This window comes from Flavobacterium sp. GNP011, assembly GCF_056428925.1.
Window position 1 is genome coordinate 115,343 of record NZ_JBWJVJ010000002.1, and the last position, 115,343, is coordinate 230,685.

The 115,343-nt window shown below is 33.7% G+C and carries 90 protein-coding genes, 1 tRNA gene and 1 riboswitch (1 of these 92 cut by a window edge); of the genes, 48 read left to right on the top strand and 43 right to left on the bottom strand.

Annotated elements, in window-relative coordinates; genetic code table 11:
* The 6 genes from AC061E_RS03125 to AC061E_RS03150 form a co-directional block, all read right to left on the bottom strand.
* A protein-coding gene (locus AC061E_RS03125; RefSeq protein ID WP_478284951.1) for a trans-sulfuration enzyme family protein crosses the window boundary here: on the bottom strand, nucleotides 1-1,156 show its 5' portion. 17 nt of this gene lie to the left of the window's left edge; the window shows 1,156 of its 1,173 coding nt (coding positions 1-1,156); the start codon lies at nucleotides 1,154-1,156; its stop codon lies off the left edge, out of view.
* 90 nt (nucleotides 1,157-1,246) lie between these two features.
* The gene (locus tag AC061E_RS03130) at nucleotides 1,247-1,678 is read right to left on the bottom strand and encodes an OsmC family protein (protein WP_086453334.1); all 432 of its coding nucleotides are present in this window, start codon (nucleotides 1,676-1,678) and stop codon (nucleotides 1,247-1,249) included.
* A 74-nt stretch (nucleotides 1,679-1,752) separates the two neighbouring features.
* Entirely contained in the window at nucleotides 1,753-2,187 is a 435-nt protein-coding gene (locus AC061E_RS03135; protein ID WP_478284952.1) for a hypothetical protein, read from the bottom strand.
* A 92-nt stretch (nucleotides 2,188-2,279) separates the two neighbouring features.
* On the bottom strand, nucleotides 2,280-4,694 hold the full coding sequence (thrA, locus tag AC061E_RS03140) for a bifunctional aspartate kinase/homoserine dehydrogenase I (protein ID WP_478284953.1): 2,415 nt from the start codon (nucleotides 4,692-4,694) through the stop codon (nucleotides 2,280-2,282).
* A 17-nt stretch (nucleotides 4,695-4,711) separates the two neighbouring features.
* The gene (locus AC061E_RS03145; RefSeq protein WP_478284954.1) at nucleotides 4,712-5,674 is read right to left on the bottom strand and encodes an alpha/beta fold hydrolase; all 963 of its coding nucleotides are present in this window, start codon (nucleotides 5,672-5,674) and stop codon (nucleotides 4,712-4,714) included.
* 77 nt (nucleotides 5,675-5,751) lie between these two features.
* A riboswitch (SAM riboswitch) is annotated at nucleotides 5,752-5,859 on the bottom strand.
* A gap of 226 nt (nucleotides 5,860-6,085) precedes the next feature.
* Nucleotides 6,086-6,298 (bottom strand): hypothetical protein, encoded by a 213-nt coding sequence (locus AC061E_RS03150; RefSeq protein ID WP_086453330.1) that lies wholly within the window; start codon nucleotides 6,296-6,298, stop codon nucleotides 6,086-6,088.
* A gap of 806 nt (nucleotides 6,299-7,104) precedes the next feature.
* Between AC061E_RS03150 and metK the strand changes: the two genes are divergently transcribed.
* Nucleotides 7,105-8,355 carry a methionine adenosyltransferase gene (gene metK, locus AC061E_RS03155; protein WP_478284955.1) on the top strand — a complete coding sequence of 417 codons (1,251 nt, stop codon included), beginning with the start codon at nucleotides 7,105-7,107 and terminating at the stop codon, nucleotides 8,353-8,355.
* Between the two features lie 292 nt (nucleotides 8,356-8,647).
* On the opposite strand, the gene AC061E_RS03160 is transcribed toward metK, so the two are convergent.
* The 3 genes from AC061E_RS03160 to AC061E_RS03170 form a co-directional block, all read right to left on the bottom strand.
* Nucleotides 8,648-9,556, bottom strand: a complete 909-nt coding sequence (locus tag AC061E_RS03160) for a carboxypeptidase-like regulatory domain-containing protein (RefSeq protein WP_478284956.1) — start codon at nucleotides 9,554-9,556, stop codon at nucleotides 8,648-8,650.
* Between the two features lie 368 nt (nucleotides 9,557-9,924).
* Entirely contained in the window at nucleotides 9,925-12,675 is a 2,751-nt protein-coding gene (locus AC061E_RS03165) for a carboxypeptidase regulatory-like domain-containing protein (protein ID WP_478284957.1), read from the bottom strand.
* Between the two features lie 31 nt (nucleotides 12,676-12,706).
* Entirely contained in the window at nucleotides 12,707-13,603 is an 897-nt protein-coding gene (locus tag AC061E_RS03170) for a GLPGLI family protein (protein ID WP_478284958.1), read from the bottom strand.
* Between the two features lie 113 nt (nucleotides 13,604-13,716).
* Between AC061E_RS03170 and AC061E_RS03175 the strand changes: the two genes are divergently transcribed.
* Together AC061E_RS03175 and AC061E_RS03180 are read left to right on the top strand one after the other, a co-directional pair.
* Nucleotides 13,717-14,508 carry a hypothetical protein gene (locus AC061E_RS03175; RefSeq protein WP_478284959.1) on the top strand — a complete coding sequence of 264 codons (792 nt, stop codon included), beginning with the start codon at nucleotides 13,717-13,719 and terminating at the stop codon, nucleotides 14,506-14,508.
* Nucleotides 14,508-15,122 carry a deoxynucleoside kinase gene (locus AC061E_RS03180; RefSeq protein WP_478284960.1) on the top strand — a complete coding sequence of 205 codons (615 nt, stop codon included), beginning with the start codon at nucleotides 14,508-14,510 and terminating at the stop codon, nucleotides 15,120-15,122. The genes AC061E_RS03175 and AC061E_RS03180 overlap by 1 nt, the downstream gene beginning before the upstream one ends.
* Before the next feature lie 86 nt (nucleotides 15,123-15,208).
* Here AC061E_RS03180 and AC061E_RS03185 read toward each other — a convergent pair whose 3' ends face one another.
* The 6 genes from AC061E_RS03185 to AC061E_RS03210 all read right to left on the bottom strand — a co-directional run bounded on the left by AC061E_RS03185 (nucleotide 15,209) and on the right by AC061E_RS03210 (nucleotide 24,306).
* On the bottom strand, nucleotides 15,209-17,764 hold the full coding sequence (locus AC061E_RS03185; protein ID WP_478284961.1) for a sodium-translocating pyrophosphatase: 2,556 nt from the start codon (nucleotides 17,762-17,764) through the stop codon (nucleotides 15,209-15,211).
* Between the two features lie 111 nt (nucleotides 17,765-17,875).
* Nucleotides 17,876-18,406: an inorganic diphosphatase gene (locus AC061E_RS03190; RefSeq protein ID WP_144891548.1), complete on the bottom strand. Its 531-nt coding sequence runs from the start codon at nucleotides 18,404-18,406 to the stop codon at nucleotides 17,876-17,878.
* A 107-nt stretch (nucleotides 18,407-18,513) separates the two neighbouring features.
* Nucleotides 18,514-19,116: a DNA-3-methyladenine glycosylase family protein gene (locus AC061E_RS03195; protein ID WP_478284962.1), complete on the bottom strand. Its 603-nt coding sequence runs from the start codon at nucleotides 19,114-19,116 to the stop codon at nucleotides 18,514-18,516.
* 91 nt (nucleotides 19,117-19,207) lie between these two features.
* Nucleotides 19,208-21,694 (bottom strand): DUF5686 and carboxypeptidase-like regulatory domain-containing protein, encoded by a 2,487-nt coding sequence (locus tag AC061E_RS03200; RefSeq protein ID WP_478284963.1) that lies wholly within the window; start codon nucleotides 21,692-21,694, stop codon nucleotides 19,208-19,210.
* A gap of 98 nt (nucleotides 21,695-21,792) precedes the next feature.
* Nucleotides 21,793-22,770, bottom strand: a complete 978-nt coding sequence (locus AC061E_RS03205; protein ID WP_478284964.1) for a pyruvate dehydrogenase complex E1 component subunit beta — start codon at nucleotides 22,768-22,770, stop codon at nucleotides 21,793-21,795.
* 237 nt (nucleotides 22,771-23,007) lie between these two features.
* Nucleotides 23,008-24,306: a YCF48-related protein gene (locus AC061E_RS03210; protein ID WP_478284965.1), complete on the bottom strand. Its 1,299-nt coding sequence runs from the start codon at nucleotides 24,304-24,306 to the stop codon at nucleotides 23,008-23,010.
* Between the two features lie 631 nt (nucleotides 24,307-24,937).
* Here AC061E_RS03210 and AC061E_RS03215 point away from each other — a divergent pair.
* The 6 genes from AC061E_RS03215 to AC061E_RS03240 all read left to right on the top strand — a co-directional run bounded on the left by AC061E_RS03215 (nucleotide 24,938) and on the right by AC061E_RS03240 (nucleotide 30,747).
* Complete coding sequence (locus tag AC061E_RS03215; RefSeq protein ID WP_478284966.1) at nucleotides 24,938-25,684, top strand: electron transfer flavoprotein subunit beta/FixA family protein; 747 nt, start codon at nucleotides 24,938-24,940, stop codon at nucleotides 25,682-25,684.
* Nucleotides 25,685-25,785: 101 nt separating this feature from the next.
* Nucleotides 25,786-26,751: an electron transfer flavoprotein subunit alpha/FixB family protein gene (locus tag AC061E_RS03220; RefSeq protein WP_478284967.1), complete on the top strand. Its 966-nt coding sequence runs from the start codon at nucleotides 25,786-25,788 to the stop codon at nucleotides 26,749-26,751.
* A 149-nt stretch (nucleotides 26,752-26,900) separates the two neighbouring features.
* Nucleotides 26,901-27,524 (top strand): bifunctional nuclease family protein, encoded by a 624-nt coding sequence (locus tag AC061E_RS03225; RefSeq protein WP_478284968.1) that lies wholly within the window; start codon nucleotides 26,901-26,903, stop codon nucleotides 27,522-27,524.
* 121 nt (nucleotides 27,525-27,645) lie between these two features.
* Nucleotides 27,646-28,929 (top strand): metal-dependent hydrolase family protein, encoded by a 1,284-nt coding sequence (locus AC061E_RS03230; RefSeq protein WP_478284969.1) that lies wholly within the window; start codon nucleotides 27,646-27,648, stop codon nucleotides 28,927-28,929.
* A gap of 18 nt (nucleotides 28,930-28,947) precedes the next feature.
* A complete protein-coding gene (locus tag AC061E_RS03235) occupies nucleotides 28,948-29,772 on the top strand; it encodes a thymidylate synthase (RefSeq protein ID WP_478284970.1) in 825 nt (274 codons plus the stop codon).
* Between the two features lie 39 nt (nucleotides 29,773-29,811).
* Nucleotides 29,812-30,747, top strand: coding sequence for a WD40 repeat domain-containing protein (locus tag AC061E_RS03240; RefSeq protein WP_478284971.1), 936 nt, complete (start codon nucleotides 29,812-29,814; stop codon nucleotides 30,745-30,747).
* 160 nt (nucleotides 30,748-30,907) lie between these two features.
* Here AC061E_RS03240 and AC061E_RS03245 read toward each other — a convergent pair whose 3' ends face one another.
* The gene (locus AC061E_RS03245) at nucleotides 30,908-31,204 is read right to left on the bottom strand and encodes an isoamylase early set domain-containing protein (protein ID WP_478284972.1); all 297 of its coding nucleotides are present in this window, start codon (nucleotides 31,202-31,204) and stop codon (nucleotides 30,908-30,910) included.
* A gap of 241 nt (nucleotides 31,205-31,445) precedes the next feature.
* Here AC061E_RS03245 and AC061E_RS03250 point away from each other — a divergent pair, with 241 nt between their 5' ends.
* From AC061E_RS03250 to porT, 4 genes are all read left to right on the top strand, one after another.
* On the top strand, nucleotides 31,446-31,775 hold the full coding sequence (locus AC061E_RS03250) for a 2TM domain-containing protein (RefSeq protein ID WP_478284973.1): 330 nt from the start codon (nucleotides 31,446-31,448) through the stop codon (nucleotides 31,773-31,775).
* A gap of 15 nt (nucleotides 31,776-31,790) precedes the next feature.
* On the top strand, nucleotides 31,791-32,273 hold the full coding sequence (locus tag AC061E_RS03255) for a dihydrofolate reductase (RefSeq protein WP_478284974.1): 483 nt from the start codon (nucleotides 31,791-31,793) through the stop codon (nucleotides 32,271-32,273).
* Nucleotides 32,274-32,849: 576 nt separating this feature from the next.
* Nucleotides 32,850-33,581, top strand: coding sequence for a bifunctional demethylmenaquinone methyltransferase/2-methoxy-6-polyprenyl-1,4-benzoquinol methylase UbiE (gene ubiE / locus AC061E_RS03260; protein WP_478284975.1), 732 nt, complete (start codon nucleotides 32,850-32,852; stop codon nucleotides 33,579-33,581).
* 1 nt (nucleotide 33,582) lies between these two features.
* A complete protein-coding gene (gene porT, locus AC061E_RS03265; RefSeq protein WP_478284976.1) occupies nucleotides 33,583-34,287 on the top strand; it encodes a type IX secretion/gliding motility protein PorT/SprT in 705 nt (234 codons plus the stop codon).
* Nucleotides 34,288-34,314: 27 nt separating this feature from the next.
* On the opposite strand, the gene AC061E_RS03270 is transcribed toward porT, so the two are convergent.
* Nucleotides 34,315-35,040 carry a TrmH family RNA methyltransferase gene (locus AC061E_RS03270; protein WP_478284977.1) on the bottom strand — a complete coding sequence of 242 codons (726 nt, stop codon included), beginning with the start codon at nucleotides 35,038-35,040 and terminating at the stop codon, nucleotides 34,315-34,317.
* Nucleotides 35,041-35,077: 37 nt separating this feature from the next.
* Here AC061E_RS03270 and tamL point away from each other — a divergent pair, with 37 nt between their 5' ends.
* The 3 genes from tamL (at nucleotide 35,078) to accD (ending at nucleotide 39,703) form a co-directional block, all read left to right on the top strand.
* Entirely contained in the window at nucleotides 35,078-37,645 is a 2,568-nt protein-coding gene (tamL, locus tag AC061E_RS03275) for a translocation and assembly module lipoprotein TamL (protein ID WP_478284978.1), read from the top strand.
* A gap of 61 nt (nucleotides 37,646-37,706) precedes the next feature.
* Nucleotides 37,707-38,774: a class II fructose-bisphosphate aldolase gene (fbaA, locus tag AC061E_RS03280; RefSeq protein WP_144891512.1), complete on the top strand. Its 1,068-nt coding sequence runs from the start codon at nucleotides 37,707-37,709 to the stop codon at nucleotides 38,772-38,774.
* A gap of 74 nt (nucleotides 38,775-38,848) precedes the next feature.
* Nucleotides 38,849-39,703, top strand: coding sequence for an acetyl-CoA carboxylase, carboxyltransferase subunit beta (gene accD / locus AC061E_RS03285; RefSeq protein ID WP_086454725.1), 855 nt, complete (start codon nucleotides 38,849-38,851; stop codon nucleotides 39,701-39,703).
* Nucleotides 39,704-39,833: 130 nt separating this feature from the next.
* Here the strand turns inward: accD and AC061E_RS03290 are convergent, their stop codons facing one another.
* Nucleotides 39,834-41,084: an ABC transporter permease gene (locus tag AC061E_RS03290; protein ID WP_478284979.1), complete on the bottom strand. Its 1,251-nt coding sequence runs from the start codon at nucleotides 41,082-41,084 to the stop codon at nucleotides 39,834-39,836.
* Between the two features lie 195 nt (nucleotides 41,085-41,279).
* Here AC061E_RS03290 and purH point away from each other — a divergent pair, with 195 nt between their 5' ends.
* The 6 genes from purH (at nucleotide 41,280) to rodA (ending at nucleotide 48,506) form a co-directional block, all read left to right on the top strand.
* On the top strand, nucleotides 41,280-42,806 hold the full coding sequence (gene purH, locus AC061E_RS03295) for a bifunctional phosphoribosylaminoimidazolecarboxamide formyltransferase/IMP cyclohydrolase (protein WP_478284980.1): 1,527 nt from the start codon (nucleotides 41,280-41,282) through the stop codon (nucleotides 42,804-42,806).
* Between the two features lie 53 nt (nucleotides 42,807-42,859).
* A complete protein-coding gene (locus tag AC061E_RS03300) occupies nucleotides 42,860-43,888 on the top strand; it encodes a rod shape-determining protein (protein ID WP_478284981.1) in 1,029 nt (342 codons plus the stop codon).
* Nucleotides 43,889-43,990: 102 nt separating this feature from the next.
* A complete protein-coding gene (gene mreC, locus AC061E_RS03305; protein WP_478284982.1) occupies nucleotides 43,991-44,815 on the top strand; it encodes a rod shape-determining protein MreC in 825 nt (274 codons plus the stop codon).
* A complete protein-coding gene (mreD, locus tag AC061E_RS03310) occupies nucleotides 44,808-45,314 on the top strand; it encodes a rod shape-determining protein MreD (protein ID WP_478284983.1) in 507 nt (168 codons plus the stop codon). Before mreC ends, mreD begins: the two co-directional genes overlap by 8 nt.
* Nucleotides 45,311-47,296, top strand: a complete 1,986-nt coding sequence (gene mrdA, locus AC061E_RS03315; RefSeq protein WP_478284984.1) for a penicillin-binding protein 2 — start codon at nucleotides 45,311-45,313, stop codon at nucleotides 47,294-47,296. Before mreD ends, mrdA begins: the two co-directional genes overlap by 4 nt.
* Nucleotides 47,271-48,506 (top strand): rod shape-determining protein RodA, encoded by a 1,236-nt coding sequence (rodA, locus tag AC061E_RS03320; protein ID WP_478284985.1) that lies wholly within the window; start codon nucleotides 47,271-47,273, stop codon nucleotides 48,504-48,506. The genes mrdA and rodA overlap by 26 nt, the downstream gene beginning before the upstream one ends.
* Before the next feature lie 58 nt (nucleotides 48,507-48,564).
* Here the strand turns inward: rodA and AC061E_RS03325 are convergent, their stop codons facing one another.
* Together AC061E_RS03325 and AC061E_RS03330 are read right to left on the bottom strand one after the other, a co-directional pair.
* A complete protein-coding gene (locus tag AC061E_RS03325; protein ID WP_478284986.1) occupies nucleotides 48,565-49,422 on the bottom strand; it encodes a DNA/RNA non-specific endonuclease in 858 nt (285 codons plus the stop codon).
* 115 nt (nucleotides 49,423-49,537) lie between these two features.
* Nucleotides 49,538-51,715: a carboxy terminal-processing peptidase gene (locus AC061E_RS03330; RefSeq protein ID WP_478284987.1), complete on the bottom strand. Its 2,178-nt coding sequence runs from the start codon at nucleotides 51,713-51,715 to the stop codon at nucleotides 49,538-49,540.
* Nucleotides 51,716-51,923: 208 nt separating this feature from the next.
* Between AC061E_RS03330 and surE the strand changes: the two genes are divergently transcribed.
* The 5 genes from surE (at nucleotide 51,924) to AC061E_RS03355 (ending at nucleotide 56,773) form a co-directional block, all read left to right on the top strand.
* Nucleotides 51,924-52,706 (top strand): 5'/3'-nucleotidase SurE, encoded by a 783-nt coding sequence (surE, locus tag AC061E_RS03335; protein WP_478284988.1) that lies wholly within the window; start codon nucleotides 51,924-51,926, stop codon nucleotides 52,704-52,706.
* Complete coding sequence (locus AC061E_RS03340) at nucleotides 52,696-52,968, top strand: hypothetical protein (protein WP_478284989.1); 273 nt, start codon at nucleotides 52,696-52,698, stop codon at nucleotides 52,966-52,968. Before surE ends, AC061E_RS03340 begins: the two co-directional genes overlap by 11 nt.
* Nucleotides 52,969-53,005: 37 nt before the next feature.
* Nucleotides 53,006-54,118 carry a lipid-A-disaccharide synthase gene (gene lpxB / locus AC061E_RS03345; protein WP_478284990.1) on the top strand — a complete coding sequence of 371 codons (1,113 nt, stop codon included), beginning with the start codon at nucleotides 53,006-53,008 and terminating at the stop codon, nucleotides 54,116-54,118.
* The gene (locus AC061E_RS03350; RefSeq protein WP_478284991.1) at nucleotides 54,105-54,536 is read left to right on the top strand and encodes a C40 family peptidase; all 432 of its coding nucleotides are present in this window, start codon (nucleotides 54,105-54,107) and stop codon (nucleotides 54,534-54,536) included. Before lpxB ends, AC061E_RS03350 begins: the two co-directional genes overlap by 14 nt.
* Nucleotides 54,537-54,721: 185 nt before the next feature.
* Nucleotides 54,722-56,773 (top strand): ComEC/Rec2 family competence protein, encoded by a 2,052-nt coding sequence (locus tag AC061E_RS03355; protein ID WP_478284992.1) that lies wholly within the window; start codon nucleotides 54,722-54,724, stop codon nucleotides 56,771-56,773.
* A 9-nt stretch (nucleotides 56,774-56,782) separates the two neighbouring features.
* Here the strand turns inward: AC061E_RS03355 and AC061E_RS03360 are convergent, their stop codons facing one another.
* The 6 genes from AC061E_RS03360 to AC061E_RS03385 all read right to left on the bottom strand — a co-directional run bounded on the left by AC061E_RS03360 (nucleotide 56,783) and on the right by AC061E_RS03385 (nucleotide 64,991).
* On the bottom strand, nucleotides 56,783-57,238 hold the full coding sequence (locus tag AC061E_RS03360; RefSeq protein WP_478284993.1) for a thioredoxin family protein: 456 nt from the start codon (nucleotides 57,236-57,238) through the stop codon (nucleotides 56,783-56,785).
* Nucleotides 57,239-57,349: 111 nt separating this feature from the next.
* Nucleotides 57,350-57,808 carry a thioredoxin family protein gene (locus tag AC061E_RS03365; RefSeq protein ID WP_478284994.1) on the bottom strand — a complete coding sequence of 153 codons (459 nt, stop codon included), beginning with the start codon at nucleotides 57,806-57,808 and terminating at the stop codon, nucleotides 57,350-57,352.
* 52 nt (nucleotides 57,809-57,860) lie between these two features.
* Nucleotides 57,861-59,372 carry a peptide MFS transporter gene (locus AC061E_RS03370; RefSeq protein ID WP_478284995.1) on the bottom strand — a complete coding sequence of 504 codons (1,512 nt, stop codon included), beginning with the start codon at nucleotides 59,370-59,372 and terminating at the stop codon, nucleotides 57,861-57,863.
* 3 nt (nucleotides 59,373-59,375) lie between these two features.
* Complete coding sequence (locus tag AC061E_RS03375; protein ID WP_478284996.1) at nucleotides 59,376-61,034, bottom strand: peptide MFS transporter; 1,659 nt, start codon at nucleotides 61,032-61,034, stop codon at nucleotides 59,376-59,378.
* A gap of 77 nt (nucleotides 61,035-61,111) precedes the next feature.
* Complete coding sequence (locus AC061E_RS03380; protein ID WP_182651220.1) at nucleotides 61,112-62,785, bottom strand: peptide MFS transporter; 1,674 nt, start codon at nucleotides 62,783-62,785, stop codon at nucleotides 61,112-61,114.
* A 34-nt stretch (nucleotides 62,786-62,819) separates the two neighbouring features.
* Nucleotides 62,820-64,991, bottom strand: a complete 2,172-nt coding sequence (locus AC061E_RS03385) for a S9 family peptidase (RefSeq protein WP_478284997.1) — start codon at nucleotides 64,989-64,991, stop codon at nucleotides 62,820-62,822.
* Nucleotides 64,992-65,171: 180 nt separating this feature from the next.
* Between AC061E_RS03385 and AC061E_RS03390 the strand changes: the two genes are divergently transcribed.
* The gene (locus AC061E_RS03390) at nucleotides 65,172-66,488 is read left to right on the top strand and encodes a hydroxymethylglutaryl-CoA reductase, degradative (protein WP_478284998.1); all 1,317 of its coding nucleotides are present in this window, start codon (nucleotides 65,172-65,174) and stop codon (nucleotides 66,486-66,488) included.
* Nucleotides 66,489-66,548: 60 nt separating this feature from the next.
* Nucleotides 66,549-67,463 (top strand): GYDIA family GHMP kinase, encoded by a 915-nt coding sequence (locus AC061E_RS03395; protein WP_478284999.1) that lies wholly within the window; start codon nucleotides 66,549-66,551, stop codon nucleotides 67,461-67,463.
* A gap of 73 nt (nucleotides 67,464-67,536) precedes the next feature.
* On the opposite strand, the gene AC061E_RS03400 is transcribed toward AC061E_RS03395, so the two are convergent.
* From AC061E_RS03400 to AC061E_RS03420, 5 genes are all read right to left on the bottom strand, one after another.
* Nucleotides 67,537-69,633, bottom strand: a complete 2,097-nt coding sequence (locus AC061E_RS03400) for a peptidylprolyl isomerase (protein WP_478285000.1) — start codon at nucleotides 69,631-69,633, stop codon at nucleotides 67,537-67,539.
* A 347-nt stretch (nucleotides 69,634-69,980) separates the two neighbouring features.
* Nucleotides 69,981-70,184 carry a hypothetical protein gene (locus tag AC061E_RS03405; protein ID WP_144891466.1) on the bottom strand — a complete coding sequence of 68 codons (204 nt, stop codon included), beginning with the start codon at nucleotides 70,182-70,184 and terminating at the stop codon, nucleotides 69,981-69,983.
* 11 nt (nucleotides 70,185-70,195) lie between these two features.
* Nucleotides 70,196-70,750 carry an LPS export ABC transporter periplasmic protein LptC gene (gene lptC / locus AC061E_RS03410; protein WP_478285001.1) on the bottom strand — a complete coding sequence of 185 codons (555 nt, stop codon included), beginning with the start codon at nucleotides 70,748-70,750 and terminating at the stop codon, nucleotides 70,196-70,198.
* 33 nt (nucleotides 70,751-70,783) lie between these two features.
* Entirely contained in the window at nucleotides 70,784-72,034 is a 1,251-nt protein-coding gene (gene bamG, locus AC061E_RS03415) for a BamG family beta-barrel-assembly machinery protein (RefSeq protein WP_478285002.1), read from the bottom strand.
* The gene (locus AC061E_RS03420) at nucleotides 72,031-72,762 is read right to left on the bottom strand and encodes a type III pantothenate kinase (protein ID WP_478285003.1); all 732 of its coding nucleotides are present in this window, start codon (nucleotides 72,760-72,762) and stop codon (nucleotides 72,031-72,033) included. The genes bamG and AC061E_RS03420 overlap by 4 nt, the downstream gene beginning before the upstream one ends.
* A gap of 98 nt (nucleotides 72,763-72,860) precedes the next feature.
* Here AC061E_RS03420 and AC061E_RS03425 point away from each other — a divergent pair.
* From AC061E_RS03425 to acs, 9 genes are all read left to right on the top strand, one after another.
* Nucleotides 72,861-72,933, top strand: a tRNA-Phe gene (locus AC061E_RS03425).
* A gap of 322 nt (nucleotides 72,934-73,255) precedes the next feature.
* A complete protein-coding gene (locus AC061E_RS03430) occupies nucleotides 73,256-73,675 on the top strand; it encodes an IS1/IS1595 family N-terminal zinc-binding domain-containing protein (protein ID WP_478285004.1) in 420 nt (139 codons plus the stop codon).
* A gap of 101 nt (nucleotides 73,676-73,776) precedes the next feature.
* On the top strand, nucleotides 73,777-75,156 hold the full coding sequence (locus tag AC061E_RS03435; RefSeq protein ID WP_478285005.1) for a porin: 1,380 nt from the start codon (nucleotides 73,777-73,779) through the stop codon (nucleotides 75,154-75,156).
* Nucleotides 75,157-75,177: 21 nt separating this feature from the next.
* Nucleotides 75,178-76,713, top strand: coding sequence for an MFS transporter (locus AC061E_RS03440; RefSeq protein ID WP_478285006.1), 1,536 nt, complete (start codon nucleotides 75,178-75,180; stop codon nucleotides 76,711-76,713).
* 11 nt (nucleotides 76,714-76,724) lie between these two features.
* Complete coding sequence (locus AC061E_RS03445; RefSeq protein ID WP_158728461.1) at nucleotides 76,725-76,952, top strand: DUF6814 family protein; 228 nt, start codon at nucleotides 76,725-76,727, stop codon at nucleotides 76,950-76,952.
* A 332-nt stretch (nucleotides 76,953-77,284) separates the two neighbouring features.
* Complete coding sequence (locus AC061E_RS03450) at nucleotides 77,285-79,990, top strand: ATP-binding protein (protein ID WP_478285007.1); 2,706 nt, start codon at nucleotides 77,285-77,287, stop codon at nucleotides 79,988-79,990.
* A 3-nt stretch (nucleotides 79,991-79,993) separates the two neighbouring features.
* Nucleotides 79,994-80,356 carry a response regulator transcription factor gene (locus tag AC061E_RS03455; protein ID WP_478285008.1) on the top strand — a complete coding sequence of 121 codons (363 nt, stop codon included), beginning with the start codon at nucleotides 79,994-79,996 and terminating at the stop codon, nucleotides 80,354-80,356.
* Between the two features lie 15 nt (nucleotides 80,357-80,371).
* A complete protein-coding gene (locus AC061E_RS03460; RefSeq protein ID WP_478285009.1) occupies nucleotides 80,372-82,270 on the top strand; it encodes an acetate--CoA ligase in 1,899 nt (632 codons plus the stop codon).
* Between the two features lie 15 nt (nucleotides 82,271-82,285).
* Entirely contained in the window at nucleotides 82,286-84,193 is a 1,908-nt protein-coding gene (gene acs / locus AC061E_RS03465; protein WP_478285010.1) for an acetate--CoA ligase, read from the top strand.
* A gap of 112 nt (nucleotides 84,194-84,305) precedes the next feature.
* Here acs and AC061E_RS03470 read toward each other — a convergent pair whose 3' ends face one another.
* The 4 genes from AC061E_RS03470 to AC061E_RS03485 form a co-directional block, all read right to left on the bottom strand.
* Nucleotides 84,306-87,194, bottom strand: a complete 2,889-nt coding sequence (locus AC061E_RS03470; protein WP_478285011.1) for an alpha-amylase family glycosyl hydrolase — start codon at nucleotides 87,192-87,194, stop codon at nucleotides 84,306-84,308.
* A 78-nt stretch (nucleotides 87,195-87,272) separates the two neighbouring features.
* A complete protein-coding gene (locus AC061E_RS03475; RefSeq protein WP_478285012.1) occupies nucleotides 87,273-88,094 on the bottom strand; it encodes a SusE domain-containing protein in 822 nt (273 codons plus the stop codon).
* Nucleotides 88,095-88,123: 29 nt separating this feature from the next.
* Nucleotides 88,124-89,734: a RagB/SusD family nutrient uptake outer membrane protein gene (locus AC061E_RS03480; RefSeq protein ID WP_478285013.1), complete on the bottom strand. Its 1,611-nt coding sequence runs from the start codon at nucleotides 89,732-89,734 to the stop codon at nucleotides 88,124-88,126.
* 10 nt (nucleotides 89,735-89,744) lie between these two features.
* Nucleotides 89,745-92,681 (bottom strand): SusC/RagA family TonB-linked outer membrane protein, encoded by a 2,937-nt coding sequence (locus AC061E_RS03485; RefSeq protein WP_478285014.1) that lies wholly within the window; start codon nucleotides 92,679-92,681, stop codon nucleotides 89,745-89,747.
* 236 nt (nucleotides 92,682-92,917) lie between these two features.
* Here AC061E_RS03485 and AC061E_RS03490 point away from each other — a divergent pair, with 236 nt between their 5' ends.
* The 8 genes from AC061E_RS03490 to AC061E_RS03525 all read left to right on the top strand — a co-directional run bounded on the left by AC061E_RS03490 (nucleotide 92,918) and on the right by AC061E_RS03525 (nucleotide 104,535).
* Nucleotides 92,918-93,937 carry a LacI family DNA-binding transcriptional regulator gene (locus tag AC061E_RS03490; protein WP_478285015.1) on the top strand — a complete coding sequence of 340 codons (1,020 nt, stop codon included), beginning with the start codon at nucleotides 92,918-92,920 and terminating at the stop codon, nucleotides 93,935-93,937.
* Nucleotides 93,938-94,183: 246 nt separating this feature from the next.
* The gene (locus AC061E_RS03495; RefSeq protein WP_478285016.1) at nucleotides 94,184-95,704 is read left to right on the top strand and encodes an MFS transporter; all 1,521 of its coding nucleotides are present in this window, start codon (nucleotides 94,184-94,186) and stop codon (nucleotides 95,702-95,704) included.
* Complete coding sequence (gene pgmB / locus AC061E_RS03500; RefSeq protein ID WP_478285017.1) at nucleotides 95,697-96,353, top strand: beta-phosphoglucomutase; 657 nt, start codon at nucleotides 95,697-95,699, stop codon at nucleotides 96,351-96,353. Before AC061E_RS03495 ends, pgmB begins: the two co-directional genes overlap by 8 nt.
* Nucleotides 96,354-96,456: 103 nt before the next feature.
* The gene (locus AC061E_RS03505) at nucleotides 96,457-98,760 is read left to right on the top strand and encodes a maltose phosphorylase MdxK (RefSeq protein ID WP_478285018.1); all 2,304 of its coding nucleotides are present in this window, start codon (nucleotides 96,457-96,459) and stop codon (nucleotides 98,758-98,760) included.
* 179 nt (nucleotides 98,761-98,939) lie between these two features.
* Complete coding sequence (locus tag AC061E_RS03510) at nucleotides 98,940-100,817, top strand: glycoside hydrolase family 13 protein (RefSeq protein WP_478285019.1); 1,878 nt, start codon at nucleotides 98,940-98,942, stop codon at nucleotides 100,815-100,817.
* 88 nt (nucleotides 100,818-100,905) lie between these two features.
* Entirely contained in the window at nucleotides 100,906-102,558 is a 1,653-nt protein-coding gene (locus tag AC061E_RS03515; protein ID WP_478285020.1) for an alpha-amylase family glycosyl hydrolase, read from the top strand.
* A gap of 82 nt (nucleotides 102,559-102,640) precedes the next feature.
* On the top strand, nucleotides 102,641-103,318 hold the full coding sequence (locus AC061E_RS03520; RefSeq protein ID WP_478285021.1) for a glycerophosphodiester phosphodiesterase: 678 nt from the start codon (nucleotides 102,641-102,643) through the stop codon (nucleotides 103,316-103,318).
* Nucleotides 103,315-104,535 carry a BaiN/RdsA family NAD(P)/FAD-dependent oxidoreductase gene (locus AC061E_RS03525; RefSeq protein ID WP_478285022.1) on the top strand — a complete coding sequence of 407 codons (1,221 nt, stop codon included), beginning with the start codon at nucleotides 103,315-103,317 and terminating at the stop codon, nucleotides 104,533-104,535. The genes AC061E_RS03520 and AC061E_RS03525 overlap by 4 nt, the downstream gene beginning before the upstream one ends.
* 6 nt (nucleotides 104,536-104,541) lie before the next feature.
* On the opposite strand, the gene AC061E_RS03530 is transcribed toward AC061E_RS03525, so the two are convergent.
* The 5 genes from AC061E_RS03530 to AC061E_RS03550 form a co-directional block, all read right to left on the bottom strand.
* Nucleotides 104,542-105,825, bottom strand: a complete 1,284-nt coding sequence (locus AC061E_RS03530) for an HlyD family secretion protein (RefSeq protein WP_478285023.1) — start codon at nucleotides 105,823-105,825, stop codon at nucleotides 104,542-104,544.
* Nucleotides 105,826-105,914: 89 nt separating this feature from the next.
* Nucleotides 105,915-108,107, bottom strand: a complete 2,193-nt coding sequence (locus AC061E_RS03535) for a peptidase domain-containing ABC transporter (RefSeq protein WP_478285024.1) — start codon at nucleotides 108,105-108,107, stop codon at nucleotides 105,915-105,917.
* A gap of 112 nt (nucleotides 108,108-108,219) precedes the next feature.
* Nucleotides 108,220-109,815, bottom strand: a complete 1,596-nt coding sequence (locus AC061E_RS03540; RefSeq protein ID WP_478285025.1) for a thioredoxin domain-containing protein — start codon at nucleotides 109,813-109,815, stop codon at nucleotides 108,220-108,222.
* A gap of 38 nt (nucleotides 109,816-109,853) precedes the next feature.
* Nucleotides 109,854-110,942, bottom strand: a complete 1,089-nt coding sequence (locus tag AC061E_RS03545; RefSeq protein WP_478285026.1) for a hypothetical protein — start codon at nucleotides 110,940-110,942, stop codon at nucleotides 109,854-109,856.
* Between the two features lie 61 nt (nucleotides 110,943-111,003).
* Entirely contained in the window at nucleotides 111,004-111,195 is a 192-nt protein-coding gene (locus AC061E_RS03550; protein ID WP_478285027.1) for a hypothetical protein, read from the bottom strand.
* A gap of 307 nt (nucleotides 111,196-111,502) precedes the next feature.
* Between AC061E_RS03550 and AC061E_RS03555 the strand changes: the two genes are divergently transcribed.
* The gene (locus AC061E_RS03555; RefSeq protein WP_478285028.1) at nucleotides 111,503-111,823 is read left to right on the top strand and encodes a helix-turn-helix domain-containing protein; all 321 of its coding nucleotides are present in this window, start codon (nucleotides 111,503-111,505) and stop codon (nucleotides 111,821-111,823) included.
* Between the two features lie 106 nt (nucleotides 111,824-111,929).
* Complete coding sequence (locus AC061E_RS03560; protein ID WP_478285029.1) at nucleotides 111,930-112,670, top strand: BamP family beta-assembly machinery protein; 741 nt, start codon at nucleotides 111,930-111,932, stop codon at nucleotides 112,668-112,670.
* A gap of 47 nt (nucleotides 112,671-112,717) precedes the next feature.
* Here AC061E_RS03560 and AC061E_RS03565 read toward each other — a convergent pair whose 3' ends face one another.
* From AC061E_RS03565 to AC061E_RS03575, 3 genes are all read right to left on the bottom strand, one after another.
* On the bottom strand, nucleotides 112,718-113,194 hold the full coding sequence (locus tag AC061E_RS03565; protein WP_478285030.1) for a TspO/MBR family protein: 477 nt from the start codon (nucleotides 113,192-113,194) through the stop codon (nucleotides 112,718-112,720).
* 203 nt (nucleotides 113,195-113,397) lie between these two features.
* Entirely contained in the window at nucleotides 113,398-114,111 is a 714-nt protein-coding gene (locus tag AC061E_RS03570) for a LytR/AlgR family response regulator transcription factor (protein ID WP_478285031.1), read from the bottom strand.
* A gap of 3 nt (nucleotides 114,112-114,114) precedes the next feature.
* The gene (locus AC061E_RS03575) at nucleotides 114,115-115,161 is read right to left on the bottom strand and encodes a sensor histidine kinase (protein WP_478285032.1); all 1,047 of its coding nucleotides are present in this window, start codon (nucleotides 115,159-115,161) and stop codon (nucleotides 114,115-114,117) included.
* Nucleotides 115,162-115,343 lie beyond the last annotated feature (182 nt).

Genomic DNA, 115,343 nt, shown 5'->3' on the forward strand with positions numbered 1-115,343 from the left:
CCAAATCGGCAATTACATCAGTTACGGTTTCTAAACCTACTGAAACACGCACTAATCCATCGGTAATACTCACCGCCAAACGTTCTTCGACAGACAATTTACTGTGCGTTGTTGAAGCTGGATGCGTAACAATAGTTCTGGTATCACCTAAATTTGGCGAAAGCGAACACAATTTAATTTTATCTAGGAAAGCTCTTCCAGCTTCTAATCCTCCTTTGATTTCAAAAGCAACAATATTTCCGCCTAACTTCATTTGCTTTTGTGCGATTTCATATTGAGGATGCGATTTTAAAAAAGGGTATTTCACTTTATTCACCTGAGGATGATTCTCTAAAAACTCCGCTACTTTTAAGGCATTTTCACAATGTCTATCTAATCGAATGGCTAATGTTTCTAAACTTTTAGACAAGACCCACGCATTAAAAGGAGATAAAGCTGGACCTGTAAGTCGGGAAAACAAATAGATTTTCTGAATCAAATCAGCATCCCCAACTGTTATTCCGCCCAAAACGCGACCTTGACCATCCATTAATTTGGTAGCAGAATGCACCACTAAATGCGCTCCCCATTTGATAGGTTGCTGCAAATAAGGCGTTGCGAAACAATTATCAATTATTAAAATTAAATTGTGCTTTTTGGCAATATTTCCTAGCAATTCCAAATCAATGATATCAACCGCAGGATTGGTTGGTGACTCTGCAAAAAGAATTTTTGTATCAGGAGTAATCAAACCTTCAATAGTCTCGGGTTGATTGATGTCAAAATACGAGGTTTGTATGTTCCATTTTGGAAAATAATTGATAAACAACGAGTGTGTTGCACCAAAAACACTGCTCGAAGAAACAATATGATCCCCTGAACTTAATAGAGCAGCCATAGTAGAATACACCGCAGCCATACCTGATGCAAAGGCAAAACCAGCTGCAGCTCCTTCCATAGCGCATACTTTGCTAATAAATTCGTTGTTATTTGGGTTGCTGTAACGACTGTAAATATTCCTGTCTTTTTCCTCTGCAAATGAGGCACGCATGTCTTCGGCATCTTCAAATACAAAACTAGACGTGAGGTATAAAGGTACCGAATGCTCTAAATATTGTGTTCTTTCTAACTGATTGCGTATGGCTTGGGTTTCGAAACCAAATTCTTGTTCGTTCATTTTAATAAGCTTTTAGCTATTGGCTTTTAGCTTCTAGCTAATACCCAATGCATATTATTAATATTTTGTTTTGTTGCTAAAAGCTAATGACTAATCGCTAAGAGCTTTTCCGTTCAAAACTACCTTATAATGTATGGTTGCCGTTGGTTCTAATGTTTTGGAAACCGAGCAGTACTTTTCAAAAGAAAGTTGTGCGGCTTTTGCGGCTTTGTCTTCCTTGATATCACCTTCTAAATAAAACACCACATGGATATTTTTAAAAGGTTTTGCTTCTCCAACTTGTACGCGTTCGCCTTCAACTTCAGCTTTGAAAGACGTGATTTCTTGACGTTGTTTTTTTAAAATCGAAATCATATCAATGGCGCTACATCCAGCAACTCCCATCAATACTAATTCCATCGGACTGGCACCCATATCATTTCCTCCATATTCAGGACGGCTGTCTACGTTTACCAAATGCCCTCTTTCGTTTTTTAATTCGAAATGGAAATTATCGTTTACTCTGTTTAATGTTATTTTCATATTATTCCCCTCCACGACCCTTTCGCCTTGGCGTAAAGGGAGCTAAGACTGGAGGTAAGTCTTGTTTTAAATTATTATTTTTTATCTTCTAATTTACCAAAATAGCATAAATCATCCTCTTCTAAATTAGTTTTACCAATCATATCTTTTCTAATTTCTAAATAAATACTTTTTCTACTATTTGCATCAAAAAAACCTCCTGTTTCCTCCTTAATTCTTTTCAAGATGCTATCTGGTATAGTAATATAAGCTTTCGCATAAACTAAATTCCATTCCCTAAAATATTCATCCTCTGACAAACCTCCTTTTCTTGAAAGAATTGACTCTATTGCTTCGATAAACTCTTCATATCGCTTTCTCTTAATTTCCCTTATTTCCTCATCTTTTTTAGACTTTGAACCAAGACTTACATCAATCTTCTTTGTTATAAAATAAGCTATAATTCCTCCCGAAAAAGACCAAAGCCAGTTTAATTTATTCAAAAATTCTAAAACTTCATTTAAATCCATATTTTAATACTTTTCCATAATTAACTTTAAAAATCAAAATTCCTTAGTCTGCAATCTCAGATCTTTTAATTCCCCCTTCGGGGGTTAGGGGGCTAACCTTTATCAGACAACCTTAGAATATCACCAAAAACACCTCTAGCCGTTACAGCTGATCCTGCGCCTGCGCCTTGAATTACAATTGGTCGGTCTCCATACGATTCAGTGTAAATTTCGAAGAAAGAATCTGAACCTTTCAATCCGCCCAAAGCCGTATCTGATGGCACCGAAACTAATTTTACTTCTAGATTTCCTTTGTCATTTTGCAAATCTCCCGATAATTCTCCAATGTAACGCAACACGTGATTCGGTTTTTGATCAGCTTTTATTTTTGCATAAATAGGATCAAACTCCGTCAATTTATTCAAAAACTCTCCTACATCTCCGCTACGCAAATGTTCTGGAATTAAATTTTGAATCGAAATTTCTTCAAACTCATTTTGCAAGTCTAATTCTCTAGCCAAAATCAATAATTTTCGACCTACATCATTTCCGCATAAATCCTCTCTTGGATCTGGCTCGGTATATCCGTTATCGATGGCTTCTTTTAAAATTTCGCTAAACGGCGCATCTTTGGCCGAAAAATTATTGAACAAATAACTCAATGTTCCGGAGAAAACTCCTTTAATCTTTGTGATATTTTCACCAGAAAGGTGCAACAATTTAATAGTATCAATCAACGGCAATCCTGCTCCAACATTGGTTTCATAAAGATACGTCTTTTGGTTTTCTGCCAGAACTTTTCTCAATTTTTTATAAAAACTATAACTCAACGTATTGGCTACTTTGTTTGATGAAATCAAATCGAAACTATTTTCTACTAACGAAATGTAATTCTTGACAAAATCAGCACTTGCAGTATTATCAATAGCAATTAAATTCTCTAAATGATGCTCATTTGCGTAGGCAATCACATCATCAATTGTATACGAGAATCCGTTGGTTTGAATTTCGTTTTTCCAGTTGGGTGTCACACCGTTTTTATTCAAAAGTACATTTTTAGAATTGGCAATCGCAAAGACATTCAATTTGATGTCTTTTCTTTTTTCAATGGCTGCTGCCGATTCTAAAATTTGATTTATCAAGGTGCCTCCCACCAAACCGTGACCAAAAACAGCAATATTTATTTTCTTGGCTACGCCAAAAATCTCTCCGTGAATCACATTCAAGGCTTTGTGAAGTTGTGATTTTTTTACGACCAAACTCACATTCTTGCCCGTCACCGTATTATTGAAGAGAATTGGAACTATTTTATTCTTGATTAAAGCCGTGTAAGGTTTGTGAAACGTGCTTAAATCCTGCCCAATAATAGAGATGACAGCTACATCATCAGCAACAGTTATTTTATTGACATCTTTCGAATAGAAATCATTTTCGAATTCCTTTTCCAATTCAATCATGGCCGTAGTAGCTTTGTCAGCAGCCACAACCAAGCCTATTCCACGCTCTGATGAACCTTGCGAAATGATACTCACACTAATATTATTGTCGCCCATTACTCTAAAAATTCGAGCATCGACACCTGTTTTCCCAAGTAAACCTCTTCCTTCTAGATTTACCAAAGCCACATTTTCAAGAACCGAAAGCGTTTTAATTCCTTCCTTGTTAGAGTTGGAAGTAATTAAAGTCCCTTTATTTTCATGATTGAAAGTATTTAAAATTCGAAGCGGAATATTTTTTTCTAATAGTGGAATGATGGTTTTGGCGTGCAGAATTGTGGCACCAAAATTTGCAATCTCATTCGCCTCATTAAACGATAAGTGATCAATTTTCTTAGCATCTACAACTAAATCAGGATTGGCAGTATAAATTCCGTCAACGTGTGTGTAATTTTGTAATTCATCGGCATTTAAATAATTCGCAATCAACGAAGCGGTATAATTACTCCCGTTTCTGCCTAGAGTTGTAGCATCATTATTAGTGGTAGAACCAATAAAACCTGTGATTACATTTACCGTATTTTCGGTGTTTTGCTTGAAAAAAGCAACCACATTTTTCTTCGAAAGCTGTTCTAAGGGTTGTGCATCACCAAATTTAGCGTCCGTTTTTATCAATTCACGCGTATCGGTAAAACGAGCATGGATTCCATTTTCTATAAGTATGGCCGTTAGTAATTTTGCCGAAAGCAATTCGCCTTTAGACAAAATTTGGTCTTTGATTTTTTTGCTGTAATCGCCAATCAGACTTACACCTTCAAACAATTTTTCTAAAATAGTAAACTCTTCAGACAAATCAACAGCGTCGTAAATATCTTGCTGGTAGGTTTTGAAATCTTCAAAAAGTGGCTTGTAATCTCCGTTTTGAGAAGCAATGGTTAAAATTTGTTCCAACTCATCCGTAGCATTACCGCGTGCCGAAACCACAATTGCAATTTTCTCGCCCTGATTTACTTTGTCTGTTATTATGGCAACCACCTTATTTAATCCGTCACCATTTGATAACGACTTACCTCCAAATTTTAATATTTTCATTGTGTTGTATTTTTAGCTTAGAATAAATCCTGAAGCAAATTGTGTAATTGTTTGTATTCTATCAAAAAAGCATCGTGTCCGTGAATGGAAACTATTTCTTGATAACTGACTTTTTTATTTAATTTTTGTAATGTTTGAAAAGTGGTTTTGTTTTCACTTGCGGTAAAAAACAAATCCGAATTGATGGCAATGATGTGAATTTCTGCCGTTACAGCTTCGATTGTATTTTCAAACGAAGACCTATTGCGAGTGACATCAATGGTTTTCAATAATTGATTCATGATTTTATAGGATGCCAATTGAAAACGCTGTTGCAATTTTTCGCCATGATGCAACAACCAACTTTCAACATTAAAAATGGCTATCTCCTCATTAATTGTTCGCTGAAATTTTGCCGCAAATGATTCTGGAGTTCTATAACATAACATCGCGTGCGCGCGGGCATCTTGAATAGGTTTAGATGAATTATTAAGAATTTGTTCTTGCAAAAAACAATTGGCAATAAGCCAGTCTGTAGCTTTCCAATCGGTAGCAATAGGAATTAATTTTTGGGTTATTGTTGGTTCTAATGCAACCATTTCCCAAGCAATTCCGCCACCCACAGAACCTCCAATAATGGCGTAGAGATTTTTAACCTCAAGCAAATGAAGGCCTTTTATAAAAATTCTAGCGATGTCTCTTGCTGTAAAATCAAGATAATTTTCAATTACAGCGCCATCAAATCCATTTCCGGGAACATTAAAAGCAAGTACGGTATATTTTGTAGTATCAATAGTTTTGTTGGCGCCAATTAAGTCATTCCACCAACCATTATCGCCCACCACCTGCGAATTTCCGGTTAGCGCATGATTGACCAAAACGATGGGAGCTGTATACAAAGGCAACCCAAAAACTTGATAACTTAAGTTTAGGATAGCATAAATTGCACCCGACTCCGTGGTGAAATTGTGTAATGTAATTGTTGTTGGTTTATTTTCCAATTTCAAATCTGTTATAATTAGGACTTGTGTTTGGAAATATTAGAAAGAAAGCTAGGTGTTATCTAGACAAATTCTTAGTGTTATCTTTCCACGATGGGCGTGGTAGAATGCAGCACCTTCTCCGATAAATCGAAGGGTTGCTAAGGCTTCATCGGGTCTAATCCCTCTGCCTTTCTTTATAACATTTCAATACAGTTGTGAACTTTGTGAGTGCAAATAAAGCACTAATTTTTATTCTGAGCAAATTTTTCTGCAAAGTTTAGACTGAATTAATTTTGCGGTATTCGCAAAAGTATGCAAAAAGCAAGCTGTTTTAACAAAGAAATATGTCGTTTTAGACCAAAACTCCGTTAAAACAGCAACCATAATTTAAAATGTATTTCCTCACAAGTTAAAATACATTTGCAATCACTAGATAAAAAGGACATCATTTTCCTTAGAATACATTAAAAAAAGTAATGAATTTGGCACTGCCTTAAGTGCAATATCATCATTTGTATCCATCTCAAATCTAGGATGAACTAGCTCATTTACCACTGGAGCAGTAGTGTTACTTTTTTTTGACCCCCATAATCCTTGCCTTATTAAAAGGATTGCTTTACTAAAATAATTGTTGTTTTTCATTGTTGTTCATTTTAAGTTATTAATTGTGTACTGATTATTTTTCCTTTTTAGTATCAACTTCAATACCAGTTTTTACTATGATTTAATTTTTATTGTATTTTTTTATTCTTTTTTGTTCCTAATCTTGAAAAAAACTTTCATCAAATGCTATTTTTTTTATTCTCTAAAAATTGCAGTAGTGCTAAAAGCAACAAACCCCTTTTAGATACGAATCCAAAAGGGGTTTAGTTTTATCAACCTGTCCTTTCGGGGTCACGATATATCAAATAGTACAACAGCACAAATAGGCGCTATTGCATACATTTTTTGTTGGCATTTTAGTGTATTCATAAATTTTTATTCTTAGTGGTATTTCAAAAAAAAAGCTTCCCAAATATTGGGAAGCTTTACTATATAATTTAGTTCAAATTATGCAATAAGCAACCCTCAGGAATTTCCCTGTGCGACCTTTAACATATTGCAAATAAATGATTTCATGATTACTTATTTTGATTATCAAATATCGCAAATGTTTTTTAAAGTACAAAATTTTTATGTCGCTAATTTTGTTTTTGATTTAAAAAATATTTCCGAAAGATAAAACAGTAAAAAAAAGTTAAGATTAATATGCAATTCAAAATGGTTTCATACCTTTGCACCCAAATACAAGAGGAAAAATTTGAACTGATTGCAACCTCTTCATAATGAAATTAATTCATTGTGAATACTGAATAATTTTCAGTAAAAAAATGCTAAAGCAGGAACTCTCCTTTAGACCTTTTCAGCAATTATTTTTTCTCGCTTAATTTTATAAAATAATAAAACTTATGGCCTATTTATTTACGTCAGAATCTGTGAGCGAAGGACATCCAGACAAAATTGCAGATCAAATTTCAGACGCATTAATTGATAACTTTCTAGCATTTGATGCTGAATCAAAAGTAGCTTGTGAAACTTTAGTAACTACTGGCCAAGTTATTTTGGCTGGTGAGGTTAAATCAAATACATACTTAGATGTGCAAAATATTGCACGTGAAGTGATTCGAAAAATTGGTTATACCAAAAGTGAATACATGTTTGAAGCCAATTCATGCGGTATTCTCTCTGCTATTCACGAACAATCTGCTGATATAAATCAAGGTGTTGACAGAGCAAGCAAAGAAGAGCAAGGCGCTGGTGACCAAGGAATGATGTTTGGTTATGCAACTAACGAGACTGAAAATTACATGCCATTGGCACTTGATTTGTCTCACAAATTATTGCAAGAATTAGCTGTTTTGCGTCGTGAAAATAACGAAATTACGTATTTGCGTCCTGATGCAAAATCGCAAGTAACTTTAGAATACAGCGACGATAACAAACCAACTCGTATTGATGCGATTGTTATCTCTACGCAACACGATGATTTTGACGAAGAAGCTACTATGCTTGCTAAAATCAAAAAAGACATTATCGAAATATTGATCCCAAGAATCATTGCTAAAAATCCGGAGCATGCTCATTTATTTAATGATGCTATTCAGTACCACATTAACCCAACAGGGAAATTCGTAATTGGAGGACCTCACGGAGATACTGGACTTACAGGAAGAAAAATCATTGTAGATACTTACGGTGGAAAAGGAGCTCACGGTGGTGGTGCTTTTTCTGGAAAAGATCCAAGTAAAGTAGACCGTTCTGCTGCTTATGCAACACGTCATATTGCTAAAAACTTAGTTGCAGCTGGTGTTGCCGATGAGATTTTGGTACAAGTATCATACGCAATTGGTGTGGCTAAGCCAATGGGAATTTTTATTGATACCTATGGAACTTCAAAAGTAAATTTGACCAACGGTGAAATTGCTAAAAAAGTAGAAGCTATCTTCGATATGCGCCCGTACTTCATCGAACAACGATTAAAATTAAGAAACCCAATTTATAGCGAAACTGCTGCTTACGGACACATGGGACGTACTCCAGAAACCGTAACTAAGACTTTCTCTGCTCCAGGTGGATTAACAAAAACAGTTGAAGTAGAATTGTTTACTTGGGAAAAATTAGATTTTGTAGATCAAGTAAAAACTGCTTTTGGATTGTAAAAAGTATCTTTATATATTAAAATTGCCATTTCGATAAATTTTCGAAATGGCATTTTTTATTTTAGATAAACGAACTATTCCTTTAAATTCTTAATTAATTTTCCACTTTCTAATTACTAAAAACAACTACTTCCTTTTATAGATTACCCCTTTCACTTGGTATATATTGAATATAAATCAATCTGTTTTAACCAAAAAAAATTGACTAATACGTTATTATATTGTTTCTAGTTTATAGATGAAAATTTCTAAAGATAAACAATAATCAAGTCCTCTTTAACTCAATCAGAATTCATCGTTGGGATTTTACTTTAATTTTGAAACTAACATCACAACCTATAATATTATTTGTCAAATATTTCAATTTGTCATTAGTCCACTCATCTGGATATTTATTCCCTTTTATCCACAATGGGATCTGAAAATTAGAAACATTCTCAGAAAAAGTGAATAAATCTGAGACAGACTTATATACGTTATTAAGATCATCGCTATCGGTTGTGTTGTCTACAGCATTTCTCTCGACAACAATTAAGCTAACACAAACACCATTTTTAGAAAATTGAATTTTATACTTTTCTAAGTCAAAATATCTTTTAAAAAAATTGCCTTTTGTCTCACCTACAACATTCACAACTTCAATAAGATCACCAGGTGTATTAGTTGAAACATTGTATTCATAGAAATTAAATATAAAATGAGTTAAAACGGTTTGCTTGTAGCTATTGTGTTTTGTCTCAAAATTAACCGAAATATCTTTTAGAAACCCATCCTTTTCTAAACTATTATTGATTAAAATACACTCCCTGTGTTTCAAAAGATTACGGTTGAATGTAGATGCCTCTTTTACTGGTAATGCAATAACTGAATATGATACTTTTTTATCATACACAGTTACTGAATCAAGTTCTATTGGCACTGGCAATAACGCAATATTTAGGTTATAATCTTTATTCTCCTTATATTTAGATAGGTCAACTGATATCGATTGATATCCTAAATAAGAAACAGTCATTAGCCCATCTACTTTATTTAACTTATAACGAAACAATCCCTGATCATTACTTAAAAACCCAGTTTTAGATTTAATTAAATTAAAATTAACGTAACCAATGGGTCTATCGTTAAGGGAATCTCGAACCACTCCCGAAATTGTTTGTGAAAAAACAATACCTCTACAACAAAGTATAACAACTGTCATGAATACAAGTTTTATAAATTTCATATTTTATTTAAAATATTTGAGTCGAATCTGATTAAAGTTTAGATTTAATTATTTACTTTTTTATTTGTATTTTAAATCATACTCTTTCATTTTTCACGAAAAAGCTAAGAACTCCAAAAAATCGTAAGAATAATTTTATGCTACAAACATAGAAAAAAAGAATTACAAACCACACAGCAAAAGATTTCAAAATTAATCACTGATGAAACACTAATAAAAACGAATCAAAAAATTTATTCTGTTGACTAAGTTAAACCTACTTTTGGATTGTAAAAAATCAAAACAAAGTATATAAAAAAGGGGATTTAGCTACAACTAAATCCCCTTTTGTTTCGAAATAAAACCTATAAATTATACTTTACAATAAAGGTTACAAAGCGAGGCAAAATTCTACTTTCATTCGCATTAAAACCATTTACACTAAAAGAGTTGTTCAATCTAGATCTGGTGTTCAATAAATTGTTTACTTGAATTCGATATTCAAATTTCGAGTCTTTTTTGATGTAATTCAAACTTGCCGTCATGATTTTGAAATCGTTTGTAATGCCGTTGGTTTCATTTTTAAAACGATTAAATGCATAATCCCAGTTGACATTTAAACCATTCAAGAAATAATAATTTAATTTTACTGTTGGAGTTTGAGTTGTAAATTTATTTGATGCTTGCTCTGAGAAATTCACACGATAACCCAAATCTACGTTTGGATATTTTTTGAACTGCGTTGCAAAAGCCAAATTGTATCCGTGATTCACATTTTCGATCCCTTGAATAAATTCCTGAGTTGCTCCGTTACTAACTCTTCTGTTCAAAACAAAATTCTTACTCCAACTTGCATTAACTCCTGCCGTTAATTTATAGTACTTTTGAAAACTTTTAGAGTAAAATACATTTCCGTTCAAGTTTTCATTTTCGGCGTCCAAATTCAAACGATCCGAAGTGGAATAAATACTTTGAAAAGAAACTCCATTGACTACTGGATCTTTGGTCGTTGTATAACTGATGTTTGCAAAAATCGTAGTAAAATTATACAAGTTGTACTTAGAATAATTCAATCGATGGCTGGTAATAAGTGAGTTTTCTAATTTTGCATTTCCTCGTGATAAACTGTTAAAATTGGTAAAGATAAAACCTTCAACCAAGGCATTTACATCGTTAAAACCGTTTCGAACATTGAAATTATAGGTCAAATTTTCAGATTTTTTTAAATCCCAACGCGCAAACATATCAGGCAATAATCTAGTAAAATTAAGTTTGAATGGCGATGCAAATTGCTCATTAGAAGTATTGTATTGATGCACAGAAAATCCAGGGTTAAAGGTAAACTTACCTCTAATAAACTTATAATGCAACCCTATAAAAGCATCATTAAAATGATAACGCACATCATTATTATAGGCCGCTTGCTCCACCGGATTTACTGAATTATCTTGAAGAATTTGCAAGATACTCGAATTATACGATTGAAAAGCATTCGTATTTCCCGCTGTTACATTCAATATACTTTTGTTCGAAATTTGATAAAAATAATCGATTTTAGCATCTAGTTTATTGGTTTTAACAAAACGAGATTGCTCGATATTCAGCGCATTTTCGTTTACAAAAACAGCGCTTGGATCGTTCGGATTTGTCGAATTTGCATTTTGATACGGATTTACCGAAAGTTGCGGATTGTAAAATGGATCTTCATCCTCGTAATGATGTTGCATTTCCAGTACACATGTAGACTTTGGATTTTGCGTGTAAAACAAGTTCAAACTCTGGTTGAAAGAGGCTGGTGCTTGTTTTTGAAAAGCAATAACTGTATTATTATTAGTTACCGTATTTCCGTTTGAAGTAGAAGTGAAATTAGTTTGACTGTTGTCTACATCTTGTTGGTCATTTTTTCTAAAGAACGCGTCATAATCCAGTTGAAAGCTATCATTAGCTTTGTACTTAGAACCAAATTTGGCAATGAAAGCATTGTTTTTGGAATCTGTTCTGTTTTTTCTATTTTCTAAAGTAGCAATGTTGGTCGTGTTCGGTTCAAAAATACCACGTTCTGAATTGGTAATAGACTGATTAAACGTAGAAGAATAGGCTGCAAAACTAGATAGAGTCCATTTTTTTGAAACGGAGTGATTCAAATTTAACGCCCCAAATTTGTCACTCGCCTTGGCTACATTATCACCACCAGAAAGTCCAAAGAAATTTCGGTTTAAGGTAAGAGAAGTTCCACTTCGACCAATCGTATTTCGAGCACCACCCGTTATCCTGAAAAAATCAGCAGAAGTCAATGATACCTCACCAATATTATTCAAATTCACAATGGCGTTGATACTTGTTTTTGGGGAGTAGTAAAATACTTTTGGGTTAAAGAGATATCCTTTATCATTAGCCAATCCTCCACTCACGTCACCAAACCAAAACTTATCTTTTCCTTTTTTAAGTTTGATGTTCAGTGCAATATCATCATTGTTGTTTTCAAGTCCTTTCATTTGCGATACTTCGTTGAAATTACGCAGTACTTGCACTTTATCAACCGCATCAGACGGAATGTTTTTAGAACCTAGTTTCGTATCTCCTTCCATAAAGGGCTTGCCATTTACAAACAACTTAGCCACTTTTTTCCCTTCAACTTGTACTTGTCCATCAGCCATTACTTCAAACCCAGGTAGCTTTTTGAATACGTCTTCCAACTTGCGCTCTTCACCTGTTTTAAACGAATCTGTATTATAAACAATGGTATCCCCTTTGATGGAAACAGGCATTTCGCGTACAATTTCAACACCGTCTAATTCAATACCACCAGTTTCCATGGTAATATTTTGAACCATATTTTCGGCAAGTGTAGTTACAGTGACTTCTTTATTTTGCATTCCCAAATAACTTAGTTTGATTACATAAGTTGTATTGGATTTAAGATTTAAGGTAAACTTTCCTTTATCCGTAGTTATGGCGTACGCATCCATGGCTTTGGTCGTTTGGTTCACCGCCATCACATTGGCCATTTCCAACGGCAGTTTTGTTTTGTCCTGAACCAATCCTTCCAAACGGATATTTTGTGCAAAAGAAATTGAGACCGTTATGAAGGCGATCAGTAATAAAATTTTTCTCATTTTAATTGGGTATATTTCTAAGGTGTTCGGATTAATTTCCAAAACGCATTTGCATGCCGCCATTTCCGCCACGTCCTTGATTCATCTCTCTCCACTCTTCCATTTTTTTCATCACGGCTTCGTCATATTCTTTTTGCGAAACTACTTTTCCTTTTGCAACCGCTTTAATCTCAACTTTATCTTTTGGGTTTAAAACTACTTTTGAACACAAAATAGTTGTGCGTCCATCATTTACTTCCAAAATTAATCCAGGCAAACCCCAATAGCCTTCAGGTCCTTGACTCACTGGGATTTCAGGCGTATACCAAGCAGTGATTACGATTTCTTTTGACACCTCAACAGCATCCAAAAAATTGGTTTTTTTCTCCTCAGCAGGTTTTGCTCCTTCTTTCTTTTCAGCATCATCTTTACGAGGACGCATATTTCTAAAATCTGTAGCGCTTGGTTTCTTTGTTGCAGTAGCTTTGTAACAAGTATACCCGCCTATTACTCTTGTTTCGGATTCCATTTTCCAAGCTAGACTTGTAAGCGAATCTTTAACCAAGAATTCTTTACCCATGAACTCTTTGTCGTTGCTGTATTGTTTGTCTTTTACGTTTTTATAATAAGTTCCCCCGCCTCCTGCAAAGCTTGACATCATTCGGAATCCGCCACCTGCTTGATTTGAAGCCTCTAATTTTTCTTCTTCTTTATAAATGGAAGCCGTTTTATTAAAGTTGAGAATAAATGTTTTTTCGAACATTTTTTTCATTCGTTCTTCAATCATTTTTTGCATGTCAGGCGTCATGTTTTTGTTGCCTTCCATTCTGGATTTAAAATCAGAAGTACTCGTTTTACTTTCATAAACGGCCATTCCTTGAAATTCCTGCGCTTGTAACCCTAAAAAGGAAACTACTGCGATTACCAATGTTAAAATTAATCTTTGCATCTTGATGGTTTTTAATAAATAAGAGTAGATAATAGTATTTTTGTTACAACGATACTGTTAAATAAATACTAAGACAATCAATTACGCTTTTGGTTTAATTGTACTTTTACTTTATGAAAAAATTAGTTTTTTTGACCCTATTTTACTGTTCAGCAATAGGTTTTTGTCAAAATCAGAAAACAATTGCAACAAAATTGAACACGATTGCTGTGGATGCTGATGATTTTTTAGGATACGACTCTTTTGGTTTTTATTACACCATTAAAAATGATGTTTTTTCAAAAATTAATGGGAGCGAAAGATTGGATTACAAAAACATTTCTTTGGGGAAAATCACAAAGGTCGATCTACAAAACCCTCTCAAATTAGTTTTATTTTACGAAAATTTCAATACGGTTATTACTTTAGACAATCAATTGAATGAGACTCAAAAAATAAATTTTTCAGAAAATTCAACACCAATAGTGGCAACAGCGGTAGGTATAGCTTCTCAAAACCAGATTTGGGTTTATAACAGCATGAATCAACAAATAGGCTTGTACGATTATTTGAATCAGAATTACAAAACACTTGCGACACCCTTAAGTGAAAACATTATATTTTACAGTACTGATTTCAATTTGTTCCAATGGATTGATGCCACAAACAACTGGTACGCGTGTGATATTTTTGGAAAAATAAAAAAAATACACAGCACACCTGATTTTGATTGTATTGCCCTTTTAAATGACACCCAATACATTTATTCTAAAAGCGGAGAATTATACTTTGTTGATGTAGCAAAAGAACAAAAAATACAGTTGGTAATTTACGAAAAAACGTTTGTCAAATTTCATTACAAAGACCAAATTTTATCTATTTTTACACCATCAGGAATTAGCAATTATAAAATCACAATACCGTAATGCACATAGCAATAGCAGGAAACATAGGTTCAGGAAAAACAACTTTAACCCGATTATTAGCGAAACAGTTTAAGTGGGAACCGCATTTTGAAGATGTAGTTGACAATCCTTATCTAGATGATTTTTATCATCAAATGGAACGTTGGTCCTTTAATTTACAAATTTATTTCTTGAACAGTCGTTTTCGTCAAGTGATGCAAATTCGCGAAAGCGGGAAAAAAATCATACAGGACAGAACCATTTATGAGGATGCGCACATTTTTGCTCCCAACTTATACGCCATGGGTTTAATGACCAATCGTGATTTTCAAAATTATTCTTCTTTGTTTGAATTGATGGAATCAACGGTTAAAGCACCTGATTTATTAATCTACCTGCGAAGCTCAATTCCTAATCTAGTAGGGCAAATACACAAACGCGGTCGCGAATATGAAAACTCTATTTCCATAGACTATTTGAGTAGATTAAACGAAAGATACGAAGGCTGGATTCAAACGTATGACAAAGGAAAATTATTAATTATTGATGTAGACAACATCAACTTTGTTGATAACCCGGAAGATTTAGGGACTATTTTCAACCGTATTGATGCCGAATTGAACGGGTTGTTTTAGAATAACACAAAAAGATACCCTGATATTATAAAACATAAATGCCTCGCAAATTGCAAGGCATTTTTTTTATTAATTGATATGCTGTTTTACTTCACAGCATCAATTTTGGCTTTTACTTCAGCTTCTGTACCTTCAAAAACCTCTGTTGTTGTTTTTCCGTTTTCTATTTTAGTTACTTTCCCAACAGTCTTTCCATCTGTAGAAGAGATACTAACATTAACGGTTTTTTTCTCGTATTTACTGGTATCAAAACAATCTGTTTTTTGATATTTATATTTACCATTTGCATCAAAATTTGCCAGACATTTTGCTGTTTGTTCAGGTGTACATCCGTTTTCTTTACACATCGCTTCACATTCTGCTTTGTTCATGTTAGCCATTTTTGAAGGGTCACATTTGCCCATAATGAAAACCATTTCTGTTTTTGAATGAGCAGCGCAACAGGACTTAACTGTAGCTACATCTGAGTGACCATTTCCTAAAATTGGCGCAATAACCAAACCTATCAAACAAGTCAATTTGATTAAAATATTCATAGATGGTCCCGAAGTGTCTTTGAAAGGATCACCAACTGTATCACCAGTAACCGCTGCTTTGTGCGCATCAGATCCTTTATAGGTCATTTCACCATTAATCATCACACCCGCTTCAAAAGATTTTTTAGCATTATCCCAAGCACCACCCGCATTATTTTGGAAAACGGCCCACAACACACCCGAAACGGTAACTCCAGCCATATAACCCCCTAACATTTCTGCTATTAATTGGTTGTTATCTGAATACACTAACTTGCCTAAAAGTACAATAGCAATAGGAAAACCAATAGTCAAAACACCTGGCAACATCATTTCGCGCAAAGCGGCTTTGGTCGAAATATCAACGCATTTCGCATATTCAGGTTTTCCAGTACCTTCCATAATCCCGGGAATTTCTCTGAACTGACGGCGTACTTCATACACCATATCCATAGCAGCTTTCCCCACTGAATTCATGGCTAGGGCAGAGAACACTACCGGAATCATTCCACCTACAAATAACATGGCCAAAACTGGCGCTTTGAAAATATTGATTCCGTCGATTCCCGTGAATGTTACATAAGCTGCAAATAAGGCTAGTGATGTCAATGCTGCCGAAGCAATAGCAAATCCTTTCCCAGTTGCTGCTGTTGTATTCCCTACAGAATCTAAAATATCGGTTCTGGTACGTACTTCTTTAGGTAATTCGCTCATTTCTGCGATTCCGCCCGCATTATCCGATATAGGTCCAAAAGCATCGATTGCTAATTGCATCGCTGTGGTTGCCATCATTGCTGATGCCGCCAAAGCCACTCCATAAAATCCTGCAAACGCATACGAAGACCAAATCGCTGCCGCAAATAATAAAACAGTCGGGAAAGTTGAAATCATTCCGGTTGCTAATCCTGCAATTACGTTGGTACCCGCTCCCGTACTTGATTTTTGTACAATAGCCATTACCGGTTTTGTACCTAAGCCCGTATAATATTCAGTAACCGATGAAATAACCGCACCTACAACCAAACCTACAATTGTGGCGTAAAAAACACGCATGGACGAAATCTCTTTAGTTCCTTCTCCAAAAAAATCCATTTTCATGGTTTCTGGTAACATGTATTGCACTAGAAAGTAACAAGCTACTAAAGTCAAACCTATCGAAACCCAATTACCAATATTCAAAGCCTTTTGTACTTGTGCTTCTTTGGCATTGTCATCTGTGATTTTCACTAACATGGTTCCGATAATTGAAAATAAAATTCCAAAACCGGCAATTGCCATTGGTAATAAAATGGGTCCAATACCTCCAAAAGCATCTTGAATAGCTCCACCCATATCTTTGATCACATAATTCCCAAGAACCATTGCTGCCAAAACGGTTGCTACATAAGAGCCAAATAAATCAGCACCCATACCAGCAACATCGCCTACATTGTCTCCCACGTTATCTGCAATTGTAGCTGGATTACGAGGGTCATCTTCGGGAATTCCTGCTTCTACTTTACCTACTAAATCGGCACCTACATCGGCGGCTTTTGTGTAAATACCGCCACCAACTCTCGCAAATAACGCTATTGATTCAGCTCCAAGTGAAAAACCTGCTAATGTTTCTAAAACAATGGTCATGTCATCTGTTGAAGTCCAAACACCGTTCATAAAAAAATGAAAGAAAAATATAAAGAAGGTAGTCAAACCTAATACCGCTAAACCTGCAACACCAAGTCCCATTACGGTCCCACCACCAAAAGATACTTTTAAAGCTTGCGGCAAACTCGTACGAGCAGCCTGTGTAGTCCTAACATTTGTTTTGGTGGCTATTTTCATTCCCATATTTCCTGCCAAAGCAGAGAAGAATGCACCAAAAATAAAAGCTACTACTATTAATATATGTGTTGTGGGAACAATAAACGAAATACCAGCCAATGCTATACTGGCTCCAACAACAAAGAAAGTCAATAAACGATATTCTGCTTTGAGGAAAGCCAAAGCGCCTTCGTAAATGTAATCTGAAATCTCCTTCATCTTACCGTCACCTGGATCTTGTTTTAAAACCCATGCTCGTTTTGTAAACATAAATGCCAGTCCAATGAATGCCATGGCGATTGGCAAATAAATCATAATTGTATTCATAATTTTGGTTTGGTTTATAGTTAATACTTATTGTGTAACCAAACGAATTTAAGCAAAAAAGCAATACTCCAAACGGAATATTGCTTTTTTTACAATTATTATGCTAAATTATTACTTAATGCTAAATAAACCTTCTGGTTTGTTTTCGATAGCATTAAAGCGTTCTGTACATTCTTTGATGATAGCGTACGCTTCATTTACATCTCCCCAACCTTCAACATCTACTTTCTTGTTTTCAAGATCTTTGTAAACTTGAAAGAAGTGCTCGATTTCTTTTAATAAGTGAGGATTGATATCAGAAAGGTTTTCTAATGAATTCCAAATTGGATCAGAAACAGGTACGCAGATTACTTTTTCATCTGGTCCTTTATCATCAGCCATGTGAAATACTCCAATAGGTTTTACTTCCATTACACAACCAGGAAAAGTTGGTTCGTTTACCAAAACTAATACATCTAATGGATCTCCATCTAATGCTAAAGTTTCAGGGATAAATCCGTAATCAGCTGGATACATCATTGAAGAGAATAACATTCTATCAAAACGCATTCTTTTTATTTCGAAATCATATTCGTATTTATTTCTACTTCCTCTTGGTATTTCGATTAAGACATCGAAAGTTGTTAATTTGTCTGCAGTCATTTTAGTTTTTCTTATCTATAATTATCCTGCAAAAGTAAGCAAACGATACGTTTTCGCAATGAAAATTAAAGGTTATCTCTTCAATAAATTTTAAAAAAAACGTTCTTTTAATAGGTTACGGTTCTATTTCGTTTGTTTAAGTAATGATGCCACAATAAATAAGTTGCATAGGACCGATATGGACTCCACTGCTGTGCATGTGCATACATGAGTTCTTTGTCATGAATGTCCAGTAATTCTTTTAACGTATTGACAACTGCTATATCACCAAGTGGCAATACATCTGGTGCTTGCAAGCAAAACATTAAATAAATATCTATGGTCCAGTTCCCGATGCCTTTGATTTTGATGAGTTCTTCCCGAACTTCCTGAGCGGTTTTAGTTGGCAAACTTTCTAAATCAAGTTCTTTATTTAATAGCGCTTTTGCCAAAGCTTTGATATAAGACGTTTTTTGTCGGCTTACGCCAAGATTCCTAAAATCGGCATCAGACACATCAAGAAGAATTTCGGGTGCCATCGTTTTTAGAGTAGTTTTTATTTTCAAAAAAGTGGCTTTCGCCGAATCAATAGAAACTTGTTGTTCCAAAATTAACAATACCAAAGTCTCAAAACCTTGTGGTCTTTTGGGAACAGTTGGCAATCCGTAATTTTCAATAATTGACTTGAAAATGGTATCTTTTTCTAAAAGGTAGTCGATGGCTTCTTGCATAATGTGATTTTTTAGCCCGGATAGAAGTGAAAATCCTTTTATCTCGTTTTTTAAAGAGATAAAAGATTGTAGCGAATAGCCGGAATAGCTCCTAGAAATTAAATCCAAAAGAGCCTTTTACCGTAAAATTATTGGCCCCTGGCGTGTTGAGATAATTACCTCTCCAAGCAAAATCAATACGGAATACTTTAAAAATATTTCCAATACCGGCGCTATATTCCCAGTAACCTCTTTCTGGCGCATTGTAAACCAAGCCGGATGCATTTATTGCTTTATTGCCATCAGTAACAGAACCGTATACCCCACGAACCGCTATAATTTCTCTCCAATTGAGTTTGCGCATAAACGGAATTCTAGAAAAAATGCGCCCATTAAAGTTGTGATTCCATTGTAAGGTTATGTACTCATCTGAAACGAACTCGTAGAAATTAAGATTGCTAAAAGTGTTTTCGATAGTAAAATACGTTTGATTTCCTGGAATTACGCTCAACAAACCAAGCGGAATTTCTCCAAAAGTCTTCCCTACTTCCATGATTAAATTTGTTCTTCCTAGAGGACCAATAATGATAGGCTGCTTGTAATACAATTGCAACTTATCATATTTAAAATCACTATCCAAAAGTCCCTTGAAACCATGGCTATAATTGACAAAGAAGCGGCTATATGGACTATCAACAATACTACGCTCTACGCCAAAACCAATTGTTTTACGTTTTGGAGAAAACTCAATTTGAAGGTTGGCTTCAGATTGCTTTACATCACTTTTGGTCACCTGATTTGCACTATCTGTAAAATAATCCAAACTAAAAGTAGAAGATGCCGACTCAAGAGTACGATACGAAACCCCAGCTTGGATAACCACGTTTTTAATAGGTTCTATTTCTAGTGCAATATTGGTCAAGTTAATGTTAGTCAGCTTCCCATTACTTCCTGATGAAAAAACAGCTGACGAAGCAAAACTACGCCCTAAAACATCATTGGTTGTGGTTAAGCTCGCGCCTATTTGCTCAATGTCACGCCTGTTTCCTCCTGAAATAATGATTCTATTTTTTTTATCGACCATCCATTTTCCCGAAACGCCGTATTTAAATTTATTATCATCAAAACCATACGCGGTATAAGCTTGAAGTCGCCAAGGATCATTAGGTCCAAAATACGTTCTACCACCTGCACGCAATCGTACTCCTTCAACTTCATTGAATCCAAAGGATGAAAAAACAGGACCAAAATCAAAGTTTTTAAACTCGACGTAGCCGCTACCAAGTATAGAAACTAGGTTGTACAAGCGTTTGAATTTATTAACTGTTTGTAGTGTATCTAACATTTTATAAACCCCTAACTCGTCTTTACTTAAATTCTCAAATCGGTTGTCGTCCCAATATTCTTCTGATTTGTTATAGACTTCATCATCCATATAATTGACTTCATCTTTGTAAAAAGATGCCGGCAAGGGTTTATTGAACTGATGATTTCTAAAATAAGTGGTTCGTTTACCATAGACTCCTTTTGAATCTTCTTTTTTATTCAAAGCGAAGTCAGACATTAAATAATCCTTTGTCAATAAAAAAACGGAGTCACTAACTACCTCAAATTCTTGTTCAATATAAATGTCTTTTACCCAGTTAATATTAGCACTTTTTGTAACTGCCATATTAATTTTCTTAATGGCATAAGTAGAATCGTTTACCCAAAAATCTCCTTTAAAAGTCAATTCGTTTTTTCTTCTTGGATAAAAAACAATATTATAACACCATTTTTTATCAATATAGGCACTGTCTCGCAGTACATAATTATACACATCAATTCCTGTTTTAGACAATGGGCTCGTAAAACTCTTATCAAAAAAAGTTAAATGATTGTTGTAAATGTTATAATCCGAATACAAATCTTTAACAAAAGCTAATATTTGCTGATTGCCATTAAACCCAGATGTTTTACTGGCTTTAATTTTATCTTTTACTTTCTTTAAAACATTATCTCCGTAAACATCATTAAGAGATTCATTAATAAAAATAGGCAAGTACGTCTTACCCGTAACTCTTGATGTATCCATTTGATTGAAGATAAACTCCATGCCCTTGAAAATTTTATTTTTCATGAAAGCACTGTCAATGGAGTTCATGTCAAATTCTATTTTTTCGTATTTTTCCATTTGGTATTGATCAAACTGGTACAAACCGTTTTTACGTTTTCGTTCCCAAATTTTTCTCAAAATATCCAGTGCAGGATTGTTTTTCTTTGAAGTTTTACCTGCAAAAACGACTACTTCATTTAAACTTTCGGCTTCATTAAGCGTGATTTTAAAATTATAGTTAACTGCTTTTTCTAAGGTAATTTCTCTTTCAGAAAAACCTACTGAAGAAACCAACACAACGGTATACGTCTTTTGGGATTCCAAATAAAAATTCCCATCTTCATTCGTAACTATTCCTTCACTTGATCCTTTAAAAACCACATTAGCAAACGGAATCGGCTGGTTTTGTTTGTCTACTACAATACCGCTTATTTTGGTTTGCGCCAATACGTTATGGAATACACCACAAAAAAACAAAGTCAAAATCAAAAGATACTTTTTCATAACAAATAAAAAAACTTCATCAATAGAAACCATTGATGAAGTTATTAAGGTTAAAAATCACAAATACAAACTCCATCAACAAGAGTTGCATTTGAATTTTATTTATACATTACTTTCTTTACCGCTTTCACAACGTCACCAGCATTAGGCAACCATTCTTTCAATAAAACCGGAGAGTAAGGCGCAGGAGTATCAGCCGTTGTGATACGTTGAATAGGTGCATCTAAGAAATCAAAAGCACGCTCTTGAACGATGTATGTAATTTCAGAAGCTACACTTGCAAAAGGCCAAGCCTCTTCAAGAACTACCAAACGGTTGGTTTTTTTAACCGAAGTCAAAATCGTTTCGTAATCCATCGGACGTACCGTTCTCAAATCAATGATTTCACAAGAAATTCCTTCTTTAGCCAGTTCATCAGCAGCAATATGAGCTTCTTTAATAATTTTTCCAAAAGATACAATTGTTACATCAGTACCTTCTCTTTTAATATCAGCAACTCCAAGCGGAATAACATATTCTCCATCTGGCACTTCACCTTTATCACCATACATTTGCTCAGATTCCATGAAAATCACAGGATCGTTGTCACGAATAGCGGCTTTTAATAATCCCTTAGCATCATAAACTGTAGATGGCACTACAACTTTAAGACCTGGCGTATTGGCAAACCAGTTTTCTAATGCTTGAGAGTGCGTTGCACCTAATTGCCCCGCAGAAGCTGTTGGCCCACGAAAAACAATTGGCACATTAAATTGGCCACCACTCATTTGACGCATTTTGGCAGCGTTGTTTATAATTTGATCAACCCCAACCAAGCAAAAGTTGAACGTCATATATTCTACAATTGGTCTACAACCGTTCATAGCTGATCCCACTGCAATACCTGAAAAACCAAGCTCTGCAATAGGAGTATCAATCACTCTTTTTTCACCAAACTCTGCAAGCATCCCTTTAGACGCCTTGTAAGCACCATTGTATTCCGCAACCTCTTCACCCATTAAATAAATAGACTCATCATGGCGCATTTCTTCGCTCATTGCTTCACAAATAGCTTCCCTAAATTGTATCGTTCTCATATATTATATGTATCTCTGTAAAATTAAAACGCAAAAATAAAAAATTAAAATGAGTTAGAAGGTGAGATTATTAGATTTTTAGAACGTTAGAGTATCAAACCGCTTAGACTGTTAGTTTTTTGGACATTTGCCTCCGCTCAGCAAGACTAAAAAATAGAACTCCCTTTTGAATATCTCATCATTCAACACTTTCCAAATCCAAAGAATAATTAATAAAAAAAAAACATAACACCACAATTATTTCACTCCTTTTTTGGTAATCACCTCGTTGCCCATAGTGGTTTTTAATATGTACACACCTTTTGACTCCTCAGCACATTCAATAGTATAGAAGAAATTCATTGCGTTTTTATTTACTTCTGTTTTTTTAATCAATTTTCCATTTATATCAAACAATGTTGTTTCAACCTTACCAAAGTAGGCATTATTAATACCAACTGTAAAGCCGTTTTCATCAGAACTAACAACTAAATCATCAGGAGAAAACACATTATCATCAACACCTAAATTGGCATTATTTAACTTATATATTAATTTATTAAAGGTATATGCATAGCCATAACCGTCTTTCATAACAAACTGATTTATTGCCTCTCGAGCGGTAAAATTTTCCACAAATGTAGGCGCCGGATTAACATTTCGGTAATTATATACATCATACACTTTGTTGTTCTGACGATTGTATAAAAACATAGTACTATTATCCAATACCCCTACAGCTGTATATTCCAAAACATTTTGATACAACCTTTGAGAAACACCACTACCAATTGGCGTTCTGTATATCGATCCTTCGGTCCCACTAGGAAATCCACTATTACCATAATCATAAATACCAACGAAAACCCCAGAATCTGCATCATTAAAATAACGGCTAACCGACCCATTTACAGGTAATGTTAAAACTGTATCCCATGTTAATCCATAATCGCTAGTCCTAACGGCACTTACAGTAGATCCGCTTTTAACAGCATAACCTAAACCTGTCGCTCTATTAATTTTCATATTAACTGGCTTATCACTTGAATTACTCAGACTCCAAGAGTCACCTCCGTTATTGGTGTACATGATACCGACATTTGTAATAACAACACCATTATTAGCATCTTTAAAAAACAAATCATACATGTTATCACCGCAACTACCACAAAAATTCAAAGTTTTCGTTGTCCAAGTTGCACCACCATCTGTTGTTTTTCCAAAGATTTTATAGGAAGTTTTAGACATGATGAAGAATCCAACATTTTGGTTGATAAAACTGACTTTAAAAGTCACACCAACTCCATTGGGATATGTTGTAGAAGTATTGTATTTTTCTGTCCATGTTTGACCTCCGTCATTACTAAAATGCAATCTGGCTCTAGGGTAACTTTGGTAGTAACTACTCGCAACATAAAGAGTGTTTGCATCAATAACTTCAACATCAGTTATATCATAATCTAAACCGGGAATGTTTGGTATACTAGTCCAAGTATATTGGGCATTCGTTTCCAGACAAAAAGCAACAAAAAGAAAAATAAAGTAAAATTTTCTCATAAATTAAGCTCAAAGAATCGCTAAATTAATTCTTTTTATAATAAAAAACGCATAAAATTTAATTTATTTAATCAGCCTGTAGTAAAGAGCGAGACATCAATTCAATTAATACAATTTCAGGAAGAACACAATTACTTATGAAATAGACATTTAGCTTACAGAAGCACCAAAAAACACTGTCGGAAAAACCCACATTATAAAATCCTTAATGAAATTCCAAAAATCCACTACCCTAGAAGAATTCCTAAACTTCAAACGTTAAACCCTTAAAAGACACAACCCTTATATGACGTATATATAGCGTATATATGACGTGTATATGGCGCATATGAGTATTATTTAACCTTAGTAAAAAAGTAAACAAACAGGAACCAACCTAAATAAAACTATTACTACACTCCTAACCTACTTAGCATAAATCTTTCTTCTCCACTGACTATTAATCACATAAAGCCAAAAAGCCCACTTACAAACAAAAACAAGACCTTTGATACAGTCAGAAAAAAGTAGAACATCAAAAAAAGAAACGAAATCGAAATAGTTTTAAAAAAATATTATGCACGCATAGTATATTATTCAAATTAATATTTTAAATTTGTAAAAGAAATTAAGATTAATAAAAAATATAGGTATGAAAATATTAGTTTGCATCAGTCACGTTCCTGATACTACATCAAAAATTAACTTTGTCAATGGAGATTCTGAATTTGACACAAACGGTGTTCAATATGTAATCAACCCAAATGACGAGTTTGGACTAACACGTGCTATTTGGTTTCAAGAGCAACAAGGCGCAACAGTAACCGTTGTAAATGTTGGAGGTCCTGACACTGAACCTACTTTAAGAAAAGCTTTAGCAATTGGTGCGAACGAAGCTATTCGTGTTAACGCAACGCCTACTGACGGATTTTTTGTTGCTAAACAATTAGCCGAAGTAATCAAAAACGGAGGATACGATATTGTCATCGCTGGAAAAGAATCATTAGACTATAACGGTGGAATGGTACCTGGAATGATCGCTGGAATTTTAGGTTATAATTTCCTAAACTCTTGCACTAACTTAACAGTTGACGGAACTACTGTAAAAGCGGTTCGTGAAATTGATGGTGGAAAAGAAACTGTAGCCACTACTTTACCATTAATCATTGGTGGACAAAAAGGACTTGTAGAAGAAAAAGACTTGCGTATACCAAACATGAGAGGAATTATGACTGCAAGAACAAAAGCTTTGACTATCCTAGAGCCTGTTGATGCTACTGTGAATACAAAAGCTGTTAAGTTTGAAAAACCTGCTCCTAAATCAGCTGTGAAACTGGTATCTGCAGATAATTTAGATGAGTTAATTAACTTATTACACAACGAAGCAAAAGTAATCTAACTGTCATAAAGTCGAATGTCGAAAGTCGAAAAGATAGAAGTTAACAATAATTTCCCTTTATGACTTTAGACTTTAAAACTTTAAGACTAAAACAAAAAATTATGTCAATATTAATATACGCGGAATACGCAGAAGGAAAATTCAAAAAAGTAGCATTCGAACTAGCTTCTTACGCTAAGAAAGTAGCAGAAACTCTTGGAACAACAGTTACAGCAGTGACTATTAACGCAAGTGATGTATCTGAATTAGCTACATACGGCGTAGACAAAGTTCTTAAAGTAAACAATGATAAATTATCTGGTTTTACTGCAAAAGCTTATGCTGATGTTATTAAGCAAGCTGCACAACAAGAAGGTTCAAAACTAGTATTATTATCTAGCACTACAGATAGTATTTACTTATCCTCTCTAGTTGCAGTTGCACTTGAGGCTGGATTTGCATCAAACGTGGTAGGTTTACCAGTTTCTACAAGCCCTTTTCAAGTAAAAAGAACGGCTTTTTCAAACAAAGCTTTCAATTTCACACAAATTGATACCGATGTTAAGATCTTAGGCTTAGCTAAGAATTCATATGGTATTTTTGAAAATGCTGTATCAGCAACCGAAGTAGACTTCAACCCAACAATCGGCGAAAATGATTTTGGAGTTAAAGTAGAATCTGTTGAAAAAGGTTCTGGAAAAGTTTCTATAGCTGATGCTGACATTGTAGTTTCGGCAGGACGAGGACTTAAAGGCCCAGAGAACTGGGGAATGATCGAAGAACTAGCAACAACATTAGGAGCAGCAACAGCTTGTTCTAAACCAGTTTCTGATCTAGGATGGAGACCTCACGGAGAGCACGTAGGACAAACAGGAAAACCGGTAGCAACAAACTTATATATTGCTATTGGAATTTCAGGTGCCATACAACACATTGCTGGAATAAACTCTTCTAAAGTTAAGGTAGTGATCAATAGCGATCCTGAAGCACCTTTCTTTAAAGTTGCTGATTACGGAATTGTAGGTGATGCCTTTGAAATTGTACCTCAATTAATTGAAAAATTCAAAGCATTCAAAGCGCAAAACTAATAAGGAAAAAGAAATCATTACAACATTTTAAATGCTACTTAAAACAAGATATTTGTATCTTTGCTTTTAAGTAGCATTTCTTTTTACGGGAAACGCTAGTTACTTTTAATTAAAAAAAAAGTACTTTGTACTTTTCCATCAACACAATTATGAGCTTAGTTAAACTATCTATAAAAGGAATTTCATACAGTCAAACTCAAAACGGAGCCTACGCTTTAATCTTGAACGAGGTTGACGGCGAAAGAAAACTACCCATTGTAATTGGTGCTTTTGAAGCCCAATCCATTGCCATTGCACTAGAAAAAGAAATAAAACCACCACGTCCTTTGACTCATGATTTATTTAAAAATTTTGCAGAACGCTTTGATATTGTTGTAAAACAAGTAATCATCCACAAACTAGTAGATGGTGTTTTCTACTCAAGTATTATTTGTGAAAGAGACAAAATCGAGGAGATAATTGACGCTCGCACTTCAGATGCTATAGCACTGGCGCTGCGTTTTAAAGCTCCTATTTTTACTTATAAAAATATACTAGATAAAGCTGGTATTTTCTTAAAAACAAATCCACTTGATCCCAACAAAGACAATCAAGACCTAGACGATGTATTATCAAATCCAGAAACTTTTGGTCATGAGGACGAATCTAATCAAGCCGGAGATACCTATTCTAAACATACTTTGCCAGAGCTTCATGATTTACTAGATCAAGCTGTAACAAATGAAGATTACGAAAAAGCGGCAAAAATACGTGATGAAATTTCAAAACGATAAAACAAGAAATTCATAAATGATCCTAATTATTTAGAATTGGCAATACTAAAACAGTGAAACATTTATTTGAAAACTGTTATATAAATCCTATATTTGATTGCAATTCCCTATAAATCAAACTATGAAAACAAAACTTGCCTTACTCCTACTTATATTAGGATGCAGTACTGATGCTTTTTGCCAAGACATCTATTTGCATTGCGGAAAAATATTAAATACCTTAACTGGTAAAGAACTGGTAAACCACACCGTAATTGTTTCCAAAAATAAAATCGTAAAAATCCAAGAAGGTTTTGTATCGAAATCCAAACCAAATGATATTGAAATAGACCTTAAGAAAAAGTACGTTTTACCAGGCTTAATTGACCTTCACGTTCATATAGAGGGCGAACACGATACTAAAAGCTATATGTCTAAGTATCTGGAAAACGAAGCAGACATTGCATTTCAAGCTGTTCGTTGTGCAGAGGTTACCTTACTTTCAGGTTTTACAACAGTAAGAGATTTAGGCGGTACAGGAGTAAATATTTCTATTAGAAACGCAATTAATAAAGGAATTGTAAAAGGTCCTCGTATTTTTACAGCAGGAAAATCTATAGCTACTACAGGCGGCCATGCCGACCCTACAAACGGTAGTAATCGTAAACTTGTAGGTGATCCAGGACCACATGAAGGAGTAATAAACTCCCCCGAAGAAGCTGTAAAAGCAGTGAGAGAGCGCTATAAAGAAGGAGCAGATGTGATTAAAATAACTGCAACTGGCGGTGTACTAAGCGTTGCAAAAAGTGGAAAAAACCCTCAATTTACTTTAGAAGAAATAAAAGCAATCACCTCAACAGCTAAGGATTACAACATGCTAACTGCTGCGCATGCTCATGGTGACGAAGGTATGCAAAGAGCAATCATTGGCGGAATTAAAACCATTGAACACGGTACTTTTATGAGTGAGGAAACGATGGAGTTAATGAAAAAATACGACGCTTATCTTGTTCCTACTTTAACCGCGGGAAAAGAAGTAGAGAAAAATACTGAAATAAATGGATACTATCCTGAAATTGTAGTCCCAAAAGCAAGAGAAGTAGGTCCTCAACTGAAAGCAACTTTTGCAAAAGCATATAAAAAAGGAGTGAAAATTGCATTTGGTACTGATGCAGGTGTTTTTACACACGGAAACAATGCAAAAGAATTTGGTTATATGGTAGAAGCCGGAATGCCCGCGCTAGAAACAATACAAGCCGCCACAATTACAAATGCATCATTATTAGGAATAGCTGATACTGTAGGTCAAATAAAAGAAAATTTTCTTGCAGATATAATTGCTGTTGATGAAAGCCCTATTACAACAATAAAAACACTTGAAAAAATAGTTTTTGTAATGAAAGACGGTAAAATTTACAAAAACTAACGTTTTGAAAAACTAAACATGAAACAATATTTAGACTTAGTACAACACGTTATGGAAAACGGTTGTCAAAAAGGAGATCGAACAGGAACGGGCACAAAAAGTGTTTTTGGTTATCAAATGCGTTTTGACTTAAACGAGGGTTTCCCTATGGTGACCACAAAAAAACTTCATTTGAAATCCATTATATTTGAGTTACTTTGGTTTCTAAAAGGAGATATCAATATCAAATATCTTCAGGAAAACGGTGTAAAAATTTGGGATGATTGGGCTGATGCCAACGGTGATCTTGGACCAATATATGGGAGGCAATGGCGCAACTGGAATAATGAAGAAATTGATCAAATAGCTGAGTTGATAAAGGAATTAAAAACGAATCCAAATAGCCGAAGAATGTTAGTTTCAGCATGGAATCCCTCCGTTTTGCCAGATACAACAAAATCATTTGACGAAAATGTTTCCAACAATAAAGCCGCATTACCCCCTTGTCATGCCTTTTTTCAATTTTATGTAGCAGATGGAAAGTTGTCATGCCAACTATACCAGCGCAGTGCTGATATTTTCTTAGGAGTTCCTTTCAATATAGCTTCTTATGCACTTCTAACAATGATGATTGCACAAGTTTGTAATTTACAAGCAGGCGAATTTATTCACACTTTCGGTGATGCACACATTTACAACAACCACTTTGAACAATTGGAACTGCAATTAACCCGAAGTCCAAGAGCTTTACCAAAAATGATCTTAAATCCAGAAATAAAAGACATTTTTGCATTTGAATTTAAAGATTTTACTTTAGAAGGCTATGATCCTCATGACAGTATAAAAGGAAGTGTGGCAGTATAATTAAGAACAGTGTAAGTAGCCATTTAAAATACATACGTTATGAAACAAACAATTCTTATTCTCACCCTGACATTTCTAATCAACAATTTAGCGAATGCTCAATCTAGTGTAATAGCTAAAAGTTTTACTGGACATAAAGAGGCGATTTTGGGAATTGCTCAATCCCCTAATGGAAAATATATTCTATCGGGTAGTGACGATAATCTTGCTTTTATGTGGGATGAATACGGTAAAATTATTGACACAATAAGCGTACACAAGAAAAGTGTAAACGATGTAGCTTTTTCACCAGACAATAAACGTTTTATTACAGGAGGCTCTGAAGGAACATTTGTAATTTGGAGCATAAACGGAACTGAAATAAAAACAGTTTCTGCAGACAAAGTATATGTAAAAACTGTTGTTTATTCAAACGACGGAAAATATATTTTAAGTGGTGGTGGTGACAATACTGCAAAATTATGGACAGCAGATGGCACACTTATCAGAACATTCAAAGGACATAAATGCACAATTTACCAAGCCTCTTTTTCTCCAAATAACAAATCAATAATACTTGCAAGTTGCGACAATACCGCATCGATTTGGAATATAAATGGAAAAAAATCTATGATTTTAAAATGGCATAAAAGTGGAGTAAGTGCAGCGAGTTTTTCACCAGACGGAAAAAATATACTTACAGCAAGCTTCGACAAAACAGCTGTTATTTGGAATTTAAACGGAAAGCCTAGTATCATTTTAAAAGGACATTCTGGTGAAATAAATCAGGTAGAGTTTTCTTCAGACGGCAAGTATATTTTAACAGGTAGTGAAGACGGAACTGCCAAACTATGGAATATTAAAGGCAAACTTATTAAGACATTTGAAGAAAAATTTGAAACACAATATACCGCCGCAACATTTTCTAGTGATGGACAATTTGCAATTGTTTCTTCAAAGGATAACAACATAGACTTTTGGCATCTGCCCAAATAAACGGAAATAACAGGTACATAGAATTTGAGCAATTACCTTGATGGGAAATTGGTTTGTATTTGGGATGATTTACTTCGTCAATTCGCTATCGTTCGAATGGAATAACCGAAAATATAACTTAATATAGTACAAACCCAATGTAGCACCAAAACGTTATGGTTTAAACAACTAGAACACTGTTTTCATTTCCAGCAAAGGCATTCCATCGGTAGGAGTCGGCTTCTGGCTCATTGATATAGGCGCCATCAACTAGATACTTGAATTCGTAATCTGCATTTTTATCTAAATCAAAAATACCCTTAAAAGTACCGTTCTTTAATTTACTTAATGCACCAAGAGAAGGATCCCAATTATTAAAATCACCCACTACAGCCACTTCTTGCGCTGTTTTTGCAGGTATAGAAAAAGTAACTTTACACACAGGTTTAGTTTTGATAAATTGTTTTTTAACCGACATAACTATTTCATTTATAAGTTCATACAACAAAGTAAATAAAAATTTAACAACATACAATAACCCATCAACAGAATTTCTAAAATGCTTAAAACAGTGTTAAATTTTAAACTATTTTATATTTTTAAAGGCTTAAAATTTTGGAATCAAAAATCATGAATCAATTGCGATCTTAAATTATAAGAATTTCAATTGATTCATTTTAATAAATAAACTTTATCTTTATACATTAAAAGATTAAAAAATGGAACGAGAAATACACGAGCAATACGAATATGCAAGACGTAGAATCAAACAAAAAAAACGACTTTATTTTCATTTTGTTGTCTTTGTGCTAAGTAGCTTATTACTATTTACGTTAAAACATTTATTTGAAAATTCTTTTGTTGCAAACTGGTACTTATACATAATCACAGTATGGTTATTTTTATTTACACTGCATTTTATAAAAATATTTATTACAGATCGTTTTATGAATAAAAATTGGGAAAGAGAGCAAATTGACAGATTGGTTGCCTTACAAAAAAAGAAAATAGACCATTTACAAACTCAAATTAATAATAACGAACAATAATAACCTGAATACATTATGATCATAATGATTGCTGCCGTTGCAGAAAACAATGCTTTAGGAAAAAACAACGATTTGATGTGGCATTTACCAGATGATTTTAAGAGATTTAAAACGCTTACATCAGGCCATCATATTATAATGGGTAGAAAAACATTTGAAAGTTTTCCTAAACCATTACCTAATAGAAAACACATTATTATTACTAGAGACAAAAAATATGAAGCGAAAGACTGTATTATTGTAGATAGTCTAGAAAAGGCACTAGATCATTGCCCTGAAAAAGAAGATAAATATATTATTGGAGGAGGTGAAATATATGCATTAGGACTCAAATACGCTGATCAACTGGATATCACAAGAGTGCATCACCGCTTTGAAGCAGATGTATACTTTCCCGAAATAGATTTGAAAATCTGGAAAATTAGTGCATCTGAATATCACGCACACGATGAAAAGCATCAATATGCATTTACTTATCAAAAATACAATAGAATATAAAACAAAAAACATCCTTTTCAGGATGTTTTTTGTTTTAGCATTTGGTTAAAAGTGGTGAACTACTCTAGAAAGAATATTTGATAACATAAAATAAAAATTACAAACACTAATAACACACCAGATATGGCGATAACAATGTTTGAAAACCTTTGAGAGTACATCTCAAAGTAGCCTTTAATACCAAATACCACGAAGGTACTAAAGACGAAAAAAATTAAAATTTCCAAAAACAAATTTAATCCTAAGAACGTATTTTGCGCTTTAACCTCTATACTGCTTTGTAAAACAGCACACTCAAAAAACCTAACTAGAACAAACGAGATAAGTAACGCAAGAACTATCCATTTACTTTTGTCCACCATTTGTCTTTTAACCATTTATTATGCTTATTTCTTGAGTACAAATGTGTGGATTAAAAACCACCCACACAATACCCACTTTTAGTGATATTTTGATTTTTTTATAAAAAAATAAAGAAATCATACTTTATTAAATTAAAAAATAAATCTTGAGCCAAATTATACAAACACATTACTAGTTCCTTTGGATTGTATTATATTTGTACAAACAAAAAAAATGTCACAAAAAATTACTCCATACAAAAATTCGTCACTAGGCAAAAAAGAACAAGTAGCTCAAATGTTTGACACTATATCAGGGAATTACGACAGTCTAAACCGTGTTATTTCGTTTGGCATAGACATAAAATGGCGTAAAAAAGTCCTGCAAATAGTTGCTCAATCAAACCCGAAAAAGATACTTGATATTGCCACTGGCACAGGCGATCTTGCTATATTGATGGCTCAAACTCAAGCCGAAAAAATCATTGGCCTAGACATTTCTGCTGGAATGCTAGAGGTGGGAGAGCGCAAAATTGCTGATAAAAACTTGACCAAAACCATAGATATGGTTTTAGGTGACTCCGAAAATATGCCTTTTGAGGATAATTATTTTGATGCAATAACGGTAGCTTTTGGTGTTCGTAACTTTGAAAATCTAGAAAAAGGTCTTTCTGAAATTTTGAGAGTGCTAAAACCAAATGGAGTTTTTGTAATCTTAGAAACATCAGTACCAGTAAAAACTCCTTTTAAACAAGGTTATAATTTTTATACCAAAAATATATTGCCCTTAATTGGAAAATTATTTTCAAAAGACAATGTAGCTTATGGTTATTTATCTGAATCAGCAGCTGCTTTCCCTTATGGCGAAGCATTGAACAATATTTTAAGAAAAACTGGGTTTATAGATATTATAGCTCTACCACAAACTTTTGGTGTTGCTACCATTTATTCAGCTTCTAAAAAATAATATGAAAAAAATAATTTTTACCTTTTTTTTAATTGGAATCATTTCAGGAACCGCTCAAAATTCAAAAGGTATTTTCAGCAAAGACCCGATTATTAATCTTGAAAATTTTCAGCAAAAAAAAGTGTATTTTGGGTTTTACTTAGGCTTTAATACTTTTGATTTTAAAATAGACTACAAAACAGAAACCCCAGATATTTTTGTAAAAAAAACCATGGGTTTTAATGTGGGAATTGTAGGGGATATAAAACTCCAAGAATATATAAATTTAAGATTCGAACCAGGATTGTATTATGCCAAAAGGGATTTAAATTATCCCAATTTTTCTAAACCAAGTGATGCTTTACGTGAGGTCAACAGTACTTACATACACTTTCCTCTATTATTAAAATTCTCATCATTAAGAACAGGCAACATTAGACCTTATGCAGTGGGTGGCTTGTCTGCAACTCTTAACTTATCCAGTAATGCCAAATTAATGGATGATAATTTCCAACAAAAATTTCGTGTAAAAAGCTGGTCTACAAATTACGAATTGGGATTTGGGATTGATCTGTTTTCAGAATATTTCATCTTCTCACCTTCCATTCGAGGTGTTTTTGGAATTAATGATGAATTAATTAGAGACAACGACCCTAATAGTCCATGGACTAGCAATATTGAATCTTTAAAGACTAGAGCAATTTTAATTAATTTTACATTTCATTAAAATAAAAAAAGGCCAAAAATATCTTTATTAGCCCCTGCAAAACTCACTCAAAACAATTGCTGTAGCGGTTGCCACATTAAGACTTTCTGTTTTTTGTATAGCCCCAAATCTAGGTATGGTGAGTCTTTTATTAATTTTAGATTCTATTTCTGGAGAAATCCCATTGGCCTCATTACCCATTACTATGATACCTTGTTTAGGCAAGGAACTTTGATAAATGTTTTCGCCTTTCATGAAAGTACCATAAACTGGTAATTGCGTTTGAGATAAAAACAAATTCAAGTCAACATAATTCACATTTACTCTTGAAATAGATCCCATTGTGGCTTGCACCAACTTTGGATTAAATAGATCAACAGTTTCTTTTGAACAAAGCACTTGTTGGATTCCAAACCAATCACACAATCTTAAAATTGTGCCTAAATTTCCTGGATCTCTAATTGCATCAAGTGCGAGAATCAAACCCGAGGTTTTAATTTCTTTTTCTACGGGCATTTTAAATACTGCCAAACAAGAATTAGGAGTAGCTAGCGCTGAGATTTTCTTCAAGTCTTGATCTTGAACCATAGTTCTAATGGAAGGAGAAACAGTTTCAAAATCGCTTAAGGTAGTGTACACATGAACCAACTCAAAATTTGAATCTATTAGCTCTTGAACTCCCTTTACCCCTTCGGCAAAAAATAATTGATGGGCAATTCTATATTTTTTTTGCTGTAAACTCGTTATAAGTTTTATTTGGTTTTTACTAACCATAAAAAAATGTACTTTTGAATTAAATATGTTAGACCTCTTGAAAAAAATTTCTACAAAAATAACTGCATTTATTCTATTTGCAATACTTATTTGTGCCTGTAACGCTGTAAAAAGAGTTCCAGATGGAAAATTACTGCTTACAAAGAATGAAATAGCAGTGAATGATAAAAATGTTTCTGATGAAACTATTTTCAATCAATTGTATCAAAAACCAAATAGCACCTTACTGGGATACCGTTTAAGACTTAATTTATACTCAATCGCTAATTTAAATCCTGATTCAACATACCAAGCTAAATTTACAAATAATCCCAACAAATACAGTCGTAAATCAAAGTGGCTCTCAGCAAAACAAGTAGAACGATTGGGGAAGTCTTTTTGGTACCATGGCATTCATGATTTTTTAAAAACAACAGGAGAGGCTCCAGTTATTTTAGACAAAGAAAAAGCAGATAAATCATTATTCAGGTTGAAATATTATTTTTTCAATAACGGTTTTTTTAATGTAAATGCATCTTATGTTATTGACACACTGGAGAGAAAAAAAGGAAAGATTAAATATAGTATCAAAACTGGTCCCGAATATACTTTGGATACTATAAAAACAACAATTTTAACTCCTGCACTAGACTCCCTTTACACATCAATAAAAAGTGCAAGCTACATTAAAAGCGGAAAGCCATACAAAACCGAGGATTTTGAGAATGAAAAAAACAGAATCACAACTCATTTTAGAAACAATGGCGCTTATTATTTTCAACCAAATTATATCACATTTGATGTAGATACTATAAAAAAAGTTCATCAAGCAAATATCAATTTATTAGTTGCAAATTATTCATATCAAAAGAATGACAGCACAAAAACTGAACCTTTTAAGCTATATAAAATTAGTGATGTAAAAATATTTTCGGATTACAGCCCTAATTTGAATTCGTTTCAAATCAAAGACAGTGTGACTTATAATGGCTTTACAATTTACAGCCAAAACAAACTAAAATACAAACCAAAAGCCATAACTAATGCACTTTTTATCACAAAAGAAGGTTTGTATGCCGACAACAAAACGGTATTGACAACACGTTATTTAAACAATCTTAAAATTTTTAATTATCCCTCAATACAATATGAGGTTGATAAAAGAGATACTACTGCGCATTCTCTAATTGCTAAAGTATTCTTGACACCTAGAAAAAAATATAGTTTTGGGACTAGCCTAGATGTGACCCACTCTAATATTCAAGCTTTTGGTATAGGAGTTAGCGTTTCAGAAACAGTAAGAAACGTATTTAATGGTGCCGAAACATTAGAACTAGCAGTACGAGGCAACATTGGATCTTCTCAATATTTAGCTAATCCGAATAATAATTTTTTCAATGTATCCGAATATGGTTTAGATCTAAAACTAAATATCCCAAGGATTTTTATGCCTTTTAAAACCGAAAAAATCATCCCTAAGAGTATGATTCCATCTACATTGATTACAGTAGGTTTTGCAAAACAACAAAATATTGGACTTGATAAAGAAAACTTTACCAGTACACTATCTTACAATTGGACACCACAAAAAAACAATACAGCTCGATTTGATTTAGTCAATACACAATTTGTGCAAAATTTAAGACCTCAAAATTATTTCAATATTTACAAATCTTCCTATAATGCTTTAAATAACATTAGCAAAGAATATAACACAAACAACACATATTATGACAACCCTACAAATAGAAATTTAAGTATAGAAAGAGGAACTAAAGGCTTCACAAATGATGTCTTAAACAATAGTGGTACATTTTTGAAGCCTATTACTCCAACTGATTTTCAATCTATAAAAAGCATTGAAGAAAGAAGGCAAAGATTGACCGAAAATGACTTTATTCTAGCTACAAATTTCACTTTTTCAAAAACTACTAAGAAAGATATTACTGATAATACGTTTTATTTATTTAAATCCAAAATTGAATCTGCAGGTACATTATTATCTGCCTTTGCTTCCTCAACAAATCAAAAAAGAAATTCTAATGGCAACTATGAAATCTTTAATCTAGAATATTCAGAATATATTAAAACTGAATTTGATTACATCAAACATTGGGAACTTACAAAAGATAAAGTAATTGCATTTCGATCTTTTTTTGGAATTGCAGTTCCCTTTGGCAACTCTGATAACATCCCCTTTTCACGAAGTTATTTTTCGGGAGGATCAAATGACAATAGAGCTTGGCAACCCTATGCACTGGGACCAGGAAGCAGTGGAGCGGTAAATGATTTTAATGAAGCCAATATGAAAATTGCCATAAGTGGTGAATTTCGATTTAAAGTTCTTGGCAATTTGAAAGGTGCTTTATTTGCCGATGCTGGAAACATCTGGAACGTGTTAGATAATGTTGAGGATGAGAAATCTACCTTTACCAGTTACCGTGATTTAAAAGACATTGCATTAGGCACTGGTTTTGGACTTAGATACGACCTAAGTTTTTTTGTTATCCGTTTTGATTTAGGTTTTAAAACCTACAACCCAGCCAATGAAACAAATAAAAGATGGTTTAGAGAGTACAACTTTACGAACTCCGTTTTAAATTTTGGTATAAATTATCCGTTCTAATACTATTTAATTCCTATTTTTGCAGAACTAAAAACTAAAAAAATTACTAAAAATTAACACTATGGCACACAACATAAAACCAGGAGTAGCAACAGGAGATCAGGTTCAAGAAATCTTTAATTATGCTAAAGAAAAAGGATTTGCATTGCCTGCAGTAAACGTAACTGGCTCAAATACAATAAATAGCGTTCTTGAAACAGCCGCTAAACTTAATGCGCCCGTAATCATTCAATTTTCTAATGGTGGAGCACAATTTAATGCTGGTAAAGGATTATCTAATGCAGGAGAAAAAGCAGCAATTGCTGGTGGAATTGCTGGTGCTTTGCACATTCATACACTAGCGGAAGCCTATGGTGCAACGGTAATTTTACATACTGACCATTGTGCAAAAAAATTATTGCCTTGGATTGATGGATTATTAGACGCATCCGAAGCACATTTTGCAAAAACAGGAAAACCTCTGTATTCATCACATATGATTGATTTATCTGAGGAGCCAATTGAAGAGAACATTGAAATTTGCAAAGGCTATTTAGAGCGAATGAGCAAAATGGGGATGACTCTTGAAATTGAACTAGGTATTACAGGTGGTGAAGAAGACGGTGTAGATAACTCTGATGTAGATAGCTCAAAATTATACACTCAACCTGAAGAAGTTGCTTATGCATACGAAGAACTTTCTAAAATAAGTCCTCGTTTTACAATTGCAGCCGCTTTTGGAAATGTACACGGAGTATACAAACCAGGAAATGTAAAATTAACTCCAAAAATCTTAAAGAATTCTCAAGATTTTGTTCAAAATAAATTCAACACAGGTCACAACCCCGTTGATTTTGTTTTCCACGGTGGATCAGGATCTACACTTGAAGAAATTAGAGAAGGAATTAGCTATGGTGTTATCAAAATGAATATCGATACTGATTTGCAATTTGCATTTACAGAAGGCATTCGTGATTATATGATTAAAAATATTGATTATCTAAAAACACAAATTGGTAATCCAGAAGGGGCTGACGCTCCAAATAAAAAACATTACGATCCAAGAAAATGGTTGCGTGAAAGCGAAATCACTTTCAATACAAGATTGGAGCAAGCATTTGCTGACTTGAACAACGTGAATACATTATAATAAAAAGTTTAAAGTTTCAGGTCTAAGGTTTCAAAACTTTAAACTTTAAACCTGAAACAACAAAAACAATAAATATGGCTTGGTTTAAAAGAAAAGAAAAAGGGATTACAACTGCTACTGAAGACAAAATGGATATTCCAAAAGGGCTTTGGTACAAATCTCCTACAGGAAAAATTATTGATGCAGATGAACTTGCTCGCAACTTATTTGTAAGTCCAGAAGATGGTTTTCACGTAAGAATAGGTAGCGCTGAGTATTTTCAAATTTTGTTTGACAACAATGAATTTGTTGAATTAGACAAAAACATGACTTCTAAAGACCCTCTTCATTTTGTGGATACAAAAAAGTATGCCGATCGATTGAAAGATGTCATGGATAAAACTAAACTTAAAGATGCCGTACGCACAGGTGTTGGAAAATCTAAAGGTAAAGATTTAGTAATTTGCTGTATGGATTTTGCTTTTATTGGCGGATCTATGGGAGCTGTTGTAGGAGAAAAAATTGCAAGAGGAATAGATCACGCTATCAAAAACAAAATGCCGTTTTTGATGATTTCAAAATCAGGTGGGGCTAGAATGATGGAAGCTGCTTACTCTTTAATGCAATTGGCAAAAACATCCGTAAAATTGGCCCAACTTGCTGAAGCAAAATTACCCTATATTTCTTTATGTACCGATCCTACTACGGGAGGAACTACGGCTTCATACGCTATGCTAGGTGACATTAACATCGCTGAACCAGGCGCATTGATAGGTTTTGCAGGTCCGAGAGTAGTAAGAGACACCACTGGAAAAGATTTGCCAGAAGGTTTTCAAACTGCTGAATTTCTTCTTGAGCATGGATTCTTAGATTTTATTACTCCAAGAAAAGAATTGAAAGACAAGATTAACTTGTATATAGATTTGATTCAAAACAATCCTGTACGATAATTTGAAATCCAAAGTATAGGCTGAATATTATTCAATCGTTTTTGATTCATTAAAATAAAAAAAGCAGCTTCTCATAATTGGGAAGCTGCTTTTTTTTTACTATAAATTATTAAAAATTAGAAATAATCTTTTACATACCAGTTCGAATAGCCTCAACAGGATCTAATTTTGAAGCCGAAATAGCTGGTAGAATTCCCGAAATTACACCAACAATAATGGATAATCCAGATCCTATTAGGATGTTCCAAAAACTTAAGACAAATTCAAAGTCCAATACATTTGTCAGTAATATAGACAGCAACCACACAATAATCAAACCGATAGTTCCCCCTATTACGCATAGAATAATAGCTTCAAATAAAAATTGAAAAAGTATAAATCTGTTTTTGGCGCCTAATGATTTTTGAATTCCAATTAAGTTTGTTCGCTCTTTTACAGAAACAAACATAATATTGGCCACACCAAAACCACCCACTAAAAACGAGAAAACACTAATCAATATTCCTCCACCTCGCATTGCACTAATGATTCCGTCTAGTAAATCTGTAAAACCAGAAAGCACATTGACAAAAAAGTTATCGATTTCATCTACTTTCATACCTCTAAAATTCCTAAGTTTCTGAGCAAGTTCAGCTTTAAAAGCATCCATATCAACTCCTTTTTCAGGTTTTACAAGGATTACTGGGGTCATGGCATTATTGTTATCACCATACATACGTCTTAAAAAATTAACTGGAATAAAAACAGATGTATCATTACTATCGCCAAACATTCCTTCGCCTTGCTTTTTTAAAGTACCAATAACACTAAAACGTTGGCCGTACAAGCGTAAGTTTTTACCAATAGGTTCGCTTTCGCCAAAAAGACTCTGTGCAATATCATATCCTAAAACGATCACTGCCGCTCCAGAATTAGATTCAGATTCGTTGTAAAACCTTCCTTTATCAAACTCAAGACCTTGTATATCAATAAACTCATGAGAAACGGGAACAATATTCACATCACTTACAGACTCTGATTCGTATTTTAAACTTTCTCGATTTACAAAAAATTGAAATGCCATTTCGTCTACATCATTCATAGAGCCTTTCAAATATTCATACTCATCGTATTTAACATCAGGAAATTGCTCTCGTTTCCATTGTGGGATTTCTGAAGGGCCAAAAGAAAATCGCATTAGATAAATCGTATTTTTATCTAAACTACTTAAATCTTTTTTAATTTTTTTATCTAAAGAATCTACCGCAGCTAGAATTGCAATGATTGAAAAAATTCCGATCGTAACTCCTAATAACGAAAGTAAGGTTCTCAATTTATTGTTGCGCAAGGCACTCATCGCAAATCCAAAACTTTCTCGTAACAATCTAAGGTAAACTAACATATAATGTGTATTGTGTTAAGTAAAAATCTATAAATAATATTCAAAAACCTAATAAAAATATGAAAGGCTACATGAATCCTTTCATTTTAATGTAAACTCTAAAAAGAGATTTACAAATTAAAATTATCTCATTTTCAAATGGCTTAATTTTAACATTAAAAAACTATTTTTGCACCTCATAACTATAACTACATAATGAGCGCAACAAAAACAATCCAATCAGCATTAATCTCTGTCTTTTCTAAAGAAGGATTAGAACCAATCGTTAGACAACTAAACAGTCAAAATGTTACAATTTATTCTACTGGAGGTACTGAAAATTTTATAAAAAATCTTGGAATACCAGTAATTCCTGTAGAAGACGTTACCTCATACCCTTCTATTTTGGGTGGTAGAGTAAAAACATTACACCCAAAAGTTTTTGGAGGAATACTAAATCGTCAAGACAATGAGAGTGACGTAGAACAAATGAAAGAATTTAATATTCCGCAAATAGACCTTGTTATTGTTGATTTATACCCATTTGAAAAAACGGTAGCTTCAGGAGCTAGTGAAGCTGATATTATTGAAAAAATAGATATTGGCGGAATATCATTAATTCGCGCAGCAGCTAAAAACTTTAAAGATACCGTTATCGTCTCGTCAATGGAGCAATACAGTTTATTTTTAGAGACCATCACTAAACAAAACGGAGCTACAACACTAGAAGATCGTAAATTATTTGCTACCAAAGCATTCCATGTATCTTCGCATTATGATGGTGCAATTTTTAATTATTTCAATACAGATGAAACCATTTACAAAGAAAGTATTGCTGATGGTCAAATCTTAAGATATGGGGAAAACCCACATCAAAAAGGATTTTTCTTCGGTGATTTTGATTCGATGTTTAAAAAAGTTCATGGAAAAGAACTTTCGTATAACAATTTATTGGATGTAGATGCTGCCGTTAATTTGATTCATGAATTCAAAAATGACGGACCAACTTTTGCCATTTTAAAACACAACAATGCTTGTGGACTAGCAACGAGAACAACGATTCACGACGCATATAGTGCAGCTTTAGCATGTGATCCAACATCAGCTTTTGGTGGTGTATTAATTTCGAATACTAAAATAGATGTATCAACCGCTCAAGAAATCAACTCTTTATTTTGTGAGGTTGTAATAGCTCCTGAATATGATAATGAAGCACTAAGCATTCTACAGGAAAAGAAAAACCGAATTATTTTAATCCAAAATGAAATGGCTTTGCCTCAAAAACAAGTACGTACGTGTTTAAACGGATTATTAATTCAAGAAAGAAACAACATCACAGATACTAAAGAGGATCTAAAAACCGTTACCAATACAGCGCCTACTGAGCAAGAAATTAAAGATTTAATTTTCGCTTCTAAAATTTGTAAAAACACAAAGTCTAACACAATTGTATTTGCAAAAAACGGTACACTTATTGCTTCAGGTACAGGACAAACCTCTCGTGTAGATGCTTTAATGCAAGCGGTAGATAAAGCGAAGAATTTCGGATTTGATTTACAAGGCGCTTCCATGGCCAGTGATGCTTTTTTCCCGTTTCCAGATTGCGTTGCACTCGCTAAAGAAGCAGGAATAACAGCCGTTATTCAGCCTGGAGGATCTATAAAAGATGAATTGAGCATCAATTATTGCAACGAAAATAATCTTGCAATGGTATTTACAGGAACACGCCATTTTAAACATTAATTTGTTTAACTTTGTCAGACATTTTTATATAACTTTTAACCCTTAAAAAACTTATGGGATTTTTTGATTTCATGACCGAGGATATAGCAATTGACCTTGGAACCGCAAACACATTGATCATTCACAACGACAAAGTTGTTATTGATAGTCCATCCATCGTTGCTCGAGATAGAGTAACTGGAAAAATCATTGCAGTAGGTAAGGAAGCAAACATGATGCAAGGTAAAACTCATGAAAACATAAAAACCATTAGGCCATTAAAAGATGGTGTTATTGCTGATTTTGCTGCTTCGGAAGCCATGATTAGTATGTTTATAAAAAGCATTCCGGCATTAAAGAAAAGAATGTTTACTCCAGCGCTTCGCATGGTAGTATGTATCCCTTCTGGAATTACTGAGGTGGAAATGCGTGCCGTAAAAGAATCTTGTGAGCGTGTAAATGGTAAAGAAGTATACTTGATTCACGAACCAATGGCAGCCGCAATAGGTATTGGCATTGATATTATGCAACCAAAAGGAAACATGATTGTTGATATAGGTGGTGGTACCACTGAAATTGCCGTAATTGCTCTTGGAGGAATAGTATGTGACAAATCCGTAAAAATTGCGGGTGATGTATTTACAAATGATATTGTTTATTACATGCGTACACAACACAATTTATTTGTAGGAGAAAGTACGGCAGAAAAAATAAAAATCCAAATTGGAGCAGCCATAGAAGATCTTGAGACACCCCCTGAAGATATGTCTGTTCAAGGAAGAGATTTATTAACTGGTAAACCAAAACAAGTAGAAGTATCTTACAGGGAAATTGCAAAAGCATTAGACAAATCTATTCAAAGAATTGAGGATGCCGTAATGGAAACCTTATCTCAAACACCTCCAGAATTAGCTGCTGATATCTACAATACAGGTATTTATCTTGCAGGGGGAGGCTCAATGCTACGAGGTCTTGACAAAAGAATTTCTCAAAAAACAGATTTACCGGTTTATATAGCAGAAGATCCTTTGAGAGCAGTAGTAAGAGGTACTGGTATGGCCTTGAAAAACATAGTTAAATTTAAAAGTATACTTATTAAATAATTAAAACACTTAAAACTAAATTCTAGATAGGTTTACCAATTGAATTTATAATTAGGATTTAGTTTTTGTTTCAATTTACTTTAAAATAATTCATTTAAGAAAATGCAGCAAATTTTTAATTTTATTTTTAAAAACAGCAACCGATTGCTGTTTTTGCTGCTTTTGGGTATATCACTTTCCTTGACTATTCAATCACACTCTTTTCATAGAAGTAAAATAATAAGTTCCGCTAATTTTTTGAGTGGTGGCGTTTATGAAAAAATAAACAATGTCAATGAATATTTGAATTTAAAAGCTCAAAATGACGCATTGGCACAAGAAAACGCAACCCTTAAAAGCTTACTCTTTAATAAAAAAGATACCGCTAGCGTAAAATTAACGGACAGTTTGAAAGGCGTAAAACCTAGTGAAATATTAGTTTCTAAAGTTATTCACAACTCCTATAATGTTTATGAAAACTACCTCACTATAAATTCTGGCGAGCTGGATGGAGTAAAACCTGACATGGGCGTGATCAACAGTTTAGGAATTGTAGGTATCATTGAAAACACTTCACCAAAATATGCTACTGTAATATCCATTCTCAATAAACGATCGCAAATTAATGCTAAGATAAAAAAATCAAACCACTTTGGGTCGTTAAATTGGAACGGAAAAAGTACTGGATTTGTTCAATTGACTGATCTACCTAGACTAGCAATGATAAAAATAGGCGATACGATAGTAACTGGTGGTCAATCTGTGATTTTTCCTGAGAATATAAATATTGGTACTATTTCAAAAATTTATAGAGACACCCAAACTAACTTTTATACACTTGACGTAAAGTTATTTAATGATATGACTAATCTGGGTCATGTATACATTATTAAAAGTAAGGACAAAGAAGAGATTACTAATTTAGAAAAAATAGAAAAAGATGAATAGCACCTTGTTTGTCAACACATTTCGATTTATTCTTTTATTAGCAATTCAGATAATTGTGTTCAACAATATGAATTTACTGGGCTATGTTAGTCCGTTTCCTTATGTATTATTTATCATTTTGTATCCTGTAAATGGAAATAAATCTGCCTTGCTGGCATCTAGTTTTTTACTGGGTATTATCATGGATCTTTTTAGTAATTCTGGAGGGACACATGCCACGGCATGTATTTTATTGGCTTACTTACGCCCTACTCTTTTTAAATTTGCATTTGGTTTAAGTTATGAATACCAAACCATAAAATTAAATGAGGTACTTACCCCACAACGTTTTACATTTATTTTACTATCGGTTGTCATTCATCATTTTACCTTGTTTTTATTAGAGGCCTTTCAGTTGAGTTTTATCTTAGACACATTACTTACTGTGTTATTGAGTACCATCTTTACAATAATTATTTGCATCATAATTATTTATCTAATCAAGCCTAATAAAAGATGAGAAAAGCACTTTTGCCCGGCCTAATAACCATTGCTACGCTATTATTGGTTGTAAGGATTTTTTATTTGCAAGTGGTTGATGAAACCTTAAAATTACAATCAGAGAATAACGCCATTAAAAAGAAATACGAATATCCTGAACGAGGTTATATCTATGATCGTAACGGAAAATTACTTGTAGCTAACCAAGCTTCTTATGACATAATGGTTATCCCAAGAGAAGTTAAGAATACTGACACACTTGAGTTTTGTCAATTATTAAATATCACAAAAGAGGTTTTTATAAAAAAGATAGAAAAAGCAACTGTTTACAGTCCTAGGTTGCCTTCTGTTTTTTTATCGCAATTAAATAAAAATGAGTTTGCTGCTTTTCAGGAAAAGATTAGAAAATACGAAGGTTTTTATTTTCAAAAACGTTCCCTAAGAGATTATGAGGTAAATTATGGAGCCAATATTTTTGGATTTATCACCCAAGTAAATGAAAAACTAATTGAAAAAAACCCATACTACAACAGCGGAGATTTAATTGGAAAACAAGGAGTAGAAGAAAGTTATGAGGATTTATTACGTGGTATTAAAGGGGTAAAATACCTTCAGAAAGACAAACATAATCGTGAAATAGGATCCTACAAAGCAGGTAAATATGACACCATAGCTGTTCAAGGCCAAGACATCAACCTTACCATTGATGCCGAAATCCAAAAATATGGAGAAGAGCTAATGATTAATAAAAGAGGTGGAATTGTTGCCATTGAACCTAAATCTGGTGAAATCTTAGCATTAGTAACTGCCCCATCCTACGATCCAGGAATTCTGGTAGGTAGACAACGCTCTAAAAATTATACACAATTGTACCGCGACTCAATTGCTAAACCTTTATACGACCGTGGTTTGCTGGCAGAATATCCTCCAGGATCTCCTTTCAAGATTTTAACAGGTCTTGTAGCTTTACAGGAAGGTGTAATTGATTACAATACTACCGTATTTTGCAATAGAGGTTTTAGCTATGCTAGAGGGAGATTTATGGGATGCCACTGCCATGGAGGAGCTCTGCAGTTACACAGAGGAATATATGAATCCTGCAACTCTTATTTTGCAACTGCATATATGAAAACCATCAATAAATATGCAAAACCTGCATATGCCGTTGATGTTTGGAGTAATCACCTTAAAAGTTTTGGCTTAGGCCAATTTATGGGTTATGATTTACCTACAGGCAAAAAAGGATTAGTTCCCACCTCAAAAACATACAAACGCATGTATCCTAATGGTGGCTGGAGAAGCACAGCTATTGTATCAAACGCTATTGGTCAAGGAGAAGTTCTTATGACCCCAATTCAATTAGCAAACATGATGGCAACAGTAGCTAATGAAGGATATTATTACACGCCTCACATCATAAAAAAAATAGAAGGTATCCCAATTGAAAGTAAGTTCACTACTAAACACACTACTACAATTGATAAGAAATTTTTCAAACCTATTATTAGTGGATTATTTGACGTTTACAATCTAGGTACTGCAAGAGGACTTCGAGTAGAGGGAATTGAAATTTGTGGAAAAACTGGTACAGCCGAAAACTCAACCAGAATTGGTGGAATAAAAGTTAAAATGGAAGATCATTCCATATTTGTAGCATTTGCCCCAATGAACAACCCAAAAATTGCCATAGCAGTAATGGTAGAAAATGGTGGATATGGTGCAACTATTGCTGGACCAATTGCGAGTTTAATGATTGAAAAATACCTAAGAAAAAAAATCACTCGTGTAGATCTTGAAAAAAGAATTTTGGCAACCAGTTTACAAAGTCGTTATGCCAAGTTGGGCGGTCTTTCTGAAGCCATTAAACTGCAATTAAAAATAGCAGATTCATTACAAAAATTAAAGACAGGGACACCTAAAAAAGTTCTGTTGACTACTGATACCATTAAAGAAAAAAAACTAGCTTCTCAATCTAATGAAAAACCAAAGTATAACAAATAATATTGACTGGATCAGCATCATTATTTATACGGTGCTAGTACTATTAGGTTGGTTGAATATTTATTCCTCCTCATTATCGTCTATGCAAGACACTTATGAGAAACAATTGGTCTTCATTCTATTTACCATCCCATTAATCTTTATTGTTGTATCTGTTGATGGTAAGTTTTATGAAAAATATGCTAGTATCATTTTTGTTGTAGCACTTATGTCGTTAGCTGGTCTATTCTTATTTGGAAAAACCATAGCTGGTCAAAGGTGTTGGTATGCAATAGGAAGTTTTACAATTCAACCCTCAGAGTTTGCAAAAGCAGCTACATCTCTAGCATTAGCAAAATTTTTAAGTGACACTCAAATTAATTTAAAAGATCCAAATAGACAAATTCAAGCGCTTGCCATAATACTTCTACCTGTAATTCTTATACTTCCGCAACCAGATCCAGGTAGTGCTTTAATATATAGTATTTTTATCATCGTGTTATACAGAGAAGGTTTGCCATCCTGGTATGTTTGGACGGGTTTCATAACCATTTTATTATTTGTACTCACATTGGTAATTGAGCCTATTTATGTTGTTTTAGCAGCTTTACTTGTACTTATATTAGTTCATTATAAATCAAGATTAGCAGATAGAAACGTAGTATTAAGCGGTATCTTGTTTGTATTGATATCTGGATTTGTATTCTCTGTTGATTATATTTTTAATAATGTTTTTAAACAGCATCATAGGGACCGTTTTAATATTTTATTGGGTAAAGCAGTAGATTTAAAAGGATCGGGCTACAACACCAATCAATCAGAAATAGCAATTGGTTCTGGTGGATGGCTGGGAAAAGGTTTTCTAGAAGGTACACAAACAAAAGGTGGCTTTGTACCAGAACAACATACCGATTATATTTTCACAACAGTTGGTGAAGAATGGGGGTTTGCAGGCTCATTAGTTATAATAGTGCTATTTGCAGGATTATTTCTTAGAATTATATATTTAGCCGAAAGGCAAAAAACGAAGTTTAGTAGGGTTTATGGGTATTGCGTAGCGGGTATTTTATTTACCCATTTCTTTGTAAACATTGCTATGGTATCTGGAATATTCCCAACAATTGGTGTACCATTGCCTTTTTTCTCCTACGGAGGATCAGGTCTATGGGGTTTTACAATACTACTGTTTATTTTCATCAAAATGGATGCTAATAAAGTAAATGAATGGTAATTGCTGTTTAAGGTTTCAAAACTATTAGCCTAATCTTATCGAATATGCAGTACTAGATTTAGTTAAAACTCCAATCTTTATAATCTTTGTTCGCTTCTAATTGGTTTTCTAAACGATCTTCTAATTGAGGAAAGAAGTTAATTCCCGTAAGCTTTTCTATTGCATCTACAGATACTACAAATTTATATAAAGGTTCATCATTTGGTTTATTAGGCATTAAAAAACCAATCATTTTCACTCTATTTCCTGAGCGATTCATCAATATTTTATAAAAATATTGAGGTACAGCTACCTTTTCTTTACCAATAGTCTTTAAGGAATTGTTCAAAACACCTCCTGTTACTACATATACACCATTATCTTTCACTGCCCAGTACCTAACTTTTTGCTCTAATCTATTCCATATTCCGTTATTAAATTGTTTATCTTGAGGAGAAATATTTGATGTAAAAAACGTATCATTGTACGCTGATATTGAGAATTCCATATCTCCTGCTGGACAAAGATGTCCTTTATCATAATTAGAATTTTTATAATTTCTCCAATCAGCAGATCCAGTTTCGACTTTGGTGTCTTCAATAAAAAAAGGGCGTTTAAAGTTATTGTTCTTTATGTAATCCTTCTTTAATTCATAAGCAACCCACTCTGCTTGTTCGTAATTTTCATTATAAGAAAGAGAATAATAATTGTGCATTACAATTGTATTTGTGGTCGATATTGGTAATAAATCATTTGTATTAAAACGCAGATCTGTTTGGTCTCCACCCTCAGTTTCAATCCCGTTTACGTATTCACTCTTTTCATCTGCTATTGGTACAAAACTTTTTTGAGTATTTGATATATCCTTTTTACATGAAAAAAGTGTTGCAATCACTGCAATACACCCTACTACTTTTTTAATACTATTAAAACTCATACAACTTAGATAACGTTAAAAAAACTAATTGAAATAAAGATAGGGAAATATTAAAAAATGAGCATAAAAAAAACGCTCAAAATAACTTTTGAACGTTTTAGTCCTTTTCATCAAATTATGACTTTACAAGCTTATCTTTTTTTACCTTAACCGGTAATACTTTGTTAGTAAAAGCTTTTGATTGCAAATCATCTAATACATTTAAAGCTTCTTCTACATAAATATCTTTTGACAACGTTTCATGCCATCTCTCTCTTTTCTCTTTTAATGAACTATCTTGATTCATAGCCTCAACTTCATTTGGTAAAGAACTGAATTTTAAATTATTTTTATAATCAACTATTGATTTATACTTTTTTGCTTTTTCTTCAATCTGAGCTTGAGCAATTTTAAATTTAGTAATATTCAAGCTATATAAATTTTCCTCACTACGTCCATCAATCCATTTTGCATTGTCTTCAATTAATTGAAATTGAGAACTTTGAGTGATTCTGTTTTTACTATTCATTATTACTTGGTCAAAATTAGAATTGTCATTCCATATTTGATAATTTGTTTGATCAATCTTATCCCAAGGCATGGCATTGTCAATATCCCTTTCACCCATTTTTAAATAAGAATAACGATCAGGCATCACAATATCACTATGAACACCTTCTAACTGCGTAGACCCTCCATTTATTCTATAAAATTTTTGAGTTGTAGTTTTAATCGCTCCTAAATCCCCTACAGCACTATTGCGAACAAGCGTATTTAAGTCATATACGTTTTGAACAGTACCTTTACCATACGTTTGTTTACTTCCTATTACAATACCGCGTTTGTAATCTTGAATTGCAGCTGCAAGTATCTCAGAGGCCGAAGCCGAAAAGCTATTGACCATAATCACTAGCGGTCCATCCCATTCAATTTTTGGATCCTTATCATACAATACCTCTTTTTTACGTCCAGCCGATTTAATTTGAACGATAGGTCCCTGCTCAATGAATAATCCTGCAATATCAACAACAGTAGATAGAGATCCACCCCCATCATCTCTAACATCTAATACGATTCCGCTAACACCTGCATTTTTCAAACGGTCTACTTCAATAGCTATATCCTTACCAGCATCTCTACCATCTGGATTTTCAAAATCGATATAAAATTTCGGCAAATAAATAACCCCATATTTTAATCCATTTTTCTCAACTACACTTGACTTAGCATAGGTTTCCTCTATTTCAACAATATCACGAATTATAGATACAATTTTAATAGTTCCGTCAACTTTTTTAATAGTGAGACGTACTTCAGAACCTTTTGGTCCTTTAATTTTTTTAACCACATCATCAAGGCGCATTCCTATTACATCAACAGCTTCGCCCTCACCTTGAGCAACTTTCATAATTAAATCACCTGATTCTAATTGTTTTCCTCTCCATGCAGGCCCACCAGAAATAAGTTCAGATATTTCAGTAAGATCATTTTTCTTTTGTAATCTTGCTCCAATACCTTCTAACTTACCACTTATACTTACATCAAAACGTTCTTTTTCTTCGGCAGCAAAATAATTGGTATGAGGATCAAAACGACCTGTGATTGCATTTATGTAAACTGAAAACCAGTCATTACGATCTAAATCTTTTATAAAACTGAAGTACTCATCAAGAGATTTTAAAGAACTTTCTCTTGTTTCTTTCTCTAATGTTTCAAAAGATTTTACCACATACTTAGCGTCATTTTTCTTTTTATCTTCTTCTAATCTTTGTTTGTCAACCAATGAAGAAAGTGTTGACAATTTAATCTGTTTTCTCCATTTATCATTTAATTCGGTAAGATTTTTAGAATAAGGTGCCTTCTCATAATCAACATTGAAACTCTCGTCAGTTTCATAATTAAACGGTTTACTAAGCACTGATTTGTAAATTTTAGTACTCTCGTTCATCCTTTTGATCAAACGATCGTAGGTAAGATTAAAAAAACTTAAATCTTTGTTCAATAATTGATCGTCTAACTGCAGTTCAAATTTTGAAAACTCATCAATATCAGATTGCAAGAAAAAACGTTTTGAAGGATCTAATGCTACAATGTAATCCTTGTAAATGCCCTTGGAAAAATTATCATCAATTGTAGCAGGGCTATAATGTCCTTTCTCAATAACAAAAGTCAATAATTCTAATAGTAACTTATCTTTTTCAGGATCATTACTTTTTGAGCTTTTGATATTAAATGCAAATAAAGCCATCGAAATACACGCGACAACAATTAATATTTTATAATTTCTTTTCATAAAGTGAAGTATAGTATTCATGAATTTTTTTATTCTAAGATACGGTAAAAACCATGCCATATAAAGACATGATGCCATAAATTTTTGTTAAAGATATAAAATGTTTTATTCTAATGAAATGAAAGTTCAATTGATATTAAATTTTTACATTTAGTTCAGTTTTTACCAGTTTCAGTCCTTACATTTGTTATTAATTTAAATAAATATTCTTTTTTTTAATTTTAAGTAAATGAAAAAAAACAAGCCGCTGATACTTATTACAAATGACGATGGCATATCGGCACCTGGATTGAGAGCTTTAATAACAGTAATGCAAGAAATTGGGGAAATTGTTGTTGTAGCACCAGATAAACCTCAAAGTGCTATGGGACATGCCATTACAATAAACAGCACGTTATACCTAAATAAAACATCCAAAGATACCGACGCCTTTTTAGAATACAGTTGCTCTGGAACTCCAGTAGATTGTGTTAAACTTGCCGTAAATGAAATTTTAGAAAGAAAACCAGATCTTTGCGTATCTGGCGTAAATCATGGTTCAAATTCATCCATAAATGTTATCTACTCAGGCACCATGAGTGCTGCCATGGAGGCGGGTATTGAAGGTATACCTGCCATTGGGTTTTCACTTTTGGATTATGATTGGAATGCAAATTTTGACGCCATAAAAACATTTATTCGTAAGATTGCTCTACAGGTTCTTAAAAATGGCCTACCCGAAGGTGTATTATTGAATGTTAATTTTCCAAAACTACAAGAAGAAAACATAAAAGGAATACGAGTATGCCGACAAGCAAAAGCCATTTGGGTAGAAAAATTTGACAAGCGCAAAACACCTCAAGGCCGAGATTATTACTGGTTAGCTGGAGAATTTATAAATCAAGATCATGGAGAAGACACTGATGAGTGGGCACTAAAAAACGGTTACATATCCGTAGTACCAGTACAATTTGACTTAACAGCACATCATGCCATTCAACAACTTAACACCTTTTCATGGAATGAAGAATAAAGATATACTCATAGGATTTATAATAGGACTTTTGACTACAGGTTTAGGCAGTTTTATTTTCATGTATTTTTTTACAGATTACCATTTTATTGCGGGCATTCAAATCTTACAATCTCAAGGAAATCTTGGAAAAATAATCACCTTAGGTTGTATTTTAACGCTGGGGGCATTTGGGGTAGCTCTAAAATTAAACAGAGAAAAAATCGCGCAGGGAATTGTGTTTTCAGTTATTGCTTTAGCCATTTTAACCTTAGTAATATAAAAACAGAATTCATTTTTTAAATTTAGATTTTACAACCATGAAATATTACATAATTGCAGGTGAAGCCTCTGGAGATTTACACGGCTCTAACTTAATGAAAGAGCTTCTCAAAAAAGATCCACATGCAGAAATTCGTTTTTGGGGAGGTGATTTAATGGAGAACGTAGGCGGTACCTTAGTAAAACACTATCGCGATCTTGCCTTTATGGGTTTTATTGAGGTTGTATTCAATTTAAAAACGATTTTAAACAACATAAACATTTGTAAAAAGGACATTCAGAAATTCCAACCTGATGTGTTGATTTTTATAGACTATCCTGGATTTAATCTCCGAATTGCAAAGTGGGCTAAAAAACTAGGAATCAAAACACATTACTATATTTCTCCTCAAATATGGGCATGGAAAGAAAGTAGAATTACTGATATCAAAAGAGACATTGATAAGATGTATGTTATATTACCTTTTGAGAAAAAATTCTACGAAGAAAAACACCAATACCCTGTTGATTTCGTGGGACATCCCTTAATCGATGCCATACACAACAAATCGAATGTTACAGAAATAGATTTTAGAAAAGAAAACAACCTAAGTGATAAACCTATCATAGCAATACTTCCAGGAAGTAGAAAACAAGAAATTACAAAAATGCTGCAAATAATGCTGAGTGTTTCTAATGATTTTCCTGAATATCAATTTGTAATTGCTGGGGCTCCAAGTCAGGAATTCTCTTTTTACACCCCATTTATTACACAAAGTAACATACAGTTTGTAGCAAATAAAACCTATGAATTATTACAAAATGCAACAGCCGCTTTAGTAACCTCAGGCACGGCTACACTTGAAACGGCTTTATTTAAAGTACCAGAAGTAGTATGCTATAAAGGCAACTGGATATCTTATCAAATTGCAAAAAGAATCATAACATTAAAATACATTTCATTAGTCAACCTCATTATGGACGAAGAGGTAGTTACAGAACTCATTCAAGATGAATGCAATTCCAAACGCATCAAAGAAGAGTTGTACAAAATCTTGAAAACCGAAAAACGCAATACTATTTTAGAAAAATACATACTTCTTGAAAACAAATTAGGTGGTCGTGGTGCCAGTGAAAAAACAGCAGCTTTAATTGTAAATGATTTATTTTAAATTGAATTTCAAAACTTCATACATACCAATAAAACAAGTACTTCGACGCAGTATAACAGTTGCTGTTATTGTGATTTTGGGTTACAGTTGTGCACCTAGAAATCATAGTTCAACGGCAAACAAAAGTGACTACAAAGAAATAAAACCTACATCAGATAAAAAAAAGATAGAAAAAACACTTCAATCAGTAATAGAAAATGCCTCAAAAGAGCTTGGAGCTCCCTACAAATATGGAGGAACTAGTTCAAAAGGATTTGAATGCTCTGGATTAATTATTACCATATTTAAACAGCAAGATATTATTTTACCACATAATTCTCTACAATTGTCCAAAACTGGACTAGTAATTAATGTAAAAAAAGACAAAGTCAAAAAAGGGGATTTAGTATTTTTTTCTAACAGCAAAATAATTCAATAGATCACGTGGGCATTGTAATTGACACCTATGATGAGTAAATAAAATTTATTCACTCCTCTACTTCAAAAGGTGTAATTGTATCCTCTACTAAGGAGCCATACTATAAAAAGAGTTTTGTTCAAGCCAATAGACTTTTTTAATTTTACAATTTTCTTACTAAAAAATAGTTCTTACTTATTTAAAATGTGTACTTTAGAGTTATGAAAGTGCTGCAATTCCCACTGATAAAAATTACAATTGGTTTTATAATAGGACTTCTTTTGTCTCATTATATTTTTTTACCCACAAAATATATTTTTTCAGCAATACTACTTTCACTTATTGGATTAGGAGCACAATACTTTTTTCTCAAAAAAAATAAAAAAGCAGCACCATTATTTGGGATAAGTATATTGTTTTTAGCAGGATTAATTGGAGTTTCAACGCAACGCATACATTCTGATAGTTTCAAAGAGAGTCACTATTTACAAGTTAAAAATGTATTCCAACAAGAAAAAAAGTATACATTAATCATTAGAGAAAAATTAAAAAAAACTTCATTTAGTGATCGGTATGTAGCAATAATCACTCACATTAACAATGAAACTAAAACAGGTAAAATAGTCCTGAATATTAATAATGATAGTATCCAAAAAACATTAAAAGTTGGGAATATAATTCAGTTAAAAACCTCAATATACCCCAACACTTCACCCAAAAATCCTTATCAATTTGATTATGGAAAGTATTTAGAAAACAAACATATTTATGGCCAAATGTACACGTCAAGTGACGAAATAAAAATTGCAAAACAATTAAAAAAAGATCTTTGGTATTACTCGGATGCATTAAGAACACGCATTTTAAAAAACTTACAACATCATAATTTTAACGATGAAGAACTTCAAGTTGCCATGGCACTTATACTTGGGCAGCAACAAGAAATCTCGCCTACTATTATTAAAGACTATCAATTTGCAGGTGCTGTACATATTTTATCCGTTTCAGGACTTCATATAGGTTTCATACTAATGTTTATGACATTGGTTTTAAAACCTATACCAAACAATAAAAAAGGTTCGTGGATAAAGCTATTTATTATACTAACATCACTTATTTTATTTGGTATACTTGCTGGACTAGCACCATCAGTGGTACGTTCTGTGACAATGTTCTCTTTTATTGCAATTGGAAATCATCTTAGGCGCAGCGTAAACATATATCATACATTAATCGTTTCTATTCTAATAATTCTACTTATTGAACCTTCATTTCTATTTGACGTAGGATTTCAACTAAGCTATTTAGCGCTCTTTTTTATAATTTGGCTACAGCCAATGTTAAGCCTACTATACCAACCCAAAAATAAATTAACAAAATATTTTTGGGATATTTTAACCGTATCATTTGCAGCACAAATTGGTACTCTTCCATTAAGCATTTATTATTTTCATCAATTTCCAGGTTTATTTTTTATTACAAATCTAATTGTGATTCCGTTTTTAGGACTAATTATGATCCTAGGAGTTTTGGTTATGCTATGTGCCGCAGTGGATACTATCCCACAATTATTAACTCAATTATTTGAATGGAGCATTAATATACTTAATCAAATAATACACTTTATTGCCTCATTTGAACAGTTTATAATTAAAGACATACCATTACATTTTTTCATGTTAATAAGTGCATATGCCAGTATTATTTGCATAGTAATTTGGATAAAAAAACCAAATTTTAATAAACTAGTTGCTGTACTAACCTCAATACTTGTAATTCAAGGAGTAAACTTTTACACTCGTTGGAAGGATGTTGAGAATGGTGAACTTATTGTTTTTCATTTGCCTAAGCAAACACTTATAACCATAAAACAAGGAGAAAGTTGTATAGTTTATAACAACAGTAAAGATGACGTAAAAAGCAAAGAAATTAATGCCTTAAAAACATACCTGAACGGTACTCATGTAGATATAGAAAAAAAACTATATTTAAAAAATTTCTTCTTTTATAAAGGAAAAAGAATTTTTGTATTAGATAGTTCCACGCAATATTTGCCAAACTTAAAACCTGATATTTTATTACTAATTCAATCAACAAAAATAAACTTAGATAGAATATTAATGGAACTACAACCCAAAATGGTTGTAGCAGATGGATCTAACTTTAAGTCCATACAACAAACTTGGAAAAAAAGCTGTGAAAAACAAAAAATCCCTTTCCACATGACACGTGAAAAGGGATTCTATATAGTTAGGTAAATAAATTAACTACTCAAAAGTTTCAGTCAATAAGAGTTTAGTATCAGATATCCATGCTTTAACACCACCTGGTTTGTATCCCGTTTTACCAATTAACTGGTAATTGATTTTACCTTTTCTAGAACTCGCTCTTGCAAAACATATAGACGGATTAGCATCAATACTAAAAGCTTTCTTGAGATTTAAATTACGATCAACGTACTCATTTCCATCTTCTTGAGTAAGATCTATTTTCACTAGAACTACATTATCTCTAGACCATAAAGCAAAATCAAGAGTGTTTAATACTTGTGTAAACAACAGGTCATTGGTAACACTTTTATCCGTGAACAAAAGCAATAATGGCTTATTTTCTTTGTTACTAATTTCAATTGCAGCATTTACATCAGTGGACCAATTTAAGGTTTGGGCGCTCATATTAAAACTATACGAAAATATAAACGCAAAAAGTAATTTCTTAATCATAAGGCAGGTCTTAAAAATTTTTTATAAAAATAACAAAAAAACAGAATATTCAACAATAAAAAAAGGAAATATATTCAAATAATCTTTATAAAGCGACAAAATCTTATCAATTTACTTTTTAAAAAATTTATTAGCTTCTGCTATCCAGGCAGCTGGTCCTCCAGCAACATATCCCGTACTACCTAAACCTTCAAAATTAACCTTACCATCAACAGTTTTAGCATTTGCAAAATGTACCGTTGGAAAACCTTGTATCCCAAATGCCATTTGCAATTCACTATTCTGCTTTTTAGTTTCTTCCGTTTGATTCGATTTTCTAGGGAAATCAAGTTCAACCAATACTACATTATCATTTGCCCATTTTGCAAATTCAGGTGTTTTAAGAACTTCTTTTTGCAACCTAATACACCAGCCACACCAGTCACTTCCTGTAAAAAACAACAACATCGGTTTTTTTGTTTTGGTCGAAACTTCCATTGCCTTGTTAATATTAGTTTCCCAAACCAACTCTTGTGCTTGTGCAACAACTGAAAAAGTTATCAGCAAAAGCGTAATTATATTTTTTTTCATAGTGTTTTATTTTTTACAAATATATTCAAAAATAGTACCAAAAAAGGAGTCCTTACTTTACTTCCTGCATTAATTTTCTAATGAATGGCGAACTTAAAATCAAAATTAACCCTGCAATCAAAGCATAAATCCCCAATTGGCAATACCCATCAGCATATACGTAAAGTTTGTCTAGGTTGGATGCATTTTCAGATGCTTCGGCAATATTTGCCCCTAATATTCCAGCAAAATATTGTCCATACGCACTAGCTAGAAACCACATCCCCATGATGACAGCTTGTGTTTTTTGAGGAGATAGTTTAGTCATTGCTGACATTCCTATTGGTGATAAACACAATTCTCCAAAAGTGATTATAAACCAACCTAAAGTAAAAACTCCTAATGAGGTTCTTCCGTTTAAATCAGCAAAGAATTTAGTGTAATAAAATATCCAAAAACCTCCAGCAAGAAATATAAATGCCAAACCAAATTTAATAACAGTATTAGGTTCAATTTTTCTTTTAGCCATCCATAACCAAACTAATCCTACCAATGCTGCAAAAACTATAACAAAAAACGAATTGGCTGCATTGTTTACTCCATTTGGACTTAATTCAACTCCTAAAATATCATTGTTCAAATTATTTGAAGCAAATAAGCTTAATGAACCTCCACTTTGCTCGAAAAAAGCCCAAAAGAAAATTGAGAAAATGATAAACACTAAAGCGGCTAAAAGTTTTTTATTTTCTACTAAAGAAAAATTCTTCATTTCATAGAACAAATACAATATAGAGGCAGGACCAATAAAAATCATAAAATAATCGGTATACTGGGTATTTGCAACCATGATTATTATTAACGGAATAATACAAAGCGAACCTATATAAGTTGCAATTTCAAGATTTTTTTTCTTTGATTTTTCAAGATTTAATAGAGGAGAAAGTCCTATTGGCCCTAAACTTTTTTGAGTTTGAGTAAAGGTTAGCAAACTTACAATCATAACAACTGCTGCAAACCCGAAGCCAACATTCCATCTTAAATTTTCCGGCACTAAAGATTGCCACATAGACCCTTCGGCTACAGCTATACAGATATAACCTCCAATTAATGCTCCAAGATTTACACCCATATAAAAGAATGAAAAACCAGCATCTCTTCGTGGATCGTCATTTTTATATAACTGTCCCACCATTGATGAGATGTTGGGTTTAAAAAAACCTGTTCCAACAATTGTAAAACCCAAACCAATAAAGAAAAAATTCTTAGGATCAACGGCTAGAATGACACTTCCTATAATCATTAAAATTCCACCCCAAAAAAGTGACTTTCTTAAACCTAAAATTTTGTCAGCAAATAATCCTCCAATAAATGTAAAGGCGTACACCCAAGCCTGAGTGGCACCATATTGCAGGTTAGCTACCGTTTCATTCATAGCTAAATGATTCACCATGAAAACCACGAGCATACCTCGCATACCATAGAAACAAAAACGTTCCCACATTTCGCTAAAAAACAAATACCACAATTGTTTTGGATACTTTCCTTTGAAATTTTGAATTTCTTCTAATGATTGATTGATTTCCATACCTTAATTAATTCCGTGGTCTTTCATTACTTTGTTTAAATTTTTAACCAGAGCAAACATTAAAAGTGTAGCAAACATCAGTAAGCCAAAATTCACCCAAAAGAAATTGGCCTTATCATCATATTGATCCCACATACTTGCCAAAACTCCAGATAATTTATTTCCAATGGATGTAGATAAAAACCATCCACCCATCATTAAAGCAGTGATGTTTTTAGGAGACAATTTAGAGACAATTGACAATCCCATCGGACTAAGAAATAATTCTCCAATGGTTATGATTCCGTAATTTGCAACAAGCCACCAAACGGATACTTTTTCCATTCCGTTACTACCAATGTGAACAGCAGCAATCATTACCAAAACAGACAATGCCGATATTAACAATCCAAAAGCAATTTTTGTTGGTGTTGAAGGTTCTTTTTTTCTGCTTCTTAAAAACGTAAAAAAAGCAACAACAAGTGGCGTCAAAATAATAACCCAACCTGGATTGATGGATTGACTCAAATTTGCCGACCATGTAAATATTTGACTTTCCTCTTTTGGTAATTTCTCTTTCGCTACATTTCTAAAATACAATGGATAATCTACAACCTTTGTAACTTCGCCATCTTTTTTCTGAATTCTAAATGCTGCATCGTACAATGCAACTGAATCTTTTTTAAAAGTTAGCGTATCAGTAAGGTTTAGTTTAGATCCTATTTGTTGTGAAGTCCCTGTTAATTCTCTGTCAGTATATTTATCACCCCAATTATTTAGTGCAGAACCATTCAATTTAAACACTGCCCAAAATAAAATCACTACTGCAAAAATTGAAAGCAACGCACCGATTGGTCTTTTGTCTTCAACTTTAGCTTTGAAATATAAACTTCCGTAAAAAAACACAATTGGAATACAGGCAAATATAAAAGCATCGGTGCTATCAGATCCAAAAACAGAACTATCAACATTCATTTCTGACTGAACACCTTTCAAAAACCAACCTATAACTCCAAAAACAACTGATGGCACTAAAATATACAATACAATTTTATAAAACGGCATGTCTCCTTCTTGTACTCCTTTTTTATCGGTTTTATCTCCGTAATGTTTGGTTCCCAATAAAAATACAATCACACCAATAAACATTCCGACCCCTGCAGCCATAAAAGCCTCTTGCCAACCGAAAAGAATTTTCAAAGCAGCACCAAAGAAGTTACAAATAAAGGCACCTACATTAATTCCCATATAGAAAATATTGTACCCCTCATCTTTCTTATCTTTATACTGTTCGTCATTGTAGAAATTACCTAACAGTGTTGAAATATTAGGTTTGAAAAATCCGTTTCCTACAATTACCAAAGTCATGGCAAAATACAACATCGGCAAACTGTGAATTCCCATCATGAGATAACCTGCACCCATCATCAATCCTCCAATTACGATTGATTTCTTGTATCCAAGATACCTATCTGCAATTAATCCTCCAATGAACGGGGTTAAAAACACCAAGGCAATGAAAGTTCCATACAAATCAGAAGCTTCTTTCTCCGTCATGGCAAATCCAGCCTCAACATCTTTGAGATATAAGGTGAAAATTCCAATCATTAAATAATAACCAAAACGTTCCCACATTTCAGATAAAAATAAGTAAGGCAATGCTTTAGGGTGACTTTTCCACATAGTATATTGGTTTAAAAAACAAACCTACAAGGATTTCTTGTAGGTTTGAAAGATATAAAAATATTTTTAAAATTTAGTTAACGCACACCGTGCATCATTTTTTTCAATTTTGGAGTTAATGCCATTAATATAACAGCTGCCAATCCGCAAAGAATAACGAATACCATGAAAAATTCAAATAAATTATGAATCTCAAATCCTGCAAAAACTGGATTGTTTGGACTGATTTGATTTTTCTCTAAGATTGCTAATTGTTCTACAGTCAAAGTGATTTTTTTATCTAATACCGCTTGTAAATCAATGCCAAGTTCTTTTGCTTTATTGAATTTATCTCCAGTAGCAGGCAAAATAGAACCTAATGTTCCAGCCAAGGCATAACCTGAAGCATTTGATAAAAAGAATACTCCATATAATAAAGAAGAAAAACGCTTCGGAGATAATTTACCAACTAATGACAGTCCTATTGGTGATAAACATAATTCCGCACAAGTTTGAATCAAATATAAAAGAATCAACCATTTGATAGCAAGCAAACCATTGTTTCCTAAATCTTTAACATTGTAAGCAATAATAAAATAACTCAATGCAATTAATGCTAATCCAACTGCTTGTTTTACTGGTGAAATTGGCTCTCTGTCTTTGCTTCTTAAATAATCCCACAACATACTGAATGGTACTGCAAATGCTACAACAAATAATCCGTTAAAAATTTGAACCATCGATGGTGGCATATTGTACCCGAAAAAGTTTCTATCTGTTTGATTATCGGCAATAAATGTTAAGGACGAACCAGCTTGTTCAAAAGCAGCCCAGAAAAATATAACAAAGAAAGCTACAATATAAATTACAAAAATTCTATCTCTCTCTACTTTTGTAAGTGATGAATCTGAAATTATTAATCCCGCAAGTGATAAACCACTAGCGTAAATTAAAGAGTATATAAAGTTTTGTCCAAATACAAAATGGAAAATTAATCCCAATCCGAAGAATGCTACTACTGCACCAATTAATGCTTTCTGCGAAAAAACAGCTTTTTGAGATTCTCCCTCTTCATAGTCAGAAGCATCATTTTTAGAAGGCAAACCTCCTAAAGGTTTTCCCTCTGGAGTAACTACATATTTGTTTTTAAGAAAGTAGAAAACTGCAGTTCCTATTAACATAGCAATAGAAGCTGCTAAAAACCCCCATTTAAAGGCATGGATGTCTCTTACTCCTTCTGTTTTAACATCACCTACAATTGGGCAAATCAACTGACCTAAAAAAGCTCCTAAATTGATACCCATGTAGAAAATTGTAAAGGCTGTATCTAGTTTGCTTTTTTCTTGCTTTGGATATAAACTCCCAACCATGGAAGAAATATTTGGCTTGAAGAAACCATTTCCAAAAATTATAATTCCTAAAGCTGACCACATTAGAGTGCTTGCTAAACTGATGTTAGTGCCAAATACACTAGCACTTATGAACAAAAAGAATTGTCCAATTGCCATCATCAATCCACCTAGCAAAATACAATTTCTGTTTCCAAAAAACCTATCGGCAATAAAACCACCTAACATAGGAGTTAAATAACAAAGTCCCAAGAATCCTCCATAAATTAAAGAGGCATCTTCTTCTTTCATCATCAGTGAGTTCACCAAGAACAAGGTCAAGATAGCCCGCATTCCGTAGAAATTGAATCGCTCCCACATTTCGGTTCCAAATAACACCCAAAGTCCTTTTGGATGTCCTGTTTTTACTGCTGTTTCACTCATTTTTATTAATTTGGTTTGTTTTTAATTATCGCTTTTATAAATTCTCTTTAATGAAATTTGTCATCTTTGTATACAATTGAACCCTAGTTTTACCACCATAAATTCCGTGGTTATTATCAGGATATATCTGAGAATCAAATTGCTTATTGGCTTGTATCAAAGCCTCCATCATTTGCATAGTATTTTGCACGTGTACGTTATCATCTCCAGATCCATGAATCAACAAGTACTTTCCTTTTAATTTATTCACGTGGTTTATAGGGGAATTATCATCATATCCACTAGCGTTTTCTTGTGGTGTTTGCATGTAACGCTCTGTATACACGCTATCATAAAAACGCCAGTTAGTTACTGGAGCTACCGCAATTGCCATCTTGAAAACATCATTGCCTTTTAAAATACAATTAGAGGCCATAAAACCACCATAAGACCAGCCAAATATACCAATTCTAGATGTATCTACAAATGAATAATTCCCTATTACTTTGGCAGCATCAATTTGATCCTCTACCTCATACTTACCTAGCTGCAATTGAGTCACTTTTTTAAAATCGGCGCCTTTAAAACCGGTCCCTCGTCCGTCAACACAAGCTACAATATAACCTTGTTGTGACAACATCATGAACCAGTAATCATCAGTACTGTTCCATTCATTATTTACTTGTTGAGATCCAGGACCCGAATATTGGTACATGAAAACTGGATATTTCTTGTTTAGATCAAAATCTTTTGGTTTTATAACCCATGCATTCAATTCTATTCCTTTTTCTGTTTTCAACACAAAAAACTCTTTGGCAGGTAGATCGTATTTCTTTAATTTGGTTGCAAGAGCCTCGTTATTTTCTATTACTTGAATTTGTTTTCCAGCCTTGGCTTCATTTAAAGTATAAGTAGTAGGCTGCGAAGCGCTAGAATATGTATTGATGTAGTATTGAAAATTTGGGCTGAAAGTAGCTGCATTAGTACCTGTGTTTTGAGACAGTCGTACTTTTCCTTTGCCATTAAGCAAAACTTTATATACATCTCTATTGATGGAACCATTTTCTACAGATTGATAAAAAACCGAATTAGTTTTCTCATCATAACCATAATAATTAGTTACTTCCCAATTTCCATTGGTAACCTGATTTTTTAAACTTCCATTTTTGTCATACAAGTAAATATGGTTGAAACCATTTTTTTCACTCGTCCAAATAAAACTGTTGTCTTTAAGAAAAGTCAAATTATCAGTAACGTCAACATAGGCTTTGTCCTTTTCATTCAAAACTACTTTTGTAGTTCCAGATGTGGCATCAACAAAAATTAAATCTAAATTATCTTGATGACGGTTTAACACCTGAGCCGAAACAGCATTACTGTCATTTGTCCATTTTAACCTGGCAATATAAAAGTCATTGTAATTGCCTAGATTTATGTTTTTCACCGCATTTGCGTCTACATCATAAACGTGCAAAGACACAACCGCGTTCTTTTCGCCAGCTTTTGGATATTTAAAAGTTTGATTTGTAGGATATAAATCTTTAGCAAACATAGACATAGAGAATTCAGGCACTTTACTTTCATCAAAACGAATGTAAGCTATTTTTTTACTATCAGTACTCCAGTCAAAAGCTTTCACAAAAGCAAATTCTTCTTCGTAAACCCAATCTGTAATTCCGTTTATGATACTATTTTTTTGTCCGTCTGTTGTTATAGCAGTAGATTTAGTAGTAGCTAGATCATAAACATAGAGATTGTTCTCTCTAGCATAAGCAATTTTTTTACCATCAGGTGAAAAGGTTGGCTCTTGAACTTGAAAATCAAAAAGTTTTTTCAATTTTTTTGTAGTTATATCGTACAAATAATAATCAGCTGTAAATGAATGACGAAAAATTTGATTGGAGTTACAAGCCAGCAATATCATTTTTTCTGAAGCATCAAAGGAATAACTGTCTATTCCACTAGCCAGCTCTTGATGTGATTTAGTATCAATTAATGTTACTGTTTTCTTTAAAGTCGCAAAATCATATACATTAATTTGCATACTACTAGATTGCATATCTACGTTTAAAACAGTGTACTGATTCATGTTTTTTAAGGATTGCAATTCATCCATTCCTTTGGCTCGAAAGGTACCGTTGTACATTTCATCAATGGTTATTTTTTGTTGTCCAATAACCGAAAAACAAATAAATAAAAATAAAGCGATATAATTTTTTGAATACATACTATTAAATTAAGGATAAAAAACCGTCAATTTTAGTGAAAAAATTACAATAATCAGTTATTTTTTATGTTAAATGTAAAAACAGCTTACCACAACTCACTCTTATTGAAATGATTTAGATTGCAAATAAAACCGCTAATAACGTATCTTTGCAGTATAGTACACCCTAATCAATTGAGAATGAACAAGACCATAAGTGGATTTTCAAAATTATCAAAAGAAGAAAAAATCAAATGGATTGCAACAGAATATTTCTCCAATCCATCTGAAGCAATTGCAGTAATTAAAAATTATTGGAACAACGATGAAAAAATTCAACAGCTTCATGATGAATTTATAGAAAACACGATTACGAATTTTTACATACCCCTTGGGATTGCTCCCAATTTTTTGATAAACGGCAAGTACCACACCATTCCAATGGCCATTGAGGAAAGCTCTGTGGTAGCAGCAGCATCCAAAGCAGCCAAATTCTGGGCTACACGAGGAGGTTTTAAAACCACGGTTATCAATACTGAAAAAATCGGCCAAGTTCACTTTATATTCAAAGGTGATGTATCTAAACTAAACCTGTTTTTTGCTCAAAACAAAAATAAATTTTTCTCTGAAACCGAGTCTATCACCGCTAATATGCAAAAACGCGGCGGTGGAATTACCGATATAATTCTAAAAGATAAAACTGATTTATTACCAAACTATTACCAGTTACATGCTACTTTTGATACTAAAGATAGCATGGGCGCTAATTTTATAAATTCGTGTTTGGAACAATTTTCCAAAACCTTAAAAGAAGAAGCACAACACTATGATTTATTCTCAACGTCAGAGAAAGATATTGAAGTAGTGATGAGCATTCTTTCGAATTACGTGCCAAATTGCATTGTAAGAGCGGAAGTTTCTTGTCCTGTTGCCGAATTAGAGGAAAAACAAATACCAAACCCACAGGTATTTGCAGAGAAATTTGTTCAAGCAGTACAAATTGCTGAAGTAGAACCATACCGCGCCGTTACGCACAACAAAGGAATTATGAACGGCGTGGATGCCGTTGTACTGGCTACTGGTAACGATTTTAGAGCGGTTGAAGCGGGAATTCATGCCTACGCTTCCCGCAACGGAACCTATTCTAGTCTTTCACATGCCAAAATAGAAAACGGAATTTTTACTTTTTGGCTGGAGATTCCGTTAGCATTAGGAACTGTTGGAGGATTAACATCGCTACATCCTCTTGTAAAGCTTTCTCTCGAAATGCTAGAAAAACCCTCTGCACAAGAACTCATGCAATATGTTGCAGTTGCAGGGTTAGCACAAAATTTTGCAGCCTTACGTTCGTTGACTACCACCGGCATTCAAGAAGGCCACATGAAAATGCACTTAAACAACATAATCAATCAATTTGAGGCCAGTACTGCAGAGCGTCTTTTGATTCAAAATCATTTCAAAAAGAATGCTGTTTCTCATAGCGCTGTAGTTTCCTTTATTGAGAACCTAAGAAAATAAGATTGATTTTTGATTTTCCAATCAAAATTAAAAACCTTGATTTGGATTAAAACAATACTGATGAAAAAAACATTTTACAGCAATGGTAAACTTCTAATTACTGGAGAATATCTTGTTCTTGATGGCGCACAAGCCTTTGCATTGCCTACAAAACAAGGACAAAACCTTTGTGTAGAAACAAGTAAGAACCATGAAATCGTTTGGACAAGTTATGACTTTGATGGTCAAATATGGTTTCAAGACACTCTTTCATTTTCTGATATTACTAATGGGACTAGGGATCAAACGGAATCTGTAAAAAGTACACTTACCACTATTTTACACGAAGCCTATAAATTGAATCCTGAATTCATCCTCAATGCTAATGGATACACTGTTACTACTGAACTCAGTTTCCCTAAAAATTGGGGCTTAGGAACGTCATCTACTTTAATTAACAATATTGCCAAATGGTTGCAAGTTGATGCCTTTACGTTGTTAAAAAACAGCTTTGGAGGTAGCGGATATGATATTGCTTGCGCACAAAATAACACTCCCATTCTTTTTCAGATAAAAGATGGCAATCCAACCGTTAAACAAATTGAATTCAATCCTGAGTTTAAAAAAAATATCTATTTTGTATATCTCAATAAAAAGCAAAACAGTAAAAAAGCCATTGCAGCCTATCAAAAAAATAAAAAAAACAACCTAGCCGAAACCATAGCTGTAAATGACCAATTGACAACAGCCGTTTACAATGCTAGTACTATATTAGCATTTACCGAATCCTTAGCGCAACACGAAGCACATTTGAGTTCTATTCTAGAAACTACAATCGTTAAAGAAACTTTATTTCCAGATTTTGATGGAGTTGTAAAAAGCCTTGGCGCTTGGGGCGGAGATTTTGTAATGACAGTATCAGAACATAACCCAACCGCTTATTTCAAATCAAAAGGATATGAGACTGTAATTCCTTATGAGGAGATGATCTTGTAGTTGCTCTTTTGTCCATAAAAAAACCCGATACTTTTCAATCAGTATCGGGTTTTTTATATTTAGTAAGATTAGATTAGTAATTAAAATCTAATCTGTTATCTTCAATTTTAGCATTTTCTTTAAGAGCAGGAACAACTCTATTCGCGTCTGATGCACTTTGAGTTTTAAGCTTTGTAACATAAGCAGCGTGACTTTTTAAAGCTGGCGCTTTTACAACACTTACATTTTTTACCACATAAACTCCTGTATTACCTTCAATTGGTGCAGAAAGCTTGTTCGCTGATAATGCAAATGCATTACCTACTACTTTTGGTTCTGGTCCTACACTAGGCAACATGGTATTTTCCATAGTTAATCCTGTAGCTTGCTGTACTGTTCCTCCCACTGCTTTTGCAATAGCTTCAAGAGAAGAACCGTTCATTTTAGCTTTGATTAATTCTGCTTTCTTTTTGTTTTTTAAAATAGACTCAACGTAAGGTCTTGCTACAGAAACTGCAATTAGTCCAGAATCGTCAATGCTTTTTAATTTAGCAATAACATGCCCAACATTAGCTACTTCGAAACGTTTTACATCACCTACTTTTACTCCTTTTTCAAAAGCCCAACGAACAATTGTTCTTTGGTTTCCTAGAGAACCAAAATTCTCATCTAATCCTTTTACAGATACTGCAGGAGCTACTTTTAAACCTAATGTTTTTGCAACCGCATTAAGATCTTTGTCAGAGGCATCCATCTCTAACTTTGTAGCTTGAGCAAATATTTTATCAGCGGTAGCTTCAGAAGCCTCTACTTTTTGAGCTACAGTCGCTAAACGAATTCCATCTTGTTTATCAGTAACTTTAATCACGTGGAAACCAAATTCAGTTTCTACTAAACCTACTTTACCAATACCATTACTAAAAACAAAATCATTAAAAGGTTTTACCATTTGGTTTGGACCAAAATAACCTAAATCACCACCTTGTTGCGCAGAAGAATCATCAGATGATGTAAAAGCCAACATCATAAAACTATCTGGATTAGCCGAAACTTGAGCTAAAATACTTTCAGCTTTTGCTTTTGCTTCCTCCTTAGTTCTTTTTTCTTTTTGATTTGGAACTTGAGAACCTTCATAGCCTATTAAAATATGGCTTGCCTTAACATTTACAGCTGCTCTCTTACCTAATGATTTTGACAAACAAATGTATTTACCAAACATATACGGACCATAAACAGCACCTGGAGCAAGGTTAAACAATTTATCAGCATCTACAGCTGGCAAATCTTTTTTAGCTATATATGTTGAGTCATAAGGAATATCTGAATTTGAATTAACGAAATCTACTGCATTTGCTGTAGTTCTAAATCCTGGTAAAGTATCATTTTTACCTGTTTTTTGGTTATACACTACACTACCAGATAACAATCCGTTTATTCTAGTTTTAATTTCAGATTCATCAGCTGGTGATGCTTTGTCTTCAATTAATACATACTCTACTTCACGAGATTCGTCAGCTTTGTATTTTTTCTTATTTTTACTCATGAAATCTACAATTTCTGAATCAGAAATTTTAACTTCACTATCTTTAATTGTTGAATACAAACCAGCAACATAACCAAAATTTACTTTGTTAGATTCCATTTCATACTTCATCTTACCTTCACTATCCGTTGTAAAAACTGAAGCTTTGATAAGCGTGTTGTACAATTGAAACTTAGCATTCAAATCAGCATCTTTTTCTCTGTCTTTCAAAAACTGAGCTTGTTCTGGGTTTGATTTAAAATATTGCTTGAATTTAGCAACATCAAAAACGCCAGCAGCATTTAAAAACAATGGATTTCCACCAATGTTTTGATCCGCTTTAAAAACCTCTAACAAATGTTTTTCGCCTACACGTAATCCTAGTTTTTCAAACTCAGATGTTAATAAAGCTACAGAAACCTCTTGATCCCATACTCTATTTGCAGCTTGTGTAGAAGTAATGCCTTGACCACTTTTTTCAACATTACTAACTTTAACTCTAAAATCTTCAAATGAAATGTCTTTTCCATCAACACTACCTACATCTTTTGAAGTACTGCTAAAACCACCACTGTTGAATATATCACCTATGATAAATGCTAATAAACAAAACCCGATAACGAGTATCAAGAGAAGTGAACGTTGTCTAATTTTTTGTAAAACTGCCATTTTATTGTTGTTAATTTTTATATTCAGTTTGCGAAAATACAATTATCTAATTAATAATTATACTAGTAGCCTTTTATTTTGCAAGAAAATTTATTTTCCCAATAAAATAAAGCCTTGAAGCATTATTTAGTATTTTTAATTTAGCTTAAACCAATGATTTTTGAGGGTGTTAAACACTATTTAGAGCTTTTTCCATAGTCATTGAACCGTTAAAATAAACTTTGAATTAAATCTGAAAAATGATTAAAAACTAAAGTTTCATAACCTAGAAACACTTGTTTTATTGAAGACAAAACCCAACTTTTACCAAACAAAGCTGTGTTGTCAAATAAACAAACCAAGTACTTTTATGGTTTCATATTTTTATTTCTTTCCTCAAATTTTTTAGTAAACCTCCTTCTGAAGAAAAACATAAACACTGCAAAAGCTGCTATTATAAAATTCAACCATGCTTCGCCAAGAGCTGGATTGTTGAGTTTTTTAACCCCATCAAAAATAAGATAGGCTGCAAAAAGTAAATAAATGTATTGAGTGTATTTAAAATATTTCATGATGATGTGTTTTATTCTTCTGTTTGAATCTCTCCAGTTATTTTTTGTGAATTGATCACTTTGAAATCTTTACTAAAATCTATTCCTTGCCCATTTGAAACTCCTTTTGCCCCAAAAAGCTTAAATTTTCTTTCGGTAAAAAACCATTCGTTTTTTTGATCAAAATACAATTGCTCTGTTTCTAATTTTTGCCCGTCTTCGGTGAAAATTTTAACATTGCCCTGCAAATCAATTATATTTGTAGCTTTGTAAGAGACTGCGTAATTTGACTTTATAAAGGTTTTTTTGCCTTTCTTGTCATACAATGTAACATCTATACCTTTTGGAAATTCAGTAAATGGAAAAACGACAGTAGCATAATCTAGCATTTTTGGACTGACTAAGACTGCAGTTATACGTCCAGAATCTGTGTATTTTAAATCAACCAAATCAGCATCACTACTGGGCACAAACTCCGAGAAATTAATTTTTTGTATATTTTTAAAATTACTTTCGCAACTTACAACCGCTAATGCACAACTGCTAATGGCTGCATATTTTAAAAAAAAACGTTTCGTAATTGTCATATACAGCTATTAAGGGCGTAAATTGTAAAAGTCCTAGTAGAACTTTCTTCTTTCAAACCATTTTTCATTTAATGAAAATCCAAGACTAACATTAGCATAATTCTCCTGAATCAAATTAGCTTTTGTAGTACCTCTCTTTCCTATTTCAAATCCAACGTTTACATTAGAGAATGTTCCATTGAGTGGCAAACCTACACCAAGCGTAAGACCCATGTCATTTATAGATTCTGAATTAATAACGAGACCCGTTTTTTCATATCTTAAACCACCTCTATAAACAATTCGCTTAGCATAACTAGTAAAAGAATTGTATTTTGGAATGTAATATCCTCCTAGAGAAACACTACCATATTTACCATAACCTACATTAGCACTATTATTGTATTCATTGGCTTGACCTGAGTTTTTTCCGTACTCAATTGTACCTCCCAAAAGCCATTTTCTCGCTTCTCCAATACCCCCACCAAGCGCTATTTTACTTGGCATGTTTAAATCTTTAGACGAATTGATATCTGCCAAAACATCAACAACCGCGATATTAAAATCCGAATTGTATAGTGCAGTTGCAATGTTACGAGAGTTATTTGATTTTAAATTACTCTGCAAGGTATACGTCAAACTGCTGTATGCATTGATCTTTTTGTACAATTTAGTTTCAAACATCATTCCCACACTAAAATTAACACCCGATAAATCAGCAGTGTTTAACTCCCTTGTCCCTATTGAAACATCATTAATGTACTCAAAACTGTTAGTCTCAATTTTACCAAAATTATAACTTACATCTGCACCGATGTTAAACTTAGGAGTAACTTTGTAGCCAAGACCTAAAAAAGCCTTATTCAAACCACCTTTTCCATCAAAACGTCTGTTTGTGGCAGCAGCATCCTCAGAAGTAGATTGTATTTTAAACCCAACAGAAGAATACGGTATCAAACCAAAACCTAGACCAAATTTACCCATTGGTAATCCAACAGCTAGATAATCTATAGTTGTTCTTTTAGCATTTGCAGATTGCGAATCATTTTTTAAAGTTGTAGTTCCATAAGTCCCACCAAGCACTACACTTGTATATTTCAAATTAGCATAACTTGCAGGGTTTTGTAAATTGATATGTATACTATCTTGCTCCACTGCAACACCAGCCATAGAACGGTATTCATGTGCTCCTCTAAACCTTATTTGTCCTATACCGTAAAAAGAATATGGAGATGCTGATCCTTCTTGTGCGAAAGTTGCTACTGAAAAAAACAAGCAAGAACTTATTAAAATTTTTTTAATCATTTTTTAATGTTATAATGGAATTTTCGATTCAAACTCTCTAATAGGAAATTTGAATTGGCAAATATGGTATTTTTTAATCGTTTAGCCAAAAAAACTGCATCACCGCCCGTTAAAATTATTATAAAATTTGGATACCTCAATTTGTAATCCGCTATGAATCCATCGATTTCATGAACCAATCCATTTACAACACCTGAATGAATGGAACTGTTAGTAGAATTGCCAATGCTGTCTTTTGGCATTTCTAAAGTAAGCAAAGGAAGTTTTGCTGTGAAATTGTGTAAAGATTCATATCTCAATCTTAAGCCAGGTGAAATAGCCCCTCCCAAATAAGTATCTAGATCGTCTATAAAATCATAGGTCACACAAGTACCTGCATCTATCACCAACCTATTTTGCCCAGGAAACTGCAATACAGCACCCGCAGCCAAAACCATTCTATCAATTCCTAATGTTGCTGGTGTTGCATATTTATTAGCAAAAGGATACTCATCCTCACGTCTAACATAGTGCACTTTTAACTTTGAATAATGGTCTAAAAAAGCAATTTCATCTACAAAACCCACTGATGAAATTGCAACATCAACCACCGATGTGAATTTTTTTAAAATATTTTCAATATTTTTTTGAACAGTCTCTTTTGCAAAAACAAAAACCTCCTCATACTTATCCCCCTCAAAAACAGCAGCTTTAATCCTGGTATTCCCAACGTCTATAACTAAAACCATAATTTAAAATTTACGATCACGAAGATACAAATTCATTTTTTTTTAAATTTGTTTTGGAGAAACAAAAAATGATTCTATATTTGCACCCGCATTAGCACGGTACCTTAGCTCAGATGGTAGAGCAATGGACTGAAAATCCATGTGTCCCTGGTTCGATCCCTGGAGGTACCACAAAACCCGAATAGAAATATTCGGGTTTTTTGTTTATCTATACCTCTCAAAAAATCAAAAACTAGTTTTTACTTTTTTTTAAAACACTCTGCAACACCAACCAACTATTTTTCACAACACTAGAAATCTATTTGTAACAATTTTACTATTGCTACACTAAATCTTCCTTTTTTGAAATCCCTTTACAGTCAAAACCTTATTTAACTGATAATACCACAATAAATAATAGATAAAAATAAACAGTATATATATTTATTCTATTTTTAAATAATTCTAATTTAGAATGTTGCTAATTTAGTATATTTATGCAAAATTTATATACATGGAGCTTTTAGCCTGCCCGAAATGTCAAGGAACCCAAATCACAAAAAGCGGAGTAATCAACAATAAACAAAGGTATTTATGTAAGAAATGCCGCTACTTTTTTACCGTAAATAAATTGGGTAAAAAGATTGATGATTACTATGTTACTAAGGCCTTACAACTTTATTTGGAAGGATTGAGTTTTCGAGAAATCGAACGTATTATTGGCGTTTCGCATGTCACCATTAGCAATTGGGTAAAATCATTTAACATAAAAAAACCATCTCATGCAAATTACCACCCTATCTACAAAATTTTAAGTCACTTAGAACTAATAGAATACTTAAAGAACAAAGCGTTATTATCTGGTGCAGGAATGATTATCACTGAACTGGGAGATAAATTCATGCTAATTAAATGGGAACGATTCAAGGATTAACTATAGACTTTACACAAAAATATATCTGAATTTTTTTTCACAATAAAAAAATAGAATTTGGCACTTTATTAACCGACCATTTACTAACCAAAATTTTATTTATGAAAAAAATATTGTTTTCAGCGGCAGTACTCCTACTATCACTGCAAGGTTTTTCTCAAGGCTCCACTGACTACGGTGCTGGCATGAAATTTAACCTGAACGAAGACGGTTCTAAATTCATGCGTGTCATTGCATGGAACCAGATCTGGATGCGTTCCTCTCAGATGAATCCCGGTACAATGATTGGTGGCGAAGCAACATCAACTGGAACCGATATAGGGAACAGACGTTTGCGTTTTCTAGCCTATGCACAAGTATCTAAACGATACATGATTTTGACCCATTTTGGGATTAACAACCAAACTTTTACTAATGGTGGTGCAGCAGGATCTTCAGGAACTGGAGCCTATGGTGCAGGAAAAAAACCAGGCTTATTCTTTCACGATGCATGGAATGAATATGCGGTTGTACTTCCAGAAAAAGACAAAAAATTTAGTATGTCACTGGGTGCAGGATTGCATTACTACATGGGTTTATCCAGATTAACAATGGCATCTACACTTAACTTCCTTACTATTGATGCTCCTATATTTAACTGGCCCTTGATTGAAAACTCAGATCAATTTGCTAGACAAATGGGTCTGTTTGCAAAAGGTAAATATGGAAAACTAGAATATCGCTTGAGTTACAACAAACCTTACGCCACTAATGTAGTTCCTACAAACACTACTACCGCAGATAACGCCGTAGCGGTTGATAACAGTGGTATGACAAAATGGTCGAAAGCTGGATATTTTGAATATCAATTTCTTGATCAAGAAGCAAATGTATTACCCTTTAAAGTAGGTAGTTATTTAGGAACTAAAAAAGTATTCAATGTAGGTGCTGGTTTTTATAATGCCCCTGATGCTACAAGATCTTTAGTTAATAACACCGTAAACAAACACGATATTACACTTCTGTCTGCTGACGTTTTTCTGGATTTACCCATTGGAAAAAAAGAAAACAAAATGGCTGTAACCGGTTACAGTGTACTTTATGATTATGATTTTGGACCTAACTATTTACGCAATGTGGGTATTATGAATATTGGATCAGTAGATCCTAATTTTACAGGGAGTAGAGCTATTTCAGGACCTGGAAATGCGCAACCTACTATTGGTTCTGGAACTATCTGGTACACACAAGCAGGGATTTTATTACCCAATAAAGAAGCAAAACCGAAGATTAGAATTCAACCCTTTGGAGCAGTTACTTATAAAAACTTTGATGCTTTAACACAGTCCAGCACACAGTTTGATGTGGGATCTAACTTTTTCTTAGACGGGCATCATGCAAAAATAACAACACAGTATTCAACGAGACCTGTTTATACCTCATCAACAAATAGATCTGGATCATTAGGAGACTTCGTAGTACAATTGCAAATTTATTTATAACTAATTTTAAAAGCATAATTTATGAGCACTAAATCAACAAAAGGAATTTGGAAAGTCATTTCTGCATCCTCAATGGGTACCATGATTGAATGGTATGACTTTTATATCTTTGGAAGTTTAGCCGTTGTAATTTCAACTAAATTTTTCCCTTCTGACAATCCTACTGCTGCTTTCTTATCTACTTTAGCCACATTTGCAGCTGGATTCGTTGTTCGCCCGTTTGGAGCCCTTTTCTTTGGAAGATTAGGAGATTTAATCGGTAGAAAATACACTTTTATGGTTACACTCCTTTTGATGGGAGGAGCTACATTTTTGATAGGATGTATTCCAACTTATGAAACCATTGGGTTTATGGCGCCATTATTAGTTTTGATTCTTCGTTTGCTTCAAGGACTAGCGCTTGGGGGTGAGTATGGAGGAGCTGCAACTTATGTAGCGGAACATGCACCCGTAGGACAAAGAGGGTATTGGACTTCATGGATTCAAACTACCGCTACAGTGGGATTATTTATTTCCTTGATGGTAATTTTAGCCACAAGAAACTTTCTCTCTCCAGAACAATTTGACGAATGGGGATGGAGAGTTCCGTTTTGGGTATCCATTGTAATGGTAGGAGTTTCGTATTTGATTCGTAAAAACATGGATGAATCTCCTGTTTATGCCAAAGCAAAAAGCGAAGGAAAAACGAGTACTAACCCACTAAAAGAAAGTTTTGGAAACCGTTACAACTTGAAATTTGTATTGCTAGCCTTATTTGGAGCAACAATGGGACAAGGTGTCGTTTGGTACACAGGTCAATTTTACGCGATGAGTTTCCTTAAAACGGTTATGTCTATTGATTCTTCACAAGTAGATACTTTACTTGGGATTGCATTAATTCTGGGTACTCCATTCTTCATATTTTTTGGATGGTTGAGTGATAAAGTGGGTAGAAAATACATTATGATGGGAGGAATGCTTGTTGCTATCCTATTGTACAGACCAATCTACAAGCAGATGTTTGAAACAACTAATGTAAAAAACAAAACAGAAGTGGTTGCCAATACTAAAATTCTTGCCGAATTAAAAGAAAACAAGAAACAAACCATGGACTCTATCTATACCACTAACAAAGAGTACGAAGATGGAACAACATTAGTAGAAGTAAAAACAGTATCTTTAGAAAACGGTATTGCAAAAATAGTTGACGGAAAACCGAAAGTTGAAACCAAAACCACTATAAAAATTAACTCTAGTGACAAGTGGACACTAATCTTTTTAGTTTTTATTCAAGTGATATTTGTTACAATGGTTTACGGTCCGATAGCTGCTTTCCTTGTTGAAATGTTCCCGGTGAAAATTAGATACACTTCTATGTCATTGCCTTATCATGTAGGTAACGGAATTTTTGGTGGCTTACTGCCTGCAATATCAACCTACTTTGTAACCAATGCTAAAGATTTAGGTCATCCTGAATATTACTTAGAAGGATTATGGTACCCAATTGTTATTGCTGCTATCAGTTTTACCATTGGAATGGTTTACATAAAAAATAAAGATAAAAACGCTCACGTATAAAAAACACAGCTATGAATCAATTAAAAAGACTTTTAGGATTAGTTTGGATTGCATGTGCAGCAGCTGCAGCCTATTTTTGTATTTTCCAATTTGGGTTACCCAAATTTACATCAGGAAAACAAGAAGATTTAGTATTTGGAATCATTATCCTCTTTGTGCTCACTCCATTAATCGTGGCGGGACTTGGAACCTTTGGTTACTATGCTCTCGCTGGTGATTATGACGAAAGAAACGATTAAGCAAACCATTATTTTGGGCAATCTCTACAATCAATTGTAGAGATTGCTTATTTAAAGCAACGTTGAATGAAAAGCTATTTGCATTTACGTGCTGGAACAATTACACCGTATTAAAACACGCATCAATTAGACTATTCCCTTTTGTATGAAAAAGAGACATGAACAAAAACTCGTTATTCTTTCAATGCTAATGCTATTGGCCTTGAACATGCCACTCTTACTTTTATTTGACAGTTCAAAACCCATTTTTGGATTTCCAATTATCTATGTTTATATCTTCTCGGCATGGCTTTTTTCAATTGCAATCTCGTATTTAATTATCAAAAGGTATTATGAATAGTATAGGTCTTTTATTAATATTAGTACTCTATGTGTCTATTCTTTTTTACATCGCCTATTGGTCTGAAAAAAGAAGCCACTCCAAATGGACTAATAATCCTTATATTTATTCTTTTTCGTTAGCCGTATATTGTACTGCATGGACTTATTATGGCAGCATTGGCGTAGCTGCAGAATCCGGTTTAGGATACTTACCTATTTATCTTGGCCCCATATTAATCATCCCTACTTGGATGATCATCCTCAAGAAAATCATCCGAATTTCGAGAGTAAATAAAATTTCCAGTATTGCAGATTTTATTTCTTTACGCTACGGGAACAGTAGATTTCTTGGTGCCTTGGTTACCATAGTTTGTATTTCTGGAATTTTACCCTACATTTCCTTACAACTTAAATCGATATCAGATACTTTTCATATTGTAACAAAAACACAAGCAAGTTCAAATATTTTTAATGACACTACCACCTACGTATGTCTTGCTCTAGCTCTTTTTGCCTCTTACTATGGAACTAAATATGTTGATGCCTCTGAAAAAAGAAGAGGTATTGTTACTGCTGTTGCAATGGAGTCGATCTTAAAGTTGATTTTCTTTTTGATCATAGGGATTTATGTAACCTATTTCGTATTTGATGGCGTTGATGATATTTATAAACAAGCAGCAACTCTAAAAGATTTTGACAAAAAAAATACCATTGGTGGCATTACGGATGCTATGAACTGGTTTTTCCTTTGCGTTTTATCTATGTTTGCCATATTTCTTTTACCAAGACAATTCCATACCGCAATAGTAGAGAACAATAAAGAAACTCATATACGCACTGCAATATGGCTTTTCCCGCTGTATTTATTACTTTTCAATATATTTGTGTTCCCAATTGCTTGGGGCGGCAACATCCTTTTTGAAGGCAAAGGACACAATTCAGATACGTATTCGTTACTTATTCCGCAATTGTTTGACAACGATACCTTGACGGTAATGGTGTTTCTTGGAGGGTTCTCTGCAGCTATATCCATGATTATCGTTTCGTCTATATCTCTAGCTACCATGTTAAGCAACAACTTATTGATTCCGTATGGCTTTATAGGCTCCTTAGAAAATTCGTCGCAAGAAAAAAACAGCAAACGCATTGTAAACAGCCGTAAAATTGGAATTTTTTCTCTAATTATTTTGGCGTATGCCATTTACAGATTATTTATTCTAGACTATTCACTGGTTTCAATAGGCTTAGTAGCCTTTGTTGTCATTGCCCAATTAGCACCTTCTTTTTTTGGGGCTATCTTTTGGCGCCGAGGTTCAAAAAATGGCGCTATCACAGGAATCATTCTCGGATTTGCTGTTTGTTTTTATACCTTACTCATTCCGTATGCTACCGGCATGACAAATTCAGTCAGTCATTTTGTTACCGAAGGACCTTGGGGCATTTCACAATTAAAGCCTTTTCAACTTTTTGGGTTGGATTATTTAGAGCCTATTCCGCATGCTGTTTTTTGGAGCTTATTAATTAACATCATGAGTTATGCCGCAGTATCGGTGAGTTTCAAAGGAAATTATAGGGAACGCAATTATGCCGAAATGTTTGTGGATATTGACAAATACATTACCAATCACGAAAATGCTTTTGTATGGAAAGGAACCGCATACATCTCTGATATTCAAAAAGTATTACAGCGCTTTCTTGGCGAAGACCGAACAAAACGCGCTTTGACGATTTTCAATTTAAAATACAACATTGATAAAGACGTAACCACTGCTGATGCCCGCTTTATAAAATTTGCCGAAAATTTACTTACCGGTCACATAGGTACGGCTTCCGCCAAAATACTAATTTCGAGCGTTGTCAAAGAAGACAAAATCAGCTTGCCCGAAGTATTGCGAATTTTGGAGGAATCCAAAGAAAATATCATCATCAACAAGAAATTGACAGACACTTCGAACGAATTAAAAAAAATATCGGAGCAACTCAAGAATGCCAATCAGGAACTAGTCAATAAAGACATCCAAAAAGATGAATTTCTAGACACCGTTACCCATGAATTGAGAACACCAATAACCGCAATTCGTGCAGCAAGCGAAATCTTGCATGATGATGACGCTATTCCCGAAGAATTGAAAAAGCAGTTTTTACAAAACATCATTTCAGAATCGGATCGTTTGAATCGTTTGATTGATAAAATTTTGGATTTAGAAAAATTTGAAACGGGAAAACAGAAAATCTACTTGTCAAAAAACAACATTACAAAAACGATTTTAACTACGATAACTTCATTAAATCAATTAATTAAAAACAAAAAAATCACAATTGACTTTGACAAAGCTGATCACGCCATTAAAGCCTTTTATGATGAAGAGCGCATCGTACAAGTAATCCATAACTTATTGTCTAATGCCATAAAATTTTGTTCAGAAACGGATGGAAAAATAACCATTTCTATCCTTGAGAATGAAACAAATGTAGCAGTCAAAATTCATAATAACGGTAAACGTATTAAAGAAGAAGATGCCGAAGCTATTTTTGATAAATTCTATCAATCTCGGAATCAAAACATAAAAAAACCAATAGGAAGCGGATTAGGATTAGCCATTTGCAAACAGATTATAGAACATCATAAAGGAACTATTTGGAGTGAAAAGAATGAGGTTGAAGGAGCCACTTTTACTTTTACATTACCTAATTATAATACAAGCGAAACAAATTAAAACATGAGAAAAATTTTAATTGTCGATGACGAACCAAACATTGTAATGTCATTAGAATATACTTTCAAAAAAAACAATTTTGAGGTTTTTATAGCCCGTGACGGACAAGAAGCATTGGACATTTTGCAAACTAAACTCCCAGACGTTATTATCCTGGATGTCATGATGCCCATGGTGGATGGTTTTGCAACATTGGAACAAATAAAAAAAGAGGAACGTTTGCAACATTGCAAGGTAATTTTCCTTTCGGCAAAAAATAAAGAAAAAGACATTGAAAAAGGGCTTTCATTAGGTGCTAACTTATATGTAGTGAAACCATTTTCGATCAAAAAGTTAGTCGAGCAAGTACATGATTTACTATCCTAAAAAACATTCAATACCATGAATTATAACAAAATTTACGAAGACAGTATTGCAAAACCAGAACAATTCTGGGCGCAACAATCTGATGCAATTGAGTGGTACAATAAACCAGCGACCATTTTATCGAAAGATGAAAATGGATATCCGCAATGGTACAAAGATGGCGAATTGAATATTTGTTATTTAGCCCTTGACAAACACATTCAAGATGTATACGGCGACCAAGTTGCCCTAATATATGATTCTCCTGTAACACAAACCGTAAAAAAATACACCTACTCTGAGGTAAAAACCGAAGTAGCAAAACTAGCAGGTGGCATGCTTGCATTAGGTTTGAAAAAAGGGGATACGGCCATTATTTACATGCCTATGATTCCGCAAACAGCCTTTGCTATGTTAGCTTGCGCCCGCATTGGAGTAATTCATTCGGTTGTTTTTGGTGGTTTTGCACCACATGAATTGGCTATCCGCATTGATGATTGTAAACCACGTGCCATTATTACAGCTTCGTCAGGAATAGAAGTAGATCGATTAATTGCCTACAAACCATTAGTTGATGAAGCCATTGCATTAGCGAGTCACCGACCAAAAAAAGTTATCGTTTTCAATAGAAAATTAGGAGCTAGAATTCCGTTTAAAAAGTATGATGTAGATTACGAAGCCTTAGTGTACGGCTCCGAAGAGACAGCCTGCGTTGCCTTACCTTCTAATCATCCGCTTTATATCTTATACACATCTGGAACTACTGGAAAACCAAAAGGAATTGTAAGAGATACTGGAGGATATGCCGTTGCACTCAAATTTTCGATGAAACATATTTACAACGTAAATCAAGATGAAGTTTTTTGGGCAGCATCGGATATGGGTTGGGCAGTAGGACACAGCTACATTTTGTATGGCCCATTATTAAACCGAAATACAACCATTGTATTTGAGGGAAAACCCATAAAAACTCCTGATGCCAGTACGTTTTGGAGAATCATTTCGGAGCATAAAGTTGGAACCATGTTTACAGCGCCAACTGCCATTAGAGCCATTAAAAAAGAAGATCCTAACGGAGAATTCATCAAACAATACGATTTAAGTTGTTTAAAAAATCAATTTTTGGCAGGAGAACGCTGTGATAATGCCACTTTAGAATGGTATCAAGAACACATTCCGATTCCTGTCATTGACCATTGGTGGCAAACCGAATCTGGTTGGCCCATGATTGCCAACTCCCTCGGAATTGAAAAAATGCCTGTGAAATCTGGTTCGGCTACAAAAGCAGTTTGTGGCTATGACATTCGGATTTTCAATGAAAACGGTCAAGAACTAGGTCCAAATGAAGAAGGGCTTGTGGTCATAAAATTACCATTGCCACCCGGAAACTTATTAGGAATTTGGGCGAACGAAGCCCGTTTCAAGGCTAGTTACTTTAGTAAGTTTGATGGCTATTATCTTTCTGGCGATGGCGGTTACAAAGATGAAGACGGTTATATTTTTATTACCGGAAGAACCGATGATGTTATTAATGTAGCGGGACATAGGTTGTCAACCGCAGAAATGGAAGAAGTTGTGGCTGCTCATCCCTGCGTTGCAGAATGTGCAGTTATAGGCATTCACGATGAGCTAAAAGGACAAGTTCCACTAGGATTGGTCGTGACTAAACTAGGAACCGAAATGGAACAATACCAGTTAGAACAAGAAATCATAAAACTGGTTCGGCAGCAAATTGGGGCCGTTGCTTCGCTACGAAATGTAGTTGTAGTGCAACGTTTGCCAAAAACACGATCCGGAAAAATTTTGAGAAAACTAATGCGAAGTATTGTTGATGGTGAAACCTTTCAAATTCCATCTACAATTGATGACGAGGCCATTATTGACGAAATTACGCAAACAGTACAAAAACATAAAATAGGTAGTTATAATTTATAAAATTTATCAAACATCATGAGTTACTATAAAATTAATACTTTAGAAGAATATTTTAAACATTACAAAAAATCAGTTCGTGAACCAAAAAAATTCTGGGACAAAGTAGCCTCAGAAAACTTTACTTGGTACCAAGAATGGGACAAAGTGGTTGATTTTAATATGGCTGAAGCCGAGATAAAATGGTTTACCGAAGCCAAAGTAAACATCACTAAAAATTGTATTGACAGACATTTAGCCAAAAATGGAACAAAAACTGCCATCATTTTTGAGCCCAATGATCCAACCGAGACCGCTGTGCACATTTCCTACAACGAACTACACGAACGTGTGTGCAAAATGGCAAATGTTTTACAAGAACAAGGCATACAAAAAGGAGATCGTGTATGCATTTATTTGCCTATGATTCCAGAACTAGCTGTTACTACGCTAGCTTGTGCAAGAATAGGTGCTATTCACTCCGTTGTTTTTGCAGGATTCTCGGCATCGGCGGTGGCAGCTCGTGTTAATGACAGCTCTTGTAAAATGGTCATCACCTCAGATGGTGGTTATCGAGGCAATAAAACAATTGATTTAAAAAGTATTGTTGACGAAGCCTTATTGAGTTGCGATTGCGTTGAAAAAGTATTGGTTACTAAAAGAATCAACTCAACTATCAATATGAAAGAGGGACGTGACCAATGGTTGCAGCCACTTCTAGACGCTGCCTCAGACAATAATGTAGCCGAAATTATGGATGCCGAAGATCCGTTGTTTATTTTGTACACCTCCGGCTCTACAGGAAAACCAAAAGGAATGGTTCATACTACTGCAGGCTATATGGTGTATACTGCATATACCTTTAAGAATGTTTTTAGTTACGAGGATAACGACATTTTTTGGTGCACTGCTGATATTGGTTGGATCACTGGACACTCCTATATTTTGTACGGACCTTTATTGAATGGAGCTACGACTGTAATTTTCGAAGGCGTTCCCTCCTACCCTGATTTTAGTAGGTTTTGGCAAACTATCGAGAAACATAAAGTCACTCAATTCTATACGGCTCCAACAGCGATTAGAGCCTTGGCGAAAGAAAGCATCGAATTTGTACAACGATACCAATTGACTTCTTTAAAAGTGATTGGATCCGTAGGAGAACCTATTAATGAGGAAGCTTGGCACTGGTACAACAACCACGTAGGCGATAAAAAATGTCCTGTAGTGGACACTTGGTGGCAAACCGAAACTGGTGGAATCATGATCTCGCCAATTGCTTTTGTAACACCAACAAAACCTACGTATGCATCGTTACCATTACCGGGAATCCAACCTGTTTTGATGGATGAAAAACGCAACGAAATTGAAGGCAATCAAGTTACAGGAAGCTTGTGTATTAAATTCCCATGGCCAGGAATTGCTAGAACTATTTGGGGTGATCATCAACGTTATAAAGACACGTATTTTTCTACTTTTCCAGGCAAATATTTCACTGGCGACGGCGCTTTGCGTGACGAAGTTGGGTATTACAGAATTACGGGCCGCGTAGATGATGTTGTTATTGTTTCTGGTCATAACCTTGGAACAGCACCTATTGAAGATGCCATCAATGAACATCCAGCGGTTGCTGAAAGTGCTATTGTAGGTTTCCCGCATGATATCAAAGGAAATGCTTTGTATGGCTTTGTAATTCTAAAAGAAACTGGAGAATATCGCGATAGAGAAAATCTGAGTAAAGAAATTAATCAACACATATCAGATCACATAGGTCCAATTGCTAAGTTGGATAAAATTCAGTTCGTTTCTGGTTTACCAAAAACCCGTTCTGGCAAAATCATGCGTAGAATTCTACGTAAAATAGCCGAAGGAGATTATTCTAATTTTGGAGATACTTCAACCTTGTTGAATCCTGAAATTGTGGACGAAATCAAAGATGGTAAAATTTAATTTTTAGTTTTAATTTGTTGTTGAAAAACTGCTCCAGAGATGAAGCAGTTTTTTTTATACAAAAACGGCTGCCTTTTTAGGGACAGCCGTTTTTCACTAATTCAACGCAATATTAATTTTTCAATAGTTTCAATACCTTCATGACATTATTCTCATCGAATGTTTTTACAATATAAAGTCCTTGATTCAAATCATTAACTAAAAATTGAGATCCTGCTGTTTTAGTAACATCAAAACTTTTAACCAATTGTCCCGTGATAGAAAAAATTTGAACTTTAGAAATAGTTTCATTCAATGTAAAATAATCAGATGCTGGGTTTGGATACAACACAATAGTTGGTGATTTTTCATAATCGGCGATTGCCAAAGAAGCTGTTTTATTTCCGTAGATTTTAAATTCTCCTGGCTGTAAAGATATTGGTTGTGATGTACTTGAAATTACAATTTCACTGTTATCCATCAAATTATACCACGTACCTGTGTAAACAAAACCAGATGGAACTGTTTGAGCGGTTACATTAAAATTAGCTAGGATTAAAACGTCTTTTAATTGGCTTGAAGCCAAATCGCTGTTGGTAATTTTGATATTTGGGTATAACGAACTCGTGTTTGCAATGCTTGCAGTACCAGAAAAAACCGGTTCGATTGTTTTCATGGTGATCATTTTGGCCCAATCATCGTAAATTTTACTTCTATTGGTATCTCCAAGCCAATTACCTGTCCATTGCGGTTGTGGTTTTGTATCCAATTTACAATCGCCAGAAGTACCATCAGACGATGTATTTACCGTTCCATTGTTACAAGAAAATATAGATTTTTCCCAACCTAGCTCCCCAAATTGCCAAATCATTTTTGGTCCAGGAACCAATAATGAAACGGCTCCTAAAGCAGACATTCTGGATAATGCAATATTCAAGTTTTTAACATCATGATTGGCCTCAGAACTGTTACCGGTCTGTAAGTTATTGTACATCAAACGTTCTTCATCATGACTTTCAGCATAACCCATTAATCGATGCGCTGTAAACCCTCTACTGGAAGCGTTCATTCCTGATATGTTTCCTGCAAATCCTTTTGTAAGATTGTTGTATTGACCCGTCAAAATTCCCCACATCATTACTCCTTTACTTGGAGTTTCATTCAATCTGTAATTTGCCCATTGCTGTTCTTCGTCATTTCCACCTAAATGTTCGAAAATAACATAGTGATTGGGATCTAAACTCCAAGAATAACTGGCATATTTTTGCAATACCTCTACTCTATCTTGCTGTCTATTTCCAGTACAATTTTCCTGACCTCCAGCTACATTAGCTGGACAATTTTGGGTAAACCCTTTGGTTAAATCCCATCTAAATCCATCAATTTTATATTCTTCAACCCATTGTTTAATGACCCTTTGCACATAATTTTGTGTTCTAGGTTGCTGATGGTTAAAATCTTCACCCACACTGTAACTGTGCATAGCAGTTGTATTAAAATAAGGATTCTCAGTAGAAGGAGAACCCCAGCCATCACCGTCTGGATCATTCATCCACATACGAACCATAGGATTACGACCAAAAGCGTGATTTAACGCCACATCAAGAATTACGGCTATCCCGTTTTGATGGCACAAATCAATAAATTCTTTTAACTTATCAGAAGTTCCGTAGAATTTATCCAAAGCCAAATGAAATGAGGTGTTATACCCCCAGCTTTCGTTGCCTTCATACTCCATAACAGGCATTAATTCAATCGCATTTATTTTCAAATTTTTGAAATAATCAATCTTATTAATTAAGTCCTGATAACTTCTATTAGCATCAAAATCACGTACTAATAATTCGTAAACAACTAGTTTTTCTTTTTCTGGCTTCACAAAGTTGGTAGTAGCACTGCTCCAGTTATAAGGAGCTTTACCCGTTTGCAAAACAGTAACCTCACGTTCCTGACCAGTAGGATAAGTAGGCAAATTAGGATAACGTGCAGCCGAAATACCACCATCATCAAAAGGAGACAACACTAAGGTAGAATATGGATCTGCAGTTTTTACTAAAGAAGGTGTACCTGCAATTGGAGTAGCATCAACAACCCAATACTGGTATGTGTAATTTGTACTTGAAATTAATCCAGTTAATTCTAGCCAAAACTTACCTGAATCTGGGTCTTTTTTCATGGCATATGCAGCTGTAGGTTGCCAGTTATTAAAACTTCCTGCAACGTAAACAAAGTCTTTGAATGGGGCATCAACAACTAAAGTAGCTTTTGTGGCATCGGCAGTATTATAATTAATTCCATCTACTAAACCAGCTGGCAATGCTTCGCTAACCGCATTTGGGTTTACAATAGCGCTAAATTTTTTACTAATTGTTGTGGTACCTTGAGTTACTTGAAGTTCGTAATTTTGATTGCTAGTAATTCCTGTTTGATTAAAATTGTAGTTAGCAGTTGCAGAGTTTGTGTTTACTGTTACTCCATTTGCTTTTAAAATATAACTCGCACTACCACCCGAATTTGAAGCTGAAATATTCAAACTTCCGCCACTAGAAATGATAGTTGCGCTGTTTTCTGAAGGAGCAGTCAATGTTACTTGAAACGAACCTACTTCATTGATTATATCTTGCGATTTTTTATCTCCCGTACCGTCTTTAGCTTTTACTAAAAAACCAATTCTTCCGATTCCGTTTCTACTGTAAAAAGTGTTTGGAGTAAATGTTTTTGTGTAGGTATCTGAGCCCGAATTATACGTAAATCGGTTCGCTTCATTCGATGCTGTCCATGCACCATTAGTAGGACAATCAACAATATTTGCATCATTGATGTCAAAAGACCATGCCCAAATATACAAAGCATTGCCCGTTACTCCCCAAGCAGACTCATTTACACTACTTCCATTGATGGTAATAGTTATAGAATTAGTTTCTTCAAAAGTTGAAGGAGTAATTACGTACGTTATGTTTTGTTGTTGCCCAAAAACCGATAGCGATACACAAAACATTACAAAAAGTAGTATTTTTTTCATGGTTTAAATGAGTTAGATGTAGTGAAATAAAAAAAGGGCTATCGGTATTTGACAGCCCTTTTTTATCAAAAAAAAAATTTAATTTAAAGTGATCGTCTTAGCAACGCCATCAATTTTCAATACTCTTACTCTTGTTGTACCCGTGTATTTAAAATTACTATCTCCATCATTTGCATTAACTAATTCAGAAGTAATAGTATATCCAGCATTTGCATAAAATGGGTAATTTCTACTTACATCCCAATTTCCGTTGCTTGTAAAGTTATTTCCTAAAAAGATACGAAACGATTCCCCATTTTTCAATACTACGGATACTTGGTAAACATTAGTTTGACCCTGTACAAGTGGGAACTCAGTTTCGGCATCGTTATCCCATGTCCATCCACCTGGAGTGGCAGCACCTACTAACCAGTGTGATGATGCTAGTGGTACACGGTAAGGAGTAACTTTAATAGTAAATGAATTAGAAAACTGAGCAGCAGTTGCAGCAGCACCCACTGATGATTTAATACGAATATCAACTAAATTTTCTTGCTTGTCTATAAAACCTCCATTAATTAAAGCTGCATTTAACTCAGCAACTGTAATACTTTTAAAACGACTTGTGGTTGTAGTTACCACCGTTGGAGTAGCAAATTTAGTACCTGCCTTTGCAATTTCAATACTGTAGTTTACAACAGTTGAAGTTCCAGCATAAGCTGCATCATCCCATACCATTGTAGTAGCAATATCTTTTTCAGTAGCTTTAGAAAGAATGATATTAAAATCTCCTTTTGGTGTCAATAATACAGGTGCAGTAGTTGCTGCTACAGCCTCTCTATCCGTATTTTGAATGTCATCGGTACATGAAATGGCTACTATACTTAACATAGCCAGTACTATTTTATTAAAATTTTTCATTTTTTATGTTTTTTGAATTAAATATTATATTAGTAACCCGTGTTTTGAGTTAAGTTTGGATTTGCAGTAATAGAAGCGCTAGGAAGTGGAAACACATTCAACTCAGAAGGAATAGAAGTTCCATTTGCAATATTACCTTTCCAAGCCCAATTGTAAGATCCACCACCATATTTGTTAAAACGAATCAAATCTTGACGTCTGTGTCCTTCCCAATGCAATTCACGTGATCTTTCATCAATCATAAAATCAAGATTCACTTGAGATTGCGTAACATTTGCGATTGTTGCTCCACCATTTGCACGTTGTCTTAAAGCATTAATATAAGTTAATGACTGAGCAGTTGCAGTTGTAGCATTATTAGTGTTTGTAGCACCATCTTTTCTCATTTGAGCTTCGGCATACATTAAGTAAGCATCAGCTAATCTAAAAAGTGGAAAATCAGTATCTACAAAAGTAGAGTTTACACCAGCAACACCTGTTGTGGTTTTATTAGAATATTTGCGTAAAATGTAACCTTGTCCAGCATTAGTCAAATCAGCAATATCAATAGGTCTAGACCCTGCAGAATACGTTTTTCTCTCATCATTATTAAATTGAGAACCATCAAACTTTTCAACAAATTGCTTTCTAAGTCTAAGGGCACCACCCCAACCACCTACAGCAAACTCAGCACCATTAGACTCAACCGAACCAACTTGACCGTTAATCATAACAGTTGTTGCACCATAATTTTGAGTTTTTACTCCGTCTGATTGTAATGTAAAAATCATTTCAGATGAAGTGTGGTTATTTGCCTTAAAGTTGTCAAGGTATTTTGTAGTTAAGGTATATCCACCAGCAATTACCTCTTGACATTTTGCCATACACTCAGCATACTTTGGAGTACCAATGTAAACTTGGGCATTCAAATACATCTTAGCCAAAATCATTTGAGCCATAGCTTTGTCTAATCTTCCGTACTCATTTGTTTTAGCCGCTTTCAAATTAGGAATAACCTCATTCAATTCTTTTTCAATAAAAGTAAAAAGCTGCTGTCTGTCATATTGAGGTCCTTTAAAATTTAAAGGATCATTTTCAGTAATAAACGGTGCTTTTCCAAACAAGTCCATCATGTTATAGTATGCAAATGCTCTTAATACACGCACTTCACTTCTATATACATTAATTTCAGTAACATCAGCAGGATTAGTAATTCCTCTTGAACTAAGCAAAGCTGGAGTAGATTGTCTCAAGAAATCATTAGCAAGAGCAACCTCAGCCATCGTTCTACTGAACATTCCTAACAAAATAGGATTAGCAGAAGTCCAAGTATTACGCTGAAGCTCGGCAGTTCCTTCGTCATTTTCATAAGTCCACACTACCTCATCAGTAGTTAAATTTTGCAAATACCACATACAACGTCCAAACTGACTTGTACCGGCATCAATACCTTGTAAGAAAGACGAACCAGCATCACCAGTTCCTGTTAAGCTTAAATTACCGTAAACACCACCTAGTGCTTGCTTGTAACCTTGAGGTGTAGCAAATAACTCCGCAGGCGTTAGCACACGAGCATCCTCGGCTACTACATCTAAATCACTGGTACACGATTGTAACGTCGCGAAAGCGAATAGTACGTAAATAAAATTTATTTTTTTCATGATTTAATTATTAAAATTTAACATTAACCCCACCTAAAATAGAACGCTGTCTAGGGTAAATTGTGTTATCAACACCATTATTAGCAACTTCTGGATCCAATCCTGAATAATCAGAAATTACAAAAACATTTTGCATTCCAGCAAACAAACGAAGTGATGCTTTCCCTTCTAACCATTTTGGGAAAGTGTACCCTAATGTGATGTTATCCATTCTTAAAAACGATGCGTTTTCTACAAACAAATCAGACAAAACAACATTTGATGTTGTTGTAAAATTAGTATCAAGAACTGATGTAGGTATGTTACCTACTGTAGCACCACTTACTAACTGGTTGTATTGAGCTCTACCAGCATTTACAGCGTTAAAGACTCTATTCCCTAAACTAGCTCTCAAGTTAAAAGAGAAATCAAGGTTTTTGTAATTTAATGTTGAAGCAAAACCAAAAGTCGCTTTTGGATCTGGATTTCTATATACATATTTATCACTTGAGTTAATTACACCATCATTATTGATGTCAGCGTATCCATTCTCAATTGGTTTTCCTGCAGTGTCAAATAATTGTTTGTACAACAAGAAAGAGTTTGGTGCAAAACCTACTTGGTGAACTTGTCCTTGTGTTCCTGTTCCTGCAATGTTTTCTCCAACTCTAATAAACTCAGAACTTAGTTTTGTAATCTCTCTTTGAAAAGTAGTTGCATTAAAGTTTAAATTCCAGTTTACAGCTTCTGTTTTTATAACATCAGCGCTTAAAGACAATTCAGCTCCCTTTGTAGTAAAGCTTCCAATATTTTGCCAAGATCTGTTTGAAAAATTACTACCATCAGCAGTAGCAACATCAGCTAATAAATCTTTAGAATCTTTATAAAAAACCTCTACACTACCTGTGATTCTATTTCCATACAATCCAAAATCTAAACCTGCATTGTAAGTTGTTGTTTCTTCCCATTTAAGATTAGCACTTTGTCTTGCAGAAACCGCAATAGGCAAGGCAACAGTTCCAAAATAGTATTGAGAGCTTCCGCTTCCTAAATTATATTGTTGTAGGTAATCATTATTATTACCTATTTCTTGTTGACCAGTAATACCGTACCCTACTCTAAGTTTCAAGTCAGATACTGTTGTGTTATTTGACAATAAATCTTCTTTAATTTTCCAAGCAAATGCAGCAGCTGGGAAATTAGCCCATCTGTTGTCTTTGTCAAAACGTGACGATCCATCTCTTCTATAAGACAAAGTTAATAAATATTTGTCTTTGAAATTTAAGTTAGACCTCCCAAAGAAACCAACATTTACTCTATCAAAATCAATATTTGTTTGTGGAAAACCTGTCAATCCAGTTGGTAAATTTGGATCGTTTGTATTTCCTGTTACATAATTAAAAGAATCCCATTTTTGATACGAGTAACCTGCAGTAACATCATACACCAAATCTTTGTATGTGTTGTTATATACTAAATAAGCATCAAGTAATTTGTTTTTTCTTTCGCTTCGTGAAAATTCCTTAGTCCCATAAGGAATATCATTATTTGAACCGCTACTTGCAGCAAATAAAGATGCAACTCTTGATCTCTCTCCATCAGCTTGATCATAACCTGCATTTACTACAGCTCGTAAAGCTGGCATGAAATGAAATTTGTAGTCCACCTCAAAATTACCAAAAACTCTATTATTAATTCCTTTATCAAATGTTTGTAACAATTGAGCAACAGGATTTCTTGGCGTTTGAGGGAATAATTTATTGTCATTACGGTTGTAATATTCAAAGAAACCACCATAAATAGACCCTGCGCTGTAAACAGGTTGTGTAGGATCAAATCGAATTGCTGAACCTTCAACATTATCTGCAAATCTATTTTTCTCATTAGAGTAATTTGCATTTAATTTTATTCTTAAATGATCTTTCAAGAAGGAAGGGTTTAAGGCTAAACCAAATGTGTTTCTGTTAAAGGTATTCGTTAATCGCAATCCTTCTTGGTACGTATTCCCTACAGTTAAACGAGAAGGTATTGTATTAAACAAGTTTCCTCTAATAGAAACGTTATTATCAACAAAATCAGTTTTTCTATAAATTGCTTTTTGCCAATCTGTGTTTGCCGTACCTAGTTTAGATACATCACTCGGACGCTTATCTGCAATTAATGCTCTAAATTGGTCTGCATTAAATACTGGAATCGTTTTATCAAGTGATCCACTTCCATATTGAAAATTATAATCAACAGCTAAGTTTTTACTTCCTTTTTTTGTTGTAATAATAATCACACCATTAGAAGCTCTTGAACCATAAATAGCAGTTGCCGAAGCATCTTTCAATACGGTCATAGACTCAATAGTACTTGGGTTAAGTGATGCCAAAATAGAGGTTGAACCTGTTCCAGCTGTATTCTCAATTGGCAATCCATCAATAACAATTAAAGGATCATTACTTGCAAATAATGAGGATCCACCACGAATTCTAATTTGAGAACCAGAACCCGGCGCACCACTAGTATTCACAGTAACCCCTGCTACTCTACCGTTCAATAAATTCTCAGCAGTAACGTTTGCACCTTTATTAAAATCTTTTGTACCTAATACTGTTACAGCTCCAGTAGCATCTTTTTTCTTAACAGAACCATAACCTACTTGAACTAAAACTTCTTTCAATTGGTTTGCATCTTCTTGCAAACTCACATTAACTGTTTTTTGGCTTAGGTATTCCACAGCTGTAGTTACATACCCTATAAAAGTAAAAACAATCTTGTCTCCTGCTTTTACATTATTTAATTGGTATTTTCCTTCGTAATCCGTAGAAACTCCATTTTTAACACCTTGAACATTGACGTTTACTCCAGGAAAAGGTTGACCAGTGGTTTTATCAACAACAGTTCCGCTTACTGTACTCTGAGCCAGAATACTAAATGGGAGTAGCAGCACTAAAATCAACAACTTTTTATAAATTGTTTTCATACATTTTGTTTAATTTAATTTAATTTTTTTTGGTCTAATTATAGCTTTAACAATTACTTCGAATGTTAAATTTATGTAAATTTCAATACACACAACAACCCGAAAAAAATATCAGGTTACGAAAACGTAATAGTGTTGAAAACTTTCTATTTTATTTAAATTTTTGCGAGTATATTTACCATATTAAAAATTTAATTTTACCTTTATTGAGAAATAAATTTTTACCAAATGCTAATATGAAAAGGAAAATTACGCTTAAACAAATTGCAAAAGAATTAGACGTTTCCATTTCCACCGTTTCCAAGTCCTTAAGAAACAGTCTTGAAATAGGCGAAGAAACAAGACTTAAAGTTCAGGCTTTCGCCAAATTTTACAACTACAAACCCAATAATATTGCATTAAGTCTAAAAAACCGAAAGACCAAAGCCATAGGAATCATAATTCCTGAAATTGTGCATCATTTTTTCTCTACGGTAATTAATGGAGTTGAACAAGTTGCTAATGAGCATGGTTACAGCGTAATCATTTGTTTATCCGATGATTCTTTTGACAAAGAAGTATTAAATATGGAAATGCTTGCTAATGGCAGTATTGATGGTTTTATTATATCTCTATCAAAAGAAACTCAATTTAAAGCTGATTTTCACCATATTACCGAAGTCATTAATCAAGGAATGCCTGTTGTCATGTTTGATAGGGTAACTAATGACATTTTGTGTGACAAAGTAATTATTGATGATCAATCAGCTGCCTATGAAGCCGTTCAGAGTTTGATTGATAAAGGCCGAAAAAAAATAGCATTAGTAACCACTGTTGACTATGTAAGCGTAGGCAAGTTAAGAACAGATGGTTATACAAAAGCGCTCTTAGATAACGGAATTCCGTTTAATGAAAATCTAATTATTAAAATTGAAGACGTAAATACTTGCGAAATAACAATTGGCAAACTACTTGAAGACAAAGCTATTGATGCCGTTTTTGCTGTTAATGAATTGTTTGCAGTAACGATAATCAAAACTGCCAATAAAATAGGTTTGAATGTCCCTAAAGATCTAGCAGTAATTGCTTTTACAGATGGTATTATTTCTAAATATTCTACTCCTACTATTACCACAGTGAGTCAAAGTGGTGTAAAAATGGGAAATAAAGCTGCAAAAATGCTTATTGATCGTCTTGAAGCAGAGGATGAAGAAGATGAAAATTACAAAACCGAGGTGATAGAAACACATTTAATCGAAAGAGAATCTACTGCTTAAAATCATCCATTTGCAGTTGTAGTTTTCAGTTGCTTTCAAAAAATTGGAACTAATTTTCAAAAATTTCTGTATTATATTCATTACTACAACCTTGTAGTTAAAAAAGATCATTGATATTTCGATTTGCAAAACAATTGTTCCAAATATATTTTTATATTTACACCTCAAAGCTTTAACTTTTACCTCGAAAATAAGATAAGTTTTGATAAGCATAGCGCTTATCGTATTAATATTTAAATTACGATAATGGAAAAGCGTAGATTAAGTTTCTGGGAAATTTGGAACATGAGTTTCGGTTTTTTAGGAATACAATTTGGTTTTGCACTACAAAACGCAAACACTTCAAGAATTTTTGAAACCTTAGGTGCAAAAGTTGATGAAATTCCAATTCTATGGATTGCCGCCCCAGTAACAGGTTTAATCATTCAACCCATAATTGGTTATTTTAGTGATCGTACATGGACCCGTTTGGGCAGACGCAGACCCTATTTTTTGGTAGGTGCTATTTTATCCTCTATTGCATTGATTATAATGCCTAATTCATCTTCTTTGTGGATTGCAGCGGGTACTCTATGGATGATGGACGCATCAATCAACATTTCAATGGAACCCTTTAGAGCATTTGTTGGAGATAATCTACCTGAAAAACAGCGTACATTAGGTTTTGCAATGCAAAGTTTTTTCATTGGTCTAGGAGCTGTTGTGGGTTCATTATTACCGTACATCTTTACAAATGTATTTGGCGTAAGCAATACCGCAGCAGAGGGAATCATCCCCGACTCCGTAAAGTGGTCCTTCTATATAGGAGGAATTGTATTTCTATTAGCGGTTTTATGGACCGTTTTTAAATCAACCGAATATACGCCTACGGAATTAAAAACATTCGAAGAGTACGACAAAAATCCTAAAGGGCAAGCGCCATTTGAAGCAAAATTTAATTCGAATGGTAATATTAAAAAACAGTTTAATTTAGGTCTTTTGATGACCTTAGTGGGTAGTGCAATCTCATTTCTAATTTATGAAAACCATCTTACTAAAGAACTGTACATCTTATTTGTTGGCCTTATTGTAATTGGTTGTTTATTCATGATTAGCTCCAAGCTTCGGGTGAACCAAGTACAAAATGGTTTTACAATAATTATGACTGACCTATTAAATATGCCTACAACCATGAAAAAATTGGCTTGGGTTCAGTTCTTTTCTTGGTTTGCTCTATTTTCAATGTGGATTTATACAACTCAAGCCGTTACGCAACATATATTTGGCACTACAGATACGACCTCAAAAGTGTATAATGATGCTGCCGATTGGGTTTCGGTACTATTTACAGTTTACAATGGTGTGGCTGCAGCAGTCGCTTTTTTACTACCCGTTATTGCTAAGAAAGTAGGGGTTAGATACACCCATTTGTTAGCCTTGAGCGCTGGAGGAATCGGTTTGATTTCCATTTATTTTATTGGGGATAAATACCTATTGCTACTTCCTATGTTAGGAGTTGGAATAGCTTGGGCCAGCATTTTATCAATGCCGTACGCCATGCTATCAGGTGCTTTACCTGCTGCAAAAATGGGATATTACATGGGCGTATTTAACTTTTTTGTAGTTATACCTCAAATTGTCGCTGCAACAATCTTAGGTTTTATTGTAAAACAATTTTTCCAAAATGAGCCTATTTACGCATTACTAATTGGTGGAGTATCAATGATATTTGCCGGTGTACTCACACTAAGAGTGCACAACAGAACAAAAATTGAAATTCATGACTAATACAAAAGCATTTATATTCGACCTAGACGGAGTGATTGTAGACACAGCCAAATACCATTATTTAGCGTGGCAAAAAATTGCAAATGAATTAAATATCGAATTTACACACGAACACAATGAATTATTAAAAGGAGTTAGCCGCGTGCGCTCCCTTGATATCATTTTAGAGTTAGGAAAAGTAACCGCTTCGCAAGAAGATAAAGACCGATGGTTGGTTCAAAAAAATGAAGACTACTTAACGTATTTAGTAGACATGAATGAAAGCGAAATTCTACCAGGAGTTTTTAGAATTTTACAATTTTTAAAAGATAATAACCAACCCATAGCATTAGGTTCCGCCAGTAAAAATGCGAGGCCTATTTTAGAAAAAACAGGATTGCTACCCTATTTTGATGCAGTCGTGGATGGAAATGATGTTACCAATGCAAAACCAGATCCAGAAGTATTCCTAATGGCTGCAAAATTATTGAATATCACTCCAGAAAATGCTATTGTTTTTGAAGATTCAGTGGCGGGAGTTCAAGCAGCGAATATTGGAAATATGACGAGCATCGGAATTGGAGAAGCATCTACGTTGTATGAAGCAAAATATATCTTTAGCGATTTTACCGCAATAGATACCGCATTCATTGCAACATTGATACAATAAAACGAAATATATTTTAAAGTTTTCGAGATTACTTGAAACCTTACCCGAGGCTTAGCTAAATTGTATGGAGCGCAGCGGAATAAAACTTTAAACAAAAAATAAAATGAATCAAGATTATATAAAACCAGACAATTGGTCCATCATAGAAGAAGGATTTAATGCCGAACGCGTAAAATCATCTGAAAGTTTGTTCAGCATTGGCAACGGTGCGATGGGACAACGTGCTAATTTTGAAGAAAATTATAGCGGAGAAACTTTTCAAGGTAGCTATATTGCTGGAATCTATTACCCAGATAAAACCAAAGTAGGCTGGTGGAAAAATGGATACCCTGAATACTTTGCCAAAGTTTTAAATGCACCCAATTGGATTGGAATTGACATTGAAATTAACGGTGAAAAATTTGATTTAAACACTTGTACCGATGTCAAAAATTTTCGTCGTGAATTGAATATGAAACAAGGTTGGTACCATCGATCTTTTGAAGCCACCTTAAAAAACGGAACTGAAATTTCAGTTAGCATCAAACGCTTTCTTTCTATCGTTTTAGATGAAGTTGGTGTAATCAATTACGAAATCACACCTTTGAATAAAGATTCTAAGATTGTATTCAAACCTTATATTGATGCAGGTGTAACGAATGAAGATGCGAACTGGGAAGAGAAATTCTGGGAACCACTAGATGTTAAAAAATCAGGAAATGATGCTTTTGTTACGGCTCAAACCTTCAAAACACATTTCAAAGCAACTACGTTCATGCACAATAGTATTTTGACAAATGGCGAAAAAACAGCTATTTCCCCCTCTAATATTGATGCAACTACAGATAAAATACAATTTAGCTATGATGTTATTGTAGCTCAAGGCCAAAAATCATCCATTCAGAAAATTGGTGGCTACACCGTTTCTTTAAACCATGATAACACGGTTATTGGTGCTGAAAAAGCCATACAAGCTGCCTTAACTTTGGGCTATGACCAATTGTTACAAGACCAGATTACTGCTTGGGCAAAGATTTGGGAAATGTCAGATATTACCATTGACGGCGATGTCAAAGCGCAACAAGGAATTCGCTTTAATATTTTTCAGTTGAACCAAACGTATTTAGGGAAAGATTCTCGTTTGAATATCGGACCAAAAGGTTTCACTGGCGAAAAATATGGCGGTTCTACCTACTGGGATACCGAGGCATATTGCATTCCGTTTTACATGGCAACCAAAGATCAAGAAGTAGCCAGAAACTTACTAACCTACCGCTACAATCAATTAGACAAAGCCATTGAAAATGCAGCTAAATTAGGATTTACTAATGGTGCAGCTTTGTACCCAATGGTTACTATGAACGGTGAAGAATGCCATAACGAATGGGAAATCACGTTTGAAGAAATTCATAGAAATGGAGCCATAGCATTTGCCATTTACAACTTTTACAGATATACTGGCGATTACAGTTACATTCCTGAAAAAGGTCTTGAAGTCCTTATCGGAATTGCACGTTTCTGGCATCAAAGAGCCAACTTTTCGACTAATTTGAACCAATATGTAATTCTAGGTGTTACAGGTCCAAATGAATATGAGAACAACGTAAACAATAATTTCTATACTAATTATATTGCTAAATGGTGTTTAGAATATACCTACGAACAAATTCAAAAAGTATCACTTGAATATCCAGCAGATCACAAAAGAATTACTGAAAAAGTAAACATCACAGATGCAGAATTACAATCTTGGAAAAAAGTTTCGGACAATATGTACTTTCCGTTTTCGGAAGAGCATAATATTTTTTTACAACAAGACGGTTTCTTAGATAAAGAATTGGTTCGCGTAGCTGATCTAGACAAAAGCCAAAGACCAATCAATCAAAAATGGTCTTGGGATCGCATTTTACGTTCGCCTTACATCAAACAAGCCGATGTTTTGCAGTGCTTCTATTTCTTTGAAGATCATTTTAATAAAGAAGAACTAAAAAATAATTTCGAATTTTACGAGTCGTTTACCGTTCATGAAAGTTCACTTTCGCCTTGCGTACACTCTATTCAAGCGGCTTTGTTAGACAAAATGGATATGGCATACACGTTTTATTTGAGAACATCACGCCTGGATCTTGATGATTACAATAAGGAAGTAGAAGAAGGTTGTCATATAACCTCTATGGCAGGAACTTGGATGAGTATCGTAGAGGGTTTTGGCGGTATGCGAGTTAAAGATAATACACTTCATTTTTCTCCGAAAATTCCAAAAGAATGGACGGCTTATTCGTTTAAAATCAATTACAGAAACCAAATATTGAAAGTAAACATCAATCATAATGAGACTACTTTTTCTATTATTGGAGATAAAGAGTTAGCAATAGTCGTAAACGGTGAGCAGGTTATGGTCTCTCCAGAAAACGCCATTGTTGTATAAGAAAATGTTAGAACTTGTAGTACAATCTATCATTTAAACCAGCCTTAACCAGCAAAATAATAATCCCAATTTTCATTGGGATTATTTACATCATATAGATTCTAAACGCTCTATAGAAACCAAATCACATGACATTAGCAGCAACTTTTTTCAATATTTTAAAAAAAATGCAATAGACCATGAATAGAATTATTTCTTTACCTTTCATCCACAAGAATTTGCTAAAATATTCAACCTTATTCCTTTTTTTTATGTCTGTAACGCTACACGCTCAAATAGATAAAATGGAACCTCCGTTTTGGTACGCAGGAATGAAAAACACTGAGTTGCAAATTCTGTTTTATGGCAAGGACATTTCTGAAAGCCAAGTCACGGTTTCTAATGGGATAAAAATAAGTTCCGTTCAAAAGACAGAAAATCCAAACTATCTTTTTGTAACCATTAATACCAAAAAAGTCCCCGCCTCTGATTTTGTTTTTACCTTTAAAAATAAAAACAAAGAAACGTTTACACAAACATATTCTTTAAGGAAAAGAAGAGAAAATGCGGCGCTACGTAAAAGTTTCGACTCTTCGGATGTGATGTATTTATTGATGCCAGACCGCTTTGCGAATGGGAACACAAATAACGACAGCGAAAATTCAACTCAAGAAAAGTACAATAGAGATTTACCTGGTGGAAGACACGGTGGCGATATTGAAGGAATTATAAAAAACTTAGATTACATTTCATCCTTAGGCGCAACAACCATATGGAGTACGCCTCTATGTGAAGACAACGATGCTAAATTTTCGTATCACACCTACGGACAATCTGATGTGTATAAAATTGATCCACGTTATGGAACTAATGCTGATTATGCTAGATTGGCCTCTGAAATGCATAAAAGAGATATGAAACTGGTGATGGATTATGTGACGAATCATTGGGGCATTGAACATTGGATGATCAAAGATTTACCTACGAAGGAATGGATCAATCAATTTGACACGTACACCCAAACCAATCACAAACGAACTGTTATTCATGACATCAACGCAGCTGAAATCGATAAAAAAGTAGCTATTGACGGTTGGTTCGTACCATCGATGCCCGATTTGAATTTGAAAAATCCTTTGACTTTAAAATACTTGATTCAAAACGCCATTTGGTGGATTGAATCAGCTGATTTGGATGGATTTCGAGTAGACACTTACAACTATTCCGATCCCGCAGGAATTGCAACTTGGACAAAATCTATCACCGATGAATACCACAATTTTAATATCGTTGGCGAAGTTTGGATGCAAAGTCAAGTGCAAATGGCCTATTGGCAAAAAGACAGTAAAATTGCGGCCATACAAAACTACAATTCCTACCTTCCAAGCGTCATGGATTTTACACTGTACGAAGCCACAACCAAAGCATTCAACGAGGACGATGCAGGATGGGACAAAGGTGTGATGAGGTTTTACGACAATTTCTCAAATGATTTTTTATATCCCAACCCAAACAATATTTTAATTTTTGCGGAGAATCACGACACCAATCGCATCAATGAAACTTATGTAAAAGACATTAGGAAATACAAAATGGCAATGACGATTCTTGCAACTGTTCGCGGAATACCTCAATTGTATTACGGTAGCGAAATAGGTATGGCCGGAAATAAAGATAAAGGTGATGCTGACATCCGTCAAGATTTTCCAGGAGGTTGGAATGGTGATCCAAACAATGCCTTTACTAAAGAAGGACGATCTGTAGCCCAAAACGATTATTTTGATTTTACGGCTAAATTATTCAATTGGAGGAAATCAAAAACAGCCATTCATACCGGAAAAATGACGCATTACATTCCGGAGAACAATGTTTACGTGTATTTTAGATACAACAATGATGAAACGGTAATGGTTGTGATAAACAACAGTAACGAAACCAAAACGATAAAAACCGATCGTTTTAAAGAGAACATCAAAAACTTTAAATCAGGAAAAGACGTTATTTCTGAACTTACTTTTGACGTTACGAATGAAATTAAAATCGAAGCTAAATCGGTTTTGATTCTAGAGTTGAAATAGTATAAACCATAAAAGTCATTTAAGAAATTTGAAAGTAACTAATACGACTTATATGTTTCAAAAAAAACCATCAATTACTACTAAAAAAATGAAAAAATATTCCCTTTTACTTTTTACCATAACAATTTTAAGCAGTTGTTCCAATGCACAAACAGTTGTTAAAAGTAACAAAACTCCTTTCGTTTGGGAAGGGGCGAATGTTTACTTTTTGATGACGGATCGTTTTAATAATGGTGACAAATCCAACGACTTAAACTTTGACAGAAATAAAACCACAGGAAAACTGCGCGGATTTGAAGGTGGTGATATCAAAGGAATCTCTCAAAAAATTGACGACGGCTATTTTGACAAACTCGGCATCAATGCCATTTGGTTTACGCCGATAGTGGAACAAATTCACGATGGCGTTGACGAGGGCACTGGTTTGAGTTATGGCTTTCATGGCTACTGGGCCAAAGATTGGACGGCTTTAGACCCAAACTTTGGAACGAAAGAAGATTTAGCCGCATTAGTTCAAAAAGCCCATGCACACGGGATCCGAATCATTCTTGACGGGGTTATCAATCACACTGGACCAGTTACTAATATTGATACCGTTTGGCCCAACGACTGGGTTCGAACAGGACCAACTTGCGAGTACAAATCCTTTGAAAACACAACTGCCTGCACGCTCGTAGCAAACTTACCTGATGTTAAAACAGAAAGCAATCAAGCAGTGGTTTTACCTCCTTTTTTAATCGAAAAATGGAAAAAAGAAGGTCGTTACGAACAAGAAATGAAAGAACTCGATGCGTTTTTTGCTCGCACCGGTTATCCAAGAGCACCAAAATATTATATCATCAAATGGTTGACGGATTATATTACCGAATACGGAATTGACGGATACCGCGGAGACACCGTAAAACATACTGATGAAACCGTTTGGGCCGATTTCAAAACCCAATGTGATTACACTTTTGAAACTTGGAAAAAAAACAATCCAACAAAAGTGCTAGATAACAATTCCTTTTACACCATTGCCGAAGTCTATAATTATGGCATCAGTGGCGGTCAAGATTTTGATTTTGGCGACAAAAAAGTAAACTATTTCAAGAATGGTTTTAACAACATGATCAATTTCGAGTTCAAATGGGATGCTCAAAAAGACTACGAATTTATTTTCTCTAAATACTCCAACAAACTGAGCAATGACTTGAAAGGATATAGTGTCTTGAACTATATGTCATCGCACGACGACGGTGCACCGTTTGATGCAAAACGTACTAAAAATAAGGAAACAGGAACCAAATTGTTGCTTTCGCCAGGAGTTTCGCAAGTATATTACGGTGACGAAAGCGCTCGATCGTTAGTAATTGAAGGAACACAAGGCGATGCCACCTTACGTTCTTTTATGAATTGGGATGCTATAAAATCGAATCCTGAAACCCAAAAAACACTGTTGCATTGGCAAAAATTAGGTCAATTCAGAAAAAACCATCCATCAATTGGAGCAGGAATTCACAAGCAAATTTCAGCTCAACCCTATACTTTTTCTAGAACTTTCTCAAAAGGAGATTATATGGATTCAGTAGTTGTTGGATTGGATTTAGCAATTGGCACCAAAGAACTTTCAGTGGGAACAATTTTCGCTGACGGAACAAAAGTGAAAGAGGCGTATTCTGAGAAAGAATCGGTAGTTGCAAATGGAAAAGTTACATTCGATACTGAATTTGACATCATTTTATTAGAATTAAAAAAATAAGTCTAAAAATAATAACACCAGAACGCCTTTAGAAATAAAGGCGTTTTTTTTATGTTTATCTTTACCAAAAAATAAAAAGGCAATGCTCAAAATTGGACATCGTGGCGCAAAAGGATATGAACACGAAAATACTTTGGTTTCGTTTCAAAAAGCATTGGACCTGCAAGTAGACGGCATTGAACTCGATGTGCATTTGAGTGCTGATGGTGAAATAATCGTAATTCACGATGATACTATTGACCGAACGACCAATGGAAAAGGTTTTGTAAACGGATTATCTTTGCGAGAATTGAAGACTTTTTTAATAGATGGAAAACACGAAATCCCCACGCTTGAGGATGTTTTTGATTTGACAAACCAAAAGTGTTTCATCAATATAGAACTCAAAAGTCATGATGCAACTGATAAAGTGGTGGCGCTAATTGAAAAATACGTGAACAAAAAAGGTTGGAAATACGACCAGTTTTTAGTTTCTAGTTTTGATTGGAATGCGTTGCAACGAATGGCGTCGTTAAATGATAAAATTGGTATTGGCGTATTAACGGAGACCGATTTAGACTTGGCTTTGGCTTTCGCCAAAACGATACATGCAAAATCAATTCATCCGCATTTTCATCTATTGACAAAAGAAAACACGGCGCAAATACAAGAAAAAGGATTGCAGGTGTTCCCATGGACCATCAATGAAATAGAAGACATTCAAAAAATAAAAACTTACAACGTAAACGGAATCATAACCGATTTCCCCGATAGAATATGAATCAAAATTTCGATATAATAATTGTAGGTGGTGGCGCAGCAGGATTTTTTACAGCAATTAATATTGTAGAAAAAAATCCAAAACTGAAAGTCGCAATATTAGAACGAGGTGCAGAAGTATTGCAAAAAGTGCGAATTTCTGGCGGCGGAAGATGCAATGTAACGCACGCTTGCTTTGAACCAAATGAATTGGTAAAATTTTACCCTCGTGGCGAAAAAGAATTGCGCGGACCTTTTCATCAATTTTGCTCTGGCGATACGATCGAATGGTTCGAAAAACATGGCGTAGAACTTAAAATTGAAGCAGACGGACGCATGTTCCCCGTTTCGAATTCGTCTCAAACTATTATTGATTGTTTCTTGAAAGCTACTCAAAAACTGGGAATCGCAGTACTTACGGGACAAAGCGTACAATCTATTTTCAATCTCGAAGTTTCGGGAGAAAACGTTTGGAAGATAGAAACCCAAACTGAAAATTATCTTGTCGAAAAGTTAATTCTGGCAACAGGCAGCAATCCAAAAGTTTGGGAAATGCTACAGAATTTTGGTCACGCAGTAGTCAGCCCTGTTCCTTCCCTATTCACTTTCAACATCAAAGATTCCAGAATTAAAGAATTGCCCGGAGTTGCGACAAAAGTTACTGTAACTGTAAAAGACACCAAACTTACATCAACAGGACCTTTATTAATTACCCATTGGGGAATGAGTGGCCCAGCAATTTTGAAGCTCTCTGCTTGGGGAGCTCGTATTTTGCATGACAAAAATTATCAGTTTACCATTTTCGTAAATTGGCTGAATGATGAAGACACAACGGATGTCGAGAAAATGCTAAAAGACTTAAAACAAGAACACGCTAAAAAATCAGTTTCCAAAAAATCACCTTTCGAACTAACCAACAGATTATGGGAAAGTTTGGTACTTGTCTCCGGAATTGAAACTGAAACAAAATGGGCCGATTTGTCGAAAACGCAATTACAAAATCTAGCGAATCAATTGACAAAAGGAATATTTCAAGTTAACGGAAAAAGTACGTTTAAGGAAGAATTTGTAACAGCTGGCGGAATCAATTTAAAAGAAATCAACTTCAAAACCATGGAAAGCAAATTGCATAAAAACCTCTATTTTGCTGGAGAAATTGTCAATATTGATGCTATCACTGGAGGTTTCAATTTTCAAAATGCATGGACAAGTGGGTTTATTGTTGCGAGTGCAGTTTAGTCAAACTCATCTTCTGAAAACATCTCTGAATTGGTACAGTAATCTTTCAATCAATCTTAAATCATCGGTAACAATATCAGCAGTTCCGATCATTTCTTGCTGGAAAATGATTTGCTTTTTATAAGAGGTTTCTAATCCTTTGGGCAACGAAACATTAATCAACAAATTACCATCTTTATCAGGCGTTAAGGAAATTGCTTTTATAACACCTTTGATAATTCCAAATTCACGGTCAGGATAATTTGCTAATCTTAAATTAACGGTTTGACCTACTTTAATTTTTCCTGAATTTTGTGCAGGTGCTTTTACCTTACCTATATAACCACTTTCATTTGTTGGAATTACAGCAAATACATTATCCCCAGCATTTACGGTTTGATTTTCTGCCCAAAGTTGCAAAAAACTAACTTTTCCTTCAATCGAAGAGCGTAAAACATAGTTTAATTCCCAATCTTTAATCGCTTTTTTAAGCCCATAAAATGCTTGAATGACATTGCGCTCCAAGTTTACATTTTCTTTATTCTCATTAATTTGAGTAGTTTTACTATTTTTATTCAGCTCGTTTAAGGAAGATTTTAAAGTAGAAATAATACTTAAAACTCCTTTAAAATTCTTTTGAGATTGTAAATAAATTAATCGTTGTTTCTCGATTTCTTGAGTAGCAATAATTCCTTTTTTATACAAAGTTTCGTATCGGTCTAAATCCCTTTTCTGTAAATCTAGTTCGTTTTGATTGATGCTTTTTTGTGATTCTAACAAACTCAATCGTTCTTTCAGTTGCATGGCTTCATAACTTTGTGCCGTTCCTTCTACTTGATAAGGTTGTAATTTAGCATTCAAATCATCAGCTATGCTTTCTTTTTGAAACACTGCAAAAAAACTTTCTATTTCTCCCAGTTGAGCCGATTTTAATTTCTCAAACGGAAACTTATTTTTATCAATATCAATAGTGTCAACAATACTTTTCAATAAAAAAACATCTTTATAATTAGAAGCATTTTCAATAACCGCTAAAGGGGTATTTTTATAAACATTGGCTTTATCTACTACTAAAATAGCATCAATTTTACCTGATACTTTGGCGACTAATTTTTCGGGCGGTGTGTTGGTTGTAATCACAATTTGTGCTGTAATTACATCGGGATACTTAACCAGCCAAGACACAAAAAACAGCGACAATACTATTATCAATACAACAATTGAACCCCAACGTATCATCCAATGCGGTACTCGTGTCAAGATTTCTTGTACTTCTTCGCTTCTTAATTCTATTTCTGCATTATCTGGCATTATCTCTTTTTTTAAATCTGAAAACAAAAATCATTTTTTTATTCTAACCAAATATGAAATCAAAAATCGTTGATCTACAATCAAAAATTCTATGTTCCTAATTGCAACTGGTTACGAACCAATTCAAAATAACTCCCTTTTAGTTTTACTAATTCTTGATGATTCCCAACTTCAACTATTTTTCCTTTTTCTAATACTACAATTTGATCAGCATTCATAACCGTACTTAATCGGTGGGCAATTACAACAACCGTTTTGTTTTTAAAGAAAACATCCAGTTTGCGCATGATTTCCTTTTCATTGTTAGCATCAAGAGCAGAAGTTGCTTCATCAAAAAACAACATTTCTGGATTTTTGTAAACAGCTCTTGCAATAAGTAACCTTTGTTTTTGACCAGTACTCATTCCAATACCTTCCATTCCAATTTTGGTATTATAACCTAATGGATAATCTTGAATAAAATCTTTAATGTTTGCTACATCGGCAGCATAAACCAGTCGTTCTTTATCAATAATATCAACCCCAATAGCGATGTTATTGGCAATCGTATCATTAAAAATATATCCCTCCTGCATCACAGTTCCAACGTGCGAACGCCAAGTTTTTTGTGCTATAGCTTTTAACTGTGTTTTATCTATTAGTATATCTCCAGTGTTCGGCTCATAAAACTTCAATAACAATTTCATTAAAGTTGTTTTGCCGCTTCCGCTAGTACCAACAATTGCGGTTATTTTATTAGCAGGAATAGTTAAGTTTAAACCCTCTAAAACCGGAATATCAGAACCAATATATCTAAAACTCAAATCTTTTATAACAATATCCGCCTCTTTTGGAATTTCGTGTGATTGAGTATCTTCTTGTTGTGTTTCATCTTCTTTCTCATGTATTTCCGATAAACGAGCTAATGATATTTTGGCATCCTGTGCTTCACGAATAAAATTAATAAGTTGAATAATTGGCCCGTTCAAACTACCCACAATACTACTTATTGCCAACATCATACCTAAAGTAATTTGACCATCGACAACGAGTTTTGCCGAAAGAAAAATGATTACAATATTTTTGATTTCGTTAATAAAATTGGAACCTATATTTTGAGTTTGTTCCAATACCAAACCTTTCATTGAAACCTTAAAAAGTCGTGCCTGTACATATTCCCAACCCCAACGTTTTTGTTTTTCGGCGTTATGTAACTTGATTTCTTGCATCCCATTGATAAGCTCAATAACTTTACTTTGCTCTTGCGAAACTTCTGCAAAACGCTTATAATCCAACTTCTCTCTCCGTTTTAAAAACAATATTACCCAAAAGAAATAAAGAATACTTCCTGTAAAAAATACAGCAAATATTTTAAAGTTATAATAGGCTAAAACGCCACCCAAGATAAACATATTGATGAGTGAAAACAATACGTTTAGTGATGAAGTGGTTAGAATTCTCTCAATACGATGATGGTCGTTAATGCGTTGCATAATATCGCCAGTCATACGAACATCAAAAAAAGAAATAGGTAAATTCATTAACTTGATAAAAAAATCAGAAATCAAGGAAATATTTATCCTTGTAGAAAGGTGCAACAATATCCAACTTCTTATCAATTCCAAAGCGGTTTTTCCAATAAACAAAAACAATTGTGCAAATAATATCAAATAGATAAAATTAATATTCTGATTTTGAATACCAACATCGACGATACTTTGCGTAAGAAATGGGAAAATAAGTTCCAACAAACTTCCAGCTACTAATCCAATAATGAGCTGAATTACAAAAGATTTATACGGAAATACATATTTAAATAGAAGAGAAAAGCCAAATCCTTTTTTATCCTCACTGTCAAATTCTACTTGATAAAATTTTGGAGATGGTTCAAATAAAAGCGCAATTCCCTCTTCTGTTGTTTCATCGGCATTATTACCTATCCAGTTTTTGATAAATTCTTCATTAGAATAATCTATTAATCCATGACCAGGATCTGAAACACAATATTTATCTTTTTTTATATCATAAAGCACGATATAATGTTCCTTATTCCAATGTAAAATACAAGGCAGAGGAACTTCTTTAAGTTTTTCTAATGATGTTTTTATTCCGAGAGTTCTAAATCCAATTTTTTCGGCCGAATCAGAAAGATTTAATAAATTACTACCCCCTCTTGTAGTTTCAGATAGAATCCTTAATTCTTGAATATTCAATAATTTACCATAACTTTTGGCTATAATTTTTAAACAAGTTGGGCCACAATCTTTGTAATCAGCTTGTAAATAATTGGGGAAATTCTTCAAAATTTTATTTTTTGTTATTTATACCATTTAAGTCGTAAACATAAATGCCAAAGTTTATTCGTTTCTGGATTTAAGATTTTTTTAATTTATTGCTATTTTTTATTAATTCATTTTAGCAAAAATCCTCATCTTCTACCAAATCATTTATAAAATAGATTAATTCCTTTCTATCATATTCTTTTGGAAAAAAATAGTTATTAATAATTATAGTAGGTGTAAATGATATACCATTTTCTTGATTCCAATTAAATTGTTCATTGAGTATTTCATATATTTTTAAATTACTCAATTGGGATATGTCGGTAGAATTTAATTTATCTTCATCTTTGTTTTTATACCAATCGTATAGTCCTTTTATAAAAGCATCTTGTCCTTTGTTGTAATAAAGTTGGACTAATTTCTGATGAATTCTTTTTGATTTTTCATCACTTTGTTCATAATTAAAATTGAAACGAATATCAAAACATACCTTATCATTGTGTTTTTCTAATATTTCTCCAATAAGAGCATCAATTTCTGAACAATGTTCACAAAAAGGGCTTGAAACAATTATTATTTTTAAACTAGCATTAACGTTTCCTAAAATAATATTTCCGGAATTGATACCTTTATAATCTCCTTTTGAAGAAGCTAACAATGTGTTTTTAAAAATCTCATAATTCCTCATAAAGCGATTGCCTTTAATTCGAAATTCTTCCAATTCTTTTTGTTTAGTCAATAGTTTTTTCAGAACAAACCAAATTAAACTGATAGATAAAAAAACTAAACAAAATCTAATAAATGATTGAAAAGTAATAGTTAATATATTGTTTTGAAACGAAACTAAATAACAAATTTCTAAAAGAATAAGCGTTATAATGAACAAGCAAATAGGACACCATTTCTTCTCTATAAATTTTTGATAATATAACGATAGAAATAGAACAGGAGTAGACCCAAAAATCAACACTTTTTGGATTGAGAAAAAGCTAACAGTATTTCCGGTGAACAAAAACACGAACAGTCCCAAAAATTGAGAGGAAAAAAAAACAATGCTTAAATCACTAAAATTTATGACCTTAAAAACTTTCCATTTAGTAGAACCAATGACAGTAGTACAACTAGTAGAAGTCGTAATGTTACAAAAACTATTGAGCAACTCACTTTTTACGCCAAATAAATCTTTGAGTGTCGCAATAGAAAACAAAATTCCAAAAATTGGGAATGCAAAAAACAGTTTTGCTTCTAAACTTTCCTGAAATTGTATTGTGGTTATCACAAATAATGCTAGACATAACAAGGATAAAAGCCAAAAAACTTTGTTTTTGGTTGAATTTCCGATGTTTTCTATTTCTGATTCTGATACTTCTATTAGTAATACAAGGTTACCCCATCGAAATTCTAATTCTGATTTAGATATTTCAATAGTTTTCTTGTCTATTGTATAAAAATAAGTATTGTCTATTTTTTCAACAAAGTATAGTTCTGAATTACTTTTTTCGTTACTTAGAAGTGCTACAAAACGGATAGGTAATAAATCTATTTCTTGAGCACTTACTTCAATCGCTCCGTTTTCAATATTATAAAAACTTAAAGTATCTGAAATTGCTAATATAGTTGGGTAGTCTGGATGATTTTCTACTTGGTATGAGAAGTCTTCAAAGTTTATTTTTATACCCTCACTTTTAGCATAGGAAAAGACAGATTTTATATTTTGATTTAAAGTCATTATTAATTGTATTGCTTGATTCAATAAGTTATTTCAGTCTAATAACTGTTTTTGTTTTCATTTACATTTATAAGTTGTTGATTTATAGCGCTTGGTAATGGATGTTTTTTTATTTGTTCTTTCCAATATTCAGTTTTGTAAAAGCTTCGATCTTTATCAATAGAAGTTTTGCTATTTTGTGGTTTTTTATCATTATAAATGATTTTATCATTAATGAAAATTTCATTAATTGTTTCCACTGCATTGTATTTCCCTTTAGTATTAGATTCAACCATTGTTTTTTCACTGCAAAATGAATAAGAAAGATGCCTTATATCTCCTTCTCCAACCCATTTCTCTTTATTATTATATCTTCCTGAAAATTTCCAAAAAAGTACTTTTACTGCTTCTTTTCCTTCAAAAATTTCATTAACATTGATTTCAGCAGGGTTATTGTATTTGTCATTAATAGTGTACCCTACATTTTTACCTTCCTCAATAACAGTATATAAACTATCTTTTGTCTGTTCTAATTTGTATCGATTCTGCCCTCTTTCCAAAATGTCTCTTATGGGAATACGATAATTTAAAAAATCATCAAATCTACTTATACTAATTATTCTTGATTTTTGCTTAACACTATCTATTTTAAAAGTTCTATATTCCGTAAAATAGTTTTTTATTCCTGTCGCAAAATCATTATTTGAGTTCTCATAAGGAATATGGTATTCTATTAAAGCATCTCCGTATTTTATAAGTTTATTATTTACTAATTTCCAGCTTCTAATATATCCTTTTAGGGTATAATATTTTTTAGAAAATTTCTTAATAATAATCACTGGTTCTAACTCATACGATTTTATTTTTTCTAAATATATAATTGTGGGAATTTCATCAATTTGGTATTCAATAGGTAAATAGTTAGAATCATAAACCAAGATACTTTTTATTTCAGATTGTTGTAAATGAGTTCTATCGAATTCAAATTGACCTTTTAAATTCGAATTACCAATCAGACTTCCATTATCCGAAAAAACTTGTATTCCGTTTAAAGGTTTTTTATCTAATTTATCTATAATGCTTATTTTTATATCTTGTGCATTTACTAGAAATGGCAGTAATAGTAATACTGTTTTTATGAAATTCATATTTTTAATTTTAAATTTTAGTACACTTGTAAAGAACAAGTGTACTAAAATAAGATAAAATTTAATCTTGAGCAGCTCTACATGCTTTCCATTGAGCATTTGTATCGATAGAGCCATCAATAAGGACAACTTTAAATACTACAACGTCAATTGAATGAGCTGAACAATACAACCAACTGTAACCTCCAGAAATCGATTTCATTTCTTTTCTAGAAAGCGCACCTTTTACATTTTTTAAACTAATTTTTTTCATCTTTTCTATTTTTTAGATGATTAATAAACATTTTGTTACTCAATTAAAACTTTCAAAACAATCCTCTTTTCAATCAACCACGTGCACTTGATTTCTTTACAAAAGTATGAATGTAATATAATTTTCGTCAAAAATAGCATATAAACAAAACAATACTTATGCATTTTTATGCGAATTATTCGCATAAAAATTTCGTGTAAAAAAGGTTGTGTTTTTAAAGAAACATTGACGTTTACTAATATTAAAAATATCACTAAAAGTGGGTATTGTTATTAAAACTTGATTTCGTTTTATTTGCAAGAAAAAAATGTCTGAAAATAAATTATTAAAAGTGCGGTTAAGTAAAGGACTTTCGCAAGAAAAACTAGCAGAATTAATTGGCATGGATCAATCTAGTTATAGTCGAAGGGAAAAAGGACTTAAGAAAATTTCGGATACAGAATGGACAAGGATTGCCAAAGAATTAGGGGTAAAAAAGGAGGATATTTATGAAATAAGCAATCAAAACACAAAAGGAAATAACTCCTCTAACATTTATTCCTTTAACATGCCTGACTTTATTTTAGAATACATTGAGGTATTAAAAAATGAAAATACTGCTCTTAGAGAAAAATTAAAAAAATTATGATAAGAAGTATTCCTTTTAAACTAATTTTTGCATCAAGAAAAAAGCCAAATAAAAACAAAAATTTTCATTTTTATTTTTGTATTTTTTCAAATCAACATACTAATCGATGATCAAAATTAAACTTCTTTTTATAGCACTACTTTTTGTATTTCAATCTGGTTTCTCACAAACTGAAAAATTAATTAAAGGCAAAGTTTTGAGCGAACAATTTCCTGTAGAAAAAGTTGAAGTTGCTAATTTCAGTTCTAAAAAAGTCAGCATTACAAACTTAGCTGGTGAGTTTTCTTTAGTAGCACAAGCGGGTGATGAACTCATATTTATTTCAAAAAACCACGATATAAAAAAAATTATAATTGATCAAAAAACTATTAACAAAAACAACCTTCTTATTTCATTAACCCTTAAACCGGAACAACTAAAAGAAGTAGTGGTACAAAACACTCCTTCAATCAAATTAAGTAAAGATGCCAAATGGGAACAAGCCAAACTAGATCAATACACATTAGAGAAAAATGCTAGCAAACTAAAAAATCCAGGGGTTTACGATGGCACCATTGAAAACGGCATGGATATAATGAGGATTGGCGGAATGATTGCTAAATTATTCAAAAAGAAAAATACCGACCTTGAGACAAAAGGTCCTGTATTACCTTTCGCGGAAGCATCAAAAACAAAAATCGAAACCGAATTTTATACCGACACTTTACAACTTCGTCAAGAAGAAATAGCTTCTTTTCTAGACTTTTGCAACAAAGACCCCAAGTCGAAAATAATTGCTGCACAACAAAATATACTTTCACTGCAAGAATTCCTGAGCAGTAAAATATTGCATTTTAAAAGCCTCTAAACTTTTAGTAATTAAACTGACTGAAAACTGTGACTGAAAACTGTCAACTATCTATTCAACCACCAAATACTTCCGTTCAAAACCGCAGCAAAACTCACCCATACCAAATAAGGGATCAACAAATACCCCGCAATCTTGTTTATTTTTGCAAATTGAATGTAGGTTTCAAAAATCATCAACCACAGGACAACTATTTCTAATCCTGCAAGCATTGGGTTATGCAAGCCAAAAAACAAATACGACCACAATGCATTTAGTCCCAGTTGTATCAAAAAGAAAATTAAAGCTTTTTTAACGACCACTTCATTGCTTTTAATTTCGTTCCAAACCAATCCTGCTGCCACACCCATCATCACAAACAATGTACTCCAAACTGGTGCAAAAATCCAATTGGGCGGATTAAAACTTGGTTTTATCAAGGTAGGGTACCAAGTTGTAATGGCGGAGCGGGTAACCATTCCTGATGTATATCCAATGGCAAGACAAATAACAACTGCTACTAGTATTCGGGTGATTTTATTCATTTTTATTTTATTTAATATAAGTCAAATTTACTCAAATATTCAGTAGGATTTCATAAAACAATAAAAGCTTTCGCTAAACCGGAAAATGGAGTACAATTGGAACTAATTTTAAGGAATACATTACGGTTTAAAATACATCCAAAAAAAATTACCCGGTATTAATTGAAAAAAAATGCTTTTAATATAAAGAAATTTTAAAGATATTATAGTTTTTTTTGTTGAATAACATCAAATAATTCTTTCTTGTAGGTATCACCAATTGGGATACTTTTTCCGTTTATAAAAACATTTAAAGAATCCGTTTTTGTGATATGACGCAACGAAACAATAAATGATTTGTGCGTTTTAACAAAGTAACTAGTTGGTAAAAAATCCTCGATACTTTTTAGGGTATTATTGGTAATCACTTGTCTGTCCTTTAAATGAATAGCAACATAATTTTTTAGCCCTTCGATATAGCAAATCTCATTGACATAAACTTTTTCAAAATTATTTTTACCATCTGTTTTGATAAAAATAAAATCATCCACTTCTTTTGGAACCTCTTTTACCTCAACTTTAAAAGTATTTTTCACTTTTAAAACCGCTTCGTAAAAACGTTCAAATTCAAATGGTTTTAATAAATAATCAACGGCATCCACTTCGTAACTTTGTATGGCAAACTGCGGATAAGCAGTCGTGAAAATAATTTTTGTTTTGCCTTTCACGAGTTTAGACAATTGCAAGCCTGTTAAATCGGGCATTTGAATATCCATAAAAACGAGGTCAATACCTCCTTCTTCGATAAGAGATAATGCTGTAAGTGCACTGGTGGTCGAAGAAACTAATTCCAAGAAGGGAACTCTACTCAAATATTTCTCTATCAATCGGATAGCAGGCGGTTCATCATCAACAATTAGGCATTTTATTACTTTCATAATTTATATTTTAAAGGGCAATTGAAGCAAGGTTGTAAATACATCATTAGAATTAGTGTAAAGTAAAACAAAATCCTCCTTATAAATTGCGTTCAATCTACGTTCTAAATTGTCTTTTCCAATGCCGGTATTCGTATACTTTTCTGAAGATGAAATCCTATTTGACGTTTCAATAATCACTTCACGCTCTGTGATTTGTATTTTAATCTTGGCTGGAAAGGCCGCATTATTAATCATGCCATGTTTGAAAATGTTTTCGACAAAATGTATAAAAACAAGCGAAGGCACTCTTTGTTCACCAACAATTCCTTCAACGGTGTATTCTAAAAATAAAGTATCTTCAAATCTTTTTCGGTGTAGATAAATGTAATCTTCTATGAATTTAATCTCTTTGCTGAGGGGCATAAACTCATTTCCAGCTTCATACGTTACATACCGCAGGAGTTGAGATAAACGATAAATATCTTTGGCCACCTTGGGTTGCACATCAATTAAATCAGTGTAAAAAGTATTTAAGGTATTGAACAAAAAATGGGGTTCGATTTGTGATTTAAGTAAATTCAATTCTGCTTTGTTGTAGTCGAGTTCTAGCTTGTGCAGTCTACTTTGATTGGCAGCAAATTCAAAAAAGTAATACACTACGGTGCTATACAAAATTGATTTTATAGCAAAAATCGAATTATCAAAAGTGTAGAACAAAAACTTGCGGGATTCTTCAAAATAATTGTGTTTCCCTGTAAAATGATACAAAATTACTTCCTCCAGCAGGTATCGAACACGTCCAAAAATAATAATCAAAAATAGTACACCAATAGCAAATCTCCAATAGTGTTTCTTTCCTAAAGTGTAGGGACTTACAAAGTAAAAATTAACCGAATACGTTGTAAATGTTGCTGTGTACATGATGATTTGATTGTAGTTTAAGGGGAGTTGAAAATTCCTCAAAAAGCCCTTGCTGCCTCCATACACATAATCCGAAAAAAGGTCCATCAATAAAATAATGAGCACAAGCCCAATATGAAAGTACCATTGTTTTTTATTTATATCCATGAATCGAATTTACGCATTCTAGTTTTACTTATTATTTTTTTTTGGATGAACGCCTGATTTCTCTGTACGAAAAGGTTTTTTTTAACCAAAACAATAAAAAAATTCTTTTTCCAGGTTTCATGTAGTAGAAAAGCAATCTGGTGTAAAACAACTTTTTGCATTATGTATCTCCTATACATTTG

Bases quoted from the DNA above. Each gene is read 5' to 3' on its own strand.
- AC061E_RS03130 (WP_086453334.1), bottom strand. From the start codon at position 1,678: ATGAAAATAACATTAAACAGAGTAAACGATAATTTCCATTTCGAATTA.
- AC061E_RS03135 (WP_478284952.1), bottom strand. From the start codon at position 2,187: ATGGATTTAAATGAAGTTTTAGAATTTTTGAATAAATTAAACTGGCTT.
- thrA (WP_478284953.1), bottom strand. From the start codon at position 4,694: ATGAAAATATTAAAATTTGGAGGTAAGTCGTTATCAAATGGTGACGGA.
- AC061E_RS03150 (WP_086453330.1), bottom strand. From the start codon at position 6,298: ATGAAAAACAACAATTATTTTAGTAAAGCAATCCTTTTAATAAGGCAA.
- metK (WP_478284955.1), top strand. From the start codon at position 7,105: ATGGCCTATTTATTTACGTCAGAATCTGTGAGCGAAGGACATCCAGAC.
- AC061E_RS03160 (WP_478284956.1), bottom strand. From the start codon at position 9,556: ATGACAGTTGTTATACTTTGTTGTAGAGGTATTGTTTTTTCACAAACA.
- AC061E_RS03165 (WP_478284957.1), bottom strand. From the start codon at position 12,675: ATGAGAAAAATTTTATTACTGATCGCCTTCATAACGGTCTCAATTTCT.
- AC061E_RS03170 (WP_478284958.1), bottom strand. From the start codon at position 13,603: ATGCAAAGATTAATTTTAACATTGGTAATCGCAGTAGTTTCCTTTTTA.
- AC061E_RS03175 (WP_478284959.1), top strand. From the start codon at position 13,717: ATGAAAAAATTAGTTTTTTTGACCCTATTTTACTGTTCAGCAATAGGT.
- AC061E_RS03180 (WP_478284960.1), top strand. From the start codon at position 14,508: ATGCACATAGCAATAGCAGGAAACATAGGTTCAGGAAAAACAACTTTA.
- AC061E_RS03185 (WP_478284961.1), bottom strand. From the start codon at position 17,764: ATGAATACAATTATGATTTATTTGCCAATCGCCATGGCATTCATTGGA.
- AC061E_RS03190 (WP_144891548.1), bottom strand. From the start codon at position 18,406: ATGACTGCAGACAAATTAACAACTTTCGATGTCTTAATCGAAATACCA.
- AC061E_RS03195 (WP_478284962.1), bottom strand. From the start codon at position 19,116: ATGCAAGAAGCCATCGACTACCTTTTAGAAAAAGATACCATTTTCAAG.
- AC061E_RS03200 (WP_478284963.1), bottom strand. From the start codon at position 21,694: ATGAAAAAGTATCTTTTGATTTTGACTTTGTTTTTTTGTGGTGTATTC.
- AC061E_RS03205 (WP_478284964.1), bottom strand. From the start codon at position 22,770: ATGAGAACGATACAATTTAGGGAAGCTATTTGTGAAGCAATGAGCGAA.
- AC061E_RS03210 (WP_478284965.1), bottom strand. From the start codon at position 24,306: ATGAGAAAATTTTACTTTATTTTTCTTTTTGTTGCTTTTTGTCTGGAA.
- AC061E_RS03215 (WP_478284966.1), top strand. From the start codon at position 24,938: ATGAAAATATTAGTTTGCATCAGTCACGTTCCTGATACTACATCAAAA.
- AC061E_RS03220 (WP_478284967.1), top strand. From the start codon at position 25,786: ATGTCAATATTAATATACGCGGAATACGCAGAAGGAAAATTCAAAAAA.
- AC061E_RS03225 (WP_478284968.1), top strand. From the start codon at position 26,901: ATGAGCTTAGTTAAACTATCTATAAAAGGAATTTCATACAGTCAAACT.
- AC061E_RS03230 (WP_478284969.1), top strand. From the start codon at position 27,646: ATGAAAACAAAACTTGCCTTACTCCTACTTATATTAGGATGCAGTACT.
- AC061E_RS03235 (WP_478284970.1), top strand. From the start codon at position 28,948: ATGAAACAATATTTAGACTTAGTACAACACGTTATGGAAAACGGTTGT.
- AC061E_RS03240 (WP_478284971.1), top strand. From the start codon at position 29,812: ATGAAACAAACAATTCTTATTCTCACCCTGACATTTCTAATCAACAAT.
- AC061E_RS03245 (WP_478284972.1), bottom strand. From the start codon at position 31,204: ATGTCGGTTAAAAAACAATTTATCAAAACTAAACCTGTGTGTAAAGTT.
- AC061E_RS03250 (WP_478284973.1), top strand. From the start codon at position 31,446: ATGGAACGAGAAATACACGAGCAATACGAATATGCAAGACGTAGAATC.
- AC061E_RS03255 (WP_478284974.1), top strand. From the start codon at position 31,791: ATGATCATAATGATTGCTGCCGTTGCAGAAAACAATGCTTTAGGAAAA.
- ubiE (WP_478284975.1), top strand. From the start codon at position 32,850: ATGTCACAAAAAATTACTCCATACAAAAATTCGTCACTAGGCAAAAAA.
- porT (WP_478284976.1), top strand. From the start codon at position 33,583: ATGAAAAAAATAATTTTTACCTTTTTTTTAATTGGAATCATTTCAGGA.
- AC061E_RS03270 (WP_478284977.1), bottom strand. From the start codon at position 35,040: ATGGTTAGTAAAAACCAAATAAAACTTATAACGAGTTTACAGCAAAAA.
- fbaA (WP_144891512.1), top strand. From the start codon at position 37,707: ATGGCACACAACATAAAACCAGGAGTAGCAACAGGAGATCAGGTTCAA.
- accD (WP_086454725.1), top strand. From the start codon at position 38,849: ATGGCTTGGTTTAAAAGAAAAGAAAAAGGGATTACAACTGCTACTGAA.
- AC061E_RS03290 (WP_478284979.1), bottom strand. From the start codon at position 41,084: ATGTTAGTTTACCTTAGATTGTTACGAGAAAGTTTTGGATTTGCGATG.
- purH (WP_478284980.1), top strand. From the start codon at position 41,280: ATGAGCGCAACAAAAACAATCCAATCAGCATTAATCTCTGTCTTTTCT.
- AC061E_RS03300 (WP_478284981.1), top strand. From the start codon at position 42,860: ATGGGATTTTTTGATTTCATGACCGAGGATATAGCAATTGACCTTGGA.
- mreC (WP_478284982.1), top strand. From the start codon at position 43,991: ATGCAGCAAATTTTTAATTTTATTTTTAAAAACAGCAACCGATTGCTG.
- mreD (WP_478284983.1), top strand. From the start codon at position 44,808: ATGAATAGCACCTTGTTTGTCAACACATTTCGATTTATTCTTTTATTA.
- mrdA (WP_478284984.1), top strand. From the start codon at position 45,311: ATGAGAAAAGCACTTTTGCCCGGCCTAATAACCATTGCTACGCTATTA.
- rodA (WP_478284985.1), top strand. From the start codon at position 47,271: ATGAAAAACCAAAGTATAACAAATAATATTGACTGGATCAGCATCATT.
- AC061E_RS03325 (WP_478284986.1), bottom strand. From the start codon at position 49,422: ATGAGTTTTAATAGTATTAAAAAAGTAGTAGGGTGTATTGCAGTGATT.
- AC061E_RS03330 (WP_478284987.1), bottom strand. From the start codon at position 51,715: ATGAATACTATACTTCACTTTATGAAAAGAAATTATAAAATATTAATT.
- surE (WP_478284988.1), top strand. From the start codon at position 51,924: ATGAAAAAAAACAAGCCGCTGATACTTATTACAAATGACGATGGCATA.
- AC061E_RS03340 (WP_478284989.1), top strand. From the start codon at position 52,696: ATGAAGAATAAAGATATACTCATAGGATTTATAATAGGACTTTTGACT.
- lpxB (WP_478284990.1), top strand. From the start codon at position 53,006: ATGAAATATTACATAATTGCAGGTGAAGCCTCTGGAGATTTACACGGC.
- AC061E_RS03350 (WP_478284991.1), top strand. From the start codon at position 54,105: ATGATTTATTTTAAATTGAATTTCAAAACTTCATACATACCAATAAAA.
- AC061E_RS03360 (WP_478284993.1), bottom strand. From the start codon at position 57,238: ATGATTAAGAAATTACTTTTTGCGTTTATATTTTCGTATAGTTTTAAT.
- AC061E_RS03365 (WP_478284994.1), bottom strand. From the start codon at position 57,808: ATGAAAAAAAATATAATTACGCTTTTGCTGATAACTTTTTCAGTTGTT.
- AC061E_RS03370 (WP_478284995.1), bottom strand. From the start codon at position 59,372: ATGGAAATCAATCAATCATTAGAAGAAATTCAAAATTTCAAAGGAAAG.
- AC061E_RS03375 (WP_478284996.1), bottom strand. From the start codon at position 61,034: ATGTGGAAAAGTCACCCTAAAGCATTGCCTTACTTATTTTTATCTGAA.
- AC061E_RS03380 (WP_182651220.1), bottom strand. From the start codon at position 62,785: ATGAGTGAAACAGCAGTAAAAACAGGACATCCAAAAGGACTTTGGGTG.
- AC061E_RS03385 (WP_478284997.1), bottom strand. From the start codon at position 64,991: ATGTATTCAAAAAATTATATCGCTTTATTTTTATTTATTTGTTTTTCG.
- AC061E_RS03390 (WP_478284998.1), top strand. From the start codon at position 65,172: ATGAACAAGACCATAAGTGGATTTTCAAAATTATCAAAAGAAGAAAAA.
- AC061E_RS03395 (WP_478284999.1), top strand. From the start codon at position 66,549: ATGAAAAAAACATTTTACAGCAATGGTAAACTTCTAATTACTGGAGAA.
- AC061E_RS03400 (WP_478285000.1), bottom strand. From the start codon at position 69,633: ATGGCAGTTTTACAAAAAATTAGACAACGTTCACTTCTCTTGATACTC.
- AC061E_RS03405 (WP_144891466.1), bottom strand. From the start codon at position 70,184: ATGAAATATTTTAAATACACTCAATACATTTATTTACTTTTTGCAGCC.
- lptC (WP_478285001.1), bottom strand. From the start codon at position 70,750: ATGACAATTACGAAACGTTTTTTTTTAAAATATGCAGCCATTAGCAGT.
- bamG (WP_478285002.1), bottom strand. From the start codon at position 72,034: ATGATTAAAAAAATTTTAATAAGTTCTTGCTTGTTTTTTTCAGTAGCA.
- AC061E_RS03420 (WP_478285003.1), bottom strand. From the start codon at position 72,762: ATGGTTTTAGTTATAGACGTTGGGAATACCAGGATTAAAGCTGCTGTT.
- AC061E_RS03430 (WP_478285004.1), top strand. From the start codon at position 73,256: ATGGAGCTTTTAGCCTGCCCGAAATGTCAAGGAACCCAAATCACAAAA.
- AC061E_RS03435 (WP_478285005.1), top strand. From the start codon at position 73,777: ATGAAAAAAATATTGTTTTCAGCGGCAGTACTCCTACTATCACTGCAA.
- AC061E_RS03440 (WP_478285006.1), top strand. From the start codon at position 75,178: ATGAGCACTAAATCAACAAAAGGAATTTGGAAAGTCATTTCTGCATCC.
- AC061E_RS03445 (WP_158728461.1), top strand. From the start codon at position 76,725: ATGAATCAATTAAAAAGACTTTTAGGATTAGTTTGGATTGCATGTGCA.
- AC061E_RS03450 (WP_478285007.1), top strand. From the start codon at position 77,285: ATGAATAGTATAGGTCTTTTATTAATATTAGTACTCTATGTGTCTATT.
- AC061E_RS03455 (WP_478285008.1), top strand. From the start codon at position 79,994: ATGAGAAAAATTTTAATTGTCGATGACGAACCAAACATTGTAATGTCA.
- AC061E_RS03460 (WP_478285009.1), top strand. From the start codon at position 80,372: ATGAATTATAACAAAATTTACGAAGACAGTATTGCAAAACCAGAACAA.
- acs (WP_478285010.1), top strand. From the start codon at position 82,286: ATGAGTTACTATAAAATTAATACTTTAGAAGAATATTTTAAACATTAC.
- AC061E_RS03470 (WP_478285011.1), bottom strand. From the start codon at position 87,194: ATGAAAAAAATACTACTTTTTGTAATGTTTTGTGTATCGCTATCGGTT.
- AC061E_RS03475 (WP_478285012.1), bottom strand. From the start codon at position 88,094: ATGAAAAATTTTAATAAAATAGTACTGGCTATGTTAAGTATAGTAGCC.
- AC061E_RS03480 (WP_478285013.1), bottom strand. From the start codon at position 89,734: ATGAAAAAAATAAATTTTATTTACGTACTATTCGCTTTCGCGACGTTA.
- AC061E_RS03485 (WP_478285014.1), bottom strand. From the start codon at position 92,681: ATGAAAACAATTTATAAAAAGTTGTTGATTTTAGTGCTGCTACTCCCA.
- AC061E_RS03490 (WP_478285015.1), top strand. From the start codon at position 92,918: ATGAAAAGGAAAATTACGCTTAAACAAATTGCAAAAGAATTAGACGTT.
- AC061E_RS03495 (WP_478285016.1), top strand. From the start codon at position 94,184: ATGGAAAAGCGTAGATTAAGTTTCTGGGAAATTTGGAACATGAGTTTC.
- pgmB (WP_478285017.1), top strand. From the start codon at position 95,697: ATGACTAATACAAAAGCATTTATATTCGACCTAGACGGAGTGATTGTA.
- AC061E_RS03505 (WP_478285018.1), top strand. From the start codon at position 96,457: ATGAATCAAGATTATATAAAACCAGACAATTGGTCCATCATAGAAGAA.
- AC061E_RS03510 (WP_478285019.1), top strand. From the start codon at position 98,940: ATGAATAGAATTATTTCTTTACCTTTCATCCACAAGAATTTGCTAAAA.
- AC061E_RS03515 (WP_478285020.1), top strand. From the start codon at position 100,906: ATGAAAAAATATTCCCTTTTACTTTTTACCATAACAATTTTAAGCAGT.
- AC061E_RS03520 (WP_478285021.1), top strand. From the start codon at position 102,641: ATGCTCAAAATTGGACATCGTGGCGCAAAAGGATATGAACACGAAAAT.
- AC061E_RS03525 (WP_478285022.1), top strand. From the start codon at position 103,315: ATGAATCAAAATTTCGATATAATAATTGTAGGTGGTGGCGCAGCAGGA.
- AC061E_RS03530 (WP_478285023.1), bottom strand. From the start codon at position 105,825: ATGCCAGATAATGCAGAAATAGAATTAAGAAGCGAAGAAGTACAAGAA.
- AC061E_RS03540 (WP_478285025.1), bottom strand. From the start codon at position 109,815: ATGACTTTAAATCAAAATATAAAATCTGTCTTTTCCTATGCTAAAAGT.
- AC061E_RS03545 (WP_478285026.1), bottom strand. From the start codon at position 110,942: ATGAATTTCATAAAAACAGTATTACTATTACTGCCATTTCTAGTAAAT.
- AC061E_RS03550 (WP_478285027.1), bottom strand. From the start codon at position 111,195: ATGAAAAAAATTAGTTTAAAAAATGTAAAAGGTGCGCTTTCTAGAAAA.
- AC061E_RS03555 (WP_478285028.1), top strand. From the start codon at position 111,503: ATGTCTGAAAATAAATTATTAAAAGTGCGGTTAAGTAAAGGACTTTCG.
- AC061E_RS03560 (WP_478285029.1), top strand. From the start codon at position 111,930: ATGATCAAAATTAAACTTCTTTTTATAGCACTACTTTTTGTATTTCAA.
- AC061E_RS03565 (WP_478285030.1), bottom strand. From the start codon at position 113,194: ATGAATAAAATCACCCGAATACTAGTAGCAGTTGTTATTTGTCTTGCC.
- AC061E_RS03570 (WP_478285031.1), bottom strand. From the start codon at position 114,111: ATGAAAGTAATAAAATGCCTAATTGTTGATGATGAACCGCCTGCTATC.
- AC061E_RS03575 (WP_478285032.1), bottom strand. From the start codon at position 115,161: ATGGATATAAATAAAAAACAATGGTACTTTCATATTGGGCTTGTGCTC.